This window comes from Paenibacillus sp. CFBP13512, assembly GCF_005233705.1.
Lineage (GTDB): Bacteria > Bacillota > Bacilli > Paenibacillales > Paenibacillaceae > Saccharibacillus > Saccharibacillus nuruki.
In genome coordinates this window covers 346028-461370 of record NZ_QGAD01000003.1, presented here as the reverse complement: position 1 = coordinate 461370, position 115343 = coordinate 346028, and the positions used below count along the sequence as shown (strand labels likewise).

Annotated in this window: 101 protein-coding genes (2 of these 101 running past the window's edge); 21 read left to right on the top strand and 80 right to left on the bottom strand. The window is 38.4% G+C overall.

Annotation, left to right across the window (positions count from 1 at the left end):
- Both PaeCFBP13512_RS06465 and PaeCFBP13512_RS06460 read right to left on the bottom strand, forming a co-directional pair.
- Positions 1–404 carry the 5' end (the start) of a macrolide family glycosyltransferase gene (locus PaeCFBP13512_RS06465; protein WP_137222048.1) on the bottom strand. 844 nt of this gene lie to the left of the window's left edge, so the window shows 404 of its 1248 coding nt (coding positions 1–404); it begins with the start codon at positions 402–404; the stop codon falls past the left edge of the window.
- A 21-nt stretch (positions 405–425) separates the two neighbouring features.
- On the bottom strand, positions 426–1763 hold the full coding sequence (locus PaeCFBP13512_RS06460) for an MFS transporter (RefSeq protein ID WP_241669297.1): 1338 nt from the start codon (positions 1761–1763) through the stop codon (positions 426–428).
- Between the two features lie 247 nt (positions 1764–2010).
- On the opposite strand from PaeCFBP13512_RS06460, the gene PaeCFBP13512_RS06455 reads away from it, so the two are divergent.
- Positions 2011–2670 (top strand): helix-turn-helix transcriptional regulator, encoded by a 660-nt coding sequence (locus tag PaeCFBP13512_RS06455; RefSeq protein ID WP_137221990.1) that lies wholly within the window; start codon positions 2011–2013, stop codon positions 2668–2670.
- 87 nt (positions 2671–2757) lie between these two features.
- Here PaeCFBP13512_RS06455 and PaeCFBP13512_RS06450 read toward each other — a convergent pair whose 3' ends face one another.
- The 6 genes from PaeCFBP13512_RS06450 to PaeCFBP13512_RS06425 all read right to left on the bottom strand — a co-directional run bounded on the left by PaeCFBP13512_RS06450 (position 2758) and on the right by PaeCFBP13512_RS06425 (position 11899).
- A complete protein-coding gene (locus tag PaeCFBP13512_RS06450; protein ID WP_137222044.1) occupies positions 2758–3114 on the bottom strand; it encodes a hypothetical protein in 357 nt (118 codons plus the stop codon).
- 38 nt (positions 3115–3152) lie between these two features.
- Positions 3153–3797: a sugar O-acetyltransferase gene (locus tag PaeCFBP13512_RS06445; RefSeq protein ID WP_137221988.1), complete on the bottom strand. Its 645-nt coding sequence runs from the start codon at positions 3795–3797 to the stop codon at positions 3153–3155.
- A gap of 157 nt (positions 3798–3954) precedes the next feature.
- Positions 3955–4566, bottom strand: a complete 612-nt coding sequence (locus tag PaeCFBP13512_RS06440) for a CPBP family glutamic-type intramembrane protease (RefSeq protein ID WP_137221986.1) — start codon at positions 4564–4566, stop codon at positions 3955–3957.
- A 678-nt stretch (positions 4567–5244) separates the two neighbouring features.
- On the bottom strand, positions 5245–10017 hold the full coding sequence (locus PaeCFBP13512_RS06435; protein WP_161594226.1) for an S-layer homology domain-containing protein: 4773 nt from the start codon (positions 10015–10017) through the stop codon (positions 5245–5247).
- Between the two features lie 192 nt (positions 10018–10209).
- Positions 10210–10683, bottom strand: coding sequence for a coagulation factor 5/8 type-like protein (locus PaeCFBP13512_RS06430; protein WP_137221982.1), 474 nt, complete (start codon positions 10681–10683; stop codon positions 10210–10212).
- Positions 10684–10933: 250 nt separating this feature from the next.
- Positions 10934–11899, bottom strand: a complete 966-nt coding sequence (locus PaeCFBP13512_RS06425; RefSeq protein WP_137221980.1) for a poly(ethylene terephthalate) hydrolase family protein — start codon at positions 11897–11899, stop codon at positions 10934–10936.
- A gap of 196 nt (positions 11900–12095) precedes the next feature.
- Here PaeCFBP13512_RS06425 and PaeCFBP13512_RS06420 point away from each other — a divergent pair, with 196 nt between their 5' ends.
- Positions 12096–12626, top strand: a complete 531-nt coding sequence (locus PaeCFBP13512_RS06420; protein WP_069328864.1) for a TetR/AcrR family transcriptional regulator — start codon at positions 12096–12098, stop codon at positions 12624–12626.
- Positions 12627–12697: 71 nt separating this feature from the next.
- On the opposite strand, the gene PaeCFBP13512_RS06415 is transcribed toward PaeCFBP13512_RS06420, so the two are convergent.
- The 6 genes from PaeCFBP13512_RS06415 to PaeCFBP13512_RS06390 all read right to left on the bottom strand — a co-directional run bounded on the left by PaeCFBP13512_RS06415 (position 12698) and on the right by PaeCFBP13512_RS06390 (position 20959).
- Positions 12698–14053 (bottom strand): glucoamylase family protein, encoded by a 1356-nt coding sequence (locus PaeCFBP13512_RS06415; protein WP_137221978.1) that lies wholly within the window; start codon positions 14051–14053, stop codon positions 12698–12700.
- A gap of 290 nt (positions 14054–14343) precedes the next feature.
- Entirely contained in the window at positions 14344–15645 is a 1302-nt protein-coding gene (locus PaeCFBP13512_RS06410; protein WP_069328862.1) for an NCS2 family permease, read from the bottom strand.
- Positions 15646–16155: 510 nt separating this feature from the next.
- Complete coding sequence (gene gdhA / locus PaeCFBP13512_RS06405; protein WP_137221976.1) at positions 16156–17529, bottom strand: NADP-specific glutamate dehydrogenase; 1374 nt, start codon at positions 17527–17529, stop codon at positions 16156–16158.
- 277 nt (positions 17530–17806) lie between these two features.
- The gene (gene bglS / locus PaeCFBP13512_RS06400; RefSeq protein WP_137221974.1) at positions 17807–18520 is read right to left on the bottom strand and encodes a beta-glucanase; all 714 of its coding nucleotides are present in this window, start codon (positions 18518–18520) and stop codon (positions 17807–17809) included.
- Between the two features lie 108 nt (positions 18521–18628).
- Entirely contained in the window at positions 18629–20158 is a 1530-nt protein-coding gene (locus tag PaeCFBP13512_RS06395; RefSeq protein ID WP_137221972.1) for a glycoside hydrolase family 43 protein, read from the bottom strand.
- Between the two features lie 360 nt (positions 20159–20518).
- Positions 20519–20959, bottom strand: coding sequence for a nuclear transport factor 2 family protein (locus PaeCFBP13512_RS06390; RefSeq protein WP_137221970.1), 441 nt, complete (start codon positions 20957–20959; stop codon positions 20519–20521).
- A 162-nt stretch (positions 20960–21121) separates the two neighbouring features.
- On the opposite strand from PaeCFBP13512_RS06390, the gene PaeCFBP13512_RS06385 reads away from it, so the two are divergent.
- Positions 21122–21691 (top strand): TetR/AcrR family transcriptional regulator, encoded by a 570-nt coding sequence (locus PaeCFBP13512_RS06385; protein WP_137221968.1) that lies wholly within the window; start codon positions 21122–21124, stop codon positions 21689–21691.
- 104 nt (positions 21692–21795) lie between these two features.
- Here the strand turns inward: PaeCFBP13512_RS06385 and PaeCFBP13512_RS06380 are convergent, their stop codons facing one another.
- From PaeCFBP13512_RS06380 to PaeCFBP13512_RS06345, 8 genes are all read right to left on the bottom strand, one after another.
- Positions 21796–22347, bottom strand: a complete 552-nt coding sequence (locus PaeCFBP13512_RS06380) for a TetR/AcrR family transcriptional regulator (protein WP_137221966.1) — start codon at positions 22345–22347, stop codon at positions 21796–21798.
- Between the two features lie 223 nt (positions 22348–22570).
- Positions 22571–23428, bottom strand: coding sequence for an aldo/keto reductase (locus tag PaeCFBP13512_RS06375; protein WP_137221964.1), 858 nt, complete (start codon positions 23426–23428; stop codon positions 22571–22573).
- A 67-nt stretch (positions 23429–23495) separates the two neighbouring features.
- The gene (locus tag PaeCFBP13512_RS06370) at positions 23496–23891 is read right to left on the bottom strand and encodes a cupin domain-containing protein (protein ID WP_137221962.1); all 396 of its coding nucleotides are present in this window, start codon (positions 23889–23891) and stop codon (positions 23496–23498) included.
- A gap of 75 nt (positions 23892–23966) precedes the next feature.
- Positions 23967–24713 (bottom strand): carboxymuconolactone decarboxylase family protein, encoded by a 747-nt coding sequence (locus tag PaeCFBP13512_RS06365; RefSeq protein ID WP_206665603.1) that lies wholly within the window; start codon positions 24711–24713, stop codon positions 23967–23969.
- A 217-nt stretch (positions 24714–24930) separates the two neighbouring features.
- Positions 24931–25509 (bottom strand): TetR/AcrR family transcriptional regulator, encoded by a 579-nt coding sequence (locus PaeCFBP13512_RS06360; protein WP_137221960.1) that lies wholly within the window; start codon positions 25507–25509, stop codon positions 24931–24933.
- 95 nt (positions 25510–25604) lie between these two features.
- The gene (locus PaeCFBP13512_RS06355; protein WP_137221958.1) at positions 25605–26306 is read right to left on the bottom strand and encodes an SDR family oxidoreductase; all 702 of its coding nucleotides are present in this window, start codon (positions 26304–26306) and stop codon (positions 25605–25607) included.
- 334 nt (positions 26307–26640) lie between these two features.
- A complete protein-coding gene (locus PaeCFBP13512_RS06350) occupies positions 26641–27660 on the bottom strand; it encodes a Gfo/Idh/MocA family protein (RefSeq protein ID WP_069328850.1) in 1020 nt (339 codons plus the stop codon).
- Between the two features lie 60 nt (positions 27661–27720).
- Positions 27721–28491 (bottom strand): sugar phosphate isomerase/epimerase family protein, encoded by a 771-nt coding sequence (locus PaeCFBP13512_RS06345; RefSeq protein WP_069328849.1) that lies wholly within the window; start codon positions 28489–28491, stop codon positions 27721–27723.
- Positions 28492–28638: 147 nt separating this feature from the next.
- Here PaeCFBP13512_RS06345 and PaeCFBP13512_RS06340 point away from each other — a divergent pair, with 147 nt between their 5' ends.
- Both PaeCFBP13512_RS06340 and PaeCFBP13512_RS06335 read left to right on the top strand, forming a co-directional pair.
- Positions 28639–29466, top strand: a complete 828-nt coding sequence (locus PaeCFBP13512_RS06340; RefSeq protein WP_069328848.1) for an AraC family transcriptional regulator — start codon at positions 28639–28641, stop codon at positions 29464–29466.
- 124 nt (positions 29467–29590) lie between these two features.
- A complete protein-coding gene (locus PaeCFBP13512_RS06335; protein ID WP_137221956.1) occupies positions 29591–31087 on the top strand; it encodes a glycoside hydrolase family 43 protein in 1497 nt (498 codons plus the stop codon).
- A 138-nt stretch (positions 31088–31225) separates the two neighbouring features.
- On the opposite strand, the gene PaeCFBP13512_RS06330 is transcribed toward PaeCFBP13512_RS06335, so the two are convergent.
- A complete protein-coding gene (locus tag PaeCFBP13512_RS06330) occupies positions 31226–32212 on the bottom strand; it encodes a Gfo/Idh/MocA family protein (RefSeq protein WP_137221954.1) in 987 nt (328 codons plus the stop codon).
- A gap of 314 nt (positions 32213–32526) precedes the next feature.
- On the opposite strand from PaeCFBP13512_RS06330, the gene PaeCFBP13512_RS06325 reads away from it, so the two are divergent.
- Entirely contained in the window at positions 32527–33393 is an 867-nt protein-coding gene (locus PaeCFBP13512_RS06325; RefSeq protein ID WP_137221951.1) for a MurR/RpiR family transcriptional regulator, read from the top strand.
- A gap of 101 nt (positions 33394–33494) precedes the next feature.
- Here PaeCFBP13512_RS06325 and PaeCFBP13512_RS06320 read toward each other — a convergent pair whose 3' ends face one another.
- From PaeCFBP13512_RS06320 to PaeCFBP13512_RS06300, 5 genes are all read right to left on the bottom strand, one after another.
- The gene (locus tag PaeCFBP13512_RS06320; RefSeq protein WP_161594225.1) at positions 33495–34832 is read right to left on the bottom strand and encodes a dihydrolipoyl dehydrogenase family protein; all 1338 of its coding nucleotides are present in this window, start codon (positions 34830–34832) and stop codon (positions 33495–33497) included.
- 188 nt (positions 34833–35020) lie between these two features.
- Positions 35021–35332, bottom strand: coding sequence for a spore coat protein (locus PaeCFBP13512_RS06315; RefSeq protein ID WP_083243593.1), 312 nt, complete (start codon positions 35330–35332; stop codon positions 35021–35023).
- A 12-nt stretch (positions 35333–35344) separates the two neighbouring features.
- On the bottom strand, positions 35345–35536 hold the full coding sequence (locus tag PaeCFBP13512_RS06310; protein ID WP_069328843.1) for a spore coat protein: 192 nt from the start codon (positions 35534–35536) through the stop codon (positions 35345–35347).
- Positions 35537–35772: 236 nt separating this feature from the next.
- Entirely contained in the window at positions 35773–36897 is a 1125-nt protein-coding gene (locus PaeCFBP13512_RS06305; RefSeq protein ID WP_137221947.1) for an NAD(P)/FAD-dependent oxidoreductase, read from the bottom strand.
- Positions 36898–37049: 152 nt separating this feature from the next.
- Positions 37050–38045 (bottom strand): aldo/keto reductase, encoded by a 996-nt coding sequence (locus PaeCFBP13512_RS06300; RefSeq protein ID WP_137221945.1) that lies wholly within the window; start codon positions 38043–38045, stop codon positions 37050–37052.
- A gap of 281 nt (positions 38046–38326) precedes the next feature.
- On the opposite strand from PaeCFBP13512_RS06300, the gene PaeCFBP13512_RS06295 reads away from it, so the two are divergent.
- The 3 genes from PaeCFBP13512_RS06295 (at position 38327) to PaeCFBP13512_RS06285 (ending at position 41121) form a co-directional block, all read left to right on the top strand.
- Complete coding sequence (locus tag PaeCFBP13512_RS06295) at positions 38327–39244, top strand: AraC family transcriptional regulator (protein WP_069328840.1); 918 nt, start codon at positions 38327–38329, stop codon at positions 39242–39244.
- A gap of 40 nt (positions 39245–39284) precedes the next feature.
- On the top strand, positions 39285–39830 hold the full coding sequence (locus tag PaeCFBP13512_RS06290) for a TetR/AcrR family transcriptional regulator (protein ID WP_069328839.1): 546 nt from the start codon (positions 39285–39287) through the stop codon (positions 39828–39830).
- Between the two features lie 250 nt (positions 39831–40080).
- On the top strand, positions 40081–41121 hold the full coding sequence (locus PaeCFBP13512_RS06285; protein WP_137221943.1) for an NAD(P)-dependent alcohol dehydrogenase: 1041 nt from the start codon (positions 40081–40083) through the stop codon (positions 41119–41121).
- A 115-nt stretch (positions 41122–41236) separates the two neighbouring features.
- On the opposite strand, the gene PaeCFBP13512_RS06280 is transcribed toward PaeCFBP13512_RS06285, so the two are convergent.
- From PaeCFBP13512_RS06280 to PaeCFBP13512_RS06225, 12 genes are all read right to left on the bottom strand, one after another.
- Entirely contained in the window at positions 41237–43129 is a 1893-nt protein-coding gene (locus PaeCFBP13512_RS06280; RefSeq protein WP_137221941.1) for an RICIN domain-containing protein, read from the bottom strand.
- Positions 43130–43476: 347 nt separating this feature from the next.
- Positions 43477–43884, bottom strand: coding sequence for a hypothetical protein (locus tag PaeCFBP13512_RS06275; RefSeq protein ID WP_137221939.1), 408 nt, complete (start codon positions 43882–43884; stop codon positions 43477–43479).
- Positions 43885–43961: 77 nt separating this feature from the next.
- Positions 43962–44342, bottom strand: a complete 381-nt coding sequence (locus PaeCFBP13512_RS06270; protein ID WP_137221937.1) for a hypothetical protein — start codon at positions 44340–44342, stop codon at positions 43962–43964.
- Between the two features lie 191 nt (positions 44343–44533).
- Positions 44534–45301 (bottom strand): nucleotidyltransferase domain-containing protein, encoded by a 768-nt coding sequence (locus PaeCFBP13512_RS06265; protein ID WP_137221934.1) that lies wholly within the window; start codon positions 45299–45301, stop codon positions 44534–44536.
- Between the two features lie 213 nt (positions 45302–45514).
- The gene (locus PaeCFBP13512_RS06260) at positions 45515–46453 is read right to left on the bottom strand and encodes a serine hydrolase domain-containing protein (protein ID WP_137221932.1); all 939 of its coding nucleotides are present in this window, start codon (positions 46451–46453) and stop codon (positions 45515–45517) included.
- Between the two features lie 79 nt (positions 46454–46532).
- On the bottom strand, positions 46533–47513 hold the full coding sequence (locus PaeCFBP13512_RS06255) for a phosphotransferase (protein WP_137221930.1): 981 nt from the start codon (positions 47511–47513) through the stop codon (positions 46533–46535).
- A gap of 394 nt (positions 47514–47907) precedes the next feature.
- Positions 47908–49299: a hypothetical protein gene (locus PaeCFBP13512_RS06250; protein WP_137221928.1), complete on the bottom strand. Its 1392-nt coding sequence runs from the start codon at positions 49297–49299 to the stop codon at positions 47908–47910.
- A 231-nt stretch (positions 49300–49530) separates the two neighbouring features.
- The gene (locus PaeCFBP13512_RS06245) at positions 49531–50673 is read right to left on the bottom strand and encodes a hypothetical protein (protein ID WP_137221926.1); all 1143 of its coding nucleotides are present in this window, start codon (positions 50671–50673) and stop codon (positions 49531–49533) included.
- Positions 50674–50831: 158 nt separating this feature from the next.
- Positions 50832–51350, bottom strand: a complete 519-nt coding sequence (locus PaeCFBP13512_RS06240; RefSeq protein WP_137221924.1) for a hypothetical protein — start codon at positions 51348–51350, stop codon at positions 50832–50834.
- 99 nt (positions 51351–51449) lie between these two features.
- Positions 51450–51668 (bottom strand): tyrosine-type recombinase/integrase, encoded by a 219-nt coding sequence (locus PaeCFBP13512_RS06235; RefSeq protein WP_241669296.1) that lies wholly within the window; start codon positions 51666–51668, stop codon positions 51450–51452.
- 435 nt (positions 51669–52103) lie between these two features.
- A complete protein-coding gene (gene pelA, locus PaeCFBP13512_RS06230) occupies positions 52104–53054 on the bottom strand; it encodes a pectate lyase (protein ID WP_137221922.1) in 951 nt (316 codons plus the stop codon).
- A gap of 201 nt (positions 53055–53255) precedes the next feature.
- Positions 53256–53861, bottom strand: coding sequence for a pentapeptide repeat-containing protein (locus PaeCFBP13512_RS06225; protein ID WP_137221920.1), 606 nt, complete (start codon positions 53859–53861; stop codon positions 53256–53258).
- Positions 53862–54203: 342 nt separating this feature from the next.
- Here PaeCFBP13512_RS06225 and cyoE point away from each other — a divergent pair, with 342 nt between their 5' ends.
- Both cyoE and PaeCFBP13512_RS06215 read left to right on the top strand, forming a co-directional pair.
- Positions 54204–55115: a heme o synthase gene (cyoE, locus tag PaeCFBP13512_RS06220; RefSeq protein WP_069328616.1), complete on the top strand. Its 912-nt coding sequence runs from the start codon at positions 54204–54206 to the stop codon at positions 55113–55115.
- A 197-nt stretch (positions 55116–55312) separates the two neighbouring features.
- The gene (locus PaeCFBP13512_RS06215) at positions 55313–56704 is read left to right on the top strand and encodes an N-acetylmuramoyl-L-alanine amidase family protein (RefSeq protein WP_241669295.1); all 1392 of its coding nucleotides are present in this window, start codon (positions 55313–55315) and stop codon (positions 56702–56704) included.
- A 137-nt stretch (positions 56705–56841) separates the two neighbouring features.
- Here PaeCFBP13512_RS06215 and PaeCFBP13512_RS06210 read toward each other — a convergent pair whose 3' ends face one another.
- The gene (locus PaeCFBP13512_RS06210; protein WP_069328618.1) at positions 56842–57966 is read right to left on the bottom strand and encodes an NADH:flavin oxidoreductase; all 1125 of its coding nucleotides are present in this window, start codon (positions 57964–57966) and stop codon (positions 56842–56844) included.
- Between the two features lie 186 nt (positions 57967–58152).
- On the opposite strand from PaeCFBP13512_RS06210, the gene PaeCFBP13512_RS06205 reads away from it, so the two are divergent.
- Positions 58153–58746 carry a TetR family transcriptional regulator gene (locus PaeCFBP13512_RS06205; protein ID WP_161594224.1) on the top strand — a complete coding sequence of 198 codons (594 nt, stop codon included), beginning with the start codon at positions 58153–58155 and terminating at the stop codon, positions 58744–58746.
- Positions 58747–58781: 35 nt separating this feature from the next.
- On the opposite strand, the gene PaeCFBP13512_RS06200 is transcribed toward PaeCFBP13512_RS06205, so the two are convergent.
- The 7 genes from PaeCFBP13512_RS06200 to PaeCFBP13512_RS06175 form a co-directional block, all read right to left on the bottom strand.
- Positions 58782–59444, bottom strand: a complete 663-nt coding sequence (locus tag PaeCFBP13512_RS06200; protein WP_137221915.1) for an SGNH/GDSL hydrolase family protein — start codon at positions 59442–59444, stop codon at positions 58782–58784.
- A 108-nt stretch (positions 59445–59552) separates the two neighbouring features.
- Positions 59553–59702: a hypothetical protein gene (locus PaeCFBP13512_RS23175; protein ID WP_161594223.1), complete on the bottom strand. Its 150-nt coding sequence runs from the start codon at positions 59700–59702 to the stop codon at positions 59553–59555.
- A gap of 95 nt (positions 59703–59797) precedes the next feature.
- Entirely contained in the window at positions 59798–61024 is a 1227-nt protein-coding gene (locus PaeCFBP13512_RS06195) for an MFS transporter (protein ID WP_137221913.1), read from the bottom strand.
- A 148-nt stretch (positions 61025–61172) separates the two neighbouring features.
- Positions 61173–62183 carry an ROK family protein gene (locus tag PaeCFBP13512_RS06190; protein WP_069328622.1) on the bottom strand — a complete coding sequence of 337 codons (1011 nt, stop codon included), beginning with the start codon at positions 62181–62183 and terminating at the stop codon, positions 61173–61175.
- Between the two features lie 201 nt (positions 62184–62384).
- On the bottom strand, positions 62385–63017 hold the full coding sequence (locus PaeCFBP13512_RS06185) for a LysE family translocator (protein ID WP_137221911.1): 633 nt from the start codon (positions 63015–63017) through the stop codon (positions 62385–62387).
- Entirely contained in the window at positions 63018–63839 is an 822-nt protein-coding gene (locus PaeCFBP13512_RS06180) for an AraC family ligand binding domain-containing protein (protein WP_137221909.1), read from the bottom strand.
- Between the two features lie 228 nt (positions 63840–64067).
- Positions 64068–66074, bottom strand: coding sequence for a TerD family protein (locus tag PaeCFBP13512_RS06175; protein ID WP_137221907.1), 2007 nt, complete (start codon positions 66072–66074; stop codon positions 64068–64070).
- Positions 66075–66265: 191 nt separating this feature from the next.
- On the opposite strand from PaeCFBP13512_RS06175, the gene PaeCFBP13512_RS06170 reads away from it, so the two are divergent.
- Positions 66266–66829: a GNAT family N-acetyltransferase gene (locus tag PaeCFBP13512_RS06170; RefSeq protein WP_137221906.1), complete on the top strand. Its 564-nt coding sequence runs from the start codon at positions 66266–66268 to the stop codon at positions 66827–66829.
- Between the two features lie 28 nt (positions 66830–66857).
- On the opposite strand, the gene PaeCFBP13512_RS06165 is transcribed toward PaeCFBP13512_RS06170, so the two are convergent.
- From PaeCFBP13512_RS06165 to PaeCFBP13512_RS06110, 12 genes are all read right to left on the bottom strand, one after another.
- Positions 66858–67361: a ferritin gene (locus PaeCFBP13512_RS06165; RefSeq protein WP_069328627.1), complete on the bottom strand. Its 504-nt coding sequence runs from the start codon at positions 67359–67361 to the stop codon at positions 66858–66860.
- A 193-nt stretch (positions 67362–67554) separates the two neighbouring features.
- On the bottom strand, positions 67555–67911 hold the full coding sequence (locus PaeCFBP13512_RS06160) for a DUF948 domain-containing protein (protein WP_137221904.1): 357 nt from the start codon (positions 67909–67911) through the stop codon (positions 67555–67557).
- Between the two features lie 62 nt (positions 67912–67973).
- A complete protein-coding gene (gene poxB, locus PaeCFBP13512_RS06155; RefSeq protein WP_137221902.1) occupies positions 67974–69701 on the bottom strand; it encodes a ubiquinone-dependent pyruvate dehydrogenase in 1728 nt (575 codons plus the stop codon).
- A 182-nt stretch (positions 69702–69883) separates the two neighbouring features.
- The gene (locus tag PaeCFBP13512_RS06150; protein WP_069328630.1) at positions 69884–70606 is read right to left on the bottom strand and encodes a YebC/PmpR family DNA-binding transcriptional regulator; all 723 of its coding nucleotides are present in this window, start codon (positions 70604–70606) and stop codon (positions 69884–69886) included.
- Between the two features lie 255 nt (positions 70607–70861).
- A complete protein-coding gene (locus tag PaeCFBP13512_RS06145) occupies positions 70862–71203 on the bottom strand; it encodes a hypothetical protein (RefSeq protein WP_137221900.1) in 342 nt (113 codons plus the stop codon).
- Positions 71204–71373: 170 nt separating this feature from the next.
- Complete coding sequence (gene abc-f, locus PaeCFBP13512_RS06140) at positions 71374–72930, bottom strand: ribosomal protection-like ABC-F family protein (protein ID WP_069328632.1); 1557 nt, start codon at positions 72928–72930, stop codon at positions 71374–71376.
- Between the two features lie 144 nt (positions 72931–73074).
- Positions 73075–74802, bottom strand: a complete 1728-nt coding sequence (cysI, locus tag PaeCFBP13512_RS06135) for an assimilatory sulfite reductase (NADPH) hemoprotein subunit (protein ID WP_137221898.1) — start codon at positions 74800–74802, stop codon at positions 73075–73077.
- A gap of 63 nt (positions 74803–74865) precedes the next feature.
- Positions 74866–76707 carry an assimilatory sulfite reductase (NADPH) flavoprotein subunit gene (locus PaeCFBP13512_RS06130; RefSeq protein WP_137222036.1) on the bottom strand — a complete coding sequence of 614 codons (1842 nt, stop codon included), beginning with the start codon at positions 76705–76707 and terminating at the stop codon, positions 74866–74868.
- A gap of 164 nt (positions 76708–76871) precedes the next feature.
- Positions 76872–78050, bottom strand: coding sequence for an alanyl-tRNA editing protein (locus PaeCFBP13512_RS06125; RefSeq protein WP_137222034.1), 1179 nt, complete (start codon positions 78048–78050; stop codon positions 76872–76874).
- Between the two features lie 192 nt (positions 78051–78242).
- Positions 78243–78683: a GNAT family N-acetyltransferase gene (locus PaeCFBP13512_RS06120; protein ID WP_137221897.1), complete on the bottom strand. Its 441-nt coding sequence runs from the start codon at positions 78681–78683 to the stop codon at positions 78243–78245.
- A gap of 23 nt (positions 78684–78706) precedes the next feature.
- Positions 78707–79729: an acyltransferase family protein gene (locus tag PaeCFBP13512_RS06115; RefSeq protein WP_137221895.1), complete on the bottom strand. Its 1023-nt coding sequence runs from the start codon at positions 79727–79729 to the stop codon at positions 78707–78709.
- A 304-nt stretch (positions 79730–80033) separates the two neighbouring features.
- Positions 80034–82772 carry an alpha-L-rhamnosidase gene (locus PaeCFBP13512_RS06110; protein WP_137221892.1) on the bottom strand — a complete coding sequence of 913 codons (2739 nt, stop codon included), beginning with the start codon at positions 82770–82772 and terminating at the stop codon, positions 80034–80036.
- 162 nt (positions 82773–82934) lie between these two features.
- Between PaeCFBP13512_RS06110 and PaeCFBP13512_RS06105 the strand changes: the two genes are divergently transcribed.
- Positions 82935–83813 carry an AraC family transcriptional regulator gene (locus PaeCFBP13512_RS06105; RefSeq protein ID WP_137221890.1) on the top strand — a complete coding sequence of 293 codons (879 nt, stop codon included), beginning with the start codon at positions 82935–82937 and terminating at the stop codon, positions 83811–83813.
- Here the strand turns inward: PaeCFBP13512_RS06105 and PaeCFBP13512_RS06100 are convergent.
- The gene (locus PaeCFBP13512_RS06100) at positions 83810–84868 is read right to left on the bottom strand and encodes an LLM class flavin-dependent oxidoreductase (RefSeq protein ID WP_137221887.1); all 1059 of its coding nucleotides are present in this window, start codon (positions 84866–84868) and stop codon (positions 83810–83812) included. The two genes, PaeCFBP13512_RS06105 and PaeCFBP13512_RS06100, sit on opposite strands and share 4 nt — an antisense overlap.
- Before the next feature lie 119 nt (positions 84869–84987).
- Positions 84988–86655 (bottom strand): diguanylate cyclase, encoded by a 1668-nt coding sequence (locus PaeCFBP13512_RS06095; protein WP_137221882.1) that lies wholly within the window; start codon positions 86653–86655, stop codon positions 84988–84990.
- Between the two features lie 299 nt (positions 86656–86954).
- Between PaeCFBP13512_RS06095 and coaA the strand changes: the two genes are divergently transcribed.
- Both coaA and PaeCFBP13512_RS06085 read left to right on the top strand, forming a co-directional pair.
- Positions 86955–87884, top strand: coding sequence for a type I pantothenate kinase (coaA, locus tag PaeCFBP13512_RS06090; protein WP_069328308.1), 930 nt, complete (start codon positions 86955–86957; stop codon positions 87882–87884).
- A 33-nt stretch (positions 87885–87917) separates the two neighbouring features.
- Entirely contained in the window at positions 87918–88286 is a 369-nt protein-coding gene (locus tag PaeCFBP13512_RS06085; protein ID WP_069328307.1) for a DUF423 domain-containing protein, read from the top strand.
- A 165-nt stretch (positions 88287–88451) separates the two neighbouring features.
- Here PaeCFBP13512_RS06085 and PaeCFBP13512_RS06080 read toward each other — a convergent pair whose 3' ends face one another.
- From PaeCFBP13512_RS06080 to PaeCFBP13512_RS06050, 7 genes are all read right to left on the bottom strand, one after another.
- Positions 88452–91301 carry a chitinase N-terminal domain-containing protein gene (locus tag PaeCFBP13512_RS06080; protein WP_137221881.1) on the bottom strand — a complete coding sequence of 950 codons (2850 nt, stop codon included), beginning with the start codon at positions 91299–91301 and terminating at the stop codon, positions 88452–88454.
- Positions 91302–91617: 316 nt separating this feature from the next.
- The gene (locus PaeCFBP13512_RS06075; RefSeq protein WP_137221880.1) at positions 91618–92730 is read right to left on the bottom strand and encodes an NADH:flavin oxidoreductase; all 1113 of its coding nucleotides are present in this window, start codon (positions 92728–92730) and stop codon (positions 91618–91620) included.
- A gap of 196 nt (positions 92731–92926) precedes the next feature.
- Positions 92927–93940 (bottom strand): AI-2E family transporter, encoded by a 1014-nt coding sequence (locus tag PaeCFBP13512_RS06070; RefSeq protein WP_069328304.1) that lies wholly within the window; start codon positions 93938–93940, stop codon positions 92927–92929.
- Between the two features lie 156 nt (positions 93941–94096).
- Positions 94097–95149, bottom strand: a complete 1053-nt coding sequence (locus tag PaeCFBP13512_RS06065) for an aldo/keto reductase (protein ID WP_137221878.1) — start codon at positions 95147–95149, stop codon at positions 94097–94099.
- 153 nt (positions 95150–95302) lie between these two features.
- Complete coding sequence (locus PaeCFBP13512_RS06060; protein WP_083243549.1) at positions 95303–96100, bottom strand: helix-turn-helix transcriptional regulator; 798 nt, start codon at positions 96098–96100, stop codon at positions 95303–95305.
- Positions 96101–96139: 39 nt separating this feature from the next.
- Complete coding sequence (locus PaeCFBP13512_RS06055) at positions 96140–97033, bottom strand: fumarylacetoacetate hydrolase family protein (protein WP_137221876.1); 894 nt, start codon at positions 97031–97033, stop codon at positions 96140–96142.
- Positions 97034–97116: 83 nt separating this feature from the next.
- Positions 97117–97428 (bottom strand): L-rhamnose mutarotase, encoded by a 312-nt coding sequence (locus PaeCFBP13512_RS06050; RefSeq protein WP_069328300.1) that lies wholly within the window; start codon positions 97426–97428, stop codon positions 97117–97119.
- Positions 97429–97708: 280 nt separating this feature from the next.
- Here PaeCFBP13512_RS06050 and PaeCFBP13512_RS06045 point away from each other — a divergent pair, with 280 nt between their 5' ends.
- Genes PaeCFBP13512_RS06045 through PaeCFBP13512_RS06035 form a run of 3 tightly spaced genes read left to right on the top strand, consistent with a single transcriptional unit; the run spans position 97709 to position 100424 of the window.
- A complete protein-coding gene (locus PaeCFBP13512_RS06045) occupies positions 97709–98833 on the top strand; it encodes an ABC transporter ATP-binding protein (RefSeq protein ID WP_069328299.1) in 1125 nt (374 codons plus the stop codon).
- Positions 98833–99486, top strand: coding sequence for an ABC transporter permease (locus PaeCFBP13512_RS06040; RefSeq protein WP_069328298.1), 654 nt, complete (start codon positions 98833–98835; stop codon positions 99484–99486). Before PaeCFBP13512_RS06045 ends, PaeCFBP13512_RS06040 begins: the two co-directional genes overlap by 1 nt.
- Before the next feature lie 26 nt (positions 99487–99512).
- Positions 99513–100424 carry a glycine betaine ABC transporter substrate-binding protein gene (locus PaeCFBP13512_RS06035; RefSeq protein ID WP_241669294.1) on the top strand — a complete coding sequence of 304 codons (912 nt, stop codon included), beginning with the start codon at positions 99513–99515 and terminating at the stop codon, positions 100422–100424.
- Positions 100425–100495: 71 nt separating this feature from the next.
- Here PaeCFBP13512_RS06035 and bshB2 read toward each other — a convergent pair whose 3' ends face one another.
- The 8 genes from bshB2 to PaeCFBP13512_RS05995 all read right to left on the bottom strand — a co-directional run bounded on the left by bshB2 (position 100496) and on the right by PaeCFBP13512_RS05995 (position 107808).
- On the bottom strand, positions 100496–101188 hold the full coding sequence (bshB2, locus tag PaeCFBP13512_RS06030; protein ID WP_137221872.1) for a bacillithiol biosynthesis deacetylase BshB2: 693 nt from the start codon (positions 101186–101188) through the stop codon (positions 100496–100498).
- On the bottom strand, positions 101188–101532 hold the full coding sequence (locus PaeCFBP13512_RS06025) for a YojF family protein (RefSeq protein WP_069328295.1): 345 nt from the start codon (positions 101530–101532) through the stop codon (positions 101188–101190). Before PaeCFBP13512_RS06025 ends, bshB2 begins: the two co-directional genes overlap by 1 nt.
- Before the next feature lie 248 nt (positions 101533–101780).
- Complete coding sequence (locus PaeCFBP13512_RS06020) at positions 101781–102947, bottom strand: rhamnogalacturonan acetylesterase (RefSeq protein WP_441343321.1); 1167 nt, start codon at positions 102945–102947, stop codon at positions 101781–101783.
- A 237-nt stretch (positions 102948–103184) separates the two neighbouring features.
- Complete coding sequence (locus tag PaeCFBP13512_RS06015; protein ID WP_069328294.1) at positions 103185–103613, bottom strand: universal stress protein; 429 nt, start codon at positions 103611–103613, stop codon at positions 103185–103187.
- 68 nt (positions 103614–103681) lie between these two features.
- Positions 103682–104773, bottom strand: coding sequence for a YhgE/Pip domain-containing protein (locus PaeCFBP13512_RS06010; RefSeq protein WP_069328293.1), 1092 nt, complete (start codon positions 104771–104773; stop codon positions 103682–103684).
- Between the two features lie 99 nt (positions 104774–104872).
- Positions 104873–105304 carry a MarR family winged helix-turn-helix transcriptional regulator gene (locus tag PaeCFBP13512_RS06005; protein WP_069328292.1) on the bottom strand — a complete coding sequence of 144 codons (432 nt, stop codon included), beginning with the start codon at positions 105302–105304 and terminating at the stop codon, positions 104873–104875.
- A gap of 89 nt (positions 105305–105393) precedes the next feature.
- The gene (locus PaeCFBP13512_RS06000; protein ID WP_069328291.1) at positions 105394–105645 is read right to left on the bottom strand and encodes a YolD-like family protein; all 252 of its coding nucleotides are present in this window, start codon (positions 105643–105645) and stop codon (positions 105394–105396) included.
- Positions 105646–105819: 174 nt separating this feature from the next.
- Positions 105820–107808, bottom strand: coding sequence for a glycoside hydrolase family 127 protein (locus tag PaeCFBP13512_RS05995; RefSeq protein ID WP_137221870.1), 1989 nt, complete (start codon positions 107806–107808; stop codon positions 105820–105822).
- Between the two features lie 200 nt (positions 107809–108008).
- On the opposite strand from PaeCFBP13512_RS05995, the gene PaeCFBP13512_RS05990 reads away from it, so the two are divergent.
- Positions 108009–109343, top strand: coding sequence for an MATE family efflux transporter (locus PaeCFBP13512_RS05990; protein WP_069328289.1), 1335 nt, complete (start codon positions 108009–108011; stop codon positions 109341–109343).
- 98 nt (positions 109344–109441) lie between these two features.
- On the opposite strand, the gene PaeCFBP13512_RS05985 is transcribed toward PaeCFBP13512_RS05990, so the two are convergent.
- Positions 109442–110206 carry an SDR family NAD(P)-dependent oxidoreductase gene (locus PaeCFBP13512_RS05985; RefSeq protein WP_137221868.1) on the bottom strand — a complete coding sequence of 255 codons (765 nt, stop codon included), beginning with the start codon at positions 110204–110206 and terminating at the stop codon, positions 109442–109444.
- A gap of 206 nt (positions 110207–110412) precedes the next feature.
- Between PaeCFBP13512_RS05985 and PaeCFBP13512_RS05980 the strand changes: the two genes are divergently transcribed.
- The gene (locus PaeCFBP13512_RS05980) at positions 110413–112080 is read left to right on the top strand and encodes a putative bifunctional diguanylate cyclase/phosphodiesterase (protein ID WP_137221866.1); all 1668 of its coding nucleotides are present in this window, start codon (positions 110413–110415) and stop codon (positions 112078–112080) included.
- A gap of 110 nt (positions 112081–112190) precedes the next feature.
- Here PaeCFBP13512_RS05980 and PaeCFBP13512_RS05975 read toward each other — a convergent pair whose 3' ends face one another.
- Together PaeCFBP13512_RS05975 and PaeCFBP13512_RS05970 are read right to left on the bottom strand one after the other, a co-directional pair.
- On the bottom strand, positions 112191–114332 hold the full coding sequence (locus PaeCFBP13512_RS05975; protein WP_193555940.1) for a glycoside hydrolase family 6 protein: 2142 nt from the start codon (positions 114330–114332) through the stop codon (positions 112191–112193).
- A 475-nt stretch (positions 114333–114807) separates the two neighbouring features.
- On the bottom strand, positions 114808–115343 hold the 3' portion of the coding sequence (locus PaeCFBP13512_RS05970; protein WP_137221862.1) for a hypothetical protein. It continues 430 nt past the right edge of the window; 536 of the gene's 966 nt are visible here — the last part of the coding sequence; its start codon lies beyond the right edge, outside the window — the gene reads right to left on this strand; the stop codon is at positions 114808–114810.

Genomic DNA, 115343 nt, shown 5'->3' with positions numbered 1-115343 from the left:
GCAAAGGAAGCAATCGAACACACCGCAGGTATTCCTAGTTTTTCGGCAAGAATAGTTCCTCCCCAGCCCATCAGTGAATCAAAAATCAGATAATCGAACTTTTGATTTTCGATCACTCGAAGCACTTCGGGTATAATCCTCTGAATGATACCCGCTACCATCATATAAGTGAACTGATAAGGATGCTTGTACTCCTGTGGTTTTAACACTGGATCATGCGAAAAGGCATCTTGTGGGAATGGATATGTAATCAACAGAGCTCCAGTCTGTTCAATTCGGGAACGATACTCCTCTGTACACACATAGACAACTTGCTCACCATTATCAACCAATTGAGTAACCAATCCTAACGACGGATTCACATGACCTTCAGCCGGAGTAATGACAACTAATACACGTGCTATGGTGTCCACCTCCCCATCACTCTAATTTTTTTCTGTTATTCGTAAAGATGCTAAAAAACTCAATAAGACCCAAAGTAATTGGAGGATTAGCACTATCATTACGCCTGTCGATATGCCCCAATGTAACGTTTCTGACAAAGCAATTAGAGCACCTCCAACTCCGATGCTTACTCCTATATAGAAGGAATCTACGAATTGCAGATTTGCAGACATTTCTCCTTCTTTTCTAGGAGCCGCATGCTGTAAAGCAATGACCGCAGTTGTAGGGTTAGCCAGTCCAACACCGAATCCGGTAATCATTTGCGAAAGCAGAATAATTATAATTCCACGATCTGACAACATAAGGGCTAAGATCACAATTACAGTTCCTGCGATCATAATCCCGATACCTCCCATCACTCTACCTTTGCGACCACGACCTTGATCTCGTACATCAAGCTTGGCTTGCAACCATGCGGCGGCGGACCAACTTAAAGAACCTGCTGCTACAATAAGGCCAGCAAGATCTGCTGATAGTCCCTTTACTTCGGTTAATGCCAAGATCACAAAACTCTCTGTTGTAAAATAACAAGCTACATACAATCCTCTGGAAACCAATGTAGCAGGCAATCCTTTTCTCACTGTAAAAGTACCTTTAGGAAGAAGTTTTCGCATTTGTGGGATCATGATGAATAATCCACCTAAAGTAAGCACTATTCCTATCCAATCCGTGATCATACCAAGTCCTGTGAGTAATAAGCCTGTTCCAATAGCAAGTAGGATCGCATAAAGAGTCTTCGAATCAGATTTTTGGACTGAGTCTGTCAGCACTTGCCGAAGCTGTAGATCACGGAAAGAACGGAATGTGAGACTCAATGCTAAGCCAATCAAGGGTAAAACTATCCAGAAAACAAATCGCCATGACATATATGAGGCAATAAGACCTGCCAGATAAGGCCCAATTAAAGAAGGCAAGACAAATGCCATAGAAAATGCCGCTAAAATTTGAGTACGAAGAGAATCCGAATAATGCAGTGTTACACAGGTATACACACAGGTAATCAGAGCTCCTGCCCCAAAACCTTGAAAGGCTCTTCCTACAATAAGCATGTGCATATCAAAAGAAACAGCCGAAACTACAGTCCCTAGCACAAAAATGCTAAATGATACAAGCATAGATGTAAAAACGCCACGCTTATCAACCTGCTGCCCCATAACCAGAGTCCCAACAAGCTGAGATAACAAAAATGCACTGAAAATCCAACCGTATAAATGAATACCTTGTAAGCTTTGTGCCATTTTCGCTGCAATTGTCGTAATAGCCAGTCCCTCGAAAGCTACCGTTGTTAGAACTAGCATAATACCAATCGTCAATGCCATATGTTGCTTATCAAAAATGCCAATCGGATTGTTATTTATTTCCTACACCTCCATAACAGATAATTTGGTAAAGTGAACAAATGATTTTTAAATAGCAAAAAATGGATATGTATACATTGTACCCGGATACTTAGTAAACATTTTTCTTTACAAAGTCTAAACTACATCTCAGCTTTGACTTTGTCAACATTTTTCTTTAAAATGTAGTGAGTCATGTAGAATAACTTGATTCAAAAGGAGATGTACCATGAGCAAGAATCAAATCAAAAAGGATGTCTCCACCCGTACTCGAAGAGGGATCATTGATCTGTTAAAGGAGCAAGGAGGAATGGATGTTGTAGCACTCTCCTCTCAATTTTCATTGTCAGGAATGGCGATTCGTCAACATCTGAATGCGCTCAAAGAAGAAGGATTGGTTATGAATGTGGAAGAATCCCGTCCGATGGGTCGACCAGCCAAGCTATGGGTATTAACTCCCGCCGCTAACCGTTTTTTCCCAAGTGGCTATTCAGATTTATCCGTCAGCCTTATTCATTCGATCAAAGAAGCTTTTGGCAATGAAGGGCTGGATAAACTGCTGGATGTTCGAAATAAAAATATGCAAGAACAATATCTTCAGCATCTTGGAGGTATATCAGATATTCGGGAGAAACTGGAGAAACTAGCCGAGATAAGAACCATTGAAGGTTATATGGCTGAGGTTAAGACACAGGATGATGGTAGTTTTTTATTGATTGAGAAGCATTGTCCGATTTGTGAAGCTGCTGCTGTATGTACTGGATTATGCAAGAATGAGTTACATTTATTTCAAACGGTTCTAGGAAATAATGTTCATATTGAACGAGGGGAATACATTTTAGCAGGAGGAAGAAACTGCATATATACAGTTAGACAAAATAAACCATAACTAAGAGAGCAACCTCATTAGAGATTGCTCTTTTAGTATAACCAGTGTGTTCCTTTTTCTTATTATTTATGAGCCTATTCACCTTGTTCATACTCCATGAAAAAATATAATCGTTGAGCGCATGTATCGATAATATTCGGTTCCTTGCTTTTTAATAAAAATATTTGCAGGAGAGTTAGGTCTACCCGGGTAAAAATACATCTGGTCTTTGTAAGCTCCTTCTCCTTGCGTAAACTTTGTGGGTTTCGCCTCTTTCAGATCCACCGTATCTTTATATGTCCAATGTTCCCCATACGCTTCGATCTTTGGAGCATGAGCTTGGAGACGCTTTACCGTAGAGTATAAAGTAGAAGTGTGATTATAAAGTAGCAGTACTTCTACTCCTATATAAATCACACATATTGCGCTGATCACCAGAATCCATTTAATCACTCGTTTGCGCATTTTCACACCTCTATTTCTGTAATTCCACCTCACTTTTTCTAGTCATTGTCTAAGATATGGCAATCTGCTAATACTTCTGGTTTGTGACGCATACTGTCTGATTCTGTAATGGGTCTAATCACTTTACAAGGAACACCTGCTGCAAAAGAATGTGCCGGAATATCTTGAGTCACGACACTACCTGCCCCAATAACACATCCGTCTCCAATGGTTACGCCACCACATACTGTTACATTTGCAGACAACCATACATCATTCCCGATCTGCACAGGTTTGGCATAACATAAAGAATTCGGCACATTGTGCTGATCTAGCATCTGTCGACGTTCAGAAGCTATAAATGGATGAATAGGTGTAACAATAGTAACATTGGGTCCAAAACTAGTATGATGTCCAATCGTGACTTTGGCATCATCTTGAACCGTAAGATTATAATTGGCAAAAAAGTGATTCCCTATTTCAGTATGAAGACCATAATGAAAAAAGATAGGTCCCTGTAAGAAACACCGTTCGCCTTTGCTTCCAAGCAGCTCGCTAAGCAATGCTTCACGCTCTTCGACCTGATCTTCATAAGTGTCACTATACTGATGACTGAGTTTGTGAGTATTTAACTTAATTTTTTTCAGATCCGGATGACCGGGATTAAACAATAATCCATCAAAAATACGTTGTTCTTCACTCATAGGACATCTCCTTTTAAAAGTATGTATAGACACTTTATAACTATCCTTTACAAAGTATCTACAGTTCAATGCGTATGTATATCTTCCCTTACTATACTCTATAAACAACCCTAGCTAAACATTTGTTTGAACTAGGGTTATAATTTGATTCAACATTTTAGAATAATAAGGCAAAAAAATCAACGAGCATATGCGTTAACCATGATCCCCAAATACTTTTTCCAGTTTTTATATACACAAAGTTAAAAATAATTCGTGCTACACCCTGTAACAAAATAACGTGTACTAATGTTGAAAAGAAAGAGCCATCCCAATAAGACGGAATATGAAGAAATGCAAAAATCAACGCACTCCATAACGTACTGCTAACTAATGAGAGCCCTTTATTTCTCGCAGCTTCTAATATCCCTATTCCCAGCAATTCTTCCCCCAGCAGCATAAATGGAATCATCAAAGCCAGTTGACCCAAATGACCTGATGCTGGATTAGCACTCCATTCAAAACCAAGTTGTACAGACAATAATCCAGTAAGCATTCCCAAAATCAAATAACTTACTGCACCTATCGGGATCAACCATAATGCACGAGGAGCTACAAATGCTTTTTTGCTATCTTTTCCGAAAACAGTGATCCATGCTAGAATTCCACCCAAAAACAGTCCCCACCATGCCCATGAAATAAACATTAAGCTACTAAAACCCGCAATAAGAAATAGAGCACCTATAAGAACACGAATATTAGAAATAGGCAACTCTCTAATACTATTCATATTTACCCTATCGTTACTTGAAGTCATAGAGAATCACGACCAGACTTTGAAAATTGGCTCCATAATAGCTTGGATTGGAGCTGAGACCATACTAAAACAGCTAAGTAAGAAGATATCTCTATTATCCAAACTTTAAAATCATTCAGTATGTATCGATTTGTATCTGTATGATAGGTTTTAATAGTATACGATTCGGTAATATGCAACATAGTTATTTTCCCCTTAGGTGAATTCGTATTTAGAATGCGACTTTATTTTATTTGGAAAAATAGAGTTAAAGCAAATAACAACAGATTAACAAGATGGTTTATAAAGAGTATATTTATCATCAATAAAATAGTCAATATGGAATAAAATTCTAAAATATAAATATTATTTTCAAATCTATTATTGTAATTTCTTATTTATTCGCAATAGTTAATAGTAATCCAGCTTTGCCAAAAACATATTCGTTAGGAATGTTTAGATTTAGATGGCATAAACCTACCCAGAATCCTGTTGGGATTTTCCTACACTCTATTGTATGATCTATCATCCACCAGTCTGCTTCTTTCGGATTGCAGATCATTTTGTACATAAATAAAAAAAGCACCAAGACTTTAAAAGCCTTGATACTCAATGTGTGAAGAAAAGCAGGTGCTACCTATAATGTGCAACACCTACTATTTATTCATGTTATTACTTATGCAATAATCTATAAACCACCACAGCTGTTTCTTCTTTTGTAATCTTCCGATTAGGTTTAAATTGACCATTCTCATAACCGATAAAAAGTTCTCCTCCTAGTTTATTAATCGCTACTTTTGCCCATAAAGGAATATTCTTTTCATCGGTAAATGGATATACAGCATCTCCCTGATACTTCATAAAGCTTTGCAAAATTTTAGCTGCTTCTGCTCTAGTGATTACTCGATCTGGCTTAAACGTTCCATCCGGATAGCCTTCAATATAATTCAACTGAGCTGCTTTCATTACATCATCTGAATACCATTTTCCGTCGATATCATTAAATAGATTGGATACTGACAAAGAGTCGGCTGAAACGTCAGGCTGTTCATTGCTAGAGCGAAGCAATATACTTACAAATTCTGCTCTGGTAATGCCTGCTGTAGGATTAAAATTGCCTAATTCGTCACCTTTTACAATACCACGATCAGCTAAATCATTAATGGCACTTTCCGAGTACCGAGACTTCACGTCAATAAACCTATTGACTAGATTATTATCGCTAGCAGATGGACGCACAGATACTGATGCATCATTCTCTACTATTTTATCCGGATGCTGATGGTCTATAGTCACAGCTGGATTCAAAACAGTAGAAGGCACATTACCTACTGCTTTTTCTTTCGTTTTAAAAGTTATACTTTGTACTTCCGATGGAATGCCTGCCGAATTTTCTGTCCATACATTTATGGTGTATCGATGTGCATCTGACAAATTCTTGAGTTCAATCATTGGTGATGATGATCGCTGCATCTTATGTTTACCGTCTGCAAAAATGAAGGTGTCTAGATCGCTTCCATTTCGCGCGTGTATAGTTGCTGAAGATGTAGTGATATCTGCTGTATCTAATTGAAATCCTGAAAAAGGATGCGTTTCGAAAGATAACTTATACAAGTCTCCCATGACTCCTGTTGCGTTAACGGCACGAATGCCAAAGTTATTATATTTTGTACTACTTGTTAGAAGATCTAGGCGCATCTGATTGTCTTGAACGGTGTAGAGCAACTTATCACCATCATACACATGATACGAAACCGCTCCTTTAAAATGCTCCCAACCTATAGTTGCGTAATCAGACTGTAGATCTAGAATATTTAGCACATTCGCTTGATTGGCTTGAGATGGAATAGGTGCTCCCTGATATTCTATCCATAAACGCTCAGGGCTCTCGCCATTTTTACCTACAGCTGCAATCCCAAAAGACGATACAACCCCAGCACCTGGACTAGGTAAGCTTGCACTTAAGTCAGTGGTGGTTTGGATCAAATGTCCATACGTATCATAGATATGGTAGTATAGAGCACCCTCAGAAGGTGAAAATGCTAATTGAAGATGATCATTAGTATTTGCATATACTTTTCCCGATTCAGGAGCAAGCGGTATTGCCTGAAATTGAAGAGATTTTACAGCAGACTTTCCACTTTCATTAACAGCATATACATGTACTGAATAGATCTCACCGGCTTTTAGATATTTTAAATCAATAATGGAAGTTGAACTTGTATATTCTTTTCCATTGATAGTAGCAATATAGGTAGAAGCTCCTTTTACAGGTCTAAACTTTATTTGTGCTGAGGTATAAGCAATATTCTCAACATTCAAATCCTCATTAATCGATTCAGGCAGTGTAATAAACGTCGCATTCGCGGCCTCTCCTGTGCCAGAATCGTTAAAAGGAACAACAGAAACAACATGCGCACTACCTGAATTCAGTCCAGCAAACGCATAACTTGCCTGATCTGTTGTTGCTATTTTGATACCGTCTAGATAGATATCATAGCCTTTCGCACCTCGTACATCTCTCCAGACATAAGTAGCAGAGTCTATAGCTATGTTTTTCTTGATCAACTCTGTTGCAACAGGTAATGTCCACAACGAGATATTTCTAAAATCACTCTGTCCGGATGTATTAGTGACAGCAATAGAGTAATTGTAGGGTGTGCCTGAAATGAGATTATGATCAGTAAATAGAACATTTGAATCTGGATAAGCTACATGGTATTCGTTATAGGTGTTATCAGTAACGGTTGTATACGTTTCTTCAGTAACGGTAACGATATGCTTATCATCGCGTTTTACATCATAATAAACATCTCCGGTTACATTGTCCCATGATAGCTGTGCAAAATGAGTTCCAACCCCTAATACATGTAAACCAGCAAGCGAAGGTAAAGTCAAAAAGGTGTAGCGACTTTCCAGACTTTGACCCGATTCATTCACTGCATGAATACTCAAGGTATAGTTATTATTAGGAGCAAGTTGTTCGAATACACGACTTGTATTCATTATTCCTTTGGAAATAACCGTTCCATTTTCATCAGCAAGTTCATATAAGTAATGGGTAGCAGATGGAATAGATTCTAGCTGTACACGCATAGAAGTTTCGGATAATGGATAGGCACCTTCCACTCTTGCAGCAGCAGGAATAGTAGTATAACTATAGCTTACAGATTCACCTTTACCCGATACATTAATAGGTGTGATGATGTAAGTATATGAAGTGCCCGGTGTTAAATTAGTATCTGTAAATGAGTTGCTACCAGCAGGTATATTTAATATATTTCCTGTTTGTTGATTGATCACTTCATACGATTCGTCTGTTCTTGATGGCAATATCCCTTGAATACTGCCTGATGCGGAAGAGCTTAACTGAATATCATCATGAGCAATTTTTTCTGGCAAAGCTTTAATTTTCATTTCTTTTGAGCGTCCATAAGACTCATTGCCTGCTGAATCTATTGCAAGGACATGAACATACCAGATGCCCTGCTTTTCGGCTGGTAATGTAAGAGAAAAGTTCTCGGTACCTTCTATCCACTGCTCGTTAATGTCTGGACGAGTACTCTGTTGATTGACCAGATAACGAACAGATTGTAATGATCGATCAGCAGTTAGAATATGTACATCAACCTGCTTAGCTTGCCACTCAGATCCATCTGGTGTAAATGAAATTACCGGACCTTCTTTGTCTATATTTGCAACTGTGATTGTTTTGGAAGACGGATTCCCTATCCAATCATACGTAGTAAATGTATAATCACCATTCTCTGTTACATTATACGAAGTAACTCCTGTCGCTACATGATTACCATTCGGAAGCATGGTCTTAGTAATCCATGTGTCTGGATCAGTAGCAGATACATAGATCGTATTCCCATGACGATTTAATTGATTGGAAGCAAGCGATAAATTCAATTCGGGTTGGCTATTATCATTTAAAGTGACCGTCTGTGTCGGGCCGATATTACCATTCTTATCGATTGCTGCTATATGAATAAATGGAGTAGTAACATCAGGAGTGATTGCTATATGAGTCGCAGAAGTCGTCATAGATCCAGATGTAATGGTTCCATTAGAATTATTATCCTGAGTTACAATATATCCTGCTATACCCGAAGTGACTTTAACTTGAGTAGGATCTTGAATTGAACCTAACGAGCCATCTCGTAATTGACCTTGAATGCTGTATGTATAGTCTGATCCATTATCTATTGGAGCTCCCCATGTTACAACGACATTTTTATTTGAAGGAACGAATGTATAGTTCAGGCTATCTACTTGATTAGGTTTCTCCGTATCTACAGCATTATTATCATTATAATTTGAATCATAACCTGCATAAATCTGTTGACCATTTCGGTAGATTATTGCTTTTTGAGCATAACCGATTTTGAATTCATCCACCTGCATTATACCGTTAGTAGATGAGACAAAGCTGAGATTGGCTCCATATTTACCTAAGTCAAATTGTGTCGTATCTGCCGGAATATCAAGACTGCGGCTGTAAGTTGCCCAATCTGGATGATATCCTATATCAGACATACCGGTACCAAAATCTCCATACGGGAACGTAATCAGGGAATCTCCCGGTTGAAATGTATACTCTCCATTGTTAGTCATACCCGATGCTCCAATCGTTGTATACCAGAAAGAAGAATTAGAAGAGTCAAGAACCAGCGACTGAGTTGCGGCTTGATATTTATAATAAGCAACTGCCCAGTGCCAATCGGTATTGGCTGAACTAAGTATAGTTAAAAATTGTCCGTCAGGCCAATCAGGAGCTCCTCCATCTACATATACAGGAATAATTTGAGGCGTATTTGCTGGTTTGACCGGAACAATAGATGTAGTATTTTTAAAGCGGACCATCCTTCCACTGTTGTCTGTCAATTGAAGCCCTTTTTTACCACGAATATCACTAAATTGGACTGCACTTTGATTCGTTGATCCAGACAAAGAACGCATATCGTACTGAGCTTGAAGTCGTGCTCCTTGCTGAAGACTCGCAATAGAAGTTCGAGCCAAGCTTGTATCGCTAGATGTAGTAGGATATCCATACGCATTACCTTTATGGTTAGTAATAGTGTCAGTAATTTGTAATGAGGTGCCTTTATCTGTAGTGACATAAGATTGATTACCTTGGTTACCGCTGCCACCATAATATGTGGAAAATGGATTGGAGTCAAAATTGGTTTTATACAACACTTCACTATCTGGCATAATTACAGAAAAGTTCAATGAAACCGAATTAGTATCAGCTTTTGCAGATGTAATATCAGCTGTCACACTTGCAGCATGAACACTGGGGATCGGACCGAATACAGAGGTTAAAATAAGAATGCTTAAAGAAGTTTGCAGTAGTTTACGATGAGCTACCAAGCGAGGTAATTCACTGCCAATTGTTTGTATAGAGTGTTTATCCATAGTTTTTTTAAATTTTTTCACTATATATGCTCCTTTATGAAAACAAAAAAAAGCACCTCGCCATAGATACAAAGTATCTACAAGCGAGGTGCTTCCTCGTAACTTCATTTAATTGAGTTTATCATACCTGCATTTTAGAAAAAAAGCAAAGGGAATTATAATAAAAAGTATTCTCAATCATTAGCAATTCCATAAATATGATTACAATTCTATTTAAATGCCAAAATGAAGAATAGATTTATTACCACCTGATGCTTGAATGGTTAAATTTACTAATAAATGTAATTCATGTTGTAAAGCCTCTCGATGTATTTGAATTCTTGTACTTTCCCAATAGCCTTCTTCGTCTTCAGTTTCTCTCCAAACTGTCTGACCTCTCAAACTAAATCTATCTGGAGCTTCTTCTATAAAGCAAAGCCATTTTTCTAAAATTTGCTTTAACTTTCCAGTCTCTGTTGCAGAAATAACAGTTAAGCCATAATAAGTTAACCCGCTTGTGTTTTTTTTTGTTGCAGGGTTATAAGTAGGTATCCAATTCAAAAAATCCATTAGGTATAAAATCAAATGATCAGATATGCTTGCTTTTTGCTTCCATGTATACCTATTAGAGCTATACCATTCATAAATATAATTTATATTCATATCAAAATTGTTGTTCACAAGAAAAAACTCATGTTCTAAACTCATTATATTCACCTGGGTTGACCCCATATTTATGTATTTGTATACCTGTAATTATACTATCATATATTTGCATTACTATGCAGATCGTAAATTCAGCACATATTTAACATAAAAATAACTAAATATAGTGTTTTGTATGTAGATGAAGAAGAAAAAGAGGAGTAACCTGCTCTTATAGCAAATTCTACCTCTTTGATTAATCATTATATTTTCTATCTTCTTTAAATTGCAGTATAACTTTTCTATACTATTCCTATTTGTTTTTTTGAATATCTTGCCAGTTAGAATTTCTTAATATTTCAGCGTTTTTTCCCAAGAATACTGATCCTGCTTCTGGATCATCTTGTAGCTGATATAACATCCAAGCTGTCATATATCCATCGGCTCTATTCATATCCCAGTGCTCTGCTCCGCTAACTCTTGCACGAATTTTAAATACGTTATTTGAAATTTTATTGTAGTTCTCTACAAGAGATGAAAGTGGTGCAACACCTCCAAAACTGGTTTTTGAATCTTCACCAGAGTCGTCAGATTTACCTGTTCCTGCTGACATAAAATAAGGAATGTTAACTTTGGAAATGTCATATCTCCAACCCATATTTTTGGCAAGAAGCGGATAGGCAGCACTTCCAGTAAATATCGTTTTATATTTAGAGCTGTTTTTGTACTCTGTAACAGCTCTTAATGCTCCTGCCCCACCTTGAGAATATCCAAGAGCACCGATATGGTCTTGCTGGATCTTTCCGTATAATACACTTTCAGCATTTTTATTTAGTGCTAATACATCGTCTAATGTTTTTGAAGTCGTTAAGCCTGATCCTGCTTGCTTGTCTTCATTACCTACTACAATAAATCCCCATGAAGCAAGTCGTTCGAAAAAAGGTTCATACACAGAAGCGGCTGTATTGCTAGCATTTGTTACTACAATCAGTGGATACGTTTGCTGTTTATTTTCGAGTCCTTTCGGATACCAGATGCTGTACTCTTTGATCAGATTGTCCTCTGATTTCAGCTTAACTTGCGATACTTCGTAACTTCCCAATCCGGCATATTTTTTTTCTAATATAGCCTTAGATTGAAAATTCTTATAATACATATCTTCTATCATCGGCTTTTTAGAATCTATATGATTCTTAATCAGTAAAAAAGCGACTGCAATAATAGCTACAATGAACAGACTTAACAACGTTATTCCTACTACCTTTATACTCTTTTTCATATTAATCTTTACTTTCCTTTCCGTGGATCAAGAAATATTTTATATTAGATATAGTAATGAAACAACTGTTCCATTTCGGTACATCTGTTTATTACTTTATCATTATAATCATTGTTTTCTTGATTTGAGAATACGTAATAGCATGAAAATGATCGTAAACACGCTATGCGGAACAAAAAGGAGAATATGTACCTTTATGAAAAAGAATCAAACGATATTTCTAAAATTATGTCTAGCAGATGCTCTTATCAAACTGATGGCATCACAAGACTATGATACGATTAACGTAAATACGATTTGTAAAGTAGCTGGAGTGGGAAGAACAACTTTTTATAGACATCTTAATCATCAAAAGAGTAAAGATGAACTTTTGATGTTCAAACTTAATTACGAATGGGAATATTATGCCGAACAACACGAAGAAGACGTAAAAAAAGATAAGGGTTTTGCCATGTTGAACTATATCTATGAGAATAAGCGACTGTTTACTTTATTAAATAACAATGGACTGGTTACCCTCATTATGCATCTCTTTGAACAATTGATACCTGCTGAAGAAATCTACGATAAAAGCCTTTCTTACCTTATGTCCTTTTTTTCTTACGGTTATTTTGGCGTTGTCTATCAATGGATAAAGTATGATTTTGATGAGACACCTGAGCAAATCCAAAAACATATCATAGATACACTTTCATCAGGAATGAAAAATCCGCAGGATGAAAAATAAACATAAAAAAAAGAACAGCATGGATAGCTGTTCTTTTTACTACTTAATTCTTACTTACCTTTTTTACTGATTTACTGAATCGAAAAGACCTCTTTCTTCAGCAAATTTTCTGGTTTCTTACCGATTGGATCACTGTGGAAATAATCACGAATAACGCCATCTTCTAGATAGTTAGCGATAGATATCATAATCATTCCTTGATCGAGAGCAAGATAAGCTTTGGCAAGTTCACCGGTCTTCACATTCACCGAATCGTAAAAGCCATACTTCCCAGCCATCTTCAATTTTTGGAGTGCTTTGATATTCTTTTGAGCTGCTTCAGGAGCATATTCTAGTGCAAGGAACGTTGCATGAGCAGTGACCGTTGCTCCATCTTTGTAACCGGAAATACCTAGCGGAGTCGCTGCAAATTCACTATACCCTGTCGGTGTTGCAGCAGGCGAGAACCCCCATGCAGCATACCCTTTGTCTTTAGCATATTGAATTTGTAATTGTACATAGCGTTTATTATTGAGTCCAAGTGCACGAGTACCCAATTCTTTTTCTTTAATGACCATACCTGGCATTAGCGCCTCGAACATGCTACCGCCCCAGCTAGGTACAAATTTTTGTTTTTTATAGACGTAGCTTCCTTCAAAAACTTTTACTCCATCGTATTTGATGGTTTTACCTTGAGGAACTTGAGACTGCCAATCGAATTCTGCTGGCATGGTACGGTACATTTTCCACCAATGTTCTTTGGGAACATCGCCTTTACCGATCGCAATATAACTTCCTACACGCGGTTCAGTATAAAAAGAACCATAATGATGTTCTGTCAGCTCGCCTTTAGCTACATCATACCCACCGCGGAATTGACCAACTTTGGGATCATATAGTGTTGTATAATTCATCGCATTCACCAGTTGGCTCGTCTGAGCATGAAGTTCCTGATAAGCTTGACCTACAACAATTAGACCTGCTGACATCCAGCCATTATCGACTTGCGAAATAAATTCTCCCCAATCTTTTTTCAAAGATCCATCATTTGTGTTATACCAGTTGTAAAATAAACCATTCCATTTATCCATTTTTTCCAGAGAATTAAGCGTCGTTTGCAAACGAGTTACTGCTTCTTTTTTACTAATCATACCTAACTGCTCGGCAGAAACAGTACTCATCATATACATTGCAATATTTGTAGGCGAAGTGCGTTTGGCTTCTTCTGTTCCCTTTTCTGTTGTTCTGACTTCATCATAAGTTAAGCCAGTATTAGGATCCGTATAGTCTGTAAAGTACCCGTATGTTTTATTTGCAACCGCTTTCAATTCAGAGTGGAAAGCAGCCTTTTTACTTGTTTGCTGTGCAGTTGCAACCATAGGAGTGAAAGTTAAACTGGTTAACAGACAAAAAGTTAAAAATAGACTCCATGCTTTTACTTTGTTCATTGACTTTTCTCCTTTCAAATTCAAATTGAAACGTTTCGCCATTTATAATACCATGAACCCTTAACTACCGTAAACCGTTAATTGATAACGCTTACTAAAAGGAAAAATGAATAATTCCTTTTGAGCTATAGAAGCGAAACGTTTCTTTTTCACTCTATAATAGATAGCTACATCAACTTTTTGGTCTTACCGATTCAACATGACTTTGATGTGCTGTACTAAAGTATTTGGTAATACAAAAAAAGAACGATCTATAATAGACCGTCCTCTTCTTTGTAGTTATTCATATTCTAGTGATCTAAAAATACAAGTTGGATCAAGAATAATACTGCAAAAACATAGAAAACAGGATGAACTTCTTTTCCTTTACCACGAAGCAATTTGAGCAATGGATAGAAAATAAAACCAAAGCCAATCCCTGTTGCAATACTATGTGTTAATGGCATTAAGATAATAATCAAGAAAGCAGGAAAAGCAACTTCAAGGTCTTTCCAGTCGATCTTGCTAATCACACTGATCATAAAGTAACCAACAATAATCAATGCTGGTGAAGTAATAGCTGGAATACCGGAGATTACACTTACGATAGGTGCAAAGAATAACGTAAGGGCAAGCAATATACTTACTGTGATCGCTGTAAGCCCTGTTCGACCGCCTGCTGCAACACCTGTACTTGATTCAATATAAGCAGAAGTTGGACTTGTTCCTAGCAAAGAACCTGTTGTCGTTCCTACTGCATCTGCTAAAAGCGCACCGCGGGAACGTGGGAACTTGCCATCTTTATTAAGAAGCCCTGCTTGCTCTGCAACACCAAGCATTGTTCCTGTCGTATCAAATAAGGTAATTAATAAGAAGGTAAAGATAATCGTATATAGACCATTTGAGAATACACCTGCTAGATCCAGTTGGAAAGCAGTCGTTGCTAATCCATGTGGCATAGCCATAATAGATGCAGGCAATTGGAACAATCCTAAGATCCAAGCCAGAATAGCTGTAACGACCATACCTATAAACAGATAACCTTTTACATTATACGCCATCAGAACCACCGTAATTAATAACCCGATAATTGTTAAATATGTCATTGGCTCTGTGAGATTACCAATCGTAATTAGATTGGATTCGGAAGCAATAATGATACCCGAGTTCTGTAGACCTACTGTTGTAATAAAAAGTCCAATCCCTGCTGTAATAGCATGCTTCAAACTGGCTGGAATCGCATCAAGCAACATATAACGGAATGAAGTCACAGATAGAATAATAAACAATATACCTGCGATAAATACGGCACCCAGAGCAACCTGCCAGGTGACACCATATCCGCCTACAACACTATAAGCAAAAAATGCATTTAGACCCATACCCGGTGCGAGCACAATTGGATAGTTAGACCATAATCCCATAATTAGAGTTGCTACGATACTTGCTAAAATAGTAGCAATAAATACTCCATTAAAATCCATTCCGGTGCTACTGAGTATTCCCGGATTGACAATAACAATATAGACCATTGTAAAAAATGTAGTTAATCCTGCAATAATTTCGGTTGAAACGGTCGTGCCTCTTTCTTTGAGTTTGAACCAGTTATCCATGGTCAAGCCATCCTCCACGCCGTATCTATTCATAAAAGCTAAAAAATCCTGATTTTCTTATAGGAAGATGTGGTAGGTACTCCTATAATAGTGATAAGGATTTAACATATATATTTATGAATAAACTCAAGGCAATTATATTTATGATTCGTTTTGAAGCTGATGTCCCTTTCGAATTTTAATGAATTTCATAGGTGTTGTCAATGAAATATTGTTTTTTAGATCGCTATTTACGAACTATCTATTTATTTTTATGTTTTTTATTCGTTTTTTCACTTCTTTATTACATTATATTATAGCGTCATCAATTATAAATACATCTCTATCATTATTCATCTATAGATTGGTAGGCAGCGCCTATATTAATCGGTAATATATTCTGTTTAGTTGCAAGCAAAAAAGAGACAATCTTTAAAGACTGTCTCTTTTTTGCTTGTTGTTAATTACTTGTATAGTTTACACAATGTTTTTGGGAGATTGAAATCATTTATCATATAAATTTTCTTTTATTTAAACAATACCTTGAGCAATCATTGCTTCAGCGACTTTTTTGAAACCTGCAATATTGGATCCTGCAACCAGATTCCCTTCGAATCCATAGTCTTCGGCTGCTTCAATGCTATCTTGATAAATATGTTGCATAATCTTTTTGAGACGTCCATCTACTTCATCGAAGCTCCATGATAAGCGCATACTATTTTGAGCCATTTCAAGAGCAGATACAGCTACTCCACCTGCATTGGCTGCTTTGCCTGGAGCAAATAGAATATTATTCGCTAAAAGAATATGAACGGCCTCCAAAGTGGATGGCATATTCGCCCCTTCAGCGATTGCAATTACACCGTTATCGATGAGCTGACGTGCTGCTACTTCATTCAGTTCATTTTGTGTGGCGCATGGAAGTGCAATTTCACAATCAACATTCCAAATGTTTGTACTTCCTTCATAATAAGATGCTTCTGGATGATGAAGTGTATAATCGCTAATTCTTCCTGCCTCTACAAGCTTAATCTGCTTCACCGTATTCAACTGAATGCCATTTGGATCAAAAATATAACCACTAGAATCACTACAAGCGACAACATGTGCGCCTAGTTCTTGAGCTTTTTGTATAGCAAAAATCGAAACATTCCCACTACCTGACACAACGGTCTGACGACCCGCTAATTCTAAACCTTGTGAAGCAAGCATTTCTTGCAAAAAGTAGATACATCCGTAACCCGTTGCTTCTGTCCGACCTAGACTACCACCGTAACCAATTCCTTTTCCTGTTAATACACCAGGTTCATTACCGCTACGGATTCTTTTGTATTGCCCGAAAAGAAAGCCAATCTCTCGTCCACCCACACCGATATCTCCAGCAGGGACATCGACATCTGAACCCATATATTTATATAGCTCTGTCATAAAGCTTTGACAGAAACGCATAATTTCAAGATCTGATTTCCCTTTCGGATCAAAATCAGAACCACCTTTACCGCCACCAATGGGCTGACCGGTTAAGGCATTCTTAAAAGTCTGTTCAAATCCAAGAAATTTAATAATACTAGCATTTACACTTTTGTGAAAACGTAGACCTCCTTTATAAGGTCCAAGTGTACTATTGAATTGCACACGAAATCCACGATTTACCTGTACTTTTCCTTGATCGTCTACCCACGGAACACGAAATGAAATAAGACGTTCGGGTTCTACAATTCGCTCTAAAATAGCATATTTCTGATATTCAGGGTGCTTTTTAATCACAGGTGCCATACTTTCCAGAAACTCGCTGACAGCTTGATGAAACTCGACCTCATGAGGATTGCGTTGGACGACTGTTTGGTAAATAGATTGTATGTAGGTTTCAACATCTGGTTGGACTTCGGTTATCAATTGACTCATAAGTATGCACCCCTTATTGATATTTATTATCATGTAAGATTCAAGTAAGCTTTAAATTATTATAGATAGTAACACCTATATACGCAATCATTTGTTTGTACATGCATAAACTATTTTTATAATCTACAGCATCCATATGTTTATGTAATGCGGATTTTTTTCCGTAAAGCTACGTATCCGTTATAAACAAAATGTAATGATAAAAGCTATATAAAACAGTTTAATTTGTTCCAAAAAAAGAAGAGACAGCCCTATAAGGCCGCCTCTTCTATCATCATTAATTACTGGTGTATTTCACCCAATCATATTCTGCATATAATGGATTCGCTCCATTATAAGACCCTAACCAGTCGTCTACTCCTTTACCATTCCAGATATTCATCATAATTTTACCTGCATTGGTTGGAATATTGGTGGTTGCGGTATGCTTGAGTACGCCATCGACATACCATTTGATTGAATTAGGCTGCCAGTCGAAAGCATACGTATGGAAGCCTTGTGAAGCATCAAAGCCCAAATTAATGACTTTTTCATGATTCCCGACACCATTGGTATAATAATTGAATTGTACTTTAGTCGTATCTTTACCTAGAAACTCAATATCAATCTCATCCCACGGTGTTCCATCTGTAGGTCCTGTGTACGTAAAGAAGGAAGATATAATACCTGTGTTTTTGGCAGGCTTCATACTCACTTCATACTTACCGTATTTGTATTTGTTAGTCGAACGGTATTCTGCACAATCGAACTTGTTGGCTGCTGAACTTGTCAATCCTAGTCTAAGCTTACCATCGCTTGTAAAATTAGCATTATTACCACGCCATGTACAATTGAACATATCTCCATTAGAGTATCCATCTGCTTTTTGCCATGTGCTTGCATTAAAATAAGTCAGTGGTTCCCAGAAGACTGTTCCTGCAAATGCACTTACCGAGACAAATAGTGAAATAACCCCTGTAGCTGCCAACGTTATCCAAGATTTCTTTTTCATAAATACCTCCATCTTAATATAAGATAAAATCCATATTCTAAATACGGTCTCCAGCAACATCGAAGATCGTCTACTAGAGACCCAATCGTAAAACATCAGTTGGATCTATTAGGAAGCGAACTGCCAGTAATCCAGATTGAATAGATTCGCATTTCCTGAGCCTGTAAATACGAGGTATACATTATGAATACCAGTCACATTATTAATCGTTGTCTGCATCTCTTTCCAGTTCTGCATACCTCCAGTGGAAGTTACTTTCAAAGTACCTACCAGAGGACCTGTGTCACTATCCAGTCGTACTTCAATATTGCCTCCACCCGTCGTCGCTACATTCGCTTTGAATGTTTTGGCTCCATTAGAACCGAAGTCTGCTCTGCCAACAGCGACCCAATCTCCATTATTAATATTGGTCACATTGAGATTGCTAATCGGGCCACCGCTTGCTTGTGTAGGCTCTGTAGCAATACCTGCTTGCCATCCAATCGTCTCTGCTTCCACCCGGGTATAAGGATTGATATTCGATAGTTGAGCGATACCAGCCATATTCGCTTGTACTTCAGCAATACTGCCATCTGCATTGTGTACTAATTTATTGATATGTGGAGAACGATATCCTTTTCCTGTGCCAATTTGAGCTTTACTTACGGTTTGCGCATGATATACGACATACCATTCGTTTTTAAAATTAAAGACAGCATGATGGTTGTTCCCACCTACGCCGAAGAAGTTGTACGGATTTTTCAGAAAATGACCTTTGTACGTAAAAGGTCCCATCGGATTATCACTTACCATATAACCGATCTCCCCTGCTGGATATTGTGCAGGATGGGTACCGGCAAAATTAATACAGTAGGAATAATAGTATTTTCCGTTGTACTTATGAATCCCTGAATCTTCAAACATATAGGGAGCATCGATTGTAGTCGCACTACCATTGACACTGATCATATCAGCTCCTAATTTGATCACTCTAGCTGTTTTCGGATTAGCGATAGAAGCTGGATTAGATTCATTAGGGATACCTCCTCCGCTATACAAGTATCCTGTACCATCATCATTTAAAAGAACAGCAGGATCGAAAAGCCATGTTACTCCCGCCATGCCCGGTGTACTTTGGGTTAATAGCGCTTTGCCAAGTGGGTCTGTCCATGGTCCAATCGGTGAGTCTGCGGTCAAAACACCAATTCCTGATCCACCATTAGCGAAATATAAAAAGAATTTATCTTTACCATTTATTTTTTTGGTAGCTACTGCTGGAGCCCATGAATTGCCAGCCCATTTCGCTATACCTTTGCCACCATTTTTGTTATTTACTCCAGCGACAGGTATTGTTCCATGATCAGTCCAATTGACCATGTCTGCGGAAGAGCTGACTTGAATACGATCAAGTGAACTAAAATCATTTTCTTTAATCGAGCCATCACTGTTATACACGTAGGTATCACTGGACATATAAACATAGACTCTTCCGTTATAGACCAATGAATAAGGGTCAGCTCCTAATTTGTGATCCATTAAAGGATTGGAATTACCAGGAAGCTTGGCTAATGGTCGATTTGCAGCATCTACAGGTAATGTAGAAAAGACACTGAATACTAAAGCGACAGCAAGGAACAAACCGAAACATTTTCTGATCATCTGAATACCTCCGTTATTTTATATGGTATAAAGCTGAGCTATTCGTTACTTTGTGTATAAGAAAGAATATACTCAGACTTGTACCTGCGAGAAAACAGACATTAAAATGCCATTTGATAACGCTTACATTTGTATGCATATAAAAAGCGCATCCAAGAATATCAGCGCATGGGTAAGGTTGAAAAGGTTAAATATGTATTAAATTGAAGATAATGTTTTATTCGGCATAATCATAACATGACCTCTGCAATATAACAACATTCTGACATATAAAAATAACGCTATCTAAAACGAATAAGAAAACAACGTAAAAAAGAGCCGAGGAAGTTATCCATCAGCTCTTTTGTTTAGGATTTTAGTTTAAGATTGTAATGGTCTAGATTCAATCATAATCATGTATTCTGCGCGTTCTTGTATTAACCATGCTCCGTTTTGACGTACATACACGTCATCATATCGAATACTATAATCGGATAGAATATCGACTCCCTGTTCTTCTCGAATGACTTTCATTTGCGAAAATACGATTCCTTCGGCAGTATCTCCGTTCACGGTTACTTTATGCTGTCCATTGATAGTAAAATAACACTTGATCTCATTCACATGGGTCATAAATTCTTTTTCTAATGATTCTGTTCCAGTGATGGTTGAAGTCAATTGACCACCTATATAAATAGTGAATTTCGCATCAGGTGTAAATAAATTCATTTGCTCTGAAATCTTCTTCTCATCAGTTAAAATGGCATAATCATCGACCAAGCTTCTTAATTCGGATACGGCTTCTAAACGTTCTAGTGACATGATGTCACCCTCCTTTAAATGGTATATTTGTTTTGCAGATGTACGTCCTATTGCTTATTATAAGAAGTATTGGAGTACGTTCAATCGTTAATCTAGCGCTTTTTGTAGGATATTCAACAGAAGCCATCGATCTGTTAGATATCTTGGAATGGAGGAATAGACATGAGTACAAAAGTAGATCGAAGAATCGTCAAAACAAAGGATGCTATCTTTCAATCGTTTCTTTCTTTGATTGCGGAAAAGAATTTCGAAGAGATTACAATCAATGAAATTGCTGAGCGAGCTAATGTAAATCGAGGGACGATCTATTTTCATTACACAGATAAATATGATTTACTAGATCGGTGTATCGAGGTCTACTTGAATAAAATGAGTATGGTAAGTACAACCATTGATGCTAATGGAAACACGATCGATCTATTACAATCTTCGTTGCTCCCGATTGTTCATTATTTTGAAGAACACTATACATTCTATGCTTCTATGTTTGCGAATAAAGGGGTTCCTACTTTCCGTCAGCGCTTACTGGATATTGTGATCGAGAATATTAGAATGCATATTAATATGGAAGATGATAATAAACCCTATAATAAAGAATTTATTACTCATTTTATGGCTTCTGCTTTTGTAGGCACGATCGAATGGTGGATTGTCAATCAGATGCCTCAGTCACCTGATGAGATATCTGATCAATTGTGGGGATTATTAAAGCGTAATCAAGTCATTCATTAGCTTCAACTTTGTTACTCCGTTACGTCTCTACGACAAAAAAGAACGACTACCTATATGGAGTCGTTCTTTTTGATGTGATGAGTTATTATTCTAGAGCCCTAGATTTAAGATTCTACAACTCTTTCCAATAGATCGCCTACTTTTTCTGCCATTTCTCTAGGTGAGTAAGGCATCTCATTTTTGATCCACCATTCCACTACGCCAACATAAGCATTAGCTACGAACTCGGCGAGGATTTCCTCATTCTGCCCTTTATTTTTTCCTGTAGTGATATCGATATCTTTTTTGAACTCTTTAATATTATGTTCTACAAATTGATTACGGAAAAAAGAAGCTCCTTCACTCGCTAACATAATCGAAAAGAATAAATAATTTTCTTCTAAGTATTCGATACAATGTACTGTAGATTCGAACCAGTCAAGATCAGCTTCTGTCTCGCAGATCGTAGACATATTCACAATATGCTCCTCAATCATTTTATCCAACAGATCAAATTTATCCAGATAATGAAGATACACTGTAGCACGATTGATATTGGCTCGATCTGCAATATCTTGAATCGTAATACTATCGAATTTCTTTTCTGACATCAGTTCCAAAAGTGCTTTCTTAATCGCTTCTTGGGTGCGCAGTACTCTTCGATCTACTTTAACAATCAGAACTCAACACATCCTTCTCTATATCATTCACAATACACATGCAACACATTGATTATAAATTATAGACAGTTGTCGCAAAAACATCAATTGTAGTCCATTTTATAATACTCTTTCTAATAGGTATACATAAAAAGCTAGTAAAGTGCTTTTTTAAAAAGCAACTCTACTAGCTTCTGTACGTTATCCGATGCTATAACTATGCATGCTGTTAGTATTGATCTTATTCCAATCCTTTTTTAGCATAATCGGTTAACATTTCAACCGTTGCTGGATCAGAGTGAGAGAAGAATGAACTTTTCTCTGTATCTAAAGCGATTAATTTTTCCATATCTTGCGCGCTCAATTCAAAATCAAACACGTTAAAGTTTTGTTCCATTCGTTCTTTGTTAACCGTTTTGGGAATGACGACTATCCCTTGTTGAATCAAAAAGCGTAAGGCAACTTGAGCAGTCGATTTATGATATTGCTCCCCAATTTCTTGTAAAGTAGGATTAGTGAATAGATCATTTTTACCTTCTGCAAAAGGACCCCACGATTCAATCTGTGTATTGTATTTTTTCATAATTTCATTCGCTTGGATTTGTTGGTTAAAAACATGGGTCTCGACTTGATTTACCGCAGGTACTACTTCAGCAAATTTCACCAGATCAATATAGCGGTCAGGATAGAAGTTGCTGACTCCGATCGCTTTGATTTTGCCTGCTTTATAGTACTCTTCCATAGCACGGTAAGTACCATAATAATCATTAAACGGTTGATGGATCAATAGCAGATCTAGATAATCTAATTGAAGCTTGCGAAGAGATTCGTCTATAGAAGCTTTCGCTTTTTCATAACCTGCATTGGAAATCCAGACTTTAGTGGTGATAAATAATTCTTCTCTAGGCACTCCACTCTTCTGAATTGCACGACCAACCGCTTCTTCATTTCTATAAGCTTGAGCAGTATCAATTGAACGATACCCTACACTGATAGCATCCAGTACGCATTGTTCACATTCTGCTTGATCGGGAATTTGATACACACCATATCCCAAAATCGGCATTTTAACTCCATTATTTAATGTTACGTATTCCATATTGATTCACCTCATCTGTTATTTTAAAATTCTATTTTGTACAGTAGTGATTTATAAGATTGTTGTATTATAAACGGTTGAACCACTCATCTTCTACCGGCTCTAGCCAATCGGTTTCTCCTGGAGTCATCGCTAAATGAACAAACCAGCTGTCTTTAGTTGCGCCATGCCAGTGTTTTACATCAGCTGGAATATTCACAACATCACCTGTCTGAAGCGATTGAGCAGGCTGTCCTTCGGCTTGATACCATCCTTTACCACCAGTGACTAATAAGACTTGACCCACATGATGAGAATGCCAGTTATTACGAGCACCCGGAGCGAAGGTTACATTACCAATCGCTGTATTTAAAGGAGTCGCATCTGTAAAGACCATTTGCAAATAAGCATCGCCTACAAAGTTGGCTTTTACTTTTTCACCTAAAGGAAAAATGGTACTGTTTTGTAATTGTTCGTTTTCCATCATCAATCCCTACTTTCTATTTATGGTTCTATATAGTAGTTACAATCAAATACTGCAAACGAATCATCGATCTCGTTATTCTGATTTCTGAGAGGCTTCTTCTACACATCGTAGCGCATTGAGACTACGTGGATACCCGATATAAGGAAGACACTGAGAAATGATCTTAATCAGAAAAGATTTATTCTGACCGAGCCTCATATTAGCGGTCGCATGACTGATTAATTGAGGTTCACAACCTCCTTGTGCAGCTAGAAAGCAAAACGTAATCATTTCTCTTTGCAAATGATCCAAACCTGTTCGAGTATAATAATCGCCAAAGCAATTAGTTGCTAGCCACTCATTAATATGCTGAGTTTCTTCCGCACCTGATTTCCAAAAGTCTTGCATGTGGTCACCAAAAATATCTACCTGTGCTTGAATACCTGATGTTAAACGATTGGCGATAGTAGTAGTTGATTGAGAAGGCAAAGGCAACTCTACACCTTGCGCAGTCAAAATATCATTAGTAGCATGTAAAAACGGTAGAACACGTCCTATGCCGAGATAAGCTACAGACTGATATACAATTTCCTTGACTTCTATAGGAGTGACACCTACATGAAGGGCAGTTGGAAGGATACCTTTGAATTCATCGATTCCCTGGCATCCGATTAATGTAGCGATGATCGCCATCATTCGAGTACGATCATCCAGATCATCTTGATTCACTACTTCATGGTATGCAAAATGTTCAAAGCGCTCCATAAATTCAGGATCTGTTTGCGCTAAAAGTGATAAATTATTTAGGAACATTTTCTCGTGAGCATAATGATTATCCATATATCTACATCCTTTCTTTGTATTGATGTAAGTCATAGTATTTTTCCCCATATGACTATTATGACTCATAAGACCCTTATCCTAATATCCCGATTATCTTAAATGATTGCCTAATTCTCTTAATGCCTTTAGAAGTGAATATTAAGCCCATATAACACAAAAAAAAGCCGCTACATGAGCGACTTTAAATGTATAAATAATTTGTTAATATATAATGTTAACTTTTTAATAAGTCTATAGATACACCTACGATATGCAATAACTTGGCTTTGTCTACAGAAGATCTTCCCATCACGCGTATACCGATCGACACGGTATGCAGATATTCGGCTAGTTCTTTAGCACTCTGTTTGGTAGTGAATTCGCCATCCTGTTGACCCCACAGAATAATCTGTTCAAGCATATCTTCTGTTCCTTTAAATGATTCGATCGACTTGGCATTTACTTCTGCATCGCGGGCAGCCAGTTCTGTTACTGAATTGACTAACAAGCAACCGGATGGCAAATCCTCTTGATCTGTAACCATAAATTGAAAAATAGAATATAATGCTTCTGTTGCCGTTTGGGATGGCTTGATTTCACTTGTGAGATTCGCTTGCACTTTGCCCATATAACGAGTGATCGCTTGCAGAAATAGTGAGTGCTTATCGCCAAATGTATCATATAAACTTCTACGATGAATACCCATACGTGTGACTAGATCACTCATCGATGTTTTCTCATAACCTTGCTCCCAAAACAAAATCATAGCTTTATCTAATACTTCATTAACGTCAAATTCTTTGCTTCTTGACACAAAACTCCCCCCAATACGAAGAATGTAACATATTGAGAACGTTAAGTAAAGAAAGCTTCGAACAGGAAATATATCAATAGATTAACGATCCGATTTTATTGAAATAGTTGTGGATATAGAGCAGGAACTCCTCCAGCAAGCCCTTGTTGCACTTGTTGACTGATAGAATCAGCAATAATCTCGTAAAGATCAGCTTCGATTCCATCAATTGCGATTTTAGCAATGTCTTGTGGAGACGATTTTGGTGCATCCACATGAGTAGTCATATCGGTATCCATAAAGCCTACGTGTAATCCAGCGACTTTAATATTTTTAGGCGCTAATTCAAGACGTAACACATTCGTTAATCCCCATTCAGCAGCTTTGGCAGCAGCATATGCACCTTCTTGACCTGTACTAACCCAAGACAATACAGATAAGATATTTAGGATTGAACCTCCGCCATTTTTTTCAATAACAGGTGCAAATGCACGAATCATCGAAAGGGCTCCGAACGCATGAGTATTAAATTCGATATGAATATCTTCTAAACTGCCTGTTAATAAAGAAGCTCCTGTTGATGACCCTGCATTATTGATAAGCACTGTTGCATCACTTGCGATTTCAGTGGCTGTCATTACAGATTGAGGATTGGTGATATCCAATTGTAATGGAATAGCTCCTGGTAGAACGAAAGATTCTGGATTTCTTGCTCCTGCATATACTTTAGCTCCTCTTGCCAAAAGCTCAAGAGCCAACTGTTTACCCAAACCTCGATTAGCACCACTAACGATAACAACTTGTTTTGAAATATCCATTTTTTCACTACTCCTCATATAGAATGATCGTTCTCAATTTGTCAAAAAAATAATTTCTTACGAATACTTTATGAATAATCTAAAAGTAAACTCTTTCGAGAATGATCGTTCCCGATGAGTAAAGTATAGTTTATTTGAGAACGATCAGTCAACTATTATTTTGAGGTTCTTTTTCTATGCCCTTAAATATAGAAGTTTTATTGTAGTCACGCTTGTATTTCTATTCCATATAAACAAATGAATAACTAAGAATGTAGTTCTACGTAGTTAAATATAAAAAAAGACCGAGCTTCTATAGAGAAGTCACGGTCTTTCTGCACTATTTGCTAAAAGATTACAATTGTACGACACGTCCTGTTTTCTGTGATTCAAAAGCACCCAAAATCACTTTAACGGCACGCAAACCTTCTTCGCCAGAAATTGTAGGAGGTGTATTCGTAGTAATAGACTCTACAAATGCATCAATAACGCCACTTGGAACTTGTTTCTCATTGGTAGACATCATACCTACTTGGTACGTTTCTACTGTTCCATCTGTTAATTCTACAATGACTTCGTTACCTTCCACAGTACCGATCTTCATCACACCATTTTCACACCACAAGATTGTACTGTTGTCTCCGCCTTTGTACTGTGTCCAACTTGCTACCAGTGTTCCGATTGCTCCGCTCTTCATACGTAACAAGCAAGTTGCGTTGTCATCAACTTCTGTACCTTCTTTGTGCAATGTGCCGATAAAGCTAGCAACATCAGCTACTTCATCATTTAATAAGTAACGGATAAAATCGGATTTGTGTACGCCTAGATCGCCCATTGCACCCATAATAGCTTCTTCTTTACGGAAAAACCAGCTATCTGCTCCGTCTACACTCCATGCTTCAGGACCTGGATGTCCGAAAGAGGTACGGAACGTTAGGACTTTACCTAATTTGCCAGAATCCAAAATTTCTTTCGCTTTCACGTGAGGAGGCATTAAGCGCTGGTTATGTCCAACCATCAAATATACATTATTTTTGTGAGCAGCTTCGATCATTTGCTCTGCTTCTTCAATCGAACAAGCCATCGGCTTTTCAACCAATACGTGTTTACCGGCATTAGCCGCTGCAATCGTCATTGGAGCATGCAAATAGTTCGGTGTACATACACTGACTGCATCGATATCTTCGTTAGCCAAAATTTCTTCATAGCTTGCATACGCTTTACCGCCGTATAGTTCAACCATTTCTTGTGCACGTTCAAGGTTAGGATCGGCAAAAGCGACCAATTCGACATGTTGATTTTCTGCATATTCTGGAATATGTCTACGCTGAGCGATAGCTCCGCAACCGAATACAGCTACTTTAATCTTGTTCATAAATAATAGTCTCCTTTTATTGGATATCGATTGGATGTATGTGTACTGATAGATATTGGATTAATTTAAGTAATTTTGTTTAAGCCAGTTATAGCTGTTGGACACGCTTTCAAGAGGTGGATTCTGACACACATCTTGTTCTACGATGAGCCATTGTACGCCTGCTTTACCTGCTTGTTCAATCACTTGTGGCAAGTTTACAATTCCTTGTCCCAATTCTAATGTTTTCATTTGACCCTGCTCATCTTTGTCAAAGTCTTTAAGATGAAGAAGTGGCAAGCGTCCTGCATACTTTTGAATATATTCTAAAGGATCTTGTCCTGCAAACTGTACCCAACACACGTCCATTTCTACTTGTACAGCTTCTGGAGTGGTTTCAGCAAACATACCATCAAATGCGTTCGTGTCTTTGAATGCACCGTGGAATTCAAAATCATGGTTGTGATAACCAAACGTTAATCCTTGTTTGCTTGCTTCTGCACCAAATTGTTGTAACTCTGTAAATAATGCGCCCCATTCCTCACTGCTTTGCGGACGATCTTCTGGCATAATATAAGGACAGATCATATACTGAGCACCGATTACTTTTAAATAATCGATTTCTTTTTGCAAATTATCGCGCATCGATTGTAAAGGAACATGGCTACTGAATCCTTTGAGTCCAAGTTCGTCTAAGAGCGCCTTCATTTCTTCAGCCGGAATATCGCCATAACCTGCAAATTCTACACCTTGATAGCCAAGCTCAGCAACTTTACGTAACGTTCCCGGGAAATCTTTAGCTGTCTCATCACGGAGTGTAAATAATTGCAGACCAATATTTAATGTTGTCATGTCAAAAGCACCTCTTTGGATTATTTTTATTCTATGTGTAAGAGTTATCTTTCATCTATTATTTTAGAACAAGACACGCTAAAATGAACATACACAATATCGTAAAAACATGAACTATTTGCTCAACTTTTAGCTAGGGGGATTATTTTGGACACATCTCTTTTGATCTGTGATCATTCATATCATTACAAAGCATTCAATCATCATATAAAAAGTGGCTTACAACATTACATTTTCCGCTTGCAGACAGAGGGCAGTTGTGAAGCTTTCACCTGTGGAAATCGTTATGTATTAAAAAGTGGCGATTTGCTGTTACTCAAACCGGGAGATGATTATCATCTGGTTGTACAAGAACCGGCTAAAAAAGATGGATTATCTAGCGGAGATTATTACTTGTTCTGTCAAGGCACATGGATTGATGAATGGTGGCAACGCCAACCACGCTCTACTGTATACTCTATTGGAACCGAAAGTAAATTGATCGGATTATGGCACAATCTTTTATTGGAAAAGCGGCGCGGGCTTCCTGAAGAAGATACTGAATTAGAAGATGTACTGTTACGTAGCTTGTGTCTGTATATTGATCGTGCGATTAGCGATACAGTACAAATGAATCGTAAAGGCTCAGCAACTCTTTTGCTAAAGCGGTTTATCGAAGAACATGCTACAGTGACTTTCAAATTAGAAGAAGCCGCCAGATATGCAGGGCTTAGCCTTTCAAGGGCTGTCAAATTATTTAAAGAACATTATGGTAAAACGATGATTCAATATGCGATTGAAATTCGTCTCAAAGCTGCAATTGAGCAAATTCAATATAGCGAAATGACACTTGAACATATTGCAGAGACATGTGGATTTGCCAGTTATTCTTATTTCCACCGTGTGTTCCGTAATCAATTCGGTATGTCTCCTGTAGAATACAGAGCGTCTAACCCTATAATAGAACTCTACAAGGTAGAACAAATGAACGGATAAGGCAGTATGCCTTATCTTCTTTTTTTGAAAGCGTAATCATGCTATGATCAGTCTGTCATATTACTCTGGAAAGGAAACTGTACGATGGTTACGCTGGTGATCCATTCTACATAGGTGGTCTATTATGAAATATAACAATCCTATTATTAAAGGCTTTTACCCTGATCCAAGTGTCTGTAAAGTAGGCGATACGTATTATTTAGCAACCAGTACTTTTCAGTATTTTCCCGGTGTACCGATTTTTGAAAGCCAAGATCTAATCAATTGGAAGCAGATCAGTCACTGTCTAACTCGTACGACTCAAGTGGATCTAGGTGAAGTGAAAAGTTCAGGGGGTGTGTTCGCTCCTACTCTACGTCATTATAAGGGTCGATTCTATATGGTAACGACCAATGACAGCACACGTCAGAACTTTTTTGTCTGGACAGATGATATTTATGGAGAATGGTCTGAGCCTATTGAAGTGGATCAAGGTGGTATTGATCCTGATTTGTATTTTGAAGAAGATCAGACGTATTTTATGAGTAATGGACAAGATGAAAATGGTATTCATGGTGTAGTCCAGTGTCAAATTAATATCACTACAGGTGAAAAGCTAACACCTAGTCGTATGATCTGGCAAGGTTCAGGGGGTCGCTATATTGAAAGTCCACATATGTACAAAATCAACCATTGGTATTATCTGCTCGTAGCTGAAGGCGGTACAGAATATGGTCATATGGCGACCTATGCACGATCAACGTCTGTGTCAGGTCCATTTGAAGCTTATGCACATAATCCCGTCTTAACCAATCGTAATCTAGGGGGTTATGAATTACAGGCTGTGGGTCATGGGGATCTGATCGAAGATAATAATGGGAATTGGTGGTTGTATCATCTGGGATTTCGTCAGATCGGTCAATGGCTGACGTATCATCATCTAGGACGTGAAGTCTTTCTTACGCCGGTGACATTTGATGAAGAAGGTTGGTTTACCGCCGGGCATAATGGGACAACACGGTCTAGCTTTGAGACCGATCGGATATCAAATGATATTATTCAACATGAGCAGCGGATATTCACGTTTGAAAATACGAATTGGAATCTAGATTGGTGTTACCTTCGCTTCCCGCAGACTGAAAACTATCAATTCACTGATCATAGTCTAATGCTAACAGGAACTGATATTACATTGGATCAACCTCTTTCTCCAACCTTTATCGGTCTACGTCAAAAAGATTTCCGTGCAGTGATCACTTGTGATGTGGAGATTACCGATGGAGAAGCAGGCATAACGTTGTATATGGATGAACATCATCATTATGAGTTAGCGATACGTGGGCAACAGGATCACTATGAAGTGATCGAACGTCTCAACACGCAAGATATCAAATCGGTACAGCAAACAGTTGTATTAACAAGTAATAGTGCTTCACTACTTATCAAAGCTGAACCGACCTGTTATCACTTTTTTACTGTTATCGAAGGTGAAGAAATTCTACTAGGAACAGCTCAGACCAAGTATCTGTCTTCAGAAGTTGCCGGAGGATTTACAGGTGTGCTGATTGGATTGTATGCTACTCATCAACAAGCAGGTCATCCCGCTGTATTTTCAAATTTCAAATGTGAATATATCGATTAGGAACGCCTCTATAAGCAAATCTTCTCCAATTGAATACATTTGGACAAAATCAAAGAGTACCGATCTTGAGATTCAAGGATCGGTACTCTTTTTAACTTGTTGGTGATATTAGGAATACATCATTATGGCTTGAGAGGCTTATACATCTGTACCAAATACAAGTCCAGTAGAAGATTTGGCTTGTTCAATTACATTCATTACTTTCTCGCTATGATCAAGCATTTCAGACACTTTGAGCAAATCTTGTTGTTGAATGATCCGTTCGAACTCGACAAATTCATCATACATACGATGAGGATGGTCTTTGACATCTATTCGTACAGCAGGCTTTGAATGGGCAACATAATCGAAATGATCCATGATATTAGTCGAACCTTCAATCGTCATATAACCTTGATCGCCTTGAATATGCGTTTGATTAGGTGCATTCGTATCTTTGGAACCTATACATACACATTTGAAATGATCATAATCCAGTAGCAATATACCTGAGGTGTCGATACCGCGCTCTATATTGGCATGGTAATGTACTGCATGTGGAACTCCAAATAAACCAACCACTAGATGGATATTATACAAATTGATATCCATTAACGCTCCGCCTGACATCGCAGGATTGAACGCGGGTAACATCTCCCCTGCTTTGAACCTGGAGTAACGTGACGAGAATTGAGAATAATTACACTGTACGATTTTGATATCGCCTAGTGTCTTTAATTGCTCTTTGATCGCTATCGTATTTTTGAGATATTGATTAGAGATTGCTTCAACCAGTACCAAATGTTGACGCAAAGCAATTTCTTTAAGTTCTAGCAACTCTTGTAGATTCGATGTAAAAGGTTTCTCACAAATCACATGTTTACCTTGTTCTAATGCTTGCTTGGCATAAGAATAATGCAGATGATTAGGCAGTCCAATATAAACGGTATCTACCTGCTGATCCGCAAGCAATTGATCATATTCTATATACACCTGAGAGATCTGATACTGAACTTGCCACTGGGCTAATTTCTCTTCATGACCTGCTCTCGCACAGATCGCTTGTAGACGAATCGCTGGAATATCTTTAATAAAGCTAAGTACATCTTCAACAATCATTCCTGATCCTACAATCCCTAACTTCATCATATACCCCTCTCTATTCCTTATTCTAATATGTTTATGCTTTTGGATGATTGATGATCGTTCCTCCTATCTGTGCTATTATCGGTGTAGATTGCACAGATAGATTATTGCGTATTGACCATGATCGACTGATTATTCATATAGATGTTTCTTTATTATAAAAGAAGAATCCACAAGATAAAGAAAACAGACACATAACGGGATATTTGACCATTTATTAGCCTACATCACCGTCAATTTCTGAACAAAATGTTCAAGTCATATCCTAAAATGCTATACAATATAAGTATTTTGTAAGAACTGGAGTTGAGTTTTTGAGATTACTTTCACAATTAGCAGAAATGAAACAATTTACGCCGAATGAGCAAAGTATTGCTGCGTATATTTTGACTCATCAAGAACAGATGCTTCATTTGAATATTCAGCAATTAGCCAAAGCTACATATACTTCTCACTCAGCGATCCATCGCTTGACACAGAAGTTGGGATTATCCGGTTTCAAAGAATTCACGATCTGTCTAGCACGCGAATTTCAACAACAGCAAGGACAAGAATCTGAAGTGAATGTGAATTATCCTTTTAATCTGGGCGAATCTTCACTACAGATCGCTAAAGAAATCGCTGATCTAATGAAGAATACGATTGATAAAAATCTGGCTTTAATCGAGGATGAGGTACTTTCACAGACAGCACATTTACTAGATCAAGCGGAACGCATCTTTATTTATGCTCTAGGCGATTCACAGATTCGTGCCAAAAGTTTTCAAAATAAACTATTTAAAATCAATAAGTATGTTGTGATTGCAACTGAACTGTCTGAATGGGCGCATCATACACTGAATGTGACTCCTCGTGATTGTGCACTATTTTTAACGTATCATGGCAATTCACCTAGCTATATCAAAGTGTCTCGCTACTTACAACAGGAACAGATTCCCTGGGTCACGATTACAGCGAATCATCAAGGCGAATTAGCTAGATCCAGTACGATCTGTATTGAGCTTCCTGACGATGAAGTCAAGCTAGCGAAGATCGGCACCTTTTCCTCACAGATTGCACTCGAATATGTACTCAATGTGATCTATGGTTGTATGTACAAAATCGATTATAAACATCATATGAAGAACACCGAAGAATCATTACACAAATTCAATCGTAGTCATATGATCGATGATATCTAAAGGATCACTAGAAAAACCATCTTTCATCTGAATACATTAATATAGTGCGTACACAAAACACCCCTACTCTGCTCTCAAAGTAGGGGTGTTTGTGTTATACATTATTTCGTTTCTTGCATGTATCTTGGAATCATCGTTTCAAAAGAAGGGAATGCGTAGATCAATTTGTCTACCTCTTTAGAGGTTAATCCTAATGTGATAATAGGAGTTAAGCTGTTAATAATCTCAAGTGCTTCCTGACTGTATGCTGTCGCACCTACAAGTTTTTGCTCTTGATCATATACCAGATTCAAATGAGCTTCTGTTTCATTACGACCTGCAAAGTCCCATTGTTTGCCTAGATCAATCGGCTTAATAGTAAGTCCTGTCGCTTCTGCTTCTTCAATCGTTACCCCAATTTGTGCAATCCGTGGCACTGTAAAAGCAATCGTAGCGATCGGTGGATATTCAATAGCTTGAGTCTGAGCACCTAAGAAAGAAGCTGCTAGATATTTCGCTTCAAATACAGCTGTTGGTGTTAGACGTGGTTGTTTTTTATCAAGAATATCTCCGCTTGCGTAAATGCCTTTTTGTGTCGTCTGTAGATACTCATCAACGATAATACCTTTGCTGTTATACTCCACACCAGCTGCTTCAAGATTTAGATTTTCTACATTCGGTACTCGTCCTGTAGCATTAATAACTAATTGAGTCGTTAAGGTTAGACCTTTTTCTGTAGTGATCTGTAATTGCTCTCCTTGTTGTTCCACTTTGCTTAATTTTTCATTGAAATGGAATTGAATTCCGTCTTGTTGCATCTTTGTAAGCAATTTTTGAGCATAAGGTTGATGGAATTCATTCAGAATATGATCGGATGATTGAATCACATGTACAGTCGCTCCTACTTTGACAGCGATAGAAGCCAGCTCCATAGATACATAACCAGCACCTACAAATACAATATGATCTGGAAGATCTTCTAAGTATAAAAATTCATTACTTGTTTTTAAGTACTCTTTGCCCGGAATATCTAGTGGTGTTGGACGTTGACCGCTTGCGATAACAATTTTGTCTGCTGTGTATTCTTGACCATTAACAGCAACTGTTTTTTCATTTACAAACGATGCTTCGCCTTTGATTACTTCAATGCCTGCTTTTTTGAAATTTTCTTCTAACATCACAGGTAATGCATCTAACACTTTATTTTTATGAGCCATTAATTCAGACCAATTGATTTTCATTTCGCTTGTCATACCAATTCCTTTGTATGCTTGAGCATCTTCCATCACTTTGATAGGGCCATCCAAAATAATTTTTGGGTTACAACCGTAGTTTGTACATACGCCTGCAATTTTGTCGCGCTCGATAATAGCTACTTTTTGTCCTGACATACTTAATGGCATTGCCGCATTCCATGCGCCTTGACCACTACCGATAAATAAAACATCAAAGTTACTCATTATATATTCCTCCATTTTCGAATGTTATTGATATATTTGAATATGATTGGTTATCTATACCTTAACCAAAAGCAACCCCAATCAATCGCACACGATTAATTGGGGTTAAATATATTGAGACAGAAAAATAAAAAAGGCAAATCAGAGAGATCAATTGATCTACAATGATTTGCCTTTGGATTATTCGATTATTTGTTCACTAATTCTAAAGCCATATCTGCTTTTTTAAGATCATGCTCTACTTGCTCTTCTACATCATAAGCATGATACATTTCATTTTCGATCATATAGGTTGCAATTTTCTCATGCAAATCGATCGCTTTTTGCAATTGAGCTTTTAATGTTTTGCGTACACTTGGCGTTGCTGTTTCTGTAATTGCTACAGCATAATTACGAACTCCAGCTTTGGCAGACATCAGTAGATCAGTAGCAATCGCCAGATCATCTAGTGGCGCTGTTGCATTAACCAACATTTCTTTTGTCATATTACTTGTAGCCATAATTACACCCCTTTATTTTTGTAAAATAGATTTTAGGTCTTCGATAGCTTTTGTAGAATTCTGAATATCTTCATCAATAATCTGTTTGAGTTGGTCATCTTTCACCAATTCACGCATCGCTACAGCTTTGGTAACACAAGAAGTTTTGAAAGTTAAAAGTTCATGAACTTCAAGTTTTTCGTGAGTTGCTAATTGCTTTGTCATTCCTTTAACACTCCTTATGATATTTCAATTTTTAAATCGCTTTCCCTTTTATATATACCTGATTAATTACAAAAATATCACTTTTAGTAAAATTAAGTAATAAAACATTTGGCACTGTATACAAAAAAGGATCGTCAGCAGTTAGGCAACGATCACTTCTTTTTATTTATATACCCACCCGTTGAACATCGTAAAAGTGGATTTCTATATTCTTTTGACTGTATTCAGCTACCTAGTTAATTTAAAGCTGTAGCTATATCATAATCATTGATATCAATATCTACATCAAGATCAAGTGCTAACTTAGCCAGTTGGTATCCGATAAAAGGCCCCATTGTTAAGCCTGAGGCTCCAAGCCCATTGGCAGTTAGTAAACCTTTCCATGCTGGAATCGCTCCTATCACAGGTAGAAATCCTGGAGTAAAAGGTCTGAATCCTACACGTACTTCTTGTAGCGTACTATCTGCAAGAGCAGGTGCTAATTCTAATCCTTTATTTAATACTTCTTGCATCCCCCCTGCTGTAACTCTAATATCATAGCCTTCGATATCATTTTCATGTGTAGCTCCAACGACTATTTTCTGTTCATCAAATGCAAGCAGATATTGATCTGTAGGCGGCATAATGACTGGCCATTTTCCTATATCATCAGATTGCTCTTGTACCTGTAAATGAATAATTTGAGCTTTCTGATAACTTACTTGTAGGTCAATCCCTAAAGGCTGAAATAATGAAGGAGCCCATGCACCCGCACATACGACCACCTGATCTGCTTGCCAACGTTCTCCATTCACAGTGACTCCAGTGACATGATGATCTTGGTATAGCAGTGTAGCATCTCCTTCAATCACCTGTGCTCCTTGTTTCTGTGCTGATCGGATTAATGCATCTCTTAGCGCCCGACCGTCTATACGAGCCGCTCCGCTAATATGAACAGCATGATAGCCTTTTTTCAGTAAAGGAAACTTTGCCTGAGTCTCTTCGTCGTTCAGAACAGTAATTTCTCCAATTTCAGGTGCATGCTCTTTACGAACCTGTGCTCGTTCTTGCATTTTGATGATTTTATCTATATCTTCATGAATACTAAGCGCTCCGACTTGCGCATATCCAGTATCCGTTTCGCCTGCATCTTCGAGTTCTTGAATCAGTTGTGGATAAAATTGCGCTCCTGCTTTGGCAAGACGATACCATGCTTGATTACGACGCTGAGATAACCACGGGCAAATAATGCCTGCCGCCGCATCGGTAGCTTGCCCTTTATCTTTCCGATCTATAATAAGTACTTCTGCTCCCATTTTGGTTAGCTGATAGGCTGTTGAAGCTCCTAGAATTCCTGCTCCAATTACGATTACTTTCTTCATCACTGCATTCCTTTCTTGTACACGAATGTCTTTATTATAACGAAAATGCAGATAATTCTCTTCTATTCTTACGATATGTACAGTAAAGAGCAGTAGGATAGACCTACTGCTCTTTGTTAGAATCAATGATAGTCGCTTCTGATCGCTATGATTTATTTGGATGGATACGGAAGTAAACCGACAACAGGATGCGGGATATATCCTTTTTCTAGAGAAGTCACTTCTTCTGGTGTTAATGTGACAGACAGAGCAGCTACAGCATCTTCCAAATGAGATGATTTGGTTGCTCCTACGATTGGAGCACTTACCGGTTGCTTTTGTAATAACCACGCCAGAGCGATATGGGAACGGGGTACGCCCCGTTTTTGTGCAATCTCAGCCACTTGGTCAATAATCACACGATCGGCATCCGCTGTAGCGTCATATTTGGATTTTTGAATCTTATCTGTTTCTGAACGTTCAGTTGTTTCATTAGGATCACGAGTTAATCGCCCGGATGCTAATGGGCTGTATGGAATCACCCCTACTCCTTCTTCTAAGCAAAGAGGCAACATCTCTCGTTCTTCTTCACGATATAACAAATTCAAATGATTCTGCATCGATACAAAAGAAGTCCAGTGATTGGCTTTAGCCGTCTGGATCGCTTTCAAAAACTGCCATGCATACATCGCAGAAGCTCCAATATATCTAGCTTTACCTGCTTTAACGACATCATGTAACGCTTCCATCGTTTCTTCGATCGGTGTCTCATAATCCCAACGATGAATTTGATACAAATCTACATAATCTGTACCTAGACGTTGAAGACTTTTATCAATTTCACTCATAATGGCTTTACGAGATAGACCTCCACCATTAGGTCCTTCATGCATTTTGCCATGCACTTTAGTCGCTAGTACAATCTCATCACGATTAGCGTATTCTTTGAGTGCACGTCCTACAATTTCTTCACTAGCGCCAAGAGAATACACATTCGCTGTATCAAAAAAGTTAATGCCTAGTTCTAATGCTTGCTTAATGATAGGACGACTTTGCTCGTCGTTAAGTACCCATGAATGAACCCAACGCTTAGGATCTCCAAACCCCATACACCCTAAACAAATGCGTGATACATCTAGTCCTGTATTTCCTAATTTGATATATTCCATGATGATTCTCCTCACTTTCGTATGGTATGATGCAAAAAATCTTGCTTCGTTAATGAACAGCTGTCTATAATAGTAGACACATTAAGCAGGATACGGTGCACAACTGCTTGTTTATATTATGCAATATATCTTGTAAGCATCGTTATCCCATTTATCTTAAATGATTGCCTAATTCTCTTATATCCAATACGTAGTAAAAGTAACACGATAGATATGATGTACATTTTATACGAATTTGGCGTAATCGACAGATATACATATTTACAAAGGAGGATTCGGGGATGTCTCAAGAAATGCAAAATAAAAAAGAGGAATTGGCTCGCTTAATCAAACGTCATTCAACTGCTGAAGGTGTTCAAGAAACAGCGATTTCTTCGTTGTTTTTTATCCGTTATTTATCGACAACAGAACCTGCTTATAAGGTTGCTCGACCTGCATTGTGTTTTATCGCTCAAGGCTCCAAAGAAATCTATCTAGCTAAAGAACGATTTTTATACAATCCGAATGATTATTTAGTCGGGTCTATAAATTTACCGGTTGTCGGTCAAGTGATCAAAGCTTCTACCGAAGAACCTTACGTTAGTTTTAAGCTTGAATTTACTCAAAAGCAGATTTTGGATGTTCTCAATGATTCTTCGATCAAGCCTAATGTGAATGATAACGCTGGACGTGCACTCTTTGTCGGGCAAATTAATTCAGGCTTGCTGGATTCGATTCTTCGCTTAGCCCGTCTGTTGGATCATCCGGCAGATATTCCTTTTTTGGCACCCTTATGTATCAAAGAAATATTGTATCGCCTGTTGCAAGGCGAATATGGAGTGACACTGGCTCAGATGGCTATGGAAGGAAGCAGTACGTACCGTATCCAAGATACAATTCAGTATATTATGGATCATTATGATCAGGCATTATCGATTGAGGAACTTGCCGAAGTAGCCAGTATGAGTGTTTCTTCGTTCCATCGCAATTTTAAAGAAGTAACTGCTATGACTCCTCTTCAATTTCAAAAGCAATTGCGATTACAAGAAGCACGGCGCTTATTGTTAGCTGAATCCGCAGATGCCGCAGATGTAGCTTTCCGCATTGGTTATGAAAGTGCTTCTCAATTCAGTCGTGAGTATGCGCGTATGTTCGGTTCACCACCACGCACAGATATCAAACGTCTCAAAGAAAAGTACGAATTTACATTTAACTCGTAGTGATACTGAACTACATTCAGAAAGTACGGTGATTCCCTTCATGCCCAAAACCGATCGACGTATTCTCAAATCACAAGAAGCGATGAAAACAGCAGTGATTGAATTGATGACTGAAAAAAGTTTTGATGAAATTACATTACAAGATATCTCGGATCGCGCCAATATCAGTCGGGGAACGATCTATCTTCATTACTCCGATAAATTTGACCTGCTTAATAAATTAATAGCAGAACATATTCAGAAATTGAGAGATATTTGCCGATCTGTAGCTGATCTTGATTTTAGAGACGCGATTTTACCGTGGTTTGAATATTTGGAACAAAACTATCTTTTTTTCTCAACGATGTTAGCTAGTAAAGGCGCTACCTATTTCCGGACGCAATTTGTTGAATTTCTAAGTGAAGAATTTGAAAATGAAGTCAAACAATCCGGTGAGAAAAATGCGAGTGTTAGTGAAGATATCCTTTTACAATTTATCGTGACTTCGTATGTGGGGATGACAGAGTGGTGGATCATCAACAATATGCCTTATTCTAGCGAAGTGATGGCTGATCAAGTAGGCTTGTTGCTCGATCGCAATTTATAATACGTTCTAAACGTACCAAAACATATGAATTATTGAACACATATGCATTTATTGTTCATTAATAGACAAATATCACTTTTTTATCGATTGTAAGCAATCTAGTTTTAGTGATAATATACAGACGTGTATTAAAGGGGACATGTTTGGCTGATCGGTAAAATGTGTTATACCTTTGATATACTAAAAAATCGAACACTTTAGCATTTCAAACGAAATTGATATTGCTTAAGGAGAAGGAGCAGAGAAACTTATGTGCAAAACACACGTACTCAGTGCTGCAAGTCCAAAAGCACCATTTGAGAAAACAACGATTGAACGGAGAGAATTACGTCCGAATGATATTTTAATTGATATCAAATTTAGCGGAATCTGTCACTCAGATATCCATAGCGCTTATGACGAATGGGGCGGCGGGATTTTCCCAATGGTTCCAGGTCATGAAATCGCTGGTGTGGTTGAAGCAGTCGGAACAGACGTCACTAAATTTGCTGTAGGCGACCGTGTAGGTGTAGGTTGTTTTGTAGATTCTTGTGGCGAATGTGAATATTGTCTACAAGGTGACGAGCAATATTGTACTAAAGGTGTTGTTCAAACGTATAACTCTAGAGACTATGATGGTAACCCGACTTATGGTGGATACAGCCAAAAAATCGTTGTTACAGATCGCTTTGTTGTCAGTATTCCAGAAGCGCTAGGCTTAGATGTAGCTAGTCCACTTCTATGTGCTGGAATCACTACCTATTCCCCTTTGAAACATTGGAATATTGGTCCAGGTAAAAAAGTAGCAATCGTGGGTGTTGGTGGTCTAGGTCACTTGGCTATTCAATTTGCTCATGCATTAGGCGCAGAAGTAACTGTATTGAGTCGTTCTATGACTAAAAAAGACGAAGCAATCGGTTTTGGAGCAGATCATTATTATGCAACAGGTGATGCAGAGACATTTACAACACTTGCGAACAAATTTGATCTGATCTTAAACACAGTGTCTGCTAACCTTGATGTGAATGCTTATCTTTCTATGCTACGTGTAGACGGAACGCTAGTAAACGTAGGTGCTCCTGCTGATCAAGATCAATACAGCGTATTCTCACTTATTATGGGTCGTCGTAGCCTTGCTGGTTCACTTGTAGGCGGTATTCCAGAAACACAAGAAATGCTTAACTTTGCAGCTGAACATAATATCGCTCCAATGATCGAAGTGATCGGTGCAGATTATGTAGGCGAAGCTTATGAGCGTGTTGTAAACAGTGATGTACGTTATCGCTTTGTTATTGATATCGCTACTTTGTAAAAGATCACTATATATTTGATCCAATCGTTCATATATACATGTCTATCAAAAAGAAGCCTTTCACTATCGAAGGGCTTCTTTTTGGTGTTTGCATTTTATCGTTAGGATATGGATATCACTCTGTTGCTTTGAGCAAAATCCACTTCTGATTCGTACCACCGTTGTCTGTCCACTGAATCACATCGCCGCCATTACTGGTTGATCCGCTGCTGATCTCAGCGACCTTATTACTATTGCGATTGATTAATTTCATCGTATTGTCTGTAAACACAGGTTTCCACTGTTGATTCGTGCCACCGTTGTCTGTCCACTGAACCACATCACCACCATCGGCTACCGATTGAGCAGATACTTCTAGCGCTTTACCTGTTTTACGATTGATTAATTTGTAATATCCATTGGTGGTTGCGACGAATTTCCATTGTTGATTTGTTCCTCCAATGTCCATCCATTGAAGCACATTCGCTCCATCTGCTGTAGACGCTTCGCTCACATCAAGCAATTTGTTACTATTCTGGTTGACGATTTTGTAATACGCATTACCATCGATCGTCGTGCCTCCACCTATTGCTCCAGAGATACCTGTAATCACAAATGTACTGACCGAATTCGCAGGTTGAGTATTAGTGAATTTCTTATTGGCTAGAGATAGTCCACTAATTGCCACCATATTCTCAGAACTACTTGTCCGATAACCGGTCACATTGCCAGTCAATGTAGTGAATTGAGATAGATCGTAATTGACTGTATTCGCTGATGTTGTGCTATTCACAGTGACAATGACTAACTTTTTGCCTACTGTATCGTAAGCCGCCACAGAGTTATTATCGACAATATCAATTATTTTGTATCCCGGACGAATAAATTTACTCCATTGTGCCATCATATGAAATTTCTTTGTAACGGTATATGTGCCTAGATTGGCACTCGCATTATTCAGATCGGTTTCGATCATACCCCAACCGCCCGGTGTCTCCACCGCTTGCCAGTAGACCCATGCACTATTTTTCATATATTTGAGATCCGACAAAATCGTACGAGACAACGTCATACCTGTGTTATCACCGTCACCATGCTCGGAATTCCACAACCGTTTACCATTAGCAGAAGTATTCAGCCCTGTGCGGTCACTACCTTGATACGTATGAGTATTGTATTGCACTAATTTGGACTTGGTAGCCGCTGAATAGCTATCAATACTTTTGCGCGTTAGATCGATACTTGTTTCTTCAGGAGCACTAATGCCAATCGGTAGACCTTTAGCTGCTATCGCATTGGATAACTGACCGATCATTACTTGTTGATTAGGCGCAAACATCACGTTACCTTCTTGACGATTGCCGAAATACCAGTAATCCGAACTAGGTTCGTTAAATGCAGATAATGTACGGAAATTAACGCCCCATTGATCACTGAACTGCTTGGTTACTGTTGTAAGATAATCGGCAAAATCATCATACATATCGTCTTTCAGATTTTCAGCAGCATTCTGATTACCCGTAACACTTCCACTCTTGGTCATCCACCACGGTGGTGAATTGGAGAACGCTTCGGCAATAAATTCGCTAGCAGGGATTCGAGATTTGGCTGCTTGTAAGATCGAGCGCTGGTTGCTGTCTCTTGTCCAATCATAAGCAGACGTTGCTGAATCCTTGAAGCCCGGAATACGTGCACGTAGTTCCATATGATTCGGATAAGCTGGATTCTCACCACCACCGATATTGTAACGAACAATATTCATTTGTAGACCGTTACTGCCAAACAATTTGTCCGCATAATCATTACGTACCGATTCAGAAGCACCCCCTACACGATTCGCCCACCATGCAAGTGATGTTCCCCAACCTTCCCATGTCTGATACTGTACATTTGGATTAACCGTTGCATTATAACTTGCCGCAGACGCATTTTTCATCGGAACCACTCCATACGTTGTGATTAGTAATGCCAGGATCAGCATACTGTGGTTGAGTATTGCTAACCGTTTTTTGTACTTTGTTTGCGCCATTCAATATGTCCTCCTTCGGATGGTGGTATTAAAATCGCCTTTATGTATACGCTTACAAAATGAATTTGAAGAAGAGATCGATTCGTAAAGAATGATCTCTTCCTCTATCATACACAGAATTGAGGGCTATTTCAATTATTTTACAATTGAAATGGAACTTCCCCATATTCGATGACATGCCTTGGAAAGTCAAAACCGTTGTCTCTTGGAGAGAGATGCCCAGACGATTTGGAAGCTAAAAAAACGCCTGACATTCTTTTTCGTCTATCGAATCAGAACGATCCATTTGATTCCTTATTTTTTAGTTAATGTCATGTTATTAAATATTGCCTCTTCTTTGAAAATATTCATTTCTCTTTCTGTTGGTTCTTATAAATTAATGGCTCTATAAATTTACGCTTTGGAATCGTCCCCTCTATTAATATCAATTCTATTCCAGTGTATGAGTCATTGTATAGGTCTGTTATACAGCTATGTTCTTCTTCTCTAAGTTCCATTCCAAATATTTCAGTGAAATAAATAATCCATTCACCATTAATATAATTAATAGATGGTTGCGGATTAGGCTCGAACATGTCCCTAATTAAATAATTACTTTCTATACTTAAGCCTATCCATTCATTCTCTTGATTAAAAAGCAATTTACATACCTTATCTGCTTCTCCACCAGTATTCAAATGAATACATTGTTCTCGTGAGTAGAAGTAAAGGTAAATCAATGTTAAATCGCTTTGATTAATTAAAGTGATTTTCATTTTTTTTATATCCTTTTTTATTCTGTTATATGGAGAATATACTTTTATTAGCTACTTTTTCTAATATCCTATATCTTCTAAATAGCAATGTACTCACTCTCAGTAAGACTTAAGAATTCAATATCAGCACAATAAAAATGGATGATTCCATTCTCGTAATCTTCGACTTCATATTTCATTGGGTAATAGCCGTTTTCCGTTAAATCTTTAATATTAAATCCACTTATTTGAGTTAATGTTCCTCCAGATTGAAAACGTAAAGCCTCTACGTTAAAAAATCTTATAAGTAATTCATAAGTTTTTCCATTTTCTTTGATTAAGAACGTTATATCAAGTATAGAAGTATTTTCAAAATATTTGTTTTGAATAACTTGAAAATGTAAGTCTGAAAGCCACTCAATTGTATGGATTGAGAAATTATTGATGATAGGTTTTATACTTTCTATATTCCTGATCATTTTTGAAAATGCTCCCTAAATATCTAATTTGCGTGTAACACTCCTGTATTCACGGTCGACATCATGTTCCCTTAGAGTCAATTTATAACTAGCTATAAATTATTAAACACTTAATGAATAGACGTCTTGAGATCTTAGTAAATGGATGTGATCCTTCGATTCTCAGAGTAAATCGGAACTTCAATATGATTTTATCCTAAAGAAGTTCTGGAAGCAGCCATTGCATTTAGAGTATTCTCAAAATAACGATATACTTCATCTGCAATCCCTAGAAACTCTTCAACATGTACATGACTATCCAAGTAACAAGCATACAGATAATCAACTAAAGCCGAGTCAATCTTACAATAGTCTAATATAGCATTTTTCATCTTAACCATATCATCTTCCCATACACCTGTATCTTCCAAAACCAAAGAGTATAATGCACGAATTAATCGCTTAGAATAACCTTTTATATATCTCATTTTCATTTTGGGATCACTAGCATCAGAAAGTGAATGATGTATACGATCTACTTCATCTTTGGTCTCTTTATTTAAATCTACAATGAACTCAGGAGAAATGATGATCGGCGGTACTTTTTCACCAATGTCTTGACCGTATACGCAGACACAAATGATCTTTACCCAAAACCCCCACTCATTTGGTTTACTTAATACATCGTCCATCGAGCAAATGATCGTATCAATCTTGGTGAGTACTGGATATTCTTCCAAAAGCCTGTCTTTAATCTTTGACAATCTCTCGTAATCTATATCTTTAGGATCTACACATACAATCGTAAAATCTGCATCTGATTTAAAAGGTGTAGCTGTTCCTTTTGGGATCGAGCCGCACATATAAATGCTATGAATCTTCCCTTTAAATTCGGTGAGTACATTATCTATATACTTATCAACAAAATCCTTATATTCGCTTTGTATTTCAATTTTATTTATGACTTTTTCTAATATCATGTAGACTCCCCCTCAACTAAAAACTTCTTCTGACTAAAATACGTGCTTTCCTGATATTCAGGTATCTTAATTCACTCCAATAAACGTGTTATTTAACTTAGCCGATTGGACGTATAAGTCCGAATTCATACTCCCAATATTTCTTTTGGCGACCAAAGAGCGCATATGACAATGTATGAACTTTTTATTAATAGATGTGCTAATTTCTTTGTGTTATCGCAAAAGTTCTGCAATCGCTTTTAATGGTTTTAGGGTATCACCGTATGTATCACTTGTTAATGCAACAACTATATTTTGAGAATGATCTACACAGATATACTGTCCACCCATACCCATAGCGAAATAAAAAGAGTTCTCTAAAGATTCATTGGCCACCCACCAGTGATGACCATAATAACCGATATCATCATATGTTAAATACTTTGGTTGGGTTGAAGTCGCTATCCATTCTTCACTAAGTAGTTGTCGTTTCCCACAACGTCCCTTGTTTAAGTAAAAGTAGCCGAATTTTTGCATATCTTGTATAGACATATGTATCCCAAAACCACCAATATGAACTCCCTGAGGATCTACATGCCATATGAAATCTTTCATCTTCAAACTAGAGAATAGATACTTTATTGCGAAATCTTTGGCACTCATTCCGGATACCTGTTGAAGTATTGCTAATAATAAATGGCTACAGCCAGAATTATAGTTCATTCTTTCACCAGGTTCGGCATTTAATGGGCGCTCTAATATATAATCAACCCAGTTCGAACTATGTATCATGGCTGGCCAGCCATTCCATTCCCCCAACTCAGGCCAATCAAATCCTGCACTCATACTCAATAAGTGCTCAATGGTAATGCTTTGTTTCCGGATATCTTTATCCTGTAGAAGCGAAGGGAAGTAATGAACAATCGGCGTATGAAGATCTGCAATTAATCCCTGTTCGACAGCAATTCCAATTAAGCATGAAGTAATACTTTTCGTACACGAATTGATTTTGTGGAGCTTATCTTTCGATTTATTGTTTCTAAAATATTGAAGTACAATATCTGAACCTACGCTTATTAGACAACTTTCTATTTTTTCCTTTTTTAAATAGCTAATAAATGATTTCATTTTTTCATCGTTGATTTGAGACTGATTCAGAGATTCAATGATCATAGGCTTGCTCCTATTCATTATTTATGAAGATCATTTGAAGATTTGTGTTTTATATCCACGAAAAGAACGATGCAAAAGATTAAAAACTTACTGTCCTGAAATATTCCATCTTACTGTCAATAAAGCTATTATCAAAGTCAGCTTCCTCTATGAGCTCTGCTTCAGTAAAACATAAGCTAAAGAGCCATAGTTGTCTAATTACCACGAATAGAGAGACGGCTTCTACATCATTTCTACTTAGATCTCTTACATTCCTGTAGCCGTTTAGAAATGCTTCCCAAAGTCTTTCAACTTCATCTTTATTATGACCACTGTGAATTTCTCTCGCCAATCTAAACTCTGCGATATCATAAGATCTCCATCCATAACCGCAAATATCAAAATCATAATGTGTTAATTTCCCATTGTCAGTAAAGGCTACATTGGTGTTACCATGCAAGTCTCCATGACAAATCCCCCAATCTAATCCTTCTCCTATCTTCATCGCTAGCTGTTCCTTTAATCCTGAGATTAGTTCATAAATGAAATGGTAATCTTCTAGACGCTGTTCCATATGTAATTTGATGTTATTAAGCGGTCTCTCTATTAGATATTCCAAATCTAGAGTATCTCTTACGTGTTCACTTTTAAAATGTTCAGTCACTTTATGAATTCGAGCAACGGATTCGCCAAACAAATAACTATCTTCTACAGTATGAATTGGTTTTTCATTACCTTCTGCATAACTAAACATAACGCCATGTTTCACACCTTCCATGACCAAAAAATCGTTTATAAAGGTGCCGTCTTTTTTGGTAATCGGTACGGATACGCTTACATTATTCCCATTGAGATGATTCAATACATCCAATTCAAAAGCTATCTCCGATTTATTTCTTCGATCCGCACGATACACTCTAAATATATATTTACTCGACTCGGTATCTACAATGTAGGTATCGTTCATACCTTTAAGGAAGTATTTTAAATGAATAGGTTCTTGAAAGTCATAATTGTCTTTAATATGTGCTAGTAATGCTTGCTTGGACAAAAGTGAGTAGGTAACAGGAAATAAGCTCAAATCTACACCATCCTTTTGACTTGTAATTTTCCTTTAATTTAATATATTTTGGTAGTTATTTATCTTTATTTACTTCCAAATCATTCGATATAAGCAACCAACTTTCACCTTGGCTTGTCCATTAGTAACTAGCTTCTAGGCTTTAGATGATCAGTAGATTTTTATGGTGTGAACTAATTTCCTATAACGTTTCTGTATTCATGAACCCTGAAGGGGTTGTCTGCCGAAATGCCTCTTCGAAATCCATCTAACAGACCAAGGCTCCAGAGGAGCCGCTGCTTGAATATTATATTATACGACGGAATTTTTTCTTGAATTTGCTGACTCTATCTGTATTCATGTGAAAAATTTATTTATTCTCATCGAAATTAAAAATCATTGTAAAATAAGCTGTTTAATTGTACCTCATGTTTAAGTTATCTTCAATCCAACTTACTAAGACTTTTCGCAAACTTTTTTTAGCTTGGCGATTTTTCCGTATAAGGTTAGTGTATAAACTATCCATTGATCTATTGAAATTCACCTCATATTCAAGAAAAGCAAATTCCCCTGAATGAAAATGTCCTGATCTAACATTCCCGTAGAGATAGTCAAGAAGTTTTAAATCTACATCTTCACCCAAATATTTTCTGCAAATCTCAGAGAAACTCATCTTTTCACTTTTTCCTAGAGCTTCAACAGAAGCTACCATATAAGATATAGCTGAAGTTTCATTAAATTGCTCAATATTCTTAGCAAGTGCGTAAATACGAGATGCGTTTCTAAAAAATTCGTATTTATTGACATTTTTCTCTTCAAGCTGTTTGATCTCACGAAAATATTCTCTGATCTTCCTTGGAACTTTAATAGAGTTATACGGATTATGGATCTCTGCAAATGAACCTTCTAAATATTCATTTTTCATTGTAGATTTTTTCTTTATTTCTCTATTTTTGAATTTATCTTCTAAAAAAGCATCACTATCTATTTGATAAGTAACCTTCGTCTTCATTTCCTCAGGAAGCAAATAAATCGGACCATAATCATATCCAGGTTTATCTTCAGGAGTAATGCCATAAAAATTATCTTTTATATATAAGCCTAGCTCTTTATCATATGCACCTGTACGATAACGGGAAGCTTGCAATCTCCCAAAATTGTCTTTCATTAAAAAATTCATATATTTTGACCTTAAATCTTGAAATCCAACGTCTATGAGTAAAGACAAAAAAGCTGTAAAATCTGAAACAATGTTGTATGCCATACTTCTAGCTTGATCTAAGTTAACTGCTCTGACTTCCACATCAAATACAATAATATGTTCTGAGAATGATTCATCTTTCTCAAAATCCATTAAAGGAAACATCTGAATCTTATTCCCCCAGTTTATTGTATAAACACCTTTTATAGTTGTTTTGTTAAAGATACACTTATATACTCGAACAGTATATTTACTTGAATTTTCTTTGTATACACTATTCAATAGTTTGATTTGTATATTTTTATAAATATACAATTCCAAATCATTTTCATTTATCTGATGATGGGCGACAGAGACGTTCATGCTTTTAAAGATATCCTTCGTAAAATTAAACTCCAAAACTAAATTTAGATCTTCAAAAGTTCTAATTTGATCTTTATATATACAAGTTACAACAGTTTCATCGTTGATCTCTTTCGTAATGATTTGAGCGTTCTTGTTCTTTAAAATTTCAGAACGTTCAGCGGTTAAAACATCAATATTTTGGTCAAAATCTAAATCAACAGCTAATTCTACCATTTTGGTATCTTTATTTATTTCACTCATCTTTGTTCACACCTACTTTTTAGATTTAATCTTACGATCTTAGATTCTATAAGCTAATGAAAATTTAAACTTAATCCTTTCTTCTATCTTTGATTCTGTCGTATAACGTTCCTGTATTCACGACCCGACGTATGCCAGACATAGGGCATATGCCCGCAGCGTGAATATCCTGTTAAGCAAAGTGATTTTCCTTTGCTTTCAAATTGTTCAATTCCTTTATTACAACGAATACTATTTTCCGTTGTCATAAGCTACTATTTCACCTTCCATAGCATAAAAATTCATTGTAATTTGATGGTCTGTCTTTTTAAAGTCAGCCATATATTGAAGATAGTCGGCCATTGAAGCAGCTTTAACTTCAAATACTCTATAAATTTCATTTGTTTCTAACCCATTTTTCAAATCTGCACATCCAATAATCTCATCTCTATCAGAACTTGAATTAAGTTTCTTAATAAAGATTTTTTCGAATCTAAAGTCAAAACTGTAAATTTCATTATTGGGTTTAATAATTAATGGATATATCTTAATTTCATTAGGTAATTCAGATAATTCGTTTTCTACCTCGATAAAGAAAGCAAGAAAATCAATTTTACTTTTATTGTTTTGGAACTGCATTTTAAATTTAATTTGTTGAATTCTTTGGCTATTATCTAAGCAGTTAGGAACTTGTTGGATGACTTCTTGTAATATATTACCTATAGTTTTTATAACATAGTCATTGATTTCTTTTATTTTTCCTAATGCTTCTGTACGATCATAGAATACATCTTTATAAACAAATTGATTAATATAAAACTCATTAGTATTGCCCACCATAAAACTATTTTTCACTGTAATAAGTATTGTTTTTATATGCTTGATATAGTTATCAAATGCAGACAGATATTTAAACTCGTTATCATTTTTTATTGTAGAGAGTTGTTGATAAATAGTTGTAAAATTGTTATTTACCTTGGATAGTACATTTCTCAATAGCATTCTGTCTGTTACATCATAAGATTCATCTCCAAGTAAAGCAGCATTTACGATTTGAAATAAAACATCCGTGCTTAATCTTGCATAATGGAAAAACTCTATTGAGTTTTTCTGCAGGAACGCTACATCATCGACTACGTAGCCAGCTATATTTAGGTTGGTTTTATCCAGATGGTCTTTTCTAAACGAAGCAATTCCTTCTTTTAAAGCAAGTTCCATGATCTCATTTTTCGTAGATTCTAGTATGTTCTTGCGATGTTCATACACTTTATTGATCAAATTGTATGACATATCCATGTATTCTAGTGTTTCGTTGAGACTTTCAACATATTGCCACGCATCATAAACTTTATGTTCGGCAAGAGTTCTTTCTAATAACTTAAAATCGATATTCATAACTTCTCTCCTTCAATTTAAATTTATGTGATTTCAAAAAAAGTTTTTAGCATTTCGCTTAACGTTCTCTATTAACGACCCGACTTATGTCGAGTGTCCCGCGAATGCCCGCAGCTTTAACATTGTGTTAAACAAAATCTGCTTCTTATCATATAGATTTAATTTAAATCTAATTCTTTTATTACATCTCCTATTTGTTGCTGTATTTTCATATCATTTTTTAAATCATTACGGAAATGAATTTCGTTTTGGAATTTCGGCCAATTCCCGGTCTTCTCTCGAATATGATAAACAATCTCTGCTTCTATAGTTTCTGTTAGATATTTTATTTGTTTATCTTTAGGCTGATCTTCTAAAATTTTATAATTAGTCATTGGACCAAAAGTGAAGAAATGTGCATCAACACTATGAGTTTTTCCTTTAAAGCCATAACTGTACAAACGATTAAGTCCGCTATTGATTGTAGCTAATGGAGACCTATTTGAACTACATTCACCTACGTAGATATATTCTTTTGTATCCGAATCTAATAATACATAAACGACACCTTCACCTTGAACCCATGAATTTTTATTTCTCTTTCCGAATAATTCTTTTGATAAGATTCCTTGATTCTTTATTGCGTACCTATCATTTTCTTGGAGTTGAAATTCTAATGTTTTTTGTAAATGTTTCATTACTAGCTCCTTTGTTATAAATTTCGCTTGACATAAAATTTACGAATTTCTGTCATTCCTCCTATATCGCTGTATTCACGAACTTTATACATCACGAATTTATTGCAGCATTTCCGACCTTCTTAACATAGCTTTTTTAAAAAATTCTATCCGATCAAACAGACTTTGAATATTCCTGCTATTATGATTGCTCACATGAGTGTAACGTTCTGTTGTTCGTACACTCTGATGTCCAAGCAACTCTTGAATATAGAGAAGATCAGTTTCATTTTCCAATAGATGGGTATCAAAGGAATGTCTTAGCGAATGCAAACTCACCTGCTTGCGAATGTCGGGTTGATTGAGCGCCTTTTCAAACGCTTTTTTGCGGATCGTTCAGTTAGGTCACGTCCTGTTCGCTATCCTCGGAATAGCTAGACGGTTGGCTTTTGATCGCTTGATTCATACAAGCATAGGAACGATTTTTCTCGAAGAAAGATAAAGTATAGGTTTGTACTGCAGTAAAGTGACTCTATATTTCAAGAACAGTAAAAACAGCAAAAAAGTATTAAATTTATAAGGTATAAGCTTTGATCGTTTTATTGCTGTATCCTCTAGTTTTTAATATTAAGTTTTTAAACCTTATATTATCATATATTACTATATTTTGGAAATTATTTTGATCACAAAAAAGGACTTCCAGATGATATCCATCTAAAAATCCTCATTCCTTCAGCACGTATCATTATTATTCAACATATAAAACACCATCTTTCAGCTCGGTGACCAGTTACCATACCACGCATAACCCGTTCTTCTTTCCTGATCAATATCGCTCAATTTATATTTCACAATACCATCACGTCCGATAAAAATAGGTTTGTTCGTATTCAGTTCATAAAATCTTGTCCAGATCGGTTTGGTCACACTGGAATCATTTACTACGATCACATCGTTATTTTCTTTCACCACTTTGATCCCTACAATTTGCACAACTTTGAACCAGTCTTCTGCTGCTTTAATCGAACTCGCAATTTGGGAAGTGGAAGGTCTGGTTTTGAGGAATTTCACAATGGTTGCGCTCTCTTTGGAACTGAGTGAAGGGACTTCATAGATGCGTGCGGCGGCAGGTTTGAGTGTACTGGAATCATGCTGTTGTCCCCATACTGTCAATTTGCCTCCTGAAGTGACTTGAGTCTTTAAGATACAACTGACTCCTTTATCGACAGACTGTTTACTTTTGCTAGCTAGATTGCTGTCGATAAATGCAAAATCACCCTTTTTATTACCGACTTCATCTAACAAAATCATAACGTTAATCATCGCATCATCATTGTACGTAATATGCGTATGGTAGCCTGAACTTTGATAGACTTGCGGCCATCCTCCATTCGCATATTGCATATTAATCAGAAAATTAATCCCTTTGATCGCAGCTGCTGAATATTTGCTGTCTTTGGTTTTAGTGTATTCACTGGCCAATCTACGAATCTCAGTATATGTCGCTTTGTTGTCGATCGTAGACTTCGCCCAGTCTCCACTGGTTTCAGCGTAGTCCTTCTTCCATCCGCCATCGGTTTGTTGATTTTTGATAATATCTGCCAGACTGGCTGTAGTGCCTGAAGCGTCTGCCGCCATTACAGTTGTCGTAGGCGATAATAGAGCGACGGGTACAGAAAGCAACATCGTGAACGCTAACACAATCGATATTCTATTCTTTTTCATTAGTTAAATCTCCTTTTACATACATTATTTGATAACGCTTACAATCTTTAATAGCGATCTTATTATAGTTTGTTTCTTATGTAAATAATTTCCTTTTAATCTGATATACAGTATAAAAAAACGGATCAGAGCTTATATAGATAGCTCGATCCGTTTTTCTTATTTTTTATTCTATATGTCAGTTGCATATTCTATCCTCATTTATTCAATCTTAGCCCCTAGCGAACGTGCTACTAATACGGCTTGTTCTCGATCCAGACGTGTATTTTTGATGATCAATACTTTCAGATCTACACCCTCCAGATTAGCCCCTCGAAGGTCTGTTCCATGCAAGTTCGCTTTGATTAATACAGCGCCGGTAAGATCACATTTTCTTAAGTCAGCCAGAGATAAGTCTGCATTGGAGAAGTCGGTTTCATAGAATTTAATTTCTCTCAAATCTTGCTTTTTAAATATCGTATAACTCAAATTCGTGTACGACCAATCGCCTTTATGGAGCGTAATCCCATCCATCTGAGCACCGGCAAAGTCTGATCCTGTCATTTTACACAAATTAAATTTGGCGACAAATAGATTAGCACCTGTGAAAGAGCAGTTTTCAAATGCGGATTCGGTATGTATCGAACCATTTAATGTGGCTCCCTTAAAATCGCACTCGATAAAACGGCAATAACTTGTTTCTATTTCGTCCATTGATACGTTCATAAACGTACATTTTTTAAACGTACAATTTATCAGTTCTCCATATCGCAAATCGCGTCCATCAAATTCAACCGCATCGTATTCTTGATCTTTATATTGATACACAATAACCCTCCAAAATAAATAAAGTCATTTGAGCAAATCTAGTTTAATATACCATATAGGTGTCAAGTCCCTGCTTAAATGGATGTGAAAGTCAATTCCTTTTTTTAAAGTGTTCATTTAGATTGCTTCTGCTATAGATTTAGGCTATTTTTAATAGATATGACTTGTATCATATCAGTGTATTTTTCACAATTCAATTACGGAGTGTTCTAAAATTGTTCACATTTAAATGACATTATTATTAACGAAGTCAAGTTACAGAATTCACCTACTATAAACAGTGATATAATTACTACATTATATCGTATAAAATTTTAATTATATAGAAATGGGTAGATGATAATGATGAATAATAGTGCGCAGTCTAACATTACAGTGGAGTACAGTTCAATACCTAAAGCTTTTTTTGATACAATCAAAGTCGGTATTATCAAATCTAATCTGATTGCTGTTATTGCTGGTTTATGTATGGCACTTTATGTATTTAATGAATCCGTCTGGGGACAAATTGTACCGATTATCCTCGCTATGGTTGGATCGACTTTGATTATTGCTTCCGCAGGAGCATTTAATAACTTGTATGACCGGGATATTGATGCCATTATGGAACGAACCCGAACCCGTCCAACCGTTACTGGCCAAGTGGATACCAAAACAGGTTTGATTATCGGTTTTACGATGACAATTTTGGGTGCTATTGTATTGTATATGGCTACGCCAATGGCGGCTGTGTTCGGTATATTGGGACTTTTTCTGTATGTCGTTCCCTATACCATGTGGACAAAGCGTACAACAGTCTACAATACGGAAGTTGGTAGTCTTTCTGGAGCCGTGCCACCATTGATTGGTTGGTGTGCGATTTCACAAGATTTGGGGCATTTCGAAATTTGGGCACTTGTCGTAACAATGTTACTATGGCAGATGCCGCATTTCTACGGTATTGCAATTCGCAGATTTGATGAATACAAAGCAGCAAGCGTTCCTATGCTTCCGATCGTTAAAGGAATCAGACGCACGTATATTCAGACCAATGTATATATCGTATTGCTTTTATTCTCAAGCTTCCTGTTCTGGACATTAAGTCCTTATGTGACTCTCGTATCTTTTGTGGTAACACTAGCATGGTTGATTCTCAGTGTATCCACATTCAAAAAATACGAAAACAAAAAATGGTCACACAAAATGTTTATCTTCTCGATCAATCATATTACGATTATCTTCTTGATGATTATTGCGTACTGTTTGATCGCTTAATAGATCATAGGTACGTGATGATTAGAGCTATAATCGGTTCTCTCTTCTATAGAGGAATCGATTATAGCTTTTTTTATTTTGCTTTTATTTTTGCATTAGAGAAACTTTTTTTCTTTAGATGAGTTTAACCTTTTAAGTGGAGAAACCGAATATACATAAGTGAGCACTATTCTAACGGGAAAGAAGATGAGATAACAATGAACCGGAATACTCGAAATCTATGGCTAACGATAACATTCGCATTCTTGATGAGCTTTTTCATTTTACTTCCGCAGACAACGACAGCGGCATCTACACAAATTATGTTGGATAACCAGCCTATCGAAGGTGCTGGTGATGTCATGATTACCAATCAGACGACAATGGTTCCTATTCGAGTGATCTCCGAAAAGTTGGGCTATAACGTAAAGTGGAAAAAGTCAGATCAACAAGTGACCATATCGAATCCTTCTGCAACAATCAAGCTGACGGTTGGACAGTCTAATGCAGACTCTACCCGTGGCAATGTGGTACTAGAGCAATCTCCATTTATGAAGTCTAATACAACCTATGTTCCTTTACGTTTTGTCGGTACAGAGATGGGATTGAAAGTAAAATGGGATAACACATCCAAAACAGTTCATTTAGAAAAAGTAACTGCTGGGCCGGATACCAATAATGGAGTTACACCTGATCCCAATAGTACGACTATCGAAGGGATTAGCTACAGTGACAATCGCTTAATGATTTCGTCGAGCGATAAAGTAAATCCAGTAGACTCTGTCCTTACGAATCCGAATCGCATCGTGATCGACTTGCCCAAAACATCTTTCGGTGCAGGATTTCTACAAGGCACTGAATTAAAACAAGGTGAAGTTGGAACGATACCGGTGACTGGATCAGCAGATGTGAAGCAGATTCGTTACTCTATCTTCAGTAGCCAGCCTTCTCAAGTCCGTGTCGTGATCGATCTTAATCAAAGCAAATCGTATAAACTGTATCAACAAAATGATCTGACTTTTGTCGATCTCAATACCACTGCAACCACCAAACCGGTTGGCTCTGGCGGTAAAAAAGTAGTGATTATTGATCCCGGTCATGGAGATACCGATTCAGGTGGTATAGGAGCTACAGGCGTACTTGAAAAAAATGTAGTTCTAAATGTAGGGAATAAAGTCGCTGCCCTACTCAAAAAAGAATCGCAAATTGATCTGATTATGACACGCACCGATGATACATTTATTCCGTTAGATAGTCGTGTGAAAATCGCTGAAGATGCTAATGCCGATGTGTTTCTTTCGATTCATGGTAATGCGGCTCCTAACAAAGACGCTAGCGGTACTGAAACATTCTATGCCGATACCAAGCGCAGTAAGCTGTTATCTGATATTATTCAAAAACATGTGCTTGCCGCTACAGGGTTTAAAGATCGCAACTCCAAGCAAGCCAACTATCTGGTGATCCGCAAAACAACCATGCCAGCAGCGCTACTTGAAATTGGATTTTTGACTAACAAAACAGAAGAATCCATTATGGTACAAGATGATTTTCAAAATAAAGTAGCGCAAGCGATTGTAGCAGGGCTTAAAGAATATTTGAATATCAAATAAATCTGCTTTGTTTATGATGATACCTAATCTTCTTATCTAATCTATTATTCTATAGCAAAAGTTCTACAGCAAAAAGCGCTCTTCACTATACATGAAGAACGCTTTTTTTATGTTTGTATTGAATGTGTAGCTTTATTTCAGATCAATGTTGTTAACGATTCAGGTGTGAAATTATGCAATTCTTCCGTGCGATTTTCACGAATTTTGATCGCCCAATCGGGATCACTAATCAATGCACGTCCGACAGCGACAAGATCGAACTCATTGTCATCCAAACGATCTAACAACGCTTGGATATCTTTTTGCTCGGCTCCTTTCCCTTCGGTATATAACGTTGTGAAATCACTATCGAGTCCAATAGAGCCGACAGTAATCGTTGGCTTGCCTGTTAGCTTCTTCACCCATCCTGCTAGACTTAGATCTGATCCTTCGAAAGCAGGCTCCCAGAAGCGACGTGTGGAGCAGTCAAAGATATCGACACCAGCTTCTACTAACACATCTAGAAATTGACCCAGTTGTTCAGGGGTATCGAATAGTTTGGCTTGATAATCACTCATTTTCCACTGAGACAAACGAATCGCTATTGGATAGTCTGGCCCTACCTCAGCTCGTATCTTTTGAATAATTTCGACAGCGAATTGAGCACGCTTGATAAAGTCTCCACCATATCGGTCAGTACGTTGATTGGTTTTCTCCCAGAAAAATTGATCAATCAAATAACCATGTGCACCATGAACCTGTATACCGTCAAATCCAAGCTTCTGCGCTTGTACAGCCGCATCGACAAAGGCTTGAATCACCTCATCAATCTCTTGCTGAGTCATCGGTTCAGTTACCTGCTTACCATCCAAATCAAGCCCGGACGGAGCAAGCGATGGAGCTTCTGGATGCGGTAAAGAACCTGCTGGACGAGCAATACCCATATGCCCAAATTGCGGGAATATCTTGCCCCCTACTTCATGCACTTGACGTGCCACTTCAGCCCATCCACGTAAAGCTTCTTCTCCATAAAAGTTAGGGATATTAGGTTCACTGATCACTGCTGGATGATCTATATTGGTACTCTCTGTGATAATCAATCCGACTCCCTTTTCAGCCCGGCGACGGTAATAAGTCGCTACATCTTCTCCGGGTACTCCATTGATCGAGAACATACGACTCATTGGAGCCATCACGATTCGAGTAGGTAACGTTAATGTACCTAGTGTATATGGTTGAAATAAAGCTTCTGTTGAATGAGTTTGTTGTTGTTGATTATTCAAAATAGCACCTCCTGATTGGTATACATCGATCCTATCAAGCTTTGATATGCTCTACAACCAACAATGTTTCTGTTATTTTGCTTAAGCAACAGATCGATCATATTGTTGTTTATCTTCTTTATACTTGTTGCTACAAGAAGGTGCGTCTATAATAAATATAACTTAGACCGAAAGTGGTGTATAACGATGGCAAGTGTTCTTTCTCCTAATCCTAATGATCCGCGTGTGATTCGTACAAGACAGTTGATTTTGGATTCATTTCTAGAACAACTTCATAACATGGATTTTGAAACGATCACGATCAGCGATATTACCAAACATGCGACGATTAATCGGGCAACCTTTTATGCTCATTTTCCAGATAAATATGCGTTATTGGAAACGATGTTGTCTGATACTTTTTTACAATTTGTAATCAACAAAGTGGATAATCATATCAATTTAACCGAAGAAATGATCTATGAGTTAGTCATGGCACTGTGTGAATATCATGATTCGAGTATGACTTGTATCAAAAAATACAATTCTGTATCTGCCATTATGGAAGAAAACGTTAAAGTACAGTTAGAGAAATTTATACTCAAGTTAATCACTCAAGAACATACACATGCCGATGAGCATACATTAGCAACAGCAGCGACCATGATTAGCTGGGCAATATACGGAGCGGCTTATCGTTGGAAACAAAGTCATGAACAATCTCCATCTAATTTAGCTGAAAGTGTTGTTCTGATCGTTATGGGTGGACTGAATATATTACATGCAACAAAAAAAGGCTGATAGACCTATCAGCCTTTAGGTTATAACGTATTCTTTTATAATGTTTTCATAAATCCAACGATCCGATTGGCTAATCGCTCATGCCCTTTTTGATTAGGGTGCAGTCCGTCAGGTATACCGTTTTCTCCTGTAAAATACATATTTTTGTGAACTTCCAGTAGAGGCTGAATCCCTGCTGTATTCCATAGGTCACAACAAGGAAAAGAATAGAGCGAAGCGACTTCTCGTACAGCTTGAACGTAATCGCTATAGATTTTACCTGTTGTTCTGTTCGGTAAATGCTCAGGTACGCTATTGCTTGATCCATGAGGTGGAGTCAAAAAGACAATTAAGCGATCCGGATAATATTGAATAAGTCCCTCAGCAATATGTTTTAAAGCCCCATAAAAAGTATATGTATCATCGACAGAAGTATTTATATCTCCAAATTCATTTTCTGATGAGGAGAAATCATTTCGACCTCCCATAAAAAAGATGATATCTGCGTCTCTATTCATATTTTGATATCGTTCACACATCGGTTCCCATCCGCCGCTAGATACACTGCTTCCAGAAATTCCGTGATTTTCATAAGAATTCAAACCTAAGCTTTCGCTAACTAAAGCAGGATATGCTTGTTCTCCTTCTTTTAATTCATAACCAAAGGTAATACTATCTCCTAAAAAAACAGCTGTTTGATTCTGATATAATGCACACATATATGTAGCTCCTTTCTTATAAATACTATTACTAATATAGCAAAGGTATTTATAAGAAAGAAAGATTACCAAACACTTGAAAAAAGATTTCTATAATAAAGAGCTTTGTTATAAAGGAAATAAATAAGCAAATGGATCATCTGATTTAGAGTTCTTCTTGTCTAGATCTGGGACTTTGTCTGTTGCTGCATAACTAGCACCGAATAAAATGACAATACATAATAACATCCATAGAATTAATCCTGAAATGAGTAACATAATACTCCCTTCTTTCTATTCAGTCAGATATACAAACAATTTCCTACTTTAAGTAGATATAGTAGTCATTAGAAGTCTGAAAAAATAAGATGCTATTAATAGTGGTTTGATTGTCTTCTTTTGAGTGCTACATTTACAGATTCAGAGCTTAACAACATCCCTACTATAAAGATCAGCACGACAATAGGGAAAAGATGAATACTCCACTGTGAAGCTAAAACACCGAATAGCGGTGGTAAAAAGGTAGTTCCTGTATAAGCAACTGCCATCTGGTATCCAATCAGTTGAGCTGAATTCACTTTACCGAAGCGATGTGGCGTTTCATGGATTAATCCTGGATACACAGGTGCGAAGCCTATACCGATCAAAATCAACCCGATCATACTGGCGATATTAGGTAAAGGAAGTAACATAAGCACTACTCCACTCACTGCGATAATCTGACCTGCCAGAATCAAAATACGATTGTTGACTTTCATCGTAATAAAGCCGGTTATCAATCGACCTACGGTAATGCCGCCATAATACAAAGACACCCACAGAGCGGCGGTTTCAGCAGTCATTGATTTAGCACCTACAAGATAACTAGCACCCCATAAGCCGACAGTCGATTCTACTCCACAGTAGAATAGAAATGCGATCAATGTCATCTTTACGCCTTTGATACGGATCGGATGAACCTTTTTTGAATTCACCTCTGTAGAAGTATCATTTGTCGGTTCAGATGATGGATCAGATAGGTCGTTATGATCGATTTTGGATTGTTGAAGGTTCGCTACTTTTTTCCAAAGGGGTAAAGTAACCAGTAAGATAAGAACCAGTCCCCATTGAATCATAGATACCGTCGAATATCCTTCACGCCATGATCCATGTTTAGCGATAAAATAAGACATAATGATCGGTCCTGTCATTGCTCCGACTCCCCAGAAGCAGTGCAACCAGCTCATATGATGGGCTTTATAATGATTGGCTACATAATGGTTAAGTGCAGCATCTACTGCGCCTGCACCAAGCCCTAATGGAATAGCTAATAAAGCTAACCATAATAACGAAGGAGCAAATGAAAATCCTAGCAAAGCACTAGCCGTTAACGCACAGCTAAATAATGTAAGCTGCCCGGTTCCCCATTTTTTGATAATCGTTCCACTTGCTAGACTGGATACAATCGTACCTGCTGCAATAATCATAGATAATAAGCCAGCAGATTCAAGTGAAGCTCCAATTTGTGGATGCATGACCGGCCATGCTGAACCAAGCAATGCATCCGGAATCCCTAAACTGATAAATGCAAGATAAATAACAATAAGAAACCAAGTAGCCATCCGACAATACCCCTCCAACATGATAATATCTAATTAAATAAACCAACTTAATAAAGAATATTTATTAAGTATGCAATAGACTGTATTAACTGTCAATACGATCTTACTTTATTTATAAAAAAATACTCTCATTGCGTAATGAGAGTATTTAAATATTCGGAATATGCGATAGAAAGGGTTCTAATGCTTTGAGTGTTAACCATTTCATTCCAATTTCAAAGTCATCATGGAATGAATCTAGGAAAATAAGTTCAGGATAAGAAGGCATAGCACGCTTCACTTGATAGGCTTCCCAATACGGAGCCCACTCTTCTTCTTGAATATAACTTTGATACATAATGATCTGTTGTGGTGCTAGAATAGCATTCGTCGTCTGAACTAAATGACACAGCGTTTCTATAAAAGTATCTTTGCTAAGATCGCTTTCCCAATCAATATTGATCGGCAAAAACTTAATCTCTCCTGCCATCCCATGTTTTCCTTTAATCAATTGCCCATTCAGATGGATTCCCATACCCGGACAATACTTCTCTGGAAAATACATCCCTACAATACATTGTTCTTGTGGTGAGTCCTGCTGTACATAATATCCAGTAATTGCAGCATTAATATCATTTTCCAACACAACTGGAATACCAAAATGAGATTGAATATCTTCACTCATACGCACACCTTGTAGATTAGGGTGGCTACTTACAATAATCTGTCCGTCGATTGCTTGTCCCGGGATACCGACTCCTATCACTTTGATGGCAGGATAACGAGCAAGATAATAATCGATCATTTCGTAAAAGCTTTCATGTTCAAAGATCGGCATATGATACTCTTTTTTTTCTAAAATATCTTCTCGTAAATTGATAACACTTGCCGAAGTGGTATCTTTGCCTTGCTTTACATTCATATAGATGACCAGAGCCATACTGAAATTATAATTATAACGATAGGTCAAAGCCGGTCGACCACCATTAGAAGGAATCATTTTGTCTTCAGCAATCTCGCCCTGTTCCACTAATTCTTTGATCAATGAGTTAATGGTAACAACACTTAATTGAGTCAATTCAGCGATCTGTGGCTTAGTACCGACTTCGATATCTTTCATCACACGGCGCACATTGCTTAGATTAATTTCTTTGATTAAATGAGTACTTATCTTTTTCATAATAACCTTTCCTAATACATAATAAATAGGGTTTATTTAGTATGTGGGAAATGCTATCGACTTGTCAAGACAAGGCATACTATAGAAAACAAACAAAGGTTTTGAACGACCCATTCGTCTTGCTATCCTTATTATAATGGGAGTCAAAGTTATACATAATCGCTCATATAAAACCTACACTTAAAATTACTACCTAAATAATTATAGAGCTGTTTTCACACCAAATCCGATTAGCGCAAGTCCGGTTAACTTTTGGAAAACAAGCTGTACTTTAGGCTTTTGCAATACGTGTTGAAGATGTTGAAGTAATCCGACTAATACGATAAACCAGATTACAGCAATCAACGTTAGAATCAATCCTAGATACAGTAATTGCTGATGCACATGCCCTTCTGTATCAATAAATTGAGGAATAAAAGTAACATATACGAGCACTGTTTTGGGATTTAGAATATTACTGATCATACCTTGTAACAATGATTCTTTGTAATGCTTGGTAGGCTGATGCATCATCACAGATGAATCGTTAGGTTGTAAAGATTGAATTTGCAAATGACTTCGAGTCAATAATACTCTAATCCCGATATACAATAAGTATGCTGCTCCTACATATCGAATCAGATTGAAAACAAAAACAGATTGCGAGATCGCTACAGAAAGACCTAATACCGCAATACATGTCCAGAACAACAATCCTGTTGCAATACCGATTACAGTATAATAAGCCCCTTTGGCTCCATAGGCAAAATAATTCCGCATAATCAATACCGTATCTGTACCCGGTAACATCGACATCAACACAGCCATTAATATGTACGTCAACAGATGTTCCATTTAAGAACTCAACCGTTCTTGTCGAAAGACATTGAGATACTGCTTGGGTGTTAGACCGACCATTTTTTTGAAAAACTTGCTAAAATGGCTTTGATCACTGAATCCTGTCTGTATAGCAACTTCGATCAAAGGTGTGCCTTGCTCTAGCAGTTCTTTCGCTTTGTTAATACGTATCGTCTCCAAGTAATTGTAAGGAGTAATCTTTTTCTCATCTTGAAAAGCACGAATCAATTGATATTTGTTATAGCCTATCAGATCACTTAATTCAGCCAGCGTCACGGTCTGCGAATAATGTTGCTCCAGGTAATGACAGACGGTCTGGATATCTGGGTGTTGATGAGATACTGCATGTGCATGTTGCACAGACATATCTGTATATTGCTCAATCAAAGATTGTAGTAATTGCTGGAATAGTGCTTCTTTGGCAAGCTGATCTTCTGCGCTCACAATAGATGAATGTAACTGCTTTAACGTCTGAGTTAATGGATGATCTACAAGTACATTGTAAGCAAAATAAGGAAGTTCTCCTTGGTTAAACTCTCGCATCACATCAATACTAACGTTGATACAGCGGTAATCCAGAGTAAGATGATCGATCTGTTCACAGCTATGAATATCATATGGATTAAATAACAGTAAATCACCCGGATTAATAATGTATTCTTTCCCTTTACAGATCAATTGCCTTTGACCTGCTTCAATAAATCCGATCACATAATACTCATGAAAATGAGGAGAAAATTTCTGCATAATACCTTGAAATTGATAAGCTTCTATCTGAAGCTGAGTATCCAAATGTAATGTTCTGAGTTCATTTGCCATCTTGTTATCCTCCTAACCTGCTGGGTTCTGATTCTATTTTAATCAATATTATGGTTAAAAGTCTTGTACGATATTGCAGAATCATAGAATGATATAGATCGTATTATCATTAGAGTGATAACTTATGTACCTTGTATCGTTGAAAAAAAAGTAAAAAAGCCGCTACGTAGAGCGACTTTCTATCTTATGTTGAACATGAGTCTATTGATAAACATACAGCACTAACAGTTAGCCTGTAGTTAGACCATACATTTTGCAAGCTTCTTCTAATCCACCGACAAAATACGTTTCCGAAGTGGTAAATGCCCATTCCCCATCGATTTTGCGGAATTGACCTAATACGAGTGTATCACATACTGTACTCGGCATATATTCAAACGTATGATACAAGTTCAGTTCATTATCAATCGTCAATTCCACTTTTTGCTTATACGCATCGAGTGAACCTACAATCACAATTTTCTCGCAATACGCAGGCAAAATGGATAGATCGATATACATCATTTTTTCCCATGCATTATCGTTGATCAATCGTATACATCCACTCGGGTGATCAGTCTGATTGTAGAAAATTAAATCTTCATCACTTTGACATTGATCCGATCCATCGACGAGAAAAGCAGAAATATCGATATCAATCTCGTCTTCTACATCTTTTTTAGATAATTTGAGCTTGAGTTCACTTTCATCAGAGACTCCGATACGTGAGCGCAAGCGATCTTCCACTTTGGCTAACTGCATTTTATCCCATATTTCTACATCTAGTTGTTCTGCTAATTGTAGCGCAGAACGGCTAAAATAATTTGTTGCTACAACCATATATTTGTCGCAATTGTACATTCTTGCGCCTGCATATACTTCTTGTACAGCTTTGATCGGAACCACATTGCTAAAGCATTTTAACTGCACCGCTTTGCGTACTCCGCCTTTGATCGCAATCAGATCCACACCATAATCAGGAGCATAAGGATCACTGGTAGGGACTTCGACTTCATAGCCTAATTTGGTAAACAAATCCTGCATATGATACTCAAACGTTTTACCATTTAGAGCGATATCTTCTAACACTTCTGGCGTGAAATTATACGTATCCGTCAGATCAGGAATCCCATAATTGGCACCGATTTTTTCCATGCCAGCATTATAACCGTTCCCGATAGCATTAAAGCGCCATTCTTGCTTGTAGTAATATAATGCACCCAATTCCAGCGCTGTATTAGAAGCACATGTCTCCATATCAATATGAAAACGAATCAATTCACGATTATCGTAAGTGAGCACACGAATATATAATTGTTCAGGTGTACCATCAGGCATAACCAGTGAAAATAGAATCTTATCTTGCCCTGCTTGCTCTACTGCCGATAGATTCACTGTATATTGCTCCATATCTTCTGTTGGTAATTCTCGTCCATCGACATGGGTCATCCCGATCGTGGATTTATTACCGAAAAAAGCGATATTTTCAGCATCAGCTAATTGATTATTGGCAAGCAACATCGCCGCGCTTAGACATTCCCCTTCGACTGTTTTCCAACCGATCCCTACTTTGAGATTGGTTTGTTCTACTTTGGATTTGGAGCCTTTGATCACATGTTGTGAATCTGCTATGTTTTCGATCTGACTGATGCGTACTCGTCCATGCATCGGTAAATCTGTTTTGTTCACATACTGCGCAAATTTATTCAACAATTTACGATATAATACCGAAGTGGCTAGACTAGAAATCTTAGGGATATGCGTTAGCATAATATTTTTAGGTGGTTTTCCAGCACACCGTAAAGGTGATCCTTTAATCGATACAAAATTCCAGAACATATGCGGTGCATTCATCGATTGAATGACTCGTGTATACGGTGTAACTTCTTCATCTGTAAACCAGATAATATGTGTTAATTCACTGGTATGAAATAGTTCTGCGAATAAATCTATTTTTTCTCCACGTAATGGATCTTTACCGTAAATATGTGTTTTCATATAATGAGAAGCGGTCACTTCTGCAAAATGAGGTAACTTGTAAAAAGATCCTTCGGTCTGGGCGATCACTTCAATATCACCGAACATCGATAACGGTGACAGCTTGGTCAAGACGGATTGCATATTATTACGCTTCATATACCGCTGTAGACTATCGGCTGTATTGATAATAAATATGTACCTCATTTTGGAACCATCTACATCTTGACGGGTTAAATAGGACTGATACGATGCTCTATAGTTAGTGGCAGAACTCATACAAAAACTCCTTTAAGAAAAATATAGAAAAAAAGATAGAAACCATACTAATGTGACTTAATAATCATTTATATTATTTCTAACTTTACCTCTTTTTACCTAAGAAGGAAATGAAATATTTTACGTTGGTTAGAATATAGGATGTTTGGTCTAATAGAATAAGGAAAGCGATATTGTGGAGGGAGAACGGTATGACATCATTACAATGGGTTACAACTACAACATGGGATGAATCATTATGGCAAAAGATTCAACCGATTTATAAAGAAGCATTTCCACATGGAGCGAAGCCCAAAAGGATATTGCGTACCATGCTGGAGCAAAATCATACGTTTATTCATGCTTTAATGGATCAAGATCAGGTGATAGCAATGGCGATCACAGGTCTGGTCGGTTCTTCTGCTGAATATATATTAATTATTGATTATATGGCTGTGCATCACGATTGGCGTGATCAAGGAATTGGGATGTCTTTTTTGGAACAGATCAAGCAATGGGCGATTCAGGAGTATTCTTTGGCGGCTATTGTGATCGAAGTGGAAGCTGAAGATACTCCGCTGAATCAAAGCCGATTATTATTTTGGGAAAAGTGCGGCTTTATTGCGACCTCTTATGTACATCAATATATCTGGGTTCCCGAACCTTATCGTGCAATGGTATTACCTGTACAAGCTGACTTTGTTGTCGATGATCAAGGAGAATCTCTATTTCGTCATATTATTTCTTTCCATGAAAAAGCCTACCGTAAAAGGTAGGCTTTTTGGATTTTATTTTTTTATTTTATTATAGTGCAGGAGCAGTGAACGAACGTCCAGCAAATTCGGTATCCATCATATAGAAAGCATTACTGTCTTGTTCAATACGACGTAACTTTTGGATTAGATTATCGAACAAAGCCTCTTCTTCTACTTGCTCATCGATAAACCATTTCAAGAAATAGATGGTTGCATGTTCACGCTCATTAAGCGCTAAATCTGCCAGATGATAAAACTTCTCTGTATTTCGTTTCTCATGTGCATAGCCATGTTCAAATACATCAAGCATCGATGTGTATTCGTTGGTTGGTTCAGGCATCGCTGTAAGTGTAGCACGGTATCCACGATCATTTAGAAATTTGTAGATTTTCATCGCATGGAAACGTTCTTCTTCTGCTTGAACAATAAAGAAGTTAGCAAATCCATCCAGACTTTCTCCTGAACAGTAAGCAGCCATTGCCATGTACGTATGCGCCGAATAAAATTCAAAGTTCATTTGTTCGTTTAAAGAATGTATTAATTCATTTGCCATGATTCAGACACCTCGACCTCTATGTAATATAGATTGATTATAACACAGAATTGTCGAACTTATTTTGAATATCTAGTGACTCTCAATTGTGACCAAGTCTTGTATGATCTTGTATGTTAATGATTGAACTACAAAAAAACAGGATCATATGCACAAAAGTATGCAGATGATCCTGTTGATTTGTTTATGATGATTAATAACGAGATGAGGATTGAAGTGAAGGTTGATGTTCACCTGTGCTTTCAGAATAAGTAGACGTAGATGTCGTCAACGTTGATTCTTCTTTCATCGAAAATAGTGCTTTCACTTCATGCAGACATAACATGAATGAGTTACCGATTTCTTTGGTATTATCTCCTGCTCCTTTAATCGTCGCCATTGCTACTTTCAAGTCAGCAGACTTTTGTTGCGCTTCACCTTTAATACGATCTACATTTTTCTTTACACCATCTACATCTTTTTTGACATCATCCAAAGTCAATTTGATTTGGTCTGCGGTAGCTTTACATTTGTCGATACTTTTTTTGATATCTTTAATCGGGTTACCCATAAGAGTACCTCCTTGTGTTTTTCTTTGTTTTCTCATACTATCTATTACCCAAAAGAAATGATTTAACGTAAAAGATTACTTTTTGCCAAATCAATGATCTCATCACCACGTCCATTAAGGATCGCTTTCATACTCCATACTGTAAATCCTTCTGCTTGTTTGAGTGTGATTTTCGGTGGCATAGATAGTTCTTGACGGTTAATGACCACATCAAGTAGTACAGGGCCATCATGAGCAAGCATACGCTCAATTGCAGAAGGAAGGTCAGCAGGATCTTCAACTCGAATCCCCATAATGCCTAACGCATTTGCTACAGCCGAAAAGTCAGGGTTCACAAGCGAAGTCCCTGTTTCAAGGAAGCCTGCTGCTTTCATTTCCAGTTCGACAAAGCCAAGTGCGCCGTTATTGAACACAACCGTTTTGATAGGTAATTGATGTTGTTTTAACGTCAATAGATCGCCCATTAACATCGATAACCCACCATCACCGGATAAAGAGATCACCTGACGCTCTGGAGCGGTCGCTTGCGCGCCAATCGCTTGTGGAAGTGCATTTGCCATCGTCCCATGATTAAATGAGCCCAAAAGACGACGTTGACCGTTCATTTGTAGATAACGAGCCGCCCATACCGTTGGCGTTCCGACGTCTGCTGTAAAGATCGCATCAGCAGTCGCTGCATCACTTAACAGTTTCATGAGGTATTGCGGATGAATTGGAGTATGCCCTGGTTTGCCAACAGCTAATTCATCTAGTCCTTCGCGTACTTTGGTATAACGATCTACACATTTCTGCAAATGATTCGAATCATGTTCTGTTGTAAGTAAAGGTAATAATTGTTCTATCGTATGTTTGACATCTCCGCAGAGTCCGTAATTCACATTTGTCCGTCTTCCGATATGAGAAGGATCAATATCCACTTGCAAAATAATGGCTTTCTCAGGATAAAATTGACGATACGGGAAATCAGTACCTAACATTAAGAGTACATCACAATCCATCATCGTATGATAACCTGAAGAATAACCGATCAATCCTGATAAACCTGCAAAATAAGGATTGTTATATTCTAAATGTTCTTTCCCTCTAAGCGCAGTCACCATTGGAGATTGCAATCGTTCTGCTAATTGCATCACTTCAGCATGAGCACCTTTACATCCTGCACCACATAATAGACTGATTTTTTTGCCTTCGTTTAAGTAGGTAGCTAGCTTTTGCAATTCATCTGTAGAAGGGTGAACGACTGGACGAGTCACATGACCGGGAATTTCAGATACAGGATGTTTTCCTGCTTCTAGTGCAGCAATATCTCCGGGTAAAATAATAACGGATACCGTAGATTGTGCTATAGCCGTCTGGATTGCCATGTTGATCGTACGTGGCATTTGCTTCTCCGTCATAATCGTTTCACAAAAAGCACTACATTCTTGAAAAATTTGTTCTGGATGTGTCGCTTGGAAATAACTACTCCCAATCTCATCACTTGGAATATGAGCAGCAATGGCTAGCACAGGTACACGATTGCGATAACAATCATACAATCCATTAATTAAATGCAGATTACCCGGGCCACTACTTCCTGCACAGACAGCAATACTACCTTCTAATTCCGCTTCTGCTCCTGCGGCAAAAGCAGCCACTTCTTCATGACGAACATGAATCCACTGGATTTGACCGGATCGACGTACAGAATCCATAATAGCGTTCAAAGAATCGCCTACGATTCCATAAATGCGTTTAACACCTGCATTGATTAATGATTCTACAACTGAATCTGCAATATTTTTTTTCATGTACAGTCACCTTCTCATTTCCTATAGTCTATTCTTTATTTAATCTTTCGACATAATTCATTCTTTACCCGCAGAGTCACCTTTCTCAAACAATATGTAATTATATACAAAAGCCCTTTACCGAATAAACAGGCAAAGGGCTTAAAGTAATCTATCATATATCCTACTACATACGTAGAATCTTAGTCTTCGAACTCTACATTGTGATAAACCTGTTGTACATCTTCCAAGTCTTCAAGCGCATCAATTAATTTTTCAAATTGTGCATACGCTGCTTCATCCGGAAGAGTAAGGTAATTTTGTGGCAACATCGTTAATTCAGCAACGGTAAATTCAGTAACACCAGCTTCTTTGAACGCTTCTTGTACAGCATGGAATTGATCCGGTTCAGCATAGACAATAACCGCTTCATCTTCTTCAAGAATATCGCGAGCATCAACATCTGCTTCCATCAAAATTTCCAAGACTTCATCTGCTGTTTTGCCTGTGATTCCGATTACTGCTGTAGAATCGAACATGTAAGCAACAGAACCAGCCACGCCCATATTACCGCCGTTTTTGTTAAAAGCAGAACGAACTTCTGGTGCAGTACGGTTTACGTTATTGGTTAAAGCGTCCACAATAATCATAGAACCATTTGGACCAAAGCCTTCATAACGAAGTTCAGCATACTGCTCATCTCCGCTACCTTTTGCTTTTTCAAGTGCACGATCGATAATCGCTTTAGGTACGTTATATGTTTTTGCGCGTTCAACAACGACTTTCAATGCACGGTTAGTTTCCGGATCGGGATCGCCTTTCTTCGCAGCTACATAAATTTCAACTCCAAATTTGGCATAGACACGACTTGTGTTAGCGTCTTTTGAAGCTTTCTTCTCTTTAATATTATTCCATTTACGGCCCATAGTTATCCCGCTCTCTTTCTAATATTAAATCTATATAATCAGTCAGTGTCTAATTATACTCGTAAAAAGATGCGTGAACAAGTTCATTCCTGCTGTTTCTGTTCATTTTGGTTCACAATAAGGTGCATATCTAGTCATCTTTCCCAAATAACAGCACTTTCAGCAGGTGTTCATTTGCCTTTAGGACGGAATGTTTCGTCAGGATAACCTTGTATCTATGTACTTCTCCATTCAATCCTATTGACCATTATTCATTTATTCATTGGTCTTGAACTTACGGATATTTACAATAATATTATAGATCGTGCCGACAATATATACAGCAAGCAGTACATAAGCAATCATATTAGCTGTAGTGGATTTGACATAGATTAATAGATAAAGAGCAACAAACAGAAATTCAGTATTGATAAAAACAAACAGCAGTTTTTTCGCAATTTCTTCAGGTGTAAAGGCAAGAACACCATGGCTAGGTTCCACGACTGCTCCACTTTGCTTACGTTTGTTACTCAGACTCATCCAACGTAGACCTGTCATGATAATCCCTAGAGCAATTAAACCAATCACGATCAATAAAGCAATCTCCAGATTGTTCATTTGATTCTCCTTTGAAATGAATAAAAAGTAGTCGATCTCTCTTATTAATGTAAGATTAGACTTCGTTTTACATTATACAATAACTTTTATATCAATATATACATTTAAAAATAAACAATAAAAAAGAGTGCCTGTAAGCACTCTTTCTACTGTAAGCTCTATTTATTAAATTAAAATACTTTTGTTGTCCAATCTTCACAATTCCAAGTCTCTGTCACGATATCACGATAGAATTCAGGTTCGTGAGAGATCATCAAAATACTGCCCTTGTACGCTTGAAGCGCACGTTTAAGCTCGTCTTTGGCATCGACATCCAAATGGTTCGTCGGCTCATCCAGTACAAGAATATTCGTTTCACGATTGATCAATTTACATAGACGAACTTTAGCTTTTTCGCCACCGCTCAGTACAGCAATTTTACTTTCGATATGCTTGGTCGTTAGTCCACATTTGGCTAGTGCAGCACGAACTTCGAACTGGGAATACGAAGGGAACTCTTTCCAAATCTCTTCAATACAAGAATTGTAATTGTCACCTTTCATTTCTTGCTCAAAATAACCAATTTGCTGATGTTCTCCACGTTGTACGGTACCCGAAATCGCTTGAATTTCGCCTAGAATACTACGTAGCAATGTCGTTTTACCGATACCGTTGGCACCGACTAAAGCGATTTTTTGACCACGTTCCATTTTGAGATCAAGCGGTCTGGACAATGGCTCATCATAACCAATAATCAAATCGTTCGTTTCGAAAATCAATTTGCCTGCGGTACGACCGACTTTGAAATTGAACTGCGGCTTCGGACGTTCTTGTGCAAGTTCGATCACATCCATTTTATCCAGCTTCTTCTGACGGGACATCGCCATATTACGAGTCGCTACACTTGCTTTGTTACGTGCTACAAAGTCTTTTAACTGTGAAATCTCTTGTTGTTGACGCTTGAAAGCAGATTCGAGCTGTTGTTTTTTCATATCATAGACTTCTTGGAAGTAATCATAATCGCCTACATAACGGCTTAATTCCTGATTTTCCATATGGTAAATAATATTGATCACACTATTTAAGAAAGGAATATCATGAGAGATCAGAATAAAAGCATTCTCATAATCAAGCAAATAGCGCTTCAACCATTCAATATGCACTTCATCCAGATAGTTGGTCGGCTCATCCAGCAAAAGAATATCTGGTTTTTCAAGCAGTAATTTGGCAAGTAAGACTTTGGTACGTTGACCACCACTGAGATCGTTCACATCTTTATCAAGACCGATATCTGTTAATCCTAGACCACGCGCTGTTTCATCGACTTTGGCATCGATCAAGTAGAAATCTTGAGCAGTTAGTGTATCTTGAATCGTACCCACTTGTTCTAGCAATTCTTCTAGTTCTTCAGGAGTCACATCTCCCATTTTGCCGTACATATCATTCATCTCTTGCTCCATATCAAGCAAGTATTGGAAAGCTCCTTTTAATACATCACGAATACTCATGCCTTTATCCAGAATAGCATGTTGATCCAAATAACCTACACGTACACGCTTCGACCATTCTACTTTACCTTCGTCCGGCTGTAATTTGCCTGTAACGATATTCATAAAAGTAGACTTACCTTCACCATTCGCTCCGATTAAGCCGATATGCTCGCCTTTTAGCAGACGAAATGATACATCTTTAAAAATAGCACGATCACCAAATCCGTGACTTAACTTCTCTACATTCAATATACTCATGGTTGATATAACACCTTTTCTGTTAGACTTTTTTCCTCGTTTTATTATAGGGGGAAATCGTTAACAACTCAATAAAAATCCTTTACAGTATCTTGTGCACTGCAAAGGATTTTTGATGATATCTATTCAATTATATAATAATGATTAAGCATGGAACTGCATACCGTCTAATACTTCTTCTACATAACCTGCACGAATTACAAAATCACCGAAATGCTCGCCAGCGATCCGTTCTTTGGCATATTGGTTCACCATCGGACGTAGTGAGTTCAAAATCTCTTCTTCACCAATGTTTTCTTTGTATAGCTTGTTCAGACGATGCCCTGTAAAGCTACCGCCTAGATACATATTGTATTTACCAGGAGCTTTACCGATAAATGAAATCTCTGCGAGTGCTGGGCGTGCGCATCCATTAGGACAACCTGTCATACGAATCACGATATCTTCATCACGTAGACCGGCTTCTTCTAAGATCGGTTCAATCTTATCAATCAATTCAGGTAAATAACGCTCTGCTTCTGCCATCGCCATTCCACATGTTGGTAACGATACACAAGCCATCGAATTACGACGAAGAGCAGAATAATGAGCACCTGCGGTTAATTGATGACGCTCAATCAGTTCTTCAATCTTTTTCTTTTTGCGATTGCTTACATTACCGATAATTAGATTTTGGTTAGCTGTGAGGCGGAAGTCACCATCATGAATTTTGGCAATTTCACGTAAGCCTGTCATCAACTGATAATCACCATCATCCATAATCCGTCCATTTTGAATAAATAACGTCAGGTGGGATCTGCCATTACTGCCTTTCACCCAACCGTAACGATCTCCATTATGGTCAAAATGGAATGGACGTGCACTCTGCAACTGCCAACCTAGACGTTCATGTAATTCGTCTACAAACCACTGTAGACCACGATCATCAATCGTATATTTAAAGCGAGCATGCTTACGTACCGCACGATCACCATAGTCACGCTGTATCGTCACTGTTTTCTCAGCTACATCAATCATTTGCTCTGGTGTGCAGAATCCAATCACTTTAGACACTTGCGGATATGTTTTGTCATCTCCGTGTGTCATGCCCATACCGCCACCAACGGAAACGTTAAAGCCGAGCAATACATCATTTTCGACCACAGCGATAAAGCCTAAATCTTGTGAAAATACATCTACATCATTAGAAGGTGGAACCGCAATCCCAATCTTGAACTTACGTGGCAAATAGACTGCGCCATAGATCGGTTCTGGTTCTACATCATTGCTGTCGATAATCTTCTCTTCATCCAACCAGATCTCGTGATACGCTCTTGTCTTCGGATCTAAATGTTCACTGACTTTACAAGCCCAATCGTACACTTGAGCATGTACATCTGATTGATAGGGATTCGGGTTACACATCACATTACGGTTCACGTCTCCACAAGCCGCAAGTGTACTCAGTAGCGATTCATTGACTTCACGAATCGTATTTTTCAAATTCCATTTCAATACACCATGCAACTGAAACGATTGACGAGTCGTTAAGCGAATTGTATCATTGCCGTATTTATGAGAAATACTATCCATCATCAGCCATTGTTCCGGTGTGACCACACCACCAGAAGCACGCACACGTAGCATAAATTGATAAGCAGGTTCTAACTTTTGCTTATTACGTTCGGTACGTAGATCACGATCATCCTGCATGTAGCTACCATGATGCTTCATTAGACGGTTATCATCTTCTGGAATCGAACCGGTAATCGGATCTTTCAATGTTTCCTCTAAGCTACCTCGTAAATAATTACTATTGCGTTTGATATCCTCAACATCGCTATGCGCTCGATCATGTGGAGGATACGGTTTTTCTTTTTCTAGATTCCCCATCTAACTGTCTCCTCTCGATATCTACAGAATGAATCACGTTCAACCGTTTGGAACCTTGAACGTTTAATACACATCCCGTTGATAACGTTTTTCCTGTTGCATCCGTGTTAAATATTCAGTCGCTTCTTCAGGGCTTAATTGACCTTCTTGAGCGATAATTTGTTCAAGTGTTAAATGTACATCGTTCGCCATCTGTTTCTCATCACCACATACATAGATAGCCGCACCTTCTTGAAGCCACTCGAATAACTCTTTACTCCGTTCTAACATGCGGTGCTGTACATAGACTTTGTCAGCTGTATCACGTGAAAAAGCAACATCCATACGAGTTAACGCACCATCTTTAAGCCAGCGTTGCCATTCGGTCTGATACAAGAAATCAGTAGCGAAATGCTGATCTCCATAGAATAACCATGACTTACCAGAAGCTCCTGTTTCTTCACGTTCTCCAACAAATGCTCTAAAAGGCGCTACTCCTGTACCCGGGCCGATCATAATAATCGGTGTCTCTGGATTCTCAGGTAGGCGGAAATTATCATTATGCTGAATATAGACAGGTAATGTATCACCCGCTTCTAGACGCTCTGCCAAATGAACCGAGCATACGCCATAACGTTCACGACCTCGTGCTTCATAACGAACCGCACGAACCGTTACATGAACTTCTTCTGGGAAAGCTTGCGGACTACTTGCAATCGAATACAAACGTGCAGGAATTTTACGTAATACTGAAGTGAATTCTTGGGCAGACACGCCTGCAAAAGAATGATCTTGTATCAGATCCAGCAGATCAATGCCGCTGATATAAGCACGAAGGTCTTGTTCACGACCCGGTGCGACTAATGCTTTTAGTTCATCACTTGAAGATAATTCTGCTAATTGCTGAACAATCGGCTTGGTAACTGTTGTAATCTCATAATGATGAAGCAACGCTTCGTGTAGAGAAGCTTGATCGCCATGTTTGCTAATCGTAACGATATCATCACTATTCCAGCTCATTGCAGAGATGATATCATTAACTAATTGCGGATGATTCTGTGGATAGACACCCAGACTATCGCCCGGTTGGTATTCCAGATGTGAACCTTCTAATGAAAGTTCAATATGGCGAGTCTCCCGACTGGAACCACGTCCGTTCAGGTTAAGGTTCTCCAATACTTCAGCTTGAAAAGGATTCGTCCGTGTATATTCTGATTCAACTGTACTGGATACCGCGGGTTGATCTGTCATAGCAGGGCTAGCTGAAGCAGGTGCCGATTGCGTCAAAGCAGCCATTACATCATTCATCCATGCTGTTGCCGGTTCTTCGAAATCCACATCACAATCAACGCGAGGTACAAGGCGTTCTGCACCCAACTCTGCTAAGCGCTTGTCGAAATCTTTTCCAGTCTGGCAAAAGAATTCATATGAAGTATCACCTAATCCCAACACTGCAAAGCGTGCATGTTCTAATTGAGGCGCTCGTTTACTATGCACAAATTCGAAAAAAGGAATCGCATTATCCGGCGGATCTCCTTCTCCTTGAGTACTCACCACGATCAGCAGATTTTCTACTTTTTTCAATTGATTAGGCTTGAAGTCGCCCATCGATGAAAGTGTAATCTGAAAACCTTGCTCTTCTAATTTTTTAGACATCTTTTTCGCTAAGCCGTTACTATTACCGGTCTGTGATCCAAAAAGGATCGTTACGTCTTTGGAAAAGGATACCGTTTCTGTTGTTGTAGGGCTTGTCTCTACTGGCGTAGCAACAGCGCTTGCTGTTGTCGGACCTGCCGCCGTTTCAGGCAATGCCGCAATATATCCACTAAGCCAAATACGTTGTGTGGTATTTAGCGTAGGCAGAAGACGATTTAGCAGATCGACCTGCTCTTGATTAAAAGGACTATTCATCACTTGAAGTTCCAACAATATCCACCCCATCTGTAGCATCCTGCGATACTAATTCCTAGTATTGTGATCAGAATTAATTTACTTCTTTGAACTTATCATAGTGCGATGTAGCGGTCAATTGACTTCCAATCAGAATGCCTTATAGTACTTATCAGTTCTGCTGATAAACGACACCCTATTTAATGCATAATGCCGAGTTGTTGTTCTGCAAAAGTATAAAAGGCGATGAGATCAGCTTCAGATGTAAATGTAGCTTGAGCAGACAGATCACTTCCTCCACCTTTTCCATTAAACGTCGACAGATGCTCTTTAAAGAAAGCTCCACATTTTAACTGAGGATGACCGTTCTGAGCTAGAAATACTTTGTATTCACTTGAGGTTGCCAAAAGTACAGTCAATGGTTGCTCAGCCATCAAGTTTGCCGCTATACGTTGCAAATCAGGTAATGTTTTGTGTTCAAACATATGAGTTAATTGTTGATTTTGAATCTGAGACGATAATTGCTTGGCTTCATGGATATCGTTAGCTTTACGCAATTGTTCTAATTCTGTTTTGAGTTGTTGTTGATCTTCTTCCCACTTGCCAAAGCGTTCTAGAATGTCTTTGCGACCAGTATTGAATTTGACAGCAAGCGTATTCAAAATATCCAGACTATCGTTATAATCTTGAAGAGCACGAGCACCGCATTTGAAATATAGACGGATACTCCCTTTTTGTTTTTCAGCTTTGAACAATTTGATGATGCCGATCTGCCCGGTTTGCGCTACATGTGTGCCTCCACAAGCATTATATTCAACACCTTCTATCTCCACGATTCGAATATGTTCAGTCACTTTAGGCATTTTGACGATAGGTAATTGAGCCAATTGTTCTGCATTAACAAAGTAACTGGTTACTGCCAGATTATTATAAATACGTTGATTAACCGCTTGCTCTAATGTAGTCATTTCTGCATCACTAAACGATGAACGGTCAATATCTATCGTGACCATATCTTGTCCCAAATGAAAACTAAGTGTCAGGGCATCGAATAATTGCAGTGCTGTCGCTGATAATAAATGCTGACCGGTATGATGTTGCATATGATCGAATCGACGTTCCCAGTTCAATTGACAGTCTACTTCATCCTCGATTGGTAATCGCTCTACTTGATGCCAGATAACCTCTTCTTCTTTTACTACATCCAGTACAGCAATATCATTAATAACTCCTGTATCACAAGGCTGTCCTCCGCCGTGCGGGTAAAAAGCAGTCTCTGCCAAACGAACAAAGTACTGCTGATCTTGTTCCTTGCGTTCGACAATCGTGGTTGTCCATTCTCGCAAAAATGAATCATTATAATATAAAATAGCTGACATAATCATTTCCTTTCTTCATATACACGTTCTGATTTATACTTCATTATCATATCTTGCCGATAGGGAGTCGTCTAGTGAACGTCATATCTATACCGTCTCATACCCACGCAATCAATCATAATAAAAAAACGTTAGTGAAGTATCTGCAACAGATTCTATTATTGATCTGTTCAACACATACTTCATTAACGTTTAAGAGAAATGCTTGATCATTTGACGATGATTAATGCCGACTTCAGTAAAAGGTTCTCCGATCGACAAGTAATTCATTTTTTCATAAAAAGGAATAGCATTCTCACGCGCATGTAACATAATCGTTGTATATCCTTCAGCCACTGCTATATGTTCGGCGAGTTCGACTAACTTTTTACCTACTTGCTTTCCTCTAGCCGTTTCACTCACAGCAACCTGCTTCATCTGTAATTGCTGGGAATCAAGCGGACGTAATAACAGAATACCGATAGTGTCTTTATCAAGAGTGGCACAGATATGAATATCTTGTTGCTCTTGTTGCCACGGATCGTCCCAGATACTGAGTCCCAGAGGTTGCCGTAACACCTGATCACGTAATTCCAGACAAGCTCGATATTGATCTGTATTCCAATCGATGCGCTGTACTTTCATATCCTCCATATGTTCCTCCACCTATACTTGGTTTATTCAGTCTGGCTTTTGCGATTAGAACGACTCTGGCTATGTTTTAATAATAATTTCATTTTAGGTTCGACTAACCATTTGAAAAGGTAACGGATACTGCTAAAAGATAATACCATCGTTAACATAATGCCTAAAGGAATTAATAATAACTTCTCAGTTGTCGTTGTAAAATGAGCATAAGCATCGCCTGCTGTCAGATACAATACAATAAATCCGTGTAGGAGATACGTATATAGCGTATTTGTCCCCATCGTCGATATCCATGGAAGTGAGCGCTGAGGAATCAAAATCATTACCATTCCACCAATCAGTACAGCAGCCACATAGACAGCAACTCGATAAAGTCCAGCACTCCATTCAGGATGTCCTAACGATTCATAGGAGAAGCTTCCGAAAAAGCATTCTTTTTTATACATATAACCATACGAAGACATTATCACATACGTTAATATCAATCCGACGCCTGAAATGATACGCATTGTAGTGGTACGCAACTTCTCGATCCATGATTTATCCATATAATAACCGATTAGAAAGAAAGGGAAAAACACAAGTGTACGCGATACGCTGGCGTAATATTGAGCATCATTTGCATATCCAGCAAGTATAGCGATCCCAATAACAATAGGTAGAGCATAACGAATACGAATAATATAAGGCATTGCGACTTTCCACAAAATCATACTTAAAAAGAACCACATCAACCAGTAAGGGGTAAAATAAGAAAACTTCAATTCTGCTCGATCATATATCCAGAAATCAAATAACGAATATAATGACTCAAACAGCAAATAAGGCACAATTAATCGACTGATAACTTTATTCAAATAATCACCGCTACCAATATTTTTAGCAAAGTAACCGGATATCAGCACGAATAAGGGAATATGAAATGTATAAATCATCAAATAAATTGGTCGCAGTACTGGATCTTCATTTAAAGGCTCAATTAAATGGCCAATAACGACCAATGTAATCAGAAGGAATTTTAAATTATCAAAATAATAATCTCTCGTGTTCATCTCTTTCGCTCCTTTGCTAGAAGAAAAATGCTATCAAAGACTAGCCGTTCTTCTAGTTCTGTGCTGAGAGGGCACGTTATTATAGGGGTATCTATAGGAATTGAATTGTAAATTTATGCATGTTTTACCCTACAATATTGTTCGTGAATCGCTAACACATTTCGTACGATTATAACAATGCTTGTATGACTATGCCACTTTAGCGTATCACCCAGATCATTTTCCAAATGCAAAAAGCCCTGTTAAATGATGCATTAACAGAGCTTTTTGATGTGATTATAAATGGAGAATACATGGTATGTTATCAACTGATAGGCTTCTGTGTATACGTGAAATGATAATGACCAGAACCAATCGTTACAGAAATAGCTCTTTGGATTTCTTGTACAGTCTGAATCCCTTGAACATCCTGTAATGACTGATCATTTTCTTGGATCGAAGATAATAGCACATTCTCTAAGATAACGTCAGCAGTGGTATTTGGCGGAATAATGACTTCCAGTTGCCGCTTCTCCCCAATTTCTATCCAACTACATAAAATAGTACCGTAAGCAGACTCTAACGTCGCCCGGGCAGAAGTAATCTCTCCTTCTCCATACAGCGGATGAATCTTAACTTTCTTGTAAGCTGGAAGACTCTCATCCATATCGAGGCCTGCTACATAACGATACAACCATTCTCCTATAGCGCCATAGGCATAATGATTATACGAGTTCATATCGTCCGGCCAGAATGAACCGTCTGGCTTAATACTGTCCCAATGTTCCCAGATCGTTGTGGCTCCTTTGGAAAGAGGATATAACCAGGATGGGTATTGTTCTTGGAGTAATAACTTGATCGCTGTATCGTGATACCCATGATCTGACAATGCAAAGCACAGATACGGTGTGCCTACAAATCCAGTTGTTAAATGATAACCATTTTGGATCACTAAACGATTCAATTCTAAAGCAGTACGTTGTTGATCATGTTCATCTAGCAAATCAAACATTAATGCGAGAGCATGTGCAGTCTGTGTCGGTGCAGCTAAACGTCCGGCAGGCGTTACAAATTCATGACGGTACGCTTGAATAATCTGCTGAAGACGTTCGCTGTACAATTGTTCATCTTCTACTTCTCCCAACACGACAGCCGTATCACGTACAATCCGTGTAGAATAAGCAAAATAGGAAGTCGCTACCAAATCCGTAGGCGTTGATCCCATATAACTATTTTCTTTAGCATCCAATGCTAACCAATCGCCAAAATGAAATCCTGTATTCCATAGATAATGATTATTGCCTTGATTGTAAATATAGTCGACCCATGCCTTCATACTGCTATATTGTTCTTGCAATAACTTCTTATCTCCATAATGCAAATACATAACCCACGGACAGATAACGGCTGCATCGCCCCATGCCGCTGAACCAGGCAGTTCTGTATCCCCTTTCTCCTCGTCTAACACACTTAGCACATCAGGCACAACAAATGGTACACTGCCATTGGAACGCTGATCTGCACTAAGATCACGTAACCATTTTTGGAAAAAAGGTGCGATATTATAATTGTAAGCTGCTATACGTATAAATACCTGTGCATCACCTGTCCAGCCTAAGCGCTCATCTCGTTGCGGGCAATCGGTAGGCACATCCAGAAAATTCCCCCGCTGACCCCAGACAATATTGCTTTGCAACTGATTGATTAACGGATGAGAACATTCAAATGAACCGGCAATAGGCATATCTGAATGCATCACTTCTCCAGTGAACACCTCCAGTAATTGCCGATTAGTGAGATAATCCAGTCCTTCGACTTGAACATAACGAAATCCTTGAAATGAAAAGCGTGGTGCATGACTGATCTGACGATCTTGTGTATCATCAGCTATATAATGAACCGCCTGCTTAGCAGTTCGCAAATTCCCCCGATAAAAGTTCCCTTGTTGATCTAGAATTTCAGCATGATATAAGGTATATGATGCGCCAGCAGGTAATACACCTGTAAAACGTACTCGTCCTACCATATTCTGCCCCATATCCAATACCGTTTCTCCAGCAGGTGTATGTATAACATCTACAGGAGTCAACACTTCAGTCACTCGAACAGCCCAATTTTCTTGAGCAATCAGATGATGATAAGGTAGTTCTAATACCTTCACTTTGGGCCAATCTGAAGCATCAAATAACGGTTGATCCCAACCTTGCTGTTCTAAGGAAGCATCATAATGTTCTCCATCGTAAATAGAAGCTAGTGTAATAGGACTGGGTGCACTTTGCCATGATGTATCTGTACCTATGATTACTTCTTGTCCATCCTCATACCGAAGATGAAGCTGTAACAATAACGCTTTATGTTCTCCGTAATGCTGACGCTGATTCTCCCAACCGAGACGACCGCTATACCATCCATCGGCTAGACTTACCCCTATCGCATTGTCTCCCATGTGCAGATATGCTGTCACATCATAAGTCTGATACTGATGACGATGGTTATAACTTGTCCATCCCGGTGTAAACCATTCATTTCCTACACGTGTCCCATTGATCGTCAGCTCATATAATCCAGCCGCTGTGGTATAGATACGTGCAGAGATCGGTCGACTGGGTAGATTCAATGACTTGCGTAGTTGAAAAACAGATTCGGGTTGCGCATTATGCCATTCTTGCTCCGACGTAATCCACTCTGCTTGCCACTCTGACTGATCAAAGAAAGCCGTCTCCCACCATTGAATAGCACTCCATGCTGACGTTCTTTCCGATTGATCTTGAACTTGGACACGATAATAATAACGTGTTTGAGATTGTAAAGGTGAGCCTGCATACTGAACTTGAATCGATTGATCGCTTTTCACATGGCCAGAATCCCAACAGAGTTGTTGCCAGTTCTGGATATCTTGCGATACCTGTATCCGATAACTAGCTTGTACAGTGGCTCGCTGATCCGATTGAATGATCCAGCTAAATTGAGGATGAGATTGATCGCTACCTAACCATTCGCTACGATATTCGCATTGAAGTTGTATCACTTCTAATCCACTAGGTTGTAACAGAGTATCTTTCATTCGACCCACGCTCCTTCTATCCTAAGATATATACATCTATGAGATGATCTTTTCTTGAGATGAATTCCTTTTTATCATACGATAGTTGTAAGCGTTTAACATGGTGTATTCGGACATCATTAGATGGTGAATCAGACATCAGAAAGGACGGAATAACATCTTATGACAATCAAACGCAGAATAGATACGCTGATAGGCGACTACTTTTTCAACAAAGAAATTCCGATCTATATTAATCGAGTCGCAGAATCATATGAACTGCATGAACATATTCATGATTTTTTAGAATTAAATTATGTAAGTGAAGGTACAGGAAGTCATGTCATTAATGGCGTGACCTCTTCTGTCAAAAAAGGAGACCTATTTCTTCTGCCGATGGGCATCTCTCATGTATATCGCCCTTCCACAGCCAGTGATGCCGATCCGTTGATTGTATACAATTGTGTGGTTGATGCGGATTCGCTATTAGAGGTGTTGTCTACTTATCCGGGAAGTGAGGTAATTGAGCCTTTATTAAAAGAAAAGCAATATCGTTACTATGATGATCGCTGGCAACAATTTCAGCGTTTATTTGAGCAAGTGTACGAAGAATATCAGCGAGGTCGTGAAGGTTGGGTGATATCGGTCTATACCTATGTTATTCAGATTTTGATTCATTTACAGCGCTTGGATACAGAAGCTCAATTACGGATACAACCCTCCTCTTCAGGATGGGAAGATATGGTGCATGAACTTCATACTAATTATGCAGGGTCTATTGCTGTATCGGAGATGGCGGCAAAAATGAAAATTAGTGTTCGTCAGCTTCATCGCTTATTTGTTAAGCATACTGGAGCATCAATGTCTCATTATGTACAGAAGATACGTATTCAAGCAGCTTGTGATTTGTTGCGAACTACTGATCTGTTGATTAGTGAGGTCAGCGAGCAGGTTGGGTATCATGATGTATCTTATTTTCATGCTTTATTCAAAAGAAAAACCGGCTCTGCTCCGAAAGCATATCGCCGGTTAGTTCGTTCTATGAGTTTAGAAAATAATTAACTATTTACAGTATTACGAATCTGAGCCACTTCGCTAATAATTTCATAAGAGCGTAGTCTAGCCTGATGATCGTACAACATACCTGTTACAATCAATTCATCTGCACCTGTATCTGCAATATATTGTGTTAGTTGTTGTTTTACTTTTTCAGGGCTACCTTTGATCGTAGAGCGTAGTTGTTGCTCCACTGCATCTTTTTCATAAGGTGTCCATTTGCTAGACATATCTGTAGGCGGTTGAACTTGACCTGTTTTGCCACGAATAATATTCAAGAATTGCTGTTGCATCGTGGTACCTAACCATTCTGCTTCTTCATCGGTATCGGCAGCAATTGCATTGACACCCACCATAGCATATGGTTTGTCCAAAATAGCAGATGGTTCAAAATGATGACGATAGACAGCTAATGCACGCTGGGTATAATCTGGTGAAAAATGACCTGCAAAAGCAAACGGTAATCCTTTTTGACCGGCTAATTGAGCACTAAAATCACTAGAACCTAACAACCAGATCGGAATATTTAAGCCTTCACCGGGTACAGCACGAATCGGTGCGTGATAAGAAGTCGCTGATGCATCAAAAAAGGACGTTAATTCTTGTAACAATTCAGGGAAATCTTCTCCACTGTCCAATTGACGGCGTAATGCGAGTGTTGTACGACGGTCACTACCTGGCGCACGTCCAAGCCCTAGATCAATCCGACCTGGATACATCGATTCCAAAGTACCGAATTGCTCTGCAATCACAAGTGGAGCATGGTTTGGAAGCATGATTCCACCAGAACCGACACGAATAGTTGAAGTTCCTGCGGCTAAATAGCCAATAACTACTGAAGTTGCTGAACTCGCAATCCCGGGCATATTATGATGCTCGGCAACCCAGTACCGATTGTAGCCCCATTTTTCAGCATGTTGTGCCATATCTAGACTGTTTTTAAAAGCTTCGCCTGCGGTTGATCCTGCTGTAATAGGTGCAAGGTCAAGTACAGATATCGGTATATTTCCTAATGTATTAGTAGAATGTGATGAATCTGAATGTTGGTGTTGTTCAGACATAATGAATACCTCCTTCTTGTTAATTATGGATGGTCTTATGGATTCACTATCTCTATAGTATACACCTAATTGTTATTAATTATAAGTTATTTATTAAAAATAACTAAATATCTTCTCAATCATTCTATATGTTTGGATATATCTTCGCCACAAATGACCTGATTACGCCCCGCCTTTTTCGCTTCATACAAATAATGATCAGCGATAGCGAGCAATTCTGAACTCGATTGAGCGTGATCAGTAATCGTTGCAATACCGATACTGGCTGTCACCGGTAAGTTACCTGTAATCGGGCTCCAATCTGCTGAACGAATCGCTTCACATAACATATTCGCATACACCCGTCCTTGCTTAAGATCCGTTTCCGGGAAGACGGCTACAAATTCTTCCCCACCAATTCGGGCTACAGCTCCAAGCGATGGAATCGTCAAAGAGAGTATCTTAGCGACATGAACAAGTACAATATCGCCAACTTCATGAGACAATGTATCATTGATTAATTTGAAAAAATCCAGATCGATCATCGCTACGGTTAGAGGTTGATTGAGTACAATGCACCGTTCTAGCAATTTGTTCATATGCACATCCATAAAACGGCGATTATGCAATCCTGTCAACGGATCACGCAGTGCCATTTCTTTGAAATACTCACTATCTCGCTTCGCTTCTTCAGCATCATACACAATCTGCAATATCCGTGCTCTGGTCTCGCGCTGTGTAGAACGTAACGTTTCATTTTCTTTGAAAAACATACGATGTTCTTCATAAGCTTCTTGGTAGCGATTGGAAGCGGCATACCATTCTGAACGTTCCAACCGTACTTTGACACTAAGACGACCCAGCCCGTGTTCTTCTGAAATATGAGCAGCTTCATTTAGCGTTTTCTCAGCTTCATGCAACTTCCCTTGCAGACGTTGTGCTTTGGCAACCGTTAATAGACATTCGGGCAATGTAGCCAGTTCACCTAATTTGCGTCTACCTACCGGCTCATCTAGCAAAGGTTTTAACGTTTTTTCAGCTTCTTCTGGACGACCAGCTTGAATTTCAATAACAGCGATTGTATCTAATTGTTGCGCTTCTAAAGGTACTTTATGTTTAACACTGAGTTCACGCATTTGATCAATTAATTTGAGTGTCTCAGGAATATTTTCACGTTCATAATGCGTATACGCCATATTATTGAGAACGAACATCGATATCTGAAAATCATTAGTATTGGTAGCGATCTCTAGCACTTCTTGAAAACGATGCACTGAATCTTCATATGCGCCTACTTCATCTAACGTTAACGCCAGTGTCATTAGATGGTCGGCACGGATCGGCAAAGAAGCATCTTCTGGCAAATATTTAAAACCAATCACAGCATTTTCCAGAGCACTCTCGCTATCTCCGATACGTCTATAAAAAGCGGCTAATAAGCGATGACTACGTGCTAATAAATAATGATGATTATGATCAAGTGCCCATTTATTGATCGTACGGATTTTGCGTCCACCTTCTGCAATTTTACCTTGTCTGCCCATAATATCTGCATGAATGAGTTGAGTACGAATAATCAAATCTTCAACATTAAGCGACTTAGCAATTTCCAGACTTTTGCGAACTTCATAGACCGAAAGATTAACATTACGATAAGGCATCATTTCAAGCGTTTCTAGTAGTGTGGCAAAAGACTCAGGAGTATGCACAATAGATGCATCGCTCAATAAGGATTTGGTATGCAATTCACGATTAAATATAGCTTTGTCCTGATCGGAAGATTGTGAGTATTCATATTTTTCGGACAAAATATTTCCTCCTTATAGCCCGTCATCATGAGATCATTATGCATAGGGTTTTATAAACTCAACAATGTAATACTTATATTACCATTATGTATATCTAGAAAGAATAGTGTCTTGTCTACCTTATGCTATTCCAGATACAAGAAGCAAGATTGATGTTAGCTATTTGTAAGGATAATCAGCAATATTAGCTCAACACCAGTATTTAGAAGGTCAATAGCGATGCAAATTAAACCTTTAGAGGTTTTTCATTGTAAAGTTTGGTACACTAGAAATAAAAAATTCTCAGAAAGTGAGAGCACATGAAACGATATTCGCCATACATCGAGTTTGATCGTAAGGAATGGGCTTCCTTAAAAGATCACGATACACCACTATCTTTGACCGAGGTTGAATTAGAAAAACTACGTGGATTAAATGAACAGGTCTCTCTCCAGGAAGTGGAAGAGGTCTATTTACCGCTGACTCATCTGATTCATCTTTACGTGGGTGCTTCTCAACAGCTCCACCAATTAACGACTTCTTTTTTACAGAAAAAAGCCCGTAAAACGCCTTACATTATTGGGATTGCTGGTAGTGTCGCTGTAGGCAAAAGTACCACAGCACGCTTGATCCAGACCTTGCTTACCCGCTGGGACACGCATCGCAAAGTCGATCTGGTGACCACAGATGGTTTTCTGTATCCGAATGCGGTTCTTGAAGAGAATGGGATTATGAATCGGAAAGGATTCCCTGAAAGTTACGATATTAAGCGCTTAATTCAGTTTATTGGAGAAGTGAAATCTGGTAAGCCGAAAGTAAAAGCACCTAAGTATTCACATTTAACTTATGATATTCTGCCAGATGAAGAAAGTGTCATCGACCATCCTGATATTCTGATTGTTGAAGGAATCAATGTTTTGCAGGTGAAAAAAGACAGTCCGCTATTCGTGAGCGACTTCTTCGACTTCTCGATCTTTATTGATGCAGAAGAGAAAAATATCGCTCGTTGGTATGTAGAGCGCTTCCAATTGTTACGCCAGACTGCTTTTCAGAATCCAGACTCTTATTTCCATTCTCGATTTGCAGATTTGTCTGAAGAAGAAGCTTTAGTCGTTGCTAACCATACATGGGAATCGATCAACGCCAAAAATCTACATGAAAATATCCTTCCTACCAAAGGACGCGCACAGCTGATTTTGAAAAAGGAAGCCAATCATACAATTCAAAATATCTATTTACGCAAATTATAAATAAAGGCATAGTTACGACTGGAGATGAATGAGATGCAAACGATACTGATTATAGGTTGTATGATGATGGTTTTAGCGGTCGCATTGGGGGCTTTTGGCGCTCATGCACTTAAGAAAAAGCTAAACGCGGATATGATGAAAGTATACGAGACAGGTGTACAATACCATATTGCGCATGGATTGGGTATGCTAGTCATAGGGACACTCGGACATAATCTCACCCATTCTTCGCTGGCTGTAACCGCAGGTTGGTTGCTGTTTGTGGGAATTATTTTATTTTCAGGAAGCTTATATGTACTTAGCTTTACTGGTGTTCGGAAATTAGGTGCGATTACTCCTCTCGGTGGTCTTGCTTTTATCGCTGGATGGATCGTATTGTTAGTGGCTGTTATGCAAGGGTAAGGATTTCTCACTATCTGGATGAATTGATAGAATCTACTTGAAGATGACTTTCCACAATCTCCAAAAAATAAAGCCTTGAACTTCGATACGGTTATGCGATATGCATACCGTTGAAGTTGAAGGCTTTTTTGTACATCATATTTGCTTCATACAGATAAAGTGCGATTATTGAGTAACTTTTACAGTGATGGCTTCGCTTTTCGTAACGCCAGAAGCATTGACCAATTCAGCCACATACTCATACGTACCTACTGGACGATCTGTGATACCACTAATGGCATGTTGCGCTTGAGGTGAACCTTCTTTTAGAGATTGAGTATCGATCAATTTACCATTTTCATATAAACGATATTCTGATCCATTCGTTCCCCACCATAGGTTCATACTCACTTGATAGTTACCGTCTCCATCCCAGTTATCATTCGATAATACGGACTTGGCAGGAGAAGCATCGGTTACGTTAACCACCAAAGGTTGGCTTTTCGTTGTACCGAATGAATTGGTTAATTCTAAAGTATACGTATACGAACCATTTACTTTACCTTTGATATCAGCTTGTACTACTTGTGCATTAGGTGATTGATCGGCAAGCTTTCCACTGCTGATCACTTGATCATTTTCATACAATTTATACGTAGAACCGTTATTGCCCCACCACATATTCATTGTAACTGTATAATTACCATCTTTAATTCCTGTGTCATGCCCATTATTGTCAGATAATACAGGTGTTCCTGGTACATCTGTTGCTAATGGATCTGTCACAACTGGTGGTTCTGTTGGCTCTGTAGGATCTGTTGGGTTGGTAGGATCAGTAGGTGTTGTTGCCACAGATGTAATATCTGCCGCACTTCTTGGCTTCAATTGGAATACACCTTTGAAAATAGTAGCTACTCCAGTGATATCTACAAACTGTCCATTTTGATAAGCAAAGTTCGCTTGTGTTAAGCCTGTGCGTGCGTCTACACGTGCATGTGTAGTTGCAGGTTGATCACCATATACATTGCTTGTTACATCAAATTCGAAAGAACCTGTAGGTGTAGCTGCAACGATATTGCTGATCTGTACATTTTTCAATTGTACCAATTGTCCTTGATTATACGTGTCTACAGCTACTGCTGTTTTTGCTGTCGGCAATGATGCAGTACCTGTTTTCTCGATACTTACCGGATCGGTCAATTCAAGCTCTGTATTGTATAAAGCTAATGGAGCTGTGACTTTGATAACATCTCCTTGATGAAATCCAGCTTGATTCTGGTAAACATAAATACCTGCTGTGTTATCTTGCAAATAAAAAGCTTGTCCACCAAAAGCACCTGGCTCTGTCGTTACAACGCCTTCAATCGTAACCACTTTACCTTCTGCTTGAGTACGAGCATTCGCTACGGTTGTTAATGCCGGTACTGGTTGTACCCCACCATTTTCCGCTGGCAAAGGTTCAGCAGGCACATTTGCAATCGTCACCGGAGTGGTTACTAGATTGCTACCATTCAGTCTTACACGTAGACTTGCTGTTCCTGTTGTGCCCGGCTTCACGCGGACCGTAATGTCTTTGTAAGCATGACCTTTGCTATCTGCGGTCAAGCTGTACGTTGAGCTGTATCCATAAGAAGTAGGCCATGTACCATCAGGATTCTGTACTTGCCCTACTTGTGTACCTCCTGTTAAGAAAATACCGCTACTGTAACCTGTGACTGTACTATTTGCTGCCAAGTTATCAGCGACAATACGAATTTGGAAAGGTTCAGCATTTGGCAACTCTGCTTGATGTACAAGACTATAAGTTGGCGATGTTACTGATACTGCACTGCCATAAGCACCTGGCTTAAATGTGGAAGAATCCCACCATTTGTATCCAGCCGCTGGAGCTGACCAAGGTTCTGCTTGAGGTTCAGTTGATGTTTGTGGAGCCTCGATTGGCAATAATGTCGTCGGTTGATCCAATTGCAGACCTTCTACTTGATCAAAGCTTGTATAGGTTTCTTTATCGGATAGCCAGTTGATCGTATTCACAAGCAATACGCCATCATCTACTTCTTTAAATCCATCATACGTTGTTTTTTTAGTGCCTGTTTCTTCACGTAGATATTTCGGAGAAGCATCTTCTACAGGTGAAGAATCACCGATAAATGCTGCTTTACCTCCTCCTAATTTGGAGACTGCTACATAAGGGCCTTCCGCAACACCGCCACCATTGTATACGCCTTGATCGACAGCATTACCCCACGCTGCATTCGTTTCTGGCAAGTAAACAATTCCTTTAGCTTTGGCTGGATCTGTAATAGCAAGTGTAGAACCGGCATGCATCGCTACACTACCTACACCTTCTGTAATTCCAAAAGCTTGATTCGGTGCAACCACTTGGTTAGCATTAATATCTCCTAAAGCGTTATAACGATAACGAATCCCGAAGTTATCAGATAACCAATCAGAGCTTGCTACTCCTTGCATCGCCGCAGAATTTTTCTCTTCTGTGCTCATGCCTTTCGTTGGATCTTCCCAAGCGCCACGACGGAAACCATTGATTGCTTCTGATCCGTCCCAACGATTTTTGTTACGATCGGCATTATAATGATCACCTACGAAGAAAATACTGCCACCGCTTTCAACATATTGTTTCATCGCAGCTTGTTCTGTTGTTTTGAACGGAACGTTAGGTTCTGCGATAACAAATACATCGTATTCACTCAAGTCACTGTATGTGATTGGTGTACTTTTGCGAAGTTCTTTCACATAGTAACCATCATTTGCGAGTGCATTTGCAAAATCTGAAAATCCGCCGTCGATGACCCAATCCGCTGCCCCTGCTGTCTGAGCATGACTGTTATCGAACAATACTTTTTTACCTGCATTCTCGTTAACCACTTTGGCTGCGATAAAAGGTGCTGGATCTGTAGGTCCTTCAGCATGAACTGCTGTTAATCCACCAAGCAAGCCTGTTTGCATTGGTAAAGCAATTGCCACCATTAGAGCATACTTTACCCAGCTTGATTTTATTCCACTACGTGTTACCATGTTTTGCCTCCTATGTACTGAAAGAATAGATATCTAACTCATATTATCATGGAAATATATTCAAAAGTAAGCTATTTTGTAAAAAAAGCAAAATAATTGGGTAATATTTTATTTTATTTTTACATTGTGAGACAGTTAAGTTTACATTACTTTTATAAATTCAGCTCAAATCACCAAAATAGATCATTATATCGGTAACATGTATACAAATACCTGATTTATGATCAAAAAAAGAGCAACCCTTGTGAAAAGGTTGCTCTACTTAATCTATATGGTTTGATTTTGTTACCTGTCTATTTAATTTGATACCTTCAGTTTAGCGTAAAGATTTCAGATCTTCTTGATCAAATGTTTTGATATCATCTGTACGTTGCTCGTGCAATTTCGTAGCCCATGCTGCATCACCGATCAATGCACGACCGACAGCCACTAGATCAAATTCCCCTGCATTTAATTTCGCATCCAATTCTTCAAGACGGATACTTTCAGAGACATCTTCAGTCTTATTACTTAAGAATACTTGATTAAGTCCTACAGAACCGACTGTGATTGTTGGTTTGCCTGTGATTTTTTTCGTCCAACCAGCAAGGTTAAGATCAGAACCTTCAAATTCAGGTTCCCAGAAGCGACGTGTAGAGCAATGGAAAATATCTACGCCAGCTTCAGACAACGGTTGTAAAAATTGAGTCAATTCTTCGGCTGTCTCGACAAGACGAGCATCATAATGATTCATTTTCCATTGTGAAAAGCGGAATACGATCGGATAATCAGGCCCTACAGCAGCACGGCAAGCTTTGACCACTTCAACACCAAAACGTGTACGTGCTACAAGATCGCCACCATACTCATCAGTACGTTGATTCGTTTGTGACCAGAAGAACTGATCGATTAAGTAACCATGTGCTCCATGAAGTTCTATACCATCAAAGCCTACTCGTTTGGCGTCGGCAGCGGCTTGAGCATACGCTTGAATGACTTCTTGAATCTCTTCTGTTGTCAACGGCTCATTTACTTTCTCACCGTTAATATCAAGACCGGATGGGCCGATCGGCCCAGCTTCTACATTCGGTAATGAACCGACTGGGCGAGCCATACCAACATGCCAGATTTGAGGCATGATTTTGCCGCCAACTTCGTGTACTTGTCTAACCACTTCTGCCCAACCATTCAAAGCTTCTTCGCCATGAAAAACAGGGATATCCGGGGAAGAGACAGCAGCAGGATGATTGATCGCTGTACCTTCTGTAATAATCAATGCGACTTCATTTTCAGCACGACTTCTATAATAAGTCGCTACATCTGCTCCAGGTACACCATTAGGTGAAAAATTACGTGTCATCGGAGCCATAACGATCCGATTAGACAATTCTAACTGTGGTGTATGAAAAGGAGTAAATAGTTCTGATGTTTTTGGTGAATTGACGCTCATATAAAATCCCTCCAAATATGAATAATTGTATACCTAAGTAGATCGATATGTTTATAAGGATATCATGTGCGATAATGAAAAGCTAATCGTAAATGTAAAATTTTTGTAAAAGCAAAAAACGTTCATACTCCATACAGGCAGCATAAACGTTTCAAATAGACTGTGATTACAACCCTATTTTATAACTAAAGATCCATTAGACACTGCCTTTTTTCTTACGAGTAACCCCGATCAAATCAAGGAAAAAGACAAATAACGGAATACCGATAATCAATCCCCATGGACCGATAAAGTGTTCAGAAAAAATAAGAACCACAAAAGTATAAAAAACAGGTAGATTGGTTTTACTGGACATTAATTTGGGATTTAAGAAATAAGCTTCAATCGCATGAATCACTACAACCAGAATCAGCAGATAGACAATGTACTTCACTCCACCGATACTGAAAGCAATCAATCCTAGCGGAACAAGCGATATAAATACACCTGCAACCGGTATTAAGCCTAACATAAAGATAATCAAAGCCAGACCTAATAAATTCGGGAAGCCCATAAACCAAAGCGCAATAATCGTAATAATACAGTTGATCAATGAAATCAATAATTGAGCTTCAATGACTTTACCAAACGTATCTAAAAACATTTTGCCGAAATAACCGACTTCTTTAAAAAACCAACCTAACTTACTTTCTTGAAAAGAAGACGTAAAACGTGTAATGTGCGCACGATCCAACAAGAAAAATAAGCTAAGCAATAATGCTATAAGTAACTGAGAACCTAATTTGCTAATTTTTAAAATAACATTAAAGCCGGGTTCGATAAAACGCTGTACATTTAACGTATTCAAAAAGTTAATAATGTACGGGTTCCATTCACTTTCGTGAGGGTGCCGATAGGCTTCAATAATCATTTCGTATAACTGAGTGACCTGCATAATCACTGTAGGCACCATTCGGTACACGCCCCAGGCAATAACAGCCAGCAAGATCAGATACACTAAAGGTAAAACAAAAAAGCGTGAAACATTAGGAATGAACGTTTGAAATAACTTCATAAGCCCATCATACATACTACCGATTAGAATCGTCAGCAGTAATGTAAGTAAAATAATATTCATCATACTTTGCATAGCAAAAATCACCAGAACAAGAATCGCAAGCACGATAATGCGCCGGATTCCATCGTGGTTAATCCATTCCCTTACCTTCATTCATAGACCTCATCTCTATTTATGTCCGCTCCTGTTATCATAACGTTTTTCTGCTTTCTTGTCATCGTAGCAACAAAAGGCAAAACATCATACACATAAAAAAAAGGAACCCACAAGTATATTACCTTGGGATTCCTTTTTTCAGTGTAATGTATATCACGAACGGGTATGACGCACCTGTTGTAATTGTTCTATTCTTGCTTGACTCCACATATCTATCATCCAGCCTGGATATTCACTAGGAATCTGACTGATCTTATCGAGTGTCTGTAATTCTTCTTCAGAAAATACAATATCGATGGCGCCTAGATTATCTTCTAACTGATGCATCTTCTTCGTGCCAATAATGACGCTGGTCACTGCACGTTGATGTAACAGCCATGCTAGAGCAAGTTGAGCTACCGAGGCTTCTTTTTGATTAGCCATTTCGATCAAAGTATCAATAATATCATACGCACGATCTTTATCTACAGGCGGGAAATCAAAATCATTGCGTCGACTGCCTTCAGAATTTTGCTGATCACGTGTAAATTTACCGCTTAATAAACCTCCTGCAAGTGGACTCCATACGAGCAATCCCATATCGTTATGACTATGTAGCATCGGGATAATCTCACGTTCCAGCTCACGACCTGCAAGTGTATAATACGCTTGTGTAGAAACAAATTTTTCAAGTCGATGCTGATTCGAAATTCCGATCGCTTGAGCGATTTGCCACGCTGCCCAGTTGGATACACCAATATAGCGAACCAATCCTTGGCGTACAAGGTCTGTTAAAGCTTGTAGTGATTCTTCTATCGAAGTAGCAGGATCGAATCCATGAAGTTGATACAGATCAATATGATCCATTTGTAGACGTTCCAGACTATTTTGGACACCATCCATAATATGATTGCGAGAAGAACCTTTCTGATTAGGAGAAGATCCCATGACACCGAACACTTTCGTAGCGACAACCACTTCTTCTCGTTTGACGCCTAAGTTGCGTAGCGCTTGTCCAGTAATTCTTTCTGAATTGCCTTCAGAGTAAATATCTGCGGTATCAATAAAGTTAATTCCTGCTTCCAACGCACGTGCTAGTAAAGTATCTGCTTCTTCTTGCTGTACTTTACCAACGATATCAAAATTTTCTCCGCCTCCAAACGTCATTGTGCCAAAACATAATTCAGATACAAATAGCCCGCTTGGACCTAATTGATTATAGTGCATCTATCGTTCCTCCTGTTCAATCTATACAATATAGTGTGGTTACTTTCTATATCCTATTCCATATGTATAGGTTCAACCACAGTACAGTTATGCTAGTAAAAAAACTAACAGGCAGCATGTGAGCTACCTGTTAGTTTAGGAACATAATATTCATTATGAGGAGACGGGTGAATAGATACACATATGATAATTGGGACTGTTGTCGAGTGTTGCCATCGAATTAGAGTCAAAAGTAACTATCTGTTGGGCACTAGGCATATGAATGTGTAAAAGACATGCTTTTTGAAGTTGAACATGATGTAAATTCCATATCGCTTCAAATTCAGGGCTATCCATACATAAACGTTGTACAAATTCTCTAAAAAAAAGATTTTCAGGATGGCGATTGTAATAGCTACGATAGACAGCGACACAACTAATCGTATACTCTTCCAAGTTCACGATCCGACTCCGAAATTCTTCGTTTAGAAAGACTAACCTCATAAAAAACCGTTCTTCAGGTAACATTGCGTCTAAATTGGAAAATAATTCATTGGCTGCTGGATTCCAAAAAATAAACTCTGACATATGATTCGTAATAATGGATGGGGAATGAAGTTGATTCAGAATATGTTGCCAATGCGGGCTTATGGTAGAGACATTTGCAATCGTCTCAGGCTCATTCGGATTCCAGAGCTGAAGCAAATGTACTCTTTCATCAGGATTCAATTGTAGCGCTCTGGCTATATTTTCAATCACATCGCGTGAAGCAGTCACATCTCTTCCCTGTTCTAACCACGTATAATACGTAGCACTTACACCAGCAAGTACAGCCACTTCTTCCCGTCGCAATCCCGGTGTTCTACGTTGACCGTACGAATGACTGAACCCTGCTTGTTCAGGTTGTAATTGATTCCGACGGGATTTGAGAAACGTTCCTAGCGTTCTCAGTTTGGTATTTTCTTGGATCATAGCGATCCCCTCCTGTGCCTTCAAAAATATCGTTTGATTCTATTTAGCCGATACAAATGTATTCGTTAATCTGCCTAGCTTTTCAATTTCAATTGTAACTTCGTCACCAGACTTTAACCAGACTCGTTCTTCTTCTGGTTTGCCCAAAATCACGCCTTCGGGTGTACCCGTCAAAATAATATCACCCGGATTAAGCGTCATATGCTGAGAAAGATAATGAATAATATAACGACAATCGAAGATCATATCAGATGTATTGGAATGTTGGACTTGTTCTCCATTTAGATAGGCACTGATCTGGAGCTGGTTGGGATCGCCAACTTCATCAGCTGTAACCAGATAAGGACCAATCGGTGCAAAATCGGGACATGTTTTGCCTAGTAACCATTGACTGGTCAGCATCTGTAGATCACGTGCAGAGACATCATTAGCGGCGCAATAACCAAATACATAATCTAAAGCCTCTTCTGTACTCACCTGACTCGCTTGCTGACCGATTACTATACATAGCTCTGCTTCGTAATCGACTTGTGTGCTGGCTTGTGGGAGCGTTACAGATTGTAGATGACCTGCTACCACATCAGAGAATTTGCTAAAAACAACAGGTGTTTGCGGAATCGGTGCATTTGTTTCTTCTGCATGACGGCGATAATTAAGACCAATACAGATCAACTTACCGGGGCTTGGTATTACAGGCAACCATTCGATATCTTGTTCAGCAATCGCTTGAGCTAAAAGTTCAGTGGTGTGTTGTTCTAAGATGTGTTGAAGCTGTATATGTAATCCATGTTGAGACCAGAGATCGTCCATGTGTACAGGAAGGGTTAACGAGGAATCGACAAAAGGTTGTAAAGCAGACATAGGTACAATCACATCATCTAATGCGATACCTATGTGTTGCTGTTGTTGATAACTAAAATGAACATATTTCATATCAGAACACCTCCAACACTAATCATGACAGGCTGAAGGTGTTCTTTCAACTATTCTCTAATAGGATATTACTAGAAATAAGATTAATTATGGTAATGAAACACTTCAGGAATGACTTCAGATGTGGTTCCTTGCGGATTAGCAATCAACATATCTGACATAAAAGTCTGCCAGCGCTGATTAGCAGGATGCACAGCTAGTTGATCCATCGCTGATTGATAGTGATCTACTTCCATATAGGCAAATAGAGTGCCTTCATGCAAAAAAATACTATACGTGTGAATCCCTACTTCTCCAAACGCTTGCAACAATTCTGGATAAACCGCTTGATGGCGTTCAATATACTCTTTTTGATCTTTCGGATCAATATGTAAAACAAAAGAAACGCGTTCCATCTTCAACATCCTTCCTTTTATTTGTTCGATAGATTCACTTTAAATTGTAAGCGTTATACCTCAAATAATCAAAAGACTTCTTCATCTTTTTTTAGACATTTTTCGACCGTTTTCATAAAATTATGACTTTGTATATTGTTTCAAATGTATAAATTAGGTCTAAATACATGGAGCTCAATCAATTGTTATACGCATGATGAACCTAACTCTTTTTTAGAATCATTATTGAAATGTCAATGGTTGTACATACCAAAATAAAATAGATAAAGGAGTACAAGTTATGATTAAATTCGAAAATGTAAGCAAAACGTACCCCGATGGTTTTCAAGCCGTCAAGTCACTTAATTTTGAAATAAAAGATGGAGAATTTTTGGTGTTTATTGGCCCCAGCGGATGTGGTAAAACGACTACCATGAAAATGATTAACCGCCTAGTCTCTCATACAGGAGGTACTTTATCTGTAGATGGCAAAGATATCAAAAAACAAGATCCTGTGAAATTACGCCGTACGATGGGCTATGTGATTCAGCAAGCAGGACTGTTTCCTCATTACACGATTGAACAAAATATTGCTCTAATGCCTGAACTTAAAGGCTGGGATGAGAAGAAGAAAAAAGATAGAGTGATTGAAATGCTCAACTTGGTAGGTCTTGATCCTGAACTATTTGCCAAGCGTTATCCTAAAGAATTATCAGGTGGACAGCAACAACGTGTCGGTGTAGCCCGTGCTCTAGCCGCTGACCCTGATATTGTACTGATGGACGAGCCTTTTGGAGCACTTGATCCTATTACACGTGAGCAATTGCAAGATGAGTTATTACGTCTACAACGTGATTTGAAAAAAACGATCGTTTTCGTTACGCATGACATGGATGAAGCTTTGAAATTAGGCGATCGAATCGCAGTTATGAAAGATGGCGAGTTATTGCAACTGGATACGCCTGATATGTTACTACGCGAACCTTCTCATGGTTTTGTAGAAGAATTTATAGGTAAAAACAGATTGTATCAAAATCCTGAGTATATTCCGGTTACCGATCTGATGCGTAAAGATCCTTCCACTTCTCTTCCAGATCGTAGCCCGGGTAAAGCTATTACCTTTATGCGCCAACGCAAAACAGATACGTTATTGATTACCGATACACAAGGTATATTGCTAGGGATTGTATCTGCCTATGATGTATTGGCTAATATCGATACAGTAGCCACGATAGGCGAAATTATAAAGCCTGTCACACATATGTTAAAACCAACAGATACTGCGCAAGATGCTTTGCTAAATGTCGTTGAAGCGAAAAACGGTATTCTACCTGTTGTCGATGAACAAGGAAAATTAGTAGGTATAGTGACTCGTGGGACTTTGCTGACCATGTTTGCTAATCACTGGGCTGGAGGCGAAGTATAATGGAAAACATATCTTTGTGGGAGCAATTTATCCGTCAATTTAACCTTCGTGGTCCAGAACTGATTGGAGCAACAGGGGTTCATATCAAATTAGTATTAATATCGATGTTGATTGCTATTGTTATCGGGGTACCGGCAGGTATTCTAGTCGCACGTGTGAAAGGATTACGCACACCCATTATTGGAGTCGCTAGTATTTTGCAGACGATTCCGGGACTGGCTCTACTGGGCTTTATGATTCCGATCTTCGGTATCGGTACGATTACAGCCGTAGCTGCATTGTTCTTATATTCTCTGCTACCTGTGATTCGTAATACATTTACAGGGATCAAAGATGTCGATCCAGCTATTATTGAAGCTGCCAAAGGTATGGGTCTAACCAGCCGTCAAATATTGTTCCGTGTTCAGCTTCCACTCGCATTATCTGTGATTATGGCGGGAATTCGGACAGCAACTGTTATTAATGTAGGTACAGCAACGTTAGCTGCTTTTATAGGCGCTGGTGGTTTAGGTGACTTTATCTTCCTTGGAATTACTCGTAATATTGATGCCCTTATTCTATTAGGTGCTATTCCTGCAGCTATCCTTGCATTAGTATTTGATTACTTGCTTGGGTTGGTAGAACGTTGGACAACACCACGAGGATTGAAATAAGGAATCTGAACGCAGGAGGAATGATGATGAAGCGAAACAAACGCTGGATAACGTTATTGATATGTATAGTGACGATCACAAGTCTGCTCACAACAGCTTGTAGCAGTTCATCCGCTACAGAGGGTACAACTGGCGGTGAAATTACCATTGGCTCCAAAAACTTTACCGAAAACATTATATTAGCTTATCTAATGGCAGATATGATTGAAAATCGTACCGGTATCAAAGTCAACCGTAAAGTCAATCTAGGTGGATCAAGTGTTGCTTGGACCGCTCTTCAAAATAACAATATTCAATTGTATCCTGAATACACAGGAACGATTGTTGCCAACTATTATCAACAAGAAACTACCAATTCTAAAGAAACATTAGCAAGCGCTAAACGATTGATGAAAAAAGATGATTTGCAATTTATTGCTCCTTTTGGATTCAGTAATACGTATTCTCTGGCGGTTAACCAAGAAACGGCACAAAAGTATAACTTAAAAACATTCAGTGATCTAGCCAAAGTATCGCCTAATCTTGAATTAGCGTCAGAATTTGAATTTACCGATCGTGCAGATACGTATCCTGGATTGAAGAAGAAGTACAATATGATCTTCAAAGATGTTAGAGGTATGGATCAAGGTATTAAGTACCGTTTGATCGGACAACATGATACTGATGTGGTGAGTGTCTATTCTACTGATGGTCAGATCAAGCTTAATAATCTATTTGTACTCAAAGACGACAAGCACTTTTTCCCGCCTTATGATGCAGGCGTAGCTGTTCGTTCAGAGACACTTAAAAAATATCCAGCGATCAAGGAAGCTTTGGATGCATTACAAGGTCAAATCAATGAACAAGAAATGCAGATTATGAATGCCAAAGTCGATCAGGGTTACCGTGAAGATGATGTTGCTCATGAATTTCTGATCTCTAAAGGATTAATTAAATAATCACAACAAAAAGCCGCCCTACCCTTCTGATGTGAAGGAATAGGTCGGCTTTTTTTATAACAACATACGTCTTAAACAGAATGTGTCCAGAAACGTTCTTTACCAAAACGTTCTTTGATTTCTTTATCTTTTAATTTGTTCTGACCTAGCATTTCTACCGCTTGAAATTGCGAGCGATGGGCTTGGATCGATTTCATTTTATTTTCTAAAAAATCGCTAACATCATTCTCAATATCAGGTTGACCTAATTCAGCATAGCAGTTTTTGGAAAATGCCATTGTATGCAGTAATGGACGTTCGCTTTGAGGCAGACGTTCTACAGCACGTACAACAGCGGCTCCTGTCGCATCATGATCAGGGTGAACACTATATCCTGGAGAGAAGGTAACGATCAAGGATGGCTTGAGTTCAACGATTAGATCGTAAATAGTACCATCTAATACTTCTTTAACTTCAAACTCGATCGTTTTATCATGGAACCCGAGCATGCGCAAATCTTGGATGCCTATCGCTTCTGCAGATTTTTCCAATTCACCTTTACGAATCGTAGGCAGACCAATTCGGTTGGTAAATGGTGGAATCCCCATATTACGTCCCATTTCGCCAAATGTGAGGCAAGCATAAGTCACTTGTCCTCCTTGTGCAATATGCTTCGCTAGTGTACCTGATAAACTGAATGCTTCATCATCAGGATGTGGCAATACGACAAGGATACGAGAATCAGCAGGAATCAGAGAAAATGTAGTTTTTTTATTATTGTCCATTAGAAAGGCTCCTTACTGAGTTGCAAAGCAACTACTAATTTACCTTGCGTATCATGACCAGCTAGAATCAGACGTTCTTGTTCGGTTTCTTCATAATGAGTAAGTCCTTCTGAATAAACCCAACCTTTTTCTGTTTTAAGTCCAACACGATATGGACCTTCGCCAGAAATAGAACCATGAATATAGCGTAATGTCGCATTACTGATAAAAGTAGCGGCTGGATGCTTGGTACTATCCAAATGAGCGGCATAGGCTCCAGTGGTCATTTCCAAATGAATATACAAATCTTGATCTTGTAGATCATCGATTCGTTGTTGAATCAAAGTTGGTTCGATAAGTAACATAATATATCCTCCATCAGGTCTGACCTTCTATAACAGAAGATCGGATTAAGTTATTCATACAATGAAAAAGCTCAACGTATATAGTCTACCTTTCACAGTCGAGCATAGCAATACTTAAGGTATTATACTATAGTTTCTTTAGTTATGTATGAACATAATAAGTCATCATATATGAAAAAAGCTTCTCCCTATATAAGCGAAGAAGCTTTGGATATACAGAAGTACCACTTTCATTCCTCGTTCAACGATTAATATAACCCTTGGGCTTTCATATTTTCAACAACAATACGAGCAAGCTGGGTGGCGCCAGCATAATTAGGATGTAATGTATCACCGTTCATATACAATGCTAATGTAGCATTTGCCCCGATCGAAGTGAAATAAGCAGAACTGAGTACATTTAGATCAATTAACGGAACATTGGTTTCTTGAGCCACTGCTATCGTTGCTCCGCGGTACCAACGACCTTCTGCATGATGGACACCTGCACTATCAAAATCAGTTGCTCTGCCTTGAGGTGTAGATAGAATAACTGTAGCGCCTTTGGCTTTCACTTGATTCACCATATCTCGCATAATATCTTTGAATTGTGCTTCTGTCGTATTATTTTTGACATTCGTATCATTGATACCCAGTTGCACAATAAAGTAATCGCCCGGCTTAATGTATTTCAAAATGGCTTCCAGTTGTCCATCATCACGGAATCCACGCGCAATTTGTCCACCGGATGCCATATTGCGTATGAGATAATCGTTCTTGTTAATAAATTGAGGTAACATCTGTCCCCATCCACCTTGTACACTGCTAGTCAAAGGATAATAATTTGCTACTGTGGAGTCGCCACCTACGTAGATCGTTGGATGAGTGGTCGGATTGGTCGATACTTGTGTAATTTCAAGTGCGCTTAATGTAAAGGCAGCCCCTGCTTTGCCCTCTGTGACTAAGAAGTTAAGCTGACCATCGGTAATCGGAATCTGGAATTGATCAGTCGCATTGTTTCCCGTCATATTAATCAACTGATATACCCCTTCTGCGGCTACACTAGAACGCGTGGTGTTACCGAGTGTCACTTTCACTTCATATAATCCATTAGGTAGATCAACGTTAAAAGTATTACTACTTTTCGTTCCAAAGGTGACAAATTGTACTGCATCACTAGCTACACCTGTCCCTGAAGCAGATACATTTTTGATATTGGCTGGCGTGTTAAATCCATAGCCTGTTGAAGCAGTATAAGCGGTCGAAGCTTGTACGCCTGTATATCCAGAAGTCACTGCACCGCCACCAAAATCAAATTTGTAAGCGGTTGCAGAAGCGTCTACAGAAGAAGATGTTCCCCACGATGTACTTAATAACCCTCCGATCAACATCATACAGCTGATTTTGCCCCATTTGTTAAGTAATTTGCTGTTCATGATTTGTCCTCCTTCAAAATGTTAACGTTTTCATTTCACTTTGTAACTATTCGCTTTGTACGATATTTTATCCTTTATCTGGATCAAAATATCATTTATAGAAATGTAGAAATAGTCTGTATAAGAATATCGATCCACTGATTGAGCATGAATATAGACGCCTACAAAAACACCCAATACCCTTCTCTAACTGAGAGAAAAGATATTGGGTGTCTGTACATCCTTTATTTGATTCGTTTATTTCACAATCATAACAGGAGATTTGGCGCGCTGTGTTACATAATGACTAACACTACCCATTACAAATTCACTTACAGTACCTAGCCCACGACTACCCATAATAATCAGATCTGCTTCAATGCTGTCTGCATACTTAACGATACTTTTACCCGCACTGCCTTGAATCACTGTGGCTTGAGCATTAGGAATAGTGGAGATCAATTGACGTAGATTAAGGCGTACATCCTCTTCTTCATGGTCAAAATAAGATTCTAGTTCATGTGTAGGAATCACTAACGGTTGTTGCAAAATCTCTGTAGACGTTGAATCTACATACAATACTTCAATCTGAGCTTTTAGTTCTGTTCCAAGACCAATCGCTTTCTCTAACGCTTTTTGAGAATGTTCTGAGCCATCATAAGGAACTAGAATGTGTGATAATGACATCGTTAACGCCTCCTTTTGGAATAGTACAGATAATACATACACAACAACCTTGTTCAGTCTACTGGAGATTAGTGACTATTTGCCGGATGATTGATAGGGCTTGGTGCTGGCTTGATCAGCGCTGTACGAATCCATGTGATTCCAAAAGTGACAATCGCTATCCATAGTAAATGAATCACAAATGAGGATACAGAAGCCCCACTATAAATTAACCTTAAATAGCCTTGTATAGCATTTGGAGCTGGTAAAAAGTGTCCTACATTTCGATATAAAGGAGATAACATAGCAGCAGGGATGATATTTCCTGCGGTCATCAACTGAAGCGGAATTAACGCTACGTTGAATAATGGAGCCACATTGCCGAATAAAGCGAACGCCATTTGTGTAACAGCAATACAGGAAATGTAGACCAATAGATGAAAGCTCCACATTTGCCAGAATGAAGCGGCTGTATCTGCGAATAGCGTGGCTACTGTCGTAATCAGTAATGAAGCTACGATAGAGATTGCCAGCAGTAATATCTGTCTTCCCCAAAAGATCTGCCACTTACTATGATCACGCTTTAACATCATAGATGCAATGTTTAATTGGATATTCATGGTCATAACACCAACATATGTGACAAAACCTAAGATCATAGGCAACATTGAAATGGCAAAATTAGAAATATCATGTGTTTTGACCACATTTGTAGTCACGATTTCTTGATGAACATCAGCAAAAGCATGTTCGCCTATCGTCGAGGAAATTTGTGCAGCAGAACTTTGTACGATGGACTTCGCAATATCGGAGTTCCCTTGATTGATATAATAATTCATCTGAGTACTGCCATTGCTCGCTACATCTTCGGTGAAATGAGCAGGAATAGAAATAACCATGGTCAGTTCACCATTATCCATATGTTGTTGTGCTTCGTTTAACGACGGATAAGATTGAGTCTTGTATGGAACCCCTGTAGCGATCGCTTGAGCAATATTATCACCTGCTGTTCCGTCTTCATTGACAATACCTACCACCAGTTGATCCACTCGCTCTGTAGCTCCGTGATAACCCGTCATCCAGAATAATAAAAAGACTAAAGGTACAAAAATAGAAAATACGATCCCTACCTTAGTCTGGGTAATGCCCAAAAAATCTTTAAACGTTTTGAATACAGTCATTCTTTTCTCCTCCAAATACAACTTTTCTTTTTAAAATTACATGCATAGAATATAAATGGTTATGCATGTATTACGCCAAAAAATATCCAGCTGACAGTATCAGCGGGATAAATGGTCAAACAATTGATTGATTGTGGCAATAAACTGTTTTACTTGTTCCGGTGGAAATAGGCTATTGATCTCATCATCAACCTCTTTCATAATCGGCTGTGTGGTTGCGATCAATGCTTGTCCTTGCGCAGTCAAATGCAATAATACAGCTCGGCGATCAGCAGGATCTACTGTACGTGTGATCAGTTTTTTATTTTCCAATCGATCAATCGTTTTACCAATACTGGTCTGATCTTTAGAAAATAATTCAGCTAATGCTTTCTGAGAAATGCCTACGTGAACCACAAGGTTGTTCAGAACTCCAAATTGTTCTGGAGTGATATTATAATCCTGTAAAAGATGAGAAGCTTTTTTCTTATAAGCCAAATATGTTCTGGATAACAGCAAACCTAGCGGGTCTTGCTCTTGATTAAATGACATAAGTTATCCTCCAAAAAAAATACTAGCATAGCAGATAATCGGCTATGCTAGTATATTCTGAATATCATTATTTTGTCAAAACAATTTATTTAATCTCTCGGGTAATTTACACCCATAATATCCATAAATTTGACTTTATGAAGTTCTTCTTCATATTGTACATGTACTCGACCTGTACGTGGATCCATATTTACAATCTGACCGCGTACAGGTTCTTCTGTACCCCAGACAGTCAGCAAAATTTCCGATTTTTCTTGATAGGCTTCAGTAAGTTGATTACCGATCTCTTCTAGTACAAATTCATCCCGTGTTGGACGCTTTGCTACTTTTGCTTTAGCCAAAATTAACCCCCCTTTACACTTCTCTATTCTATTTTACATTTAACTGCATATTGATTCAATAGTTTAAGCTAAAAAATAAGCACAAATGTTCGCTTTTTTCGTTAAATTGACATTTTTTCATACTATTTTCTGCAAAATAAAGAGATGCGACATCTAAATATCGCATCTCTTGTCCTACTTAGTTGATGAAGTTGTAGAAAAGGCTTCACTTTTACGAATCCAGACGGCCATATCGCCTTCACCACGATTTGCCCACAGGAAGTAAGGAATCGCTGTAAATGGTTGTTGTTGAGGTATCGGAGTACTATCCTGATACAGATTGTCGCCCCATCCCTCTTCTTGCTCTCGCACAGCTGTACCTTCAATGACGATCGTTCCTCCTAGCAACTGTGGATCGAATCGGGCAGTCAATAGCTGTTCAGGATGAATAGATAATGCTGAGATCAATTCTCCATTATCTGCTTGCTCCAGACAGTATACTAATGGGCCATATTGTAAAGCGACCTTGCCCGCTGTAGCCCGCAGTCTTGGATGACTATGAATCACTTGTACGTGCATCTCCATATTCCATTCTATAACATCACTTACTGACCATTCTCGCTGAATATAGATATATCCATCACGCAATAAGGACTCATAAGTTATTGCTTCACCGTTGATCGTAAGCGTAGCTTGTTTACACCAATTGGGTAAACGCAAAGCCAATGTAAACAATTGAGGTTGTTGTAATTGAAAAGAAAAACGAGTCGCTCCATTCCACGGGTATCCACTTTCTTGCTGAATAACGACTTGGTGTTCTCCAAGTGTTAATTGTGCTTCCCCACCGATATACAGATGCGTATATATCGTATCTTGATCAGTACTATAGATGTATTGCCCTAATGAACTGACCAGACGTGCAATATTAGGAGGGCAACAGGAACAGCCAAACCATTTCTGACGTACAGGCTTTACATGATGCTTGCCTGGATTATGATGACAAGCAGACGGCCAGACTTCTAATGGATTCACATAGAAATAATGCTTACCATCCTGCGCCATGCCGCCAATGACTGTATTGTATAAAGCTCGTTCTAACACATCGGCATATTCGCTTTTGGCTTCAATCTGTAGCATTCGATGAGCAAAAAAGACTATTCCTACTGCTGCACAAGTCTCTGAATACCCTGTATCATTAGGAAGATCATAATCAATAGTAAAAGCCTCACCATGATGCGTAGAACCAATTCCGCCTGTGATATACATCTGCTTGTGCACCATGTTGTTCCACAATGTCTGGCAAGCTTCATATAGACTTTTATCGTCGGTTAAACCAGCCAGATCAGCCATCGCTGTATACATATAGACTGCACGAACAGCATGCCCTACTGCTTCTTTTTGTTCACGTACTGGCACATGAGCCTGACTGTATTTCAGATTAATTTCATTTGTTTTACCTACAAAAAAGTTGATGCGATCCCGTTGTTCCCATTCTTGCTCTAGAAAGTTAGGTTGCTGTCCACGTTCATCAATAAAAAATTGGCTCAGTTGCAAGTAACGTTGTTCTCCGGTTAAACGGTATAATTTCACAAGTGCTAGCTCAATCTCTTGATGACCATCATAGCCACGTAATTGACCTTCTTTGGTGCCAAATATGGTATCAATATAATCCGCTAGACGGCAGACCACATCAAGCAGTTTGCGTTTACCTGTTGCTTGGTAATAAGCTACTCCAGCTTCAATCATATGCCCTGCTGTATACAGTTCATGACAATCCGCTAGATTAGTCCAACGTTTATCCGGTTCTTTGATTGTAAAATATGTATTTAGATATCCATCTTCACCTTGCGCTTCAGCAACAAGATCAATCACTTGATCGGTCATCTGTTCCAAGGCAGAATCAGGATGTGTCATTAATGAATACCCTACGGCTTCGATCCATTTCGCTACATCGGTATCTTGAAAAACAAATCCATTAAATTCCCCTTCTTTGCGACCCGCAGCAATCTCAAAATTCTGAATAGCATAACTGGGTTCAGCATCAGCAATACGGTCATGTAGAGCATCATATTGATAAGGAATCACAACTTCACGCACCAGTTTATTATATTTCGTCCAAAATTCATCTTGAATACGAACTTCTTTCGGTGTAACTGTGGTCAACACGTTATCATTTTTGAGCATAGCGATTCTCTCCTTTATAGTGGTAGTAAAGTACACTTTCTTTCTAATATGATTACGCTTTCAATATTATTGTTTAGGTTGTTATTAATTAATATCACATTCATTAACGATACACAATGATTTCCAACTATAAATTCAACAATCTATTCACAAATTGTTTAATCGTATTCATTTCGATTAATTTATGGTATAACAAAAGTATGAAAACATTACAATCTTCTACTCCACCTAATTATCGTAGTTATCTTGCTTTAAGTATTCCGTTAATTATTTCTACAGTAACTACTCCCCTTCTTGGTGCAGTAGATACTGCTGTTGTTGGTCATTTATCAAGTAGCATTTACATAGGTGGCGTTGCAATTGGTACTCTTATCTTCAATACATTGTACTGGTTATTTGGATTTCTAAGAGTAAGTACGTCTGGATTTGCAGCACAAGCCAAAGGCGCCGGAGAATTAGAACGTGGCTTCTCCGAATTGGTTCGTCCGACCATCATTGCTCTGCTTATCGGTTTCCTATTTATTGTGTTACAGTATCCTATTTTACAAGGTGTACTGGCATGGATCAGACCTGATGCAGATATTCGTGAGCAAGCTTCTATTTATTTTCATATTCGTATCTGGGGTGCTCCGGTAACTCTGCTGAATTATGTTATTCTGGGTTGGCTCATCGGAATGGCGCATGTGAGGCAGACTTTATTTGTCCAGATAGGGATTAATGTACTCAATATGATTTTGGCGATCGTATTTGTACATGTATTTCACTGGCAAGTTGCAGGTGTCGCTTCAGCTACATTGATTGCAGAGATTATCGGGCTAGTATTCGGGATCTTTCTGATCTGTCGTTCTCCTTATTTCAAATGGGGATCGATATCGCAAGCAGGTCTATTTAATCGTGAAGCTTTACGCCGTATGATCAGTGTGAATAGCGATTTATTTATTCGTACGATCTGTCTGTTAGCAATGTTCAATATCTTTACAGCGAACAGTACTTCATTCGGCCCTGAGATGTTGGCTGCGAATGCTATTTTGTTACAAGTCCATTATATTATGGCTTACTTTTTTGATGGATTTGCCAATGCCAGTAGTATTTATGCGGGTCAAGCTGGTGGATCGCGTAACCCATTGTTACTACGGCAGACGATTCGGTGGTCATGGTACAGTTCATTTCTGCCAGCGCTATTGATCGTGATCGTCTACTGGGTGTTCCATCAACCATTATTGGGATTATTTACAGATTCAGCATCTACAATTGCACTGGCTAATGAATATAGCCCCTGGTTGTTACTGTTTCCTCTAGTGACAGGTGCAGGTCTTGTATTCTATGGATTATTTACAGGGTTATCTGTCACTGCTCCTATTCGTAATTCTATGATAATCTCTTTTGTATTATTTGTAGCGGTGCTCTGGATTGCTGTTCCTCTGTATGGCAACCATGGATTATGGTTAGCTTTTATCGTTTTTGGCTTAGCGCGAAGTGTATTTTTGTTAATACGTCTTCCTCGCTTGTTAGAAGCTGTTCCTACCAAATCATAAAAGTCCGCTGCATAAGTAAAATAACTAAAAGAGCCACACTTATGATAAGTGTGACTCTTTTTTGGTATCTATATACGTTTGTCTTTTATTATATCATCTTAAAATTCTTGATCGGTTGGGCGAATCAATACTTCATTGATAGCCACATGCTTAGGACGTGTCACTACATATTCGATAGCATCTGCAATATCTTGAGATTCTAGCGGTGTAATATCACCAAATAGCTTACCCATCTCTTCCATAACTTCAGAGCGTACATGTGAAGATAATTCGGTCTGTACAACGCCTGGCTCTATTAAGCCTACACGTACCCCACGACCTGTCACTTCTTGACGAAGAGCTTCACTAAAAGCAACAACTCCAAATTTGGTCATATTGTAGACAGCAGAACCTGCGCCTGCACGACGACCTGCTACCGAACTAATATTGATCAGATCGGCTACTTTGCGCTCTGACTGCTCTGCGGCTTTCAGTAAATGTGGCAATGCAGCATGAGAAATATGCAATAGTCCATTCACATTGATCGACACCATACGATCCCATTCTTCTGTCGGTGCATTTTCTGCTGGACCTAATAACATCACACCAGCATTGTTGATGACAATATCCAAACGATTATATTTTTGAATCGTTTGTTCAATCGCTTGTTGTGCTTGTACTTGATCGGTAATATCTGCTTCAATCACGAATGCTGCTCCACCTTGAGAAGTAATATCAGCAGCTAATTGATCCAGACGGTCTTTACGACGTGCTACGACCACTACCGTTGCGCCTTGTGCAGCCAGAGTCTTAGCGGTTGCTTCCCCTATTCCACTACTTGCGCCTGTAACGAGGGCTACCGTTCCTTGTAATTTCTGTGCCATCTATAACACTCCTTTTATATGGATAAAATACACATATCTATAGTCATATACCCTTAAAAAGAATAGCACAATCAAATTTTGAACAATTCATTTAAAAAAAGAAGTTCATTTTTTCTTCATATATGCTCTATACATACCGATGAAACCTATTATATATTAAAAATAATTTTAAGATTATGATTTGTATGGTAAAGGAGTGGACCTAAATGAATAACGAAGATTCACTGATTCATCCGCTTCTTAAGTTAGCTTTTGATGCTATGGAAGATCTAGTGTATATTATGGCTGTCGAGAATCGACAATTCGTATATTGTTATGTCAATCGGAAGGCAGAATTGTCTAGTGGAATCACTAGCGAATATATGGGTAAAAACTTTTTTGAGCTATACAGTGAACGGAATCAATATGAAATGGCTCAATATTTGCATAACAAATATTCCAAAGTACTTATTCAAGCACAAAGTGTACGTTTTGATGAAGGGCATCTTTTGCCTACCGGAACATTAAGCGGAGATAGTATCATTTCTCCTATCTTTGATGAACATCAAAATATTACTCATCTCGTCTGCATGACTCGTAGTTATGATGAACGTCATCATTATCAAGAGAAAATGCAGTATTACGCCTATCATGATGAATTGACTCAATTATTGAATCGGCGCTTTCTGTATGAGTTCGTGACTCAACCTGCTTATTTATTTATGTTTGATATTGATAATCTTAAGTATGTAAATGATACTCTGGGTATGGAAAGTGGAGATACTTTATTAGTTGAAGTTGCCGGTCGTCTTAAACGCAATTTCAGTTCCGACTATATCAGTATTCGTTTGAGCGGGGATGAATTTATACTGGTATCTAATCGAGAACAAGAACATCCCGAACAGATGGCGAAGATTATTATCTCTCTTATGAATGAACCTTTTCTATTCAACAATCATCAAATTAAGATTAACGTCAGTGTAGGGATCGCTTTCTTCTCGGAAGATATCAATATCTCGATTGCTTTGAGACGTGCTGATATTGCCCTATACCATGCCAAAACAAGCGGACGTAACAAACATCATTTGTTCTGTGAAAGTACGCAGTACGAGCAAGTGGTACGTTTTAATTACGAACTGGCACTGAACAGTTGTCTGGAAAAAGAAGAACTGCAATTATTGTATCAGCCGATCTATGGCAATAAGCAAAAGCAGGTCGTTGCGGTCGAAGCTTTATTACGATGGAAAAAAGATCATAAATATATGGTTTCTCCAGCTGACTTTATCCCTGTCGCTGAACAAACAGGTCTGATTATTCCGATAGGGGAATGGGTGATTCGTCAGGCTTGCCGTGATCTGACTATTATTCAAGCCAAATATGGACAACAGACGAAGATTGCTATTAATATTTCCAGAATTCAATTAAGTGAACCTGATTTTATTGATCGAATTAATCAGATTCTCAAAGAAGAAAACGTTAATCCACGTTATATTGATCTCGAAATTACGGAAAGTGTAGCTATGATCGATACGGTTAGTGAACGCTCTTCACTACTCAAATTACGTGAACAAGGATATACGATCTCTATTGATGATTTTGGGACAGGGTATTCTTCACTCAGTACACTTACTCGTCTTCCCATCGACAATATCAAAATAGATCGTTCTTTTGTGGCGCAAATGAACCCTCCTGTGCTTAAAGCTCTACTTGCGATGGCAGAGGCACTGGAACTGCATGTGGTTGCTGAAGGCATTGAAGAAGAAGAACAATGGCGGCAGTTGATCGAATTGGGATGTAACGACTTTCAAGGATATTGGATCAGTTATCCGATGCCACTTGCAAGCTTACCGGATCTTCCCCATTTTCTTTCTTCGTTTTCAAACGATTACTTATAATTCTTGTCATGCTTATGATAATTATACAAAAGACCTTATCCCTAAAAGGACAAGGTCTTTTGCTGTTGAGCATAGTTAGCAGATGGTCATATGCGCATTATGCTTATTTATTATTGCGCTACACCCCATGTTAATGTATTGCCTTTGTACAATGTTACTTTGTTCCAATCTGCATACGAAGTCTTGGTTGCGTCAAAAGAATAATCGTTGCTTTCATCTAGTGGAGACCAATCATTTTTGGCCATACGTAGTTGAATATCGCCTGTCTGTGCACTAGGTTGAAGTGCTCCAGCGCCAGCAGTAAAGCCTACTTCTACGTAATTAGGTGTAAATGTAGTTGTTACGTTGCTTTGACCTACTTGCGCCCAATCGACCCAAGCAGTCATATCTGCTGATCCTTCTTTAGAGAAATAATAACGCAATTTGAGATCGCTAAGATTCACAGCCGCTGTACCATTGTTTTTGATATTAAAATAAGGTTTGATCTGGCTATCATTAACATTGGTATCTCCCGCACGATACTGAACCACAAGATCACCTGCTGGTGTAGGTGTTGGATCTGTTGGTGTCGGTGGGTCTGTTGGTGTTGGCGGTGTAGTTGTCGTCGCTTGTGGCTTAGCACTCACCACAGACGAATTTACACTTGAACCTGCTGTGTTATTTGCAGTAATAGCATAATAATACGTTGTTCCATTTGTAACTGCTTTGTCTGTGTACAATGTGGTTGTAATATTAGCACCTACAGTAGTTAAAGCTCCTGTGGCACTCGTTCCTCTTTTCACCGTATAGCTAGTAGCTCCTGTTGCCGATGACCAGTTCAATTTGACTTGACCATCTTCAGCAGTTGCTTTAAGACCTGTTGGTGCAGTAGGAACCGTTACTGGAACTGGAGTTGTAGGTGTTGTAGAACCGCCTACAGCTGGATAAGAATTGTTGATTAACATCACGAATTGATCATGGAACCAAGCACCAGAGATAGGTGCGTTAGGCAATGCACCGGTTAATACGCCATCGGCTGTTGTAAATGTAGGATCACACATACGGTCAAAGCCTTTGCCTTCATTGTTGGGAATCAGTGAGCTAGAACCATCGGATTCACCTGGAGGTTTAACCCATACATACGCATCCAAGTGAGCACCTGGAGCTGATGTTGGAGCTACACCAATACCTGCTCCACTAGCATTACACCAGTTACCACGGTGATCGCGGCGGTCTACGCGTCCAGAGTTCACATAGGTATTGATATCATTTCCAATAGCGGCAACTGGACGGTTAGGTCCACCCCATCCGTTACGGCCTGTATCAATCAAGAATCCAATACCACTTGGCCAGCCTGCACTGACAAAATCCTTATACAATGCGCCTGTAAAATCAGTTTCGTCAAAGTAAGGATTCCATTCGTAGAATTTGGACGATTTGATCGGTTGTCCACCGACATTTAGATCAGGATTAGGAAGATTAGGTTCATTCAGCGGTGTTGTATTCGCTGTGTTAGTTACAAACCCATCTACACTCGCAAGACCTGCTGTTGTAGATTGCACCACTTTAGTATACAAAGAGACCGTTGCTGTACGGTTGTTATCCCATCCCAACCAACCGGAGTGACCGATATCAAGGTAATTGTATACATTTGGGATTGCATGAAGTTTGTTTAAAGCGTATTTTACGCCCGCTTCATAGATTCCAGTTGAACTAGCTTGAGCACAACGTGCATCACTCAAGTTCGTCACCAGATTGGGTAAGCTATCCGGTTCGATTACGTTTACAATACGAATATCTTGATATTTAGGATTAGCGAAAATATCGGCAATCACATCAATATATTCTGTTTTGTATCGTTCTAACCCTGCCGGTGTTAAAGGTAGTTCGCCATTAGAAGCTAAAGCATGACAATCCCGTCCAGGAAGATCATAAATTACAAAGCTTGCTGTAATCGGGGTATTTCCTTTTTTCTGGGCTAACGCTGCATCCAAATGAGCTTCCAAGCTAAGACGACCTGCATTGTTCGCACCACCGCCTATCGCGTCAATCCGATCTAACCAGACGGATGTAGGATAGGACTTTATGGTTTCCATTTTTGCTTTGAGTGAAGCATCACTTACTTTCGCAATTGAGGCATTAACTTCTTTGGCATAATCAGGATTCACATACGCAGTCGCGCCAACAAACGGATTATCGACATGGGCTTCAGCATAAGCTGCTGGAGTAGAAAGTACAGGCAAAAGACTTCCAGTTAATAGTGAAACGGCCATCGTGTACTTCAATGTTTGCCAGATACTTTTTTTGGATTTCAAAAAATTCACCTTTCTTTCTTAAGTAATTTGGGTGGATCATGTGTATCCATTCGAAAAGTAAGCGTTATCTTTTTGGCTTACGTTTGCTTGTTCCCCTTCTGAATCACCTCCTCAGGGCTGATTATACTGAAAGTTTTTACTGGTGTAAATTGGTAATTATGGATTTAATTTGTTTATAATATTCAAAAATGTTAACGTTTTCATCTGTTTTTTTATATATCACAATGACACATATGTTAGTTTATGCGGAATTCATTTATAGACCGTTTAAGTAAGCCACCTTTACCATTTCCTAATTACCATATAATTCCATGTAATTTTTTCACTGTCAAAATGCAAAAAAAGTGCTTCTCTCACCCGTAGGCAAAAGAAACACTTTGATTTTATTCAGAAATGATATAAATTTCAGTACTATTTTAGTTCGAAAATGATCTTATTGAGCTGTAATCGACCAGTTTGTCACATTCAATTTACCGCTACCACTCATCACATCTGTACCGAATTTCACGCCACTTACATAATCAAAGGAGTTCAATTCGTTACGATCTAACAAGTTTTTGATAAAGGTAGAGATGTTCAAGTTTACGCTATCTGTATTCTCTGTTCTTACAAAAGTATAAACATTTCCATTCATACTATTGAAGTTCGATTGACCTTCCATATCACTATTCATGCCTTTGCGATACACATCCCAATTAGCACCATCTAGACTCACTGTGCCTAGAGATTCGCCCCATGTTGCTGTGGTCGTTTTCATATCTTGGTTTGTTGTTGAAGTAGAATCATTTTTATTCTCGACTACAGTTGAAGCATTCTGTGAAGTAGAAGTGACTAATTTTACAATATCAGAAGGTTGAGACTCTGCTCCTGCCCACTGCGTATTATGGATAAATACCGTATATCCTGTGCTATAATCACCTGTTGCTTCTTCAGTCGAATAGCTCACTGAAGTATTGATATCTTTCATTT

Excerpts from the sequence above, each read along its gene's own strand:
- PaeCFBP13512_RS06460 (WP_241669297.1), bottom strand. The coding sequence starts at position 1,763 with ATGGCATTGACGATTGGTATTATGCTAGTTCTAACAACGGTAGCTTTC.
- PaeCFBP13512_RS06455 (WP_137221990.1), top strand. The coding sequence starts at position 2,011 with ATGAGCAAGAATCAAATCAAAAAGGATGTCTCCACCCGTACTCGAAGA.
- PaeCFBP13512_RS06450 (WP_137222044.1), bottom strand. The coding sequence starts at position 3,114 with ATGCGCAAACGAGTGATTAAATGGATTCTGGTGATCAGCGCAATATGT.
- PaeCFBP13512_RS06445 (WP_137221988.1), bottom strand. The coding sequence starts at position 3,797 with ATGAGTGAAGAACAACGTATTTTTGATGGATTATTGTTTAATCCCGGT.
- PaeCFBP13512_RS06440 (WP_137221986.1), bottom strand. The coding sequence starts at position 4,566 with ATGAATAGTATTAGAGAGTTGCCTATTTCTAATATTCGTGTTCTTATA.
- PaeCFBP13512_RS06430 (WP_137221982.1), bottom strand. The coding sequence starts at position 10,683 with ATGAGTTTAGAACATGAGTTTTTTCTTGTGAACAACAATTTTGATATG.
- PaeCFBP13512_RS06425 (WP_137221980.1), bottom strand. The coding sequence starts at position 11,899 with ATGAAAAAGAGTATAAAGGTAGTAGGAATAACGTTGTTAAGTCTGTTC.
- PaeCFBP13512_RS06420 (WP_069328864.1), top strand. The coding sequence starts at position 12,096 with ATGAAAAAGAATCAAACGATATTTCTAAAATTATGTCTAGCAGATGCT.
- PaeCFBP13512_RS06415 (WP_137221978.1), bottom strand. The coding sequence starts at position 14,053 with ATGAACAAAGTAAAAGCATGGAGTCTATTTTTAACTTTTTGTCTGTTA.
- PaeCFBP13512_RS06410 (WP_069328862.1), bottom strand. The coding sequence starts at position 15,645 with ATGGATAACTGGTTCAAACTCAAAGAAAGAGGCACGACCGTTTCAACC.
- gdhA (WP_137221976.1), bottom strand. The coding sequence starts at position 17,529 with ATGAGTCAATTGATAACCGAAGTCCAACCAGATGTTGAAACCTACATA.
- bglS (WP_137221974.1), bottom strand. The coding sequence starts at position 18,520 with ATGAAAAAGAAATCTTGGATAACGTTGGCAGCTACAGGGGTTATTTCA.
- PaeCFBP13512_RS06395 (WP_137221972.1), bottom strand. The coding sequence starts at position 20,158 with ATGATCAGAAAATGTTTCGGTTTGTTCCTTGCTGTCGCTTTAGTATTC.
- PaeCFBP13512_RS06390 (WP_137221970.1), bottom strand. The coding sequence starts at position 20,959 with ATGTCACTAGAACGTTTAGAAGCCGTATCCGAATTAAGAAGCTTGGTC.
- PaeCFBP13512_RS06385 (WP_137221968.1), top strand. The coding sequence starts at position 21,122 with ATGAGTACAAAAGTAGATCGAAGAATCGTCAAAACAAAGGATGCTATC.
- PaeCFBP13512_RS06375 (WP_137221964.1), bottom strand. The coding sequence starts at position 23,428 with ATGGAATACGTAACATTAAATAATGGAGTTAAAATGCCGATTTTGGGA.
- PaeCFBP13512_RS06370 (WP_137221962.1), bottom strand. The coding sequence starts at position 23,891 with ATGGAAAACGAACAATTACAAAACAGTACCATTTTTCCTTTAGGTGAA.
- PaeCFBP13512_RS06365 (WP_206665603.1), bottom strand. The coding sequence starts at position 24,713 with ATGGATAATCATTATGCTCACGAGAAAATGTTCCTAAATAATTTATCA.
- PaeCFBP13512_RS06355 (WP_137221958.1), bottom strand. The coding sequence starts at position 26,306 with ATGGATATTTCAAAACAAGTTGTTATCGTTAGTGGTGCTAATCGAGGT.
- PaeCFBP13512_RS06350 (WP_069328850.1), bottom strand. The coding sequence starts at position 27,660 with ATGAACAAGATTAAAGTAGCTGTATTCGGTTGCGGAGCTATCGCTCAG.
- PaeCFBP13512_RS06345 (WP_069328849.1), bottom strand. The coding sequence starts at position 28,491 with ATGACAACATTAAATATTGGTCTGCAATTATTTACACTCCGTGATGAG.
- PaeCFBP13512_RS06335 (WP_137221956.1), top strand. The coding sequence starts at position 29,591 with ATGAAATATAACAATCCTATTATTAAAGGCTTTTACCCTGATCCAAGT.
- PaeCFBP13512_RS06330 (WP_137221954.1), bottom strand. The coding sequence starts at position 32,212 with ATGAAGTTAGGGATTGTAGGATCAGGAATGATTGTTGAAGATGTACTT.
- PaeCFBP13512_RS06320 (WP_161594225.1), bottom strand. The coding sequence starts at position 34,832 with ATGAGTAACTTTGATGTTTTATTTATCGGTAGTGGTCAAGGCGCATGG.
- PaeCFBP13512_RS06315 (WP_083243593.1), bottom strand. The coding sequence starts at position 35,332 with ATGGCTACAAGTAATATGACAAAAGAAATGTTGGTTAATGCAACAGCG.
- PaeCFBP13512_RS06310 (WP_069328843.1), bottom strand. The coding sequence starts at position 35,536 with ATGACAAAGCAATTAGCAACTCACGAAAAACTTGAAGTTCATGAACTT.
- PaeCFBP13512_RS06305 (WP_137221947.1), bottom strand. The coding sequence starts at position 36,897 with ATGAAGAAAGTAATCGTAATTGGAGCAGGAATTCTAGGAGCTTCAACA.
- PaeCFBP13512_RS06300 (WP_137221945.1), bottom strand. The coding sequence starts at position 38,045 with ATGGAATATATCAAATTAGGAAATACAGGACTAGATGTATCACGCATT.
- PaeCFBP13512_RS06295 (WP_069328840.1), top strand. The coding sequence starts at position 38,327 with ATGTCTCAAGAAATGCAAAATAAAAAAGAGGAATTGGCTCGCTTAATC.
- PaeCFBP13512_RS06290 (WP_069328839.1), top strand. The coding sequence starts at position 39,285 with ATGCCCAAAACCGATCGACGTATTCTCAAATCACAAGAAGCGATGAAA.
- PaeCFBP13512_RS06285 (WP_137221943.1), top strand. The coding sequence starts at position 40,081 with ATGTGCAAAACACACGTACTCAGTGCTGCAAGTCCAAAAGCACCATTT.
- PaeCFBP13512_RS06280 (WP_137221941.1), bottom strand. The coding sequence starts at position 43,129 with ATGGCGCAAACAAAGTACAAAAAACGGTTAGCAATACTCAACCACAGT.
- PaeCFBP13512_RS06275 (WP_137221939.1), bottom strand. The coding sequence starts at position 43,884 with ATGAAAATCACTTTAATTAATCAAAGCGATTTAACATTGATTTACCTT.
- PaeCFBP13512_RS06270 (WP_137221937.1), bottom strand. The coding sequence starts at position 44,342 with ATGATCAGGAATATAGAAAGTATAAAACCTATCATCAATAATTTCTCA.
- PaeCFBP13512_RS06265 (WP_137221934.1), bottom strand. The coding sequence starts at position 45,301 with ATGATATTAGAAAAAGTCATAAATAAAATTGAAATACAAAGCGAATAT.
- PaeCFBP13512_RS06260 (WP_137221932.1), bottom strand. The coding sequence starts at position 46,453 with ATGATCATTGAATCTCTGAATCAGTCTCAAATCAACGATGAAAAAATG.
- PaeCFBP13512_RS06250 (WP_137221928.1), bottom strand. The coding sequence starts at position 49,299 with ATGAGTGAAATAAATAAAGATACCAAAATGGTAGAATTAGCTGTTGAT.
- PaeCFBP13512_RS06245 (WP_137221926.1), bottom strand. The coding sequence starts at position 50,673 with ATGAATATCGATTTTAAGTTATTAGAAAGAACTCTTGCCGAACATAAA.
- PaeCFBP13512_RS06240 (WP_137221924.1), bottom strand. The coding sequence starts at position 51,350 with ATGAAACATTTACAAAAAACATTAGAATTTCAACTCCAAGAAAATGAT.
- pelA (WP_137221922.1), bottom strand. The coding sequence starts at position 53,054 with ATGAAAAAGAATAGAATATCGATTGTGTTAGCGTTCACGATGTTGCTT.
- cyoE (WP_069328616.1), top strand. The coding sequence starts at position 54,204 with ATGATGAATAATAGTGCGCAGTCTAACATTACAGTGGAGTACAGTTCA.
- PaeCFBP13512_RS06215 (WP_241669295.1), top strand. The coding sequence starts at position 55,313 with ATGAACCGGAATACTCGAAATCTATGGCTAACGATAACATTCGCATTC.
- PaeCFBP13512_RS06205 (WP_161594224.1), top strand. The coding sequence starts at position 58,153 with ATGGCAAGTGTTCTTTCTCCTAATCCTAATGATCCGCGTGTGATTCGT.
- PaeCFBP13512_RS06200 (WP_137221915.1), bottom strand. The coding sequence starts at position 59,444 with ATGTGTGCATTATATCAGAATCAAACAGCTGTTTTTTTAGGAGATAGT.
- PaeCFBP13512_RS23175 (WP_161594223.1), bottom strand. The coding sequence starts at position 59,702 with ATGTTACTCATTTCAGGATTAATTCTATGGATGTTATTATGTATTGTC.
- PaeCFBP13512_RS06195 (WP_137221913.1), bottom strand. The coding sequence starts at position 61,024 with ATGGCTACTTGGTTTCTTATTGTTATTTATCTTGCATTTATCAGTTTA.
- PaeCFBP13512_RS06190 (WP_069328622.1), bottom strand. The coding sequence starts at position 62,183 with ATGAAAAAGATAAGTACTCATTTAATCAAAGAAATTAATCTAAGCAAT.
- PaeCFBP13512_RS06185 (WP_137221911.1), bottom strand. The coding sequence starts at position 63,017 with ATGGAACATCTGTTGACGTACATATTAATGGCTGTGTTGATGTCGATG.
- PaeCFBP13512_RS06180 (WP_137221909.1), bottom strand. The coding sequence starts at position 63,839 with ATGGCAAATGAACTCAGAACATTACATTTGGATACTCAGCTTCAGATA.
- PaeCFBP13512_RS06175 (WP_137221907.1), bottom strand. The coding sequence starts at position 66,074 with ATGAGTTCTGCCACTAACTATAGAGCATCGTATCAGTCCTATTTAACC.
- PaeCFBP13512_RS06170 (WP_137221906.1), top strand. The coding sequence starts at position 66,266 with ATGACATCATTACAATGGGTTACAACTACAACATGGGATGAATCATTA.
- PaeCFBP13512_RS06165 (WP_069328627.1), bottom strand. The coding sequence starts at position 67,361 with ATGGCAAATGAATTAATACATTCTTTAAACGAACAAATGAACTTTGAA.
- PaeCFBP13512_RS06160 (WP_137221904.1), bottom strand. The coding sequence starts at position 67,911 with ATGGGTAACCCGATTAAAGATATCAAAAAAAGTATCGACAAATGTAAA.
- poxB (WP_137221902.1), bottom strand. The coding sequence starts at position 69,701 with ATGAAAAAAAATATTGCAGATTCAGTTGTAGAATCATTAATCAATGCA.
- PaeCFBP13512_RS06150 (WP_069328630.1), bottom strand. The coding sequence starts at position 70,606 with ATGGGCCGTAAATGGAATAATATTAAAGAGAAGAAAGCTTCAAAAGAC.
- PaeCFBP13512_RS06145 (WP_137221900.1), bottom strand. The coding sequence starts at position 71,203 with ATGAACAATCTGGAGATTGCTTTATTGATCGTGATTGGTTTAATTGCT.
- abc-f (WP_069328632.1), bottom strand. The coding sequence starts at position 72,930 with ATGAGTATATTGAATGTAGAGAAGTTAAGTCACGGATTTGGTGATCGT.
- cysI (WP_137221898.1), bottom strand. The coding sequence starts at position 74,802 with ATGGGGAATCTAGAAAAAGAAAAACCGTATCCTCCACATGATCGAGCG.
- PaeCFBP13512_RS06125 (WP_137222034.1), bottom strand. The coding sequence starts at position 78,050 with ATGTCAGCTATTTTATATTATAATGATTCATTTTTGCGAGAATGGACA.
- PaeCFBP13512_RS06120 (WP_137221897.1), bottom strand. The coding sequence starts at position 78,683 with ATGGAGGATATGAAAGTACAGCGCATCGATTGGAATACAGATCAATAT.
- PaeCFBP13512_RS06115 (WP_137221895.1), bottom strand. The coding sequence starts at position 79,729 with ATGAACACGAGAGATTATTATTTTGATAATTTAAAATTCCTTCTGATT.
- PaeCFBP13512_RS06110 (WP_137221892.1), bottom strand. The coding sequence starts at position 82,772 with ATGAAAGATACTCTGTTACAACCTAGTGGATTAGAAGTGATACAACTT.
- PaeCFBP13512_RS06105 (WP_137221890.1), top strand. The coding sequence starts at position 82,935 with ATGACAATCAAACGCAGAATAGATACGCTGATAGGCGACTACTTTTTC.
- PaeCFBP13512_RS06100 (WP_137221887.1), bottom strand. The coding sequence starts at position 84,868 with ATGTCTGAACAACACCAACATTCAGATTCATCACATTCTACTAATACA.
- coaA (WP_069328308.1), top strand. The coding sequence starts at position 86,955 with ATGAAACGATATTCGCCATACATCGAGTTTGATCGTAAGGAATGGGCT.
- PaeCFBP13512_RS06085 (WP_069328307.1), top strand. The coding sequence starts at position 87,918 with ATGCAAACGATACTGATTATAGGTTGTATGATGATGGTTTTAGCGGTC.
- PaeCFBP13512_RS06080 (WP_137221881.1), bottom strand. The coding sequence starts at position 91,301 with ATGGTAACACGTAGTGGAATAAAATCAAGCTGGGTAAAGTATGCTCTA.
- PaeCFBP13512_RS06075 (WP_137221880.1), bottom strand. The coding sequence starts at position 92,730 with ATGAGCGTCAATTCACCAAAAACATCAGAACTATTTACTCCTTTTCAT.
- PaeCFBP13512_RS06070 (WP_069328304.1), bottom strand. The coding sequence starts at position 93,940 with ATGAAGGTAAGGGAATGGATTAACCACGATGGAATCCGGCGCATTATC.
- PaeCFBP13512_RS06065 (WP_137221878.1), bottom strand. The coding sequence starts at position 95,149 with ATGCACTATAATCAATTAGGTCCAAGCGGGCTATTTGTATCTGAATTA.
- PaeCFBP13512_RS06060 (WP_083243549.1), bottom strand. The coding sequence starts at position 96,100 with ATGATCCAAGAAAATACCAAACTGAGAACGCTAGGAACGTTTCTCAAA.
- PaeCFBP13512_RS06055 (WP_137221876.1), bottom strand. The coding sequence starts at position 97,033 with ATGAAATATGTTCATTTTAGTTATCAACAACAGCAACACATAGGTATC.
- PaeCFBP13512_RS06050 (WP_069328300.1), bottom strand. The coding sequence starts at position 97,428 with ATGGAACGCGTTTCTTTTGTTTTACATATTGATCCGAAAGATCAAAAA.
- PaeCFBP13512_RS06045 (WP_069328299.1), top strand. The coding sequence starts at position 97,709 with ATGATTAAATTCGAAAATGTAAGCAAAACGTACCCCGATGGTTTTCAA.
- PaeCFBP13512_RS06040 (WP_069328298.1), top strand. The coding sequence starts at position 98,833 with ATGGAAAACATATCTTTGTGGGAGCAATTTATCCGTCAATTTAACCTT.
- PaeCFBP13512_RS06035 (WP_241669294.1), top strand. The coding sequence starts at position 99,513 with ATGAAGCGAAACAAACGCTGGATAACGTTATTGATATGTATAGTGACG.
- bshB2 (WP_137221872.1), bottom strand. The coding sequence starts at position 101,188 with ATGGACAATAATAAAAAAACTACATTTTCTCTGATTCCTGCTGATTCT.
- PaeCFBP13512_RS06025 (WP_069328295.1), bottom strand. The coding sequence starts at position 101,532 with ATGTTACTTATCGAACCAACTTTGATTCAACAACGAATCGATGATCTA.
- PaeCFBP13512_RS06020 (WP_441343321.1), bottom strand. The coding sequence starts at position 102,947 with ATGAACAGCAAATTACTTAACAAATGGGGCAAAATCAGCTGTATGATG.
- PaeCFBP13512_RS06015 (WP_069328294.1), bottom strand. The coding sequence starts at position 103,613 with ATGTCATTATCACACATTCTAGTTCCTTATGATGGCTCAGAACATTCT.
- PaeCFBP13512_RS06010 (WP_069328293.1), bottom strand. The coding sequence starts at position 104,773 with ATGACTGTATTCAAAACGTTTAAAGATTTTTTGGGCATTACCCAGACT.
- PaeCFBP13512_RS06005 (WP_069328292.1), bottom strand. The coding sequence starts at position 105,304 with ATGTCATTTAATCAAGAGCAAGACCCGCTAGGTTTGCTGTTATCCAGA.
- PaeCFBP13512_RS05995 (WP_137221870.1), bottom strand. The coding sequence starts at position 107,808 with ATGCTCAAAAATGATAACGTGTTGACCACAGTTACACCGAAAGAAGTT.
- PaeCFBP13512_RS05990 (WP_069328289.1), top strand. The coding sequence starts at position 108,009 with ATGAAAACATTACAATCTTCTACTCCACCTAATTATCGTAGTTATCTT.
- PaeCFBP13512_RS05985 (WP_137221868.1), bottom strand. The coding sequence starts at position 110,206 with ATGGCACAGAAATTACAAGGAACGGTAGCCCTCGTTACAGGCGCAAGT.
- PaeCFBP13512_RS05980 (WP_137221866.1), top strand. The coding sequence starts at position 110,413 with ATGAATAACGAAGATTCACTGATTCATCCGCTTCTTAAGTTAGCTTTT.
- PaeCFBP13512_RS05975 (WP_193555940.1), bottom strand. The coding sequence starts at position 114,332 with ATGGCCGTTTCACTATTAACTGGAAGTCTTTTGCCTGTACTTTCTACT.